Raw genomic sequence first — 112566 nt, 5'->3', positions numbered from 1 at the left:
GGCGGTGACTCCAGGTGACCGTAGAGCCTTGATCGCCCCGACGCGGAGCGGCCCGGGACGGTGGTGACCGTCCCGGGCCGCTAGGGGTGAGTGGTGAGGAGCGACCGCTCAGGGATGAGTGGTGCTGTCGGCTTAGCTGAGCCGGGCTGAGCCGGGCTGAGCCGGGCTGACTGGGTCGGCTGGGCCGGGCCGAGCTGGGCTGGGGCCGAGCTGGACTGGTGGCCGAGCTGGGTCGGCTGGGCCGGGCGTCAGGCGCCGGCGCCGCTCCCGCCCGCGTTCGGGATGTTGTCGGCGTCCTTGGGCGAGACCTCGCGCAGCAGGCAGGTCAGCCGGGCCGTGCAGACCCGCTTGTCCTGCTCGTCGGTGATCACGATCTCGTACGTGGCCGTGGAGCGCCCACGGTGCACCGGAGTCGCGACACCCGTCACGAGACCGCTGCGGACCCCGCGGTGGTGGGTGCAGTTCAGGTCCACGCCCACCGCGATCTTGGAGACACCGCCGTGCAGCATGGAGCCGATCGAGCCCAGGGTCTCGGCGAGGACGGCGGAGGCGCCGCCGTGCAGCAGACCGTACGGCTGGGTGTTGCCCTCCACCGGCATGGTGCCGACGACCTTCTCCGCGGAGGCCTCGACGATCTGCACGCCCATGCGGTTGCCGAGATGCCCGGCCGAGAACAGGGCGGGAAGGTCGACGCCGAGCGCGGCGTACTCGTCGATGACCTCCTGCGGGAACTTCACGTGATGCTGCTCGCCCATCGGCCCGGCTCCGTTCGTCTTCGTACGTCGTCGTGAACACGTGCCTGAGCAAACGCTTAGGCGTGCCGTGATTGTTCCAGACGGCTCCCGGGCACGGCCCGGCCCCCCTGCGGAGGAGCGGCCGCCCTCCGGTCAGCCCGCCGTCCCCGCCGGAACCAGCCGTACGATCACGGACTTGCTGGCGGGGGTGTTGCTGATGTCCGCCGTGGACTCCAGCGGCACCAGCACGTTCGTCTCCGGGTAGTACGCGGCCGCGCAGCCCCGGGCCGTCGGGTAGTGCACGACCCGGAAACCGGGCGCGCGCCGCTCGCTGCCGTCCGTCCACTCGCTGACCAGATCCGTGTACGACCCGTCCGCCAGACCGAGGGCCGCCGCGTCCTCCGGGTGGACCAGGACGACCCGGCGGCCGCCCTTGATCCCGCGGTAGCGGTCGTCCAGGCCGTAGATCGTGGTGTTGTACTGGTCGTGCGAGCGCAGGGTCTGGAGGAGCAGCCGGCCCTCCGGCACCTTCGGGTACTCGACGGGGGCGGCCGTGAAGTTGGCCTTGCCGGTGGCCGTGGGGAAGCGGCGCTCGTCGCGCGGGGCGTGCGGGAGCGCGAAGCCGCCCGGGTCGGCGGCCAGGCGGGCGTTGAAGTTCTCGAAGCCGGGCACCACGCGCGCGATGCGGTCGCGGATCGTGGCGTAGTCCTTCTCGAACTCCTCCCAGGGCGTGGCCGAGCCGGCGCCGAGAACGGCCCGGGCCATACGGGCCACGATCGCCGGCTCGGAGAGCAGGTGCGGGCTCGCGGGCGGCAGGTTGCCGCGCGAGGTGTGCACCAGGCCCATCGAGTCCTCGACGGTCACGAACTGCTTGCCCCCGGCCTGGACGTCCTTGTCGGTGCGGCCGAGGGTGGGGAGGATCAGCGCGCGCGTGCCGGTGACCGCGTGCGAACGGTTCAGCTTCGTCGATACATGGACGGTCAGCCGGGCGCGGCGCATCGCCGCCTCTGTGACCTCCGTGTCCGGGGTGGCCCCGACGAAGTTGCCGCCCATGGCGAAGAAGACCTTCGCCTCGCCGTCGCGGAGCGCCTGGATCGAGCGGACCACGTCGAAGCCGTGATGGCGCGGCGAGACGATCCCGAACTCCTTGTCCAGGGCGTCGAGGAACGCGGGCGCGGGCCGCTCGAAGATGCCCATCGTGCGGTCGCCCTGCACATTGGAGTGGCCGCGGACGGGGCAGACGCCGGCACCGGGGCGGCCGATGTTGCCACGCAGCAGCAGGAAGTTGACCACTTCGCGGATGGTCGGCACGGAGTGCTTGTGCTGGGTGAGGCCCATGGCCCAGCAGACGATGGTCCGCTTCGAGGCGAGGACCATCTCCAAGGCGCGCTCGATCTCGGCCCGGTCCAGGCCCGTCGCGGCCAGGGTCTGGTCCCAGTCCGCGGCGCGCGCGGCCGCGGCGAACTCCTCGTACCCGTGCGTGTGCGTGCCGACGAACTCCGTGTCGACCGCGCCGTCCGTCTCCAGGATCAGCTTGTTCAGGAGGCGGAAGAGAGCCTGGTCGCCGCCGATGCGGATCTGCAGGAAGAGGTCGTTGAGGGCGGCGCCCCGGAGCATGCCGGTCGCGGTCTGCGGGTTCTTGAACTTCTCCAGACCGGCCTCGGGCAGCGGATTCACCGAGATGATCTTCGCACCCGCCGCCTTGGCCTTCTCCAGGGCGGAGAGCATCCGGGGGTGGTTGGTGCCCGGGTTCTGTCCGGCGACGACGATCAGGTCGGCCTGGTGGAGGTCCTCGAGGGAGACGCTGCCCTTGCCGATCCCGATGGTCTCGTTGAGCGCCGAGCCGGAGGACTCGTGGCACATGTTGGAGCAGTCCGGCAGGTTGTTCGTGCCGAACTCGCGGGCGAAGAGCTGGAGCAGGAACGCGGCCTCGTTGCTGGTGCGCCCCGAGGTGTAGAAGAGCGCCTCGTCGGGGGAGGAGAGGGCGGTCAGCTCCTCGGCGATGATCGCGAACGCCCGCTCCCAGCTCACCGGCTCGTACCGCTCGGAGCCCTCCGGCTCGGTCCCTCCCCTTTCCAGCAGCATGGGCTGTGTGATCCGGCCCTGCTGCCCCAGCCAGTACCCGCTGCGGTTCGCGAGGTCCGCCACGGAGTGCTCGGCGAAGAAGTCCGGGGTCACGCGGCGCAGCGTCGCCTCCTCGGCGACGGCCTTCGCCCCGTTCTCGCAGAACTCCGCCACATGCCGCTTGTCGCCCTCCGGCCAGGCGCAGCCGGGACAGTCGAAGCCGTCCTTCTGGTTGACCTTCAGCAGGGTCCGCGCGCTGCGGGTCACACCCATCTGCGCCTGCGCGATCCTGAGGGTGTGCGCGACGGCGGGCAGGCCGGCGGCGGCGTGCTGCGGCGGCGCGACCTGCGGTGCGTCCTGGACCGGGTCGCCGGCGGGGGGCTTGCTGACCATCGCGCTCTCCCTTGAGCGGTCATCCTGTGTCGTACGTCTCCGATCCTGTCACGGGGCTCGGACAGCGGGGTGCCCGGACCGGGAGTGGACGGGATTGTCAGTGGTCCGTGGCAGGATCGTGTACGTGGCCGAGACAGCATCGAAGAAGACCGAAGAAACCCGTCCCCGCCTGCTCCTCATGGACGGGCACTCGCTCGCGTACCGGGCGTTCTTCGCGCTGCCCGTGGAGAACTTCACGAGCGCGAGCGGACAGACGACGAACGCGATCTACGGCTTCGCGTCGATGCTGGCGAACACGCTGCGCGACGAGGCGCCCACGCACTTCGCCGTCGCGTTCGACGTGTCCCGCAAGACATGGCGCTCGGCCGACTTCCCCGAGTACAAGGCGAATCGCTCCAAGACCCCGGACGAGTTCAAGGGGCAGGTCGAGCTGATCGGCGAGCTGCTCGACACCATGAACGCGGTGCGGTTCGCGGTGGACGGCTTCGAGGCCGACGACATCATCGCGACGCTCGCCACGCAGGCCGAGGCGGCCGGCTTCGAGGTCCTGATCGTCACGGGTGACCGGGACTCCTTCCAGCTGGTCTCCGACCATGTGACCGTGCTCTACCCCACCAAGGGCGTCTCCGAGCTGACCCGCTTCACGCCGGAGAAGGTCCAGGAGAAGTACGGCCTCACCCCCTCGCAGTACCCCGACTTCGCCGCCCTTCGCGGCGACCCGTCCGACAACCTCCCCGGCATCCCCGGCGTCGGCGAGAAGACCGCGACGAAGTGGATCAACCAGTTCGGCTCCTTCGCGGAGCTGGTCGAGCGCGCCGACGAGGTCAAGGGCAAGGTCGGCCAGGCCCTGCGCGACCACCTGGAGTCGGTCAAGCTCAACCGCCACCTGACGGAGCTGGTCCGGGACGTCGAACTGCCGCGCACGGTCGCGGAGCTGGAGCGCGCGCCGTACGACAGGACCGCCCTCAAGGGCTTCCTGGAGGTCCTGGAGATCCGCAACCCGAGCCTGCGTGAGCGCCTGCTCGCGGTCGACCCCGGGGCGGAGGAAGAGGAAGCCCCGGTTCCCGACGCGGGCGTCGAGCTGGACGGCACCGCCCTGGGGACGGGCGAGCTGGCTCCCTGGCTGGAGGCGCACGGCGCGCAGCCGCTCGGTGTGGCCACCGTCACCGCCTGGGCCCTGGGCGCGGGCAATGTCAGCGAGGTCGCCCTCGCGGCGGCCGACGGCAAGGCGGCCTGGTTCGACACGACCCGGCTCGACGAGCAGGACGAGCGGGCCTTCGCGGCCTGGCTCGCCGACGCGGCCAGGCCGAAGGTGATGCACAACGCCAAGGAGGCCCTGCGGGTCTTCCCCGAGCACGGCTGGCAGCTCGACGGCGTCACGATGGACACCGCGCTGGCCGCCTATCTGGTCAAGCCCGGTCGCCGCTCCTTCGCCCTCGACGCTCTCTCCGTCGAGTACCTCCACCGCGAGCTGGCCCCGGCGGCCGCCGACGGGCAGCTGGCCTTCGGCACCGACGAGCACGCCGAGGCGGACGCCCTGATGGCCCAGGCCCGCGCGGTGCTCGACCTCGGAGAGGCGTTCGTCGAGAAGCTGGGCGAGGTCGGCGCGACCGAGCTGCTGCACGACGTGGAGCTGCCGACGTCCCTGCTCCTGGCCCGGATGGAGCGGCACGGCATCGCCGCCGACCGGGCCCATCTGGAGGCCATGGAGCAGCAGTTCGCCGGAGCGGTGCAGCAGGCCGTGAAGGAGGCGCACGCGTCGGTGGGGCACGAGTTCAACCTCGGCTCGCCCAAGCAGCTCCAGGAAGTGTTCTTCGGCGAGCTGAACCTGCCGAAGACGAAGAAGACCAAGACCGGCTACACCACGGACGCCGACGCGCTGGCCTGGCTGGCCGCGCAGACCGAGCACGAGCTGCCGGTGATCATGCTCCGCCACCGCGAGCAGGCGCGTCTGCGCTCCACGGTCGAGGGCCTGATCAAGACGATCGCAGGCGACGGCCGCATCCACACCACCTTCAGCCAGACGGTGGCGGCGACGGGCCGGCTGTCCTCCACCGACCCGAACCTGCAGAACGTACCGGTGCGCACCGACGAGGGCCGCGCCATCCGGCACGGGTTCGTCGTCGGCGAGGGCTTCGAGTCCCTGATGACGGCGGACTACAGCCAGATCGAGCTGCGGGTCATGGCCCATCTCTCCGAGGACGAGGGCCTCATCGAGGCGTTCACCTCCGGCGAGGACCTGCACACCACGGTCGCCTCGCAGGTCTTCGGCGTCGAGCGGTCCGCCGTCGACGCCGAGATGCGGCGCAAGATCAAGGCCATGTCCTACGGCCTGGCGTACGGCCTCTCGGCCTTCGGTCTCTCCCAGCAGCTGAACATCGAGCCGGGCGAGGCCCGTGCCCTGATGGACACGTACTTCGAGCGCTTCGGCGGGGTACGGGAGTATCTGCACCGGGTCGTCGACGAGGCCCGCGCCACGGGGTACACCGAGACGATGCTGGGCCGCCGCCGGTACCTCCCGGACCTGAACAGCGACAACCGCCAGCGCCGTGAGGCCGCCGAGCGGATGGCGCTGAACGCCCCGATCCAGGGCACCGCGGCGGACATCGTGAAGGTCGCGATGCTGAACGTCGACCGGGCGCTGACCGAGGCCGGGCTCGCCTCCCGCATGCTGCTCCAGGTCCACGACGAAATCGTGCTCGAAGTGGCGCCGGGCGAGCGGGAGCGCGTCGAGACCCTCCTCCGCGAGCAGATGGCCTCGGCGGTCTCCCTCCGCGCCCCCCTCGACGTCTCGGTCGGTGTGGGCCCGGACTGGGAATCGGCGGCCCACTGACGGCCCCGGGTGCGGGCGAAGAACCGCCCGCACCCCGCCGGACCGGCGGCCGGCGTCCCGCGCCGGGGCGCCCACACCCCGGGGGTACGGGCGTTCCGGACGTCCGCACCTGGTCGCCGCGCCCCGGGGTCGCACGCCGGGGCGTGGGGTCAGCGTGATTCCGGGTGGGAGCCGGCCGGCTCCCGGTCCCCGGCAGTGTCATCCTCGCCGGACGCGGGCGACGACGCGCGCGTTCCGCGTAGCCGCATCCCCGCCCCGTACAGCACCAGGCCGATCGCGAGGCCCGCGCCGCCGCCGAAGCAGGCCGTCGGGATGATGTCCAGGGGCCTCTCGATCCGGCCCCAGTACGCGTACCAGCGCAGGCACCGGTGCACGATCCCGGCGAGGACACAGACGCCGATCAGCCCGCTGGCCAGCCACCGTCCACCGCGGCTCAGGACCGGCACCCCGTCCGGCCGCGTGGCCGCTCCGGCAGCGCCGCGCAGCGCCCGCACCGTGAACCACACCAGCAGCGCCAGCGCCAGCGCCGATCCTCCGTACTGGAGGTACAGATAGACCGGGAACCCGGCCACGACCGCGTCGAGGAACGGAATCGCGCGCGTACCCCAGCGGTCGAGGTGGGTGAAGGAGTCCCACACGACATGCGTCGCCGCCCCGAGCGCCGCGGACACACAGAACCATCCGGCCAGTGGCGCCGCCGGCCGGCCGCGCCACGAGCCGCCCCGGACGAACCCGTACACCCGCCCCTGCCACCGGCCCGGCAGCAGCGCCACCAACGGCTCACGCACCATCAGCCACACCGCCACCAGCGCGCCCGCGATGAGCAGATCGACCGTCACGACGCCGAGACCGGAGTGCGTGACGTTCCCGAAGAGCATCGCGCCCGGGATCGCCGTGGCCGCGAAATAGGTCATGTCGGGCGCGAAGGACCCCGCGACGAGCGCGGAGGCGATCAACGGGCCGCGTCCGGTGCCGTCCCGGCGGATGCCCGGCAGCACCGCGGCGGCATGACTGAGCGTGAACGGCATCGGAACATCCCCCTCGGAATCCGCGCCGACCCCGGAGCTCCCCTGCGGCCGGCGGTCGGCGATCACGCCCAGTATGCGTGAGCCATCTCCCCCGGATCGTGGGCGGCCAAGAGGTGACGAAAGCGTGAAACACGGTCAGGGCTCGGTGTTCCGGGGCCCGTCGGTGTCATAGGGTCTCCTGAGGCCTCGCGCGGGGAGCGCGGAGTGCAGTCGAGGGGGAGGGACCAGACGTATGGCAGCGCAATTCGGCCGTCGGCTGCGCAGGGGAGCCACCAGCGGTGCCGTCGTGGCCGCGGCGGTGGCGGCTCTGGCAGCTTCGCAGGGACCCGGCGCGGTCCCGCCGCCCGCGGACAGCGCAGGCGGAGACCGGCCGGTCGGCGCCGGTGACGCGACGCTCCCGCCGGACGGCTCGGCGACGGGCGACTCGCCGTACTACACCGACCTCCCGCCGCTGAACACGCCCAACAAGCCCGGCACTTCCATAGATCTGCCGATCGTCACCGGCCCCGCCGAGGCCGGCATACCCGCCACCGTGCTCGCCGCCTACAAGCGCGCGGAGCAGTCCATACGGTCCAGCGACCCCGCGTGTCACCTTCCGTGGCAGCTGCTCGCCGGCATCGGCAAGGTCGAGTCGGGACAGGCGCGCGGCGGGCGCGTCGACGCCAATGGCACCACGCTCTCGCCGATCCTCGGCCCGAAGCTCAACGGTGTCGGTTTCGCGAACATCTCGGACACCGACGACGGTGCCTTCGACAACGACACGACGCACGACCGCGCCGTCGGCCCGATGCAGTTCATCCCCTCCACCTGGGCGACCTGGGGGCAGGACGCCAATGGCGACGGCCGCAAGGACCCCAACAACATCTACGACGCCGCGCAGGCCGCCGGGCTCTACCTGTGCGCCAACAACCGCGACCTCGCGGTCAAGGCCGATCTGGACCGGGCGATCCTCAGCTACAACCGCTCGACCGAGTATCTGCGCACCGTGCTCTCCTGGTTCGAGTACTACCAGCGCGGCACGCACCAGATCCCGGACGGCTCGGGCGTGCTGCCCATCGACCGCAGCGACACCCCGAGCACCGGCCGCTCGCCCCAGCCCACGCCGACCGCGCCGGTGACCCCCTCGCCGTCGCCCACGCCGGCCAAGCCGAAGCCGAACCCGTCCCAGCCGGGCACCCCCACGCCGACCCCGCCGCCCACCACCCCGCCGACGGCGCTGGCGAAGGTGGCGCGGATCAAGGACGCCGGCACCGGCACACTGACGGCCACCGCCGGTTCCGCCTTCGCCGAGCGGCCGGCGGTCGAGGCGCTGGACGCCACGGGCAAGCCGGTTGCCGGAGTGAGCGTGCGCTTCGAGATCGTCGGCTCCACCGACGCCAACTTCGGCGGCGTGGCCAAGAGCGTGCAGGTCACCACCGGCTCCACGGGCCGCGCGGTCGCCCCGCCGGTCCGGGCCGGCGAGCAGACGGGCACCTTCACCGTCCGGGCCACGGTCGTGGGCCGCACCCTGATCCCCGTCTCGTACCTCGCGACCGTCACCGAGCGACAGGCCGACACGCTGGTCCGGGGTGATGCCAAGGAGCTGACGGCCACCACCGGCGGCCAGTTCGCCGACCGCGTCACGGTGAAGGCGACCCTCGACGGCGCTCCCGCCTCCTCGGTCGCCCTGACCGCCACCATGATCACTTCTTCGGCGATCCCGCTGCCGAACACCAAGGGCCCGTACTTCAAGGACGCCGACGGCAAGCCGCTGCGGACCCTCGTGGTGAAGACGGACGCCAACGGGCTGCTCACCCTCCCGGACATCTACACGGACGACCAGGCGGAGACCTTCCTCCTCCGGCTGACGACGCCCGGCGGAGGCACCCTGACCATCGAGCTCAAGGTCACGGCCCCGGCCCCCGACCCGACGCCGACTCCGACGACCTCGCCGGCACCGACGTCCTCGCCGACCGGCGCCCCGGAGGCCACCCGGACCCCCTGAGCGACCCGCTGAGCAGCGCCCCCACCGGGGCGCCCCGCTCGGCCGCCGTCCATCCGCCGCCCCCTCGTCCGCCCGGACGAGGGGGCGGCGTTCTGTGTTCTGAGTGCAACGTGTTCTCATCTCGCGGCCGCGTTGCTACGGTGCCCCAGCCCTGACGCCGCATCAGATCGAGCACCGGGAGGCCGACCATGCGCGCCCTCGTAGCCGCCGCCATCGGGCTGGTCCCAGTCCTCCTCCTCATCCTGCTCGTCTCCGTGGTCGACCTGCCGCCCGACGGGCCCACCTCGCCCAAGCCCCTCCTCACCGCCGACCCCGGCCCCAAGAAGTAGGAGGAGCCACGCCCATGCGCCGCCGCGCCAGCCTCGTCCTGCTCTCCTTCGCCGTGTTCTTCGCCGCGATGGCCCCCACCCTGCGCTGGTACGTCTTCCCCCGCGTGGCGAAGATCCCGCCGAACCAGTACCAGGAGATCGTTCTGGAGGCGAAGCCCGCCACCCTCGTCGACTACTCGACCCTCACGGCGAAGGAGGTCGAGAAGCTCACGATCATCCAGACGCTCAAGGGCAATGTGGAGGAGTCGAAGCGGATCGAGCGCAACGCCGGCCGCGACGTCGTCGTCTGGGACGCGCTCACCTACATCACCGGTCCCGACGGCAAGATGGTCTCCAAGATCCCCGAGCGCTACATCTTCGACGCCCACACCCAGGACCCGGTCAACGCGACCGGCGCGATGGTCGACGGCGACCCCGTCCGGCGCGAGGGCATCGAGTTCAAGTGGCCCTTCCTCACCGAGAAGCGGGACTACCAGTACTACGACGCGCGCTCCCGCACCTCGGCGCCCATCCATTACAAGGGCACCCGCACCTTCCGCGGCATGGACGTCTACTACTTCGAGCAGACCATCCCCTGGACCAAGGTCCCCATGCCCAAGACCATGCCGGTCGAGGGCATCACCCCCGAGATGATCAGCCAGTCGGGCATGACCATCTGGTACACGACCAAGCGGATGTTCTGGGTCGACCCCGTCACCGGCGCCCCCGTCAACGGTGAGGAGATCCACAAGGAGGAGCTCCGCAACGAGAAGTCCGACTGGAAGGTCACCGCCTTCTCCGGCCATGTGAAGATGCGCGAGGACTACATCCGCAGCACCGTCGAGCTGGTCAGGACGAACCGCACGGTCGTCCTCCTCGTCACCTCCTATCTGCCGTGGACGTTCGTCACCCTCTCTCTCCTTCTGCTCGCCCTCTCCCTCTGGCTGGAGGCCCGCGGCCGGCGCCCCGGCCCGGACGCCCCCGCTACCGCTCCCTCCTGAGCCGCGCGCTGGTGTGCCGCGTCGGCTCCGCCCCCGCCGGGTCCTCCGGCCAGGGATGCTTGGGATAGCGCCCGCGCAGCTCCGCCCGCACGGCGCGGTAGCCGTCCCGCCAGAACGAGGCCAGATCGGCGGTGACGGCCGCCGGCCGCCCGGCGGGGGAGAGGAGATGGACCACGACCGGCGTCCCGGCGGCCACCTTCGGTGTCTTCGCGAGCCCGAACATCTCCTGCAGCTTCACGGCGAGGACCGGCTGCTCCCCGCCGTAGTCCACCCGTATCCGCGACCCGCTGGGCACCTCGATCCGCTCCGGCGCGAGCTCGTCGAGCCGGCCCGCCTCGCCCGTCGCCCAGGGCAGCAGCCGCCCCAGCGCCTGCGCCGCGTCGATCCGGCCGAGGTCCGCCCGCCGCCGGGCCCGCGACAGCTCGGGCTCCAGCCACTCGTCCGCCCGGGCGAGCAGAGCCTCCTCCGACATCTCCGGCCAGGGATCGCCCATGACGCGGTGGAGAAAAGCGAGGCGCTGTCTCAGCTCCTCGGACTCCCGGTTCCACCGCAGCAGCCCGAGCCCCTCGCGCCGGAGCCCGTCCAGGAGCGCCGCCCGTACGAGCCCGGCGTCGGCGCCGTCCCTGAGCGGGCGGACGGCCAGCTCGACGGCGCCAAGACGGGACACGGACCGGGCGACCACGTCCCCGTCCTCCCAGTGGACCTCCTCGCCGGAGGCGAGCAGATGCCCGGCGGCTGCCCGCGCCACGTCCTCGTCCACCACGGCGGCCAGCCGCACCCGGGCCGTGGCGCTCCGCGCGGTCCGGTCCGCCACGGCGACGGCCAGCCACTGCGCGCTGGCGAGCCCTGAGCCGTCGGCCGTCTCGGCACCCGTCCCCGACACCATGAGGAACCCGCCGCTCTCCCGCGCCCTGGCCACCCGCTCGGGAAAGGCGTACGCCGTCACCAGTCCGGCCACGGCGTCCTCCCCGCCGACTGCCGGGGCCCCGCCTCCTGCCCGTGGCGCCCCCGGTCCCGCCTCGGCGGCCGACCGCTCCAGCCGCCGGGCCTCCGCCTTCCAGCGCGCCCCGTACCCGTCGGTGCCCCGCCGCGCCGCGCGCCAGGCCGCCGCCAGGTCGTCGCCGTACTCCCGGGGCGGCTCCTCGCTGAGCAGCGCGACCACCTCGGCCGCCCGCCGCGCTCCGACCTCGGCCGCACCGTCCAGGAGGGCCCGGGCCAGCCGAGGGTGCACCCCGAGCCGGGACATCCGTACACCCCGCTCCGTCGCGCGTCCCTCCTCGTCCACCGCCCCGATCGCCGTCAGCACGGAGCGGGCGGCCGCCATCGCCCCGGCCGGCGGTGTGTCCAGGAGGGCGAGTCCGGCCGCCGTGGGGTCGCCCCAGCAGGCCGTGCGCAGGGCGAAGGAGGCCAGGTCCGCGATCTCGATCTCGGGGGAGGGGAAGCGGGACCGGCGCCCGTCGTCCGCCTCCGCCCAGCAGCGGTACACGACGCCGGACGACTCACGGCCGGAGCGGCCCGCGCGCTGCGTCGCGCCCGCGATCGACACCGGCACCGTGGCGAGCGACCCCAGGCCCCGGGCGTGGTCCATCCGCGGCTCCCGGGCCAGGCCCGAGTCCACGACGATCCGCACCCCCGGCACGGTCAGGCTCGACTCAGCCACCGACGTCGCGAGGATCACCCGGCGCCGCCCACCGGGCTCCGCCCCGCGGAGTACCGCGTCCTGCACGGCCGCAGGCGCCCGCCCGTGCAGCTGGAGCACGTCGGCGTCGAGGTCCGCCAGCATCCCCGCCGTGCGCGCGATCTCTCCCGTGCCGGGGAGGAAGCAGAGGACATCGCCCTCATGGCGCTCGCACGCCAGGCGGACCGTCGCCGCCACATGGCGCAGCAGAGTGGGATCCACCCAGGTGCCGTGGGAGGGCCGGACGCCGGCAGGCGGTCCGGCGAACCGGACGAGGTAGCCGTATCCCTCGCCCTTTCCCCGGACGATCGGCGCCGGACCGGTGCCGTCCAGGACCGTCAGGAGCTGCGACCACGCCTCGGCGTCACTGGTGGCCGAGGCGGCGATCAGCTTCAGCTCGGGCCGCAGCGTGGCCCGGACGTCCACCAGGAACGCCATCGCCGTGTCCGCGTCCAGATGCCGCTCGTGGCACTCGTCGAGCAGCACCACGTCCACGCCCGCCAGCTCCGGATCGCGCTGGAGCCGCTGGAGGAGGATTCCCGTCGTCACCACCTCGACGCGGGTCGCCGGGCCGGTCCGGCGCTCGCCCCGGACCGAGAAGCCGACGGCGTCGCCGACCTCCTGGCCCAGCAGCCACGCCATCCGCCGGGCAGCCGCCCGCACCGCCATCCGGCGCGGCTCGGCCACCAGCACCCGGCGCCGCGGTCCGTCCCCTATGAGACCCGCGAGGGAGAGCGGCACCAGCGTGGTCTTGCCGGTGCCGGGAGGCGCGTACAGCACCGCCGTGCCGCGCTCCTCGAGCGCGGTCAGCAGCTCGGGGACGGCTTGGCGGACGGGGAGACGGTCGAGTGCGTCGTGTCGGATCACGCACTCAGTCTCGTACGTCGTCACCTGCGGCGGGCGACGCTGTCCACAGGCCCTGTCCTCCTATATGACCGGCGGGATCTGTGTGACCAGCGGGGTTCAGGGGGCCGGCGAGGCGCTCGTGCCCGTCAGTCCCGCTCGCACACGAAGATCGCGGTCCCCGGGATCAGGTTTCCCCGCAGCGGAGACCAGCCGCCCCACTCCTGGCTGTTCCACTCCGGCCACTCCGGCTCGACGAGATCCACCAGCCGGAAACCGCCGGCCACCACGTCGCGTACCCGGTCGCCGATCGTCCGGTGGTGCTCCACATAGACGGCCCGACCCTGCTCGTCCTGCTCGACATAGGGGGTGCGGTCGAAATAAGAGGCCGCGACCGACAGCCCCTCGGGGCCCGGCTCGTCGGGGAAGGCCCAGCGGATCGGGTGCGTCACCGAGAACACCCACCGGCCGCCCGGCCGCAGCACCCGGCGCACCTCGCGGAACACCTTCACCGGGTCGGCCACGAACGGCACCGCGCCGTACGCCGAGCAGGCCAGGTCGAAGGCGCCGTCCCGGAACGGCAGCGCGCCGGCGTCCGCCTCGACCAGCGGCACGTCGTCGCCGATCCGCAGTGCGTGCTGGAGCTGCCGGTGCGAGAGGTCGAGCGCCACCGGCCGAGCCCCCTGCGCCGCGAGCCAGCGCGAGCACTGCGCCGCGCCCGCGCCGATCTCCAGGACGTCGAGCCCCTTCAGCGCGCCGGCCGGTCCGAGCAGCCCCGCCTCGGCCTCGTCGAGGCCCTCCGGACCCCAGACGAAGCGGTCGTCCCCGAGGAACGACCCGTGCTCGCTCTGGTACTCGTCGGCGTTCCGGTCCCACCAGCCCCGGCTCGCCCGGCTGCTCTCCGCGTCGCCGGTGTCACGCCGGGTCGCCTCCGGCTCGTACTCGGGCCCGTCTTCCTGTTCGTACTCTTGGTTCATCTCGCCCGTCGATGTAGTTTGCGCACAGCGTCGCTGCGCGGCCCCGGCCAGGATGGCCTGGGGAGACTTGAGTTGTGCCGGGTATATGGCGTTCCGCCCCGCGTGCGCGCTTCGCGCATTGACCCTGTCCGGCTGCCCCCGTATGCTAAAGGTTGCGCTGCGGGCCTGCGCGCCTCAGACGGAGCAGGCCGCGCTCGCACGGTTGTATGTCCCCTCGGTTCTCGAGGCGCCCACCGGTCCGCCCGGAAGGCGCTTCATTGGCTGTCCGGCTTCTTCGGTGCGATACGGGCTCTCGGCGTAGCAGTACCTACGACTTTCTGTCCGTAACCGGAGCCCTTTCCCACATGACGAGCAGCACCGAGACCACCGCCACCACCCCGCAGGTTGCGGTCAACGACATCGGTAACGAGGAAGCCTTCCTCGCCGCGATCGACGAGACGATCAAGTACTTCAACGACGGCGACATCGTCGACGGCGTCATCGTGAAGGTCGACCGGGACGAGGTCCTGCTCGACATCGGTTACAAGACCGAAGGTGTCATCCCGAGCCGCGAGCTCTCGATCAAGCACGACGTCGACCCGAACGAGGTCGTCAAGGTCGGCGACGAGATCGAGGCCCTGGTTCTCCAGAAGGAGGACAAGGAAGGCCGCCTGATCCTCTCGAAGAAGCGTGCCCAGTACGAGCGCGCCTGGGGCACCATCGAGAAGATCAAGGAAGAGGACGGCATCGTCACCGGTACCGTCATCGAGGTCGTCAAGGGTGGTCTCATCCTCGACATCGGCCTCCGCGGCTTCCTCCCGGCCTCCCTGGTCGAGATGCGTCGCGTCCGCGACCTCCAGCCCTACGTGGGCAAGGAGCTCGAGGCGAAGATCATCGAGCTGGACAAGAACCGCAACAACGTGGTCCTGTCCCGCCGTGCCTGGCTGGAGCAGACCCAGTCCGAGGTTCGCCAGACCTTCCTCACGACCCTCCAGAAGGGTCAGGTCCGCTCCGGCGTCGTGTCCTCGATCGTCAACTTCGGTGCCTTCGTGGACCTGGGTGGCGTCGACGGTCTCGTGCACGTCTCCGAGCTGTCCTGGAAGCACATCGACCACCCGTCCGAGGTTGTCGAGGTCGGCCAGGAAGTCACCGTCGAGGTTCTCGACGTGGACATGGACCGCGAGCGCGTCTCCCTGTCGCTGAAGGCGACCCAGGAGGACCCGTGGCAGCAGTTCGCCCGTACCCACCAGATCGGCCAGGTCGTCCCGGGTAAGGTCACGAAGCTGGTTCCGTTCGGTGCGTTCGTCCGCGTGGACGAGGGCATCGAGGGTCTGGTCCACATCTCCGAGCTGGCCGAGCGCCACGTGGAGATCCCGGAGCAGGTCGTCCAGGTCAACGACGAGATCTTCGTCAAGGTCATCGACATCGACCTCGAGCGTCGCCGGATCTCGCTGTCCCTGAAGCAGGCCAACGAGTCCTTCGGTGCCGACCCGGCGTCGGTCGAGTTCGACCCGACCCTGTACGGCATGGCCGCGTCCTACGACGACCAGGGCAACTACATCTACCCCGAGGGCTTCGACCCCGAGACCAACGACTGGCTCGAGGGCTACGAGACCCAGCGCGAGGCCTGGGAGACCCAGTACGCCGAGGCGCAGCAGCGCTTCGAGCAGCACCAGGCTCAGGTCATCAAGTCCCGCGAGGCCGACGAGGCCGCCGCTGCCGAGGGTGGCGCCGCCGCTCCGGCCGGTGCCCCGGCGGGCGTCTCGGGTGGTTCGTACTCCTCGGAGTCGGACGACAACTCCGGCGCCCTGGCGTCGGACGAGGCCCTGGCTGCCCTGCGCGAGAAGCTGGCCGGCGGCCAGAGCTGAATCAGCTCTGCTGCTAGGCACTAGCTAGCCAACGATCGAGGCCCGTTCCCCTCCGGGGGAGCGGGCCTCAGTCGTGCCCCGGGGGAGCAGGCCACGCGCGCGTGCTCAGGCGCTGACACTCCGTCCACGAAAACCGGACGACAGGGAATGCTCATGTCCCGGGCAGCGTTCTTCTCTAGGAACGCGAGGAGGAGCGGTAATCGTGCTTGATCCCCAGGATTTGTACGAATGGGACCAGAAGGGCCTGGCCGTCGTGGACGTGGCCCTGGCGCAGGAGTCGGCCGGGCTGGTCATGCTCTACCACTTCGACGGCTACATCGACGCGGGTGAGACCGGCGAGCAGATCGTCGACCGCCTGCTGGACACGCTGCCGCACCAGGTGGTGGCCCGCTTCGACCACGACCGGCTCGTGGACTACCGCGCGCGCCGGCCGCTGCTGACCTTCCGACGCGACCGCTGGACCTCGTACGAGACACCGGCCATCGAGGTCCGCCTCGTCCAGGACGCCACCGGCGCCCCCTTCCTCCTGCTCTCCGGCCCCGAGCCGGACGTGGAGTGGGAGCGGTTCGCCGCCGCCGTCCGCCAGATCGTCGACCGCCTCGGTGTCCGGCTCTCGGTGAACTTCCACGGCATCCCCATGGGAGTCCCGCACACCCGCCCCGTCGGCCTCACCCCGCACGGCAGCCGCACGGACCTCATGCCCGGCCACCGCAGCCCCTTCGACGAGGCCCAGGTCCCCGGCAGCGCCGAAGCGCTCGTCGAGTTCCGGCTCACCGAGTCCGGTCACGACACCCTCGGCGTCGCCGCCCACGTCCCGCACTACGTGGCCCGGTCCTCCTACCCCGACGCCGCGCTGACCGCGCTGGAGGCGATCACGGCCGCCACCGGCCTCGTCCTGCCCGGTGTCGCCCACACCCTGCGCACGGAGGCCCGGCGCACCCAGACCGAGATCGAGCGCCAGATCGGCGAGGGCGACGACGAGCTGACAGCCCTGGTCCAGGGCCTTGAGCACCAGTACGACGCGGTGGCGGGCGCCGAGACGCGCGGCAGCCTGGTCGCGGAGCCCGTCGACCTGCCGTCGGCGGACGAGCTGGGCCGCGAGTTCGAGCGCTTCCTCGCCGAGCGGGAGGGCGACGCGTAGGCGACGGACCGCGGGTCCTAAGCTGCCGCTCATGCTGAAGGTGGGCCTGACCGGCGGTATCGGCGCCGGCAAGAGTGAAGTGTCGCGGCTCCTCGTCTCGTACGGGGCCGTGCTGATCGACGCCGACAAGATCGCGCGCGAGGTCGTCGAGCCCGGGACACCCGGGCTCGCGGCCGTCGTGGAGGCGTTCGGGGCGGAGATCCTGACCGACCAGGGCGCCCTGGACCGGCCGAAGCTCGGTTCGATCGTCTTCGCCGACGCCGACCGTCTGGCCACCCTGAACGCCATCGTCCATCCGCTGGTCGGCGCCCGCTCCGCCGCGCTGGAGGGCACCGCCGGGCCCGACGACGTCGTCGTCCACGACGTGCCCCTGCTCACCGAGAACGGCCTCGCCCCGCTCTACGACCTGGTCGTCGTCGTGGACGCCTCCCCGGAGACCCAGCTCGACCGGCTGGTACGGCTGCGGGGCATGGCCGAGTCCGAGGCGCGCGCCCGGATGGCTGCCCAGGCCACGCGCGAGCAGCGCCGGGCGATCGCGGACCTGGTCATCGACAACGACGGGCCGCTGGGCCGGCTCGAACCCCAGGTACGCAAGGTCTGGGACGAGCTGACGCGGCGGGCCGCCGAGGGGGCCCGGTAGAAAACGGCGCGGCCCGTGCTGATCGGCCACGCTTCCGGCTGGGTAGGGATCGCGGGTGCGGCAGTGGGACGGCCGGGACCGACGTACCGGCCGGCTGGTGCTCCGGCACGGAATACCGCTGCCGCGCCCGATGTTGAACCGCCGGAGCAAGGGAAGGATGCCACCGTGGCCGAGAGGAACCCCGAGACCCACGTCATCGACTTCCGCGCCGCCGAGCAACTGCTGGCAGCGCGGGATCCTCGCGGTGCCGTGAAACTGCTCGACTCGGTGATCGCCGCCCATCCCGAGAACACCGCGGCTCGGCTGCTGCGCGCCCGCGCGTTCTTCGCCGCAGCTCAACTGCGCCCTGCCGAGCTCGAGTTCGAGCTGGTCCTGGAGCGCGAGCCGGACAACGCGTTCGCGCACTTCGCCCTGGCCCGCACCTACCAGCGCTCCGGCCGGCCCGACCAGGCCACCCGCCACTTCCGCCTCGCGGCCGCGCTCGACCCCAAGCCGGAGTACCTCCAGGCGGCCCGCTTCGGCGTCGAGGACTGACACAGCCCGCCGGCCGCGCACCGCCGCACGCGTCGTCAGCGACGGCGGCCCGTGCCCCTGCCGCCGTGATCGGGTTCGTACGGCGGGATGTTCCGGCCGGGCTGCCAGTGCGGCCCCTGATGGATGTGGCGCAGCACCATCGACATGTCGACCGCGGCCACGACGAACAGCACCCCGCAGGCCGCCGCCCACCCCGGCCTGCCCACCAGCGCGAAGGCCGTCGTACCGAAAGCGGCCCAGAGCAGACCCCACAGACTCAGCCAGAACCGCATCCGCAGGGCACTGCGCGCGGTCGCCGGTTCACTGCCAGTACGCATGACGTCGCATCTCCTACTCAGGGTCTACCCCCGGCGCGCGGGGGCGAACATCACTCGAACGAGGGGCGTCCGGGCCGTCGGGGCGTCTGCGGGAACGGCCGTCCGAGGGCCTTCGTTCTCCTGGGCATGAGCGGACGGATGCGTGAGGGACACCAAGGGACAGGGCCCGGAGCCATCACCCCGGACGGCTGCGCCGTCGACGTCTACCGGCGCCTCGGGGTGGGACGCGAGCCCGATGTGATCGAGGCCGCCGTGCCGGCCGGAGCCGCACTGCTCGAACTGGGCTGTGGCGCGGGCCGGGTGACGAGGCCTCTGGTCGAGCGTGGTTTCACCGTGACGGCGGTGGACGAGTCGGCGGAGATGCTGGAAGCGGTCAGAGAGCGCGTGCCAGGCGTGGAGACGGTGCGCAGCCCGATCGAATCACTGCGCCTGGAGCGGCGGTTCGACGTGGTGATGCTCGCCTCGTACCTGGTGCACACGGCCGAACACGACGACCGGCAGGCGCTCCTGGCGGCCTGCAGACGGCATGTCCGCGACGACGGCTGCGTGCTGATCCAGCGCGAGGGCGAAGGATGGCACGTGGAGGTGCCGCGCGAACGCGAGGACCCGGGTGGCTGCACGGTACGGATCGTGTCCGCGGACCCGGTCGGTGACGGCGTCAACTCGGTCCACGCCGAGTACGTCTTCCCGGATCTGCGATGGACCCAGACCTTCCTTTCGAGGCCCCTGAGCAAGGCGGACTTCGAGCGGTATCTGGAGGAGGCGGGTCTCGCGGCCGACGCCTATCTGACGGACGACGGCACCTGGGTCCGGGCCCGCCCCACGGCCCGCTGAGAACCGTCGGACCGGGCACCGGATCGGCGATGAGTTTTCGGTGCCCCGCCCGTCTACCCCTGTGACAGCGAACGCAACGCCGACAGCAGGGGGACCACCCATGACCACCGACATCGCCTCCACGACCGCCGCCTCCACGACCACCGCGGGGACGGGGCGCCTGAGCCGCCGCGCCGACATCTCCGTACGGGTCGTGCAGATCCTCCTCGCCCTCGCCTTCGCGATCCCGAGCGCGGGGCCGAAGCTCGTCGGACACTGGTCCGCCGCCGAGTCCTTCGATGCGATCGGATGGGGCGACTGGCTGATGTACACGGTCGGCGCCCTGGAACTGGCCGGAGCGGTGGCGCTGGTGATCCCGATCCTGTCCGGCGCCGCGGCGACGGCGCTCATCGGTCTGATGATCGGCGCGTGCATCACCCAGCTGACCGTTTTCGACGGGCAGTACGCCCTGACGCCGGTCCTCTTCGCCGTGCCGCTCGCCGTGATCGCCTGGACCCGCCGAGACCGCACCGCGGAGCTTCTCGCACTGATCCTGCGCCGCCGGGCGTGAGGCGACCGTCCGGCGCTCAGTGCACGAAGCTGTAGCTGCGCCAGGGGAGGGTGTCCGGCGCGATCCGGTTGCTCGTGTTGGTGGCCACGTAGATGGAGTCGCCCTGGCAGTTCCGGTTCGTGTACGCCTTGAGGTCGATGAGAGTCTCGTTCTCGATCGACGTCGCGCCGGACGGTGCCAGGCGGTGACAGCCGGTCACCAGCGGGCTCGTCACGGAGACCACGACCTCGCGCCCGGTCTCGTAGATGACGGGGCCCACCGCGGTGCGGCCGAGGCCGGAGCAGCCCGCGACGCCGAGGGTCAGGAGCGCGGTCCCGGCGGCGGTGCCGAGACGCCGGTGAACGGACATGGCGGTTCCTCGTCTGTGGGGCGAAGGCGGCAGAAGCCCTGTTCACGTCACCCTGCCGCCTGCCGGGCGGGCTGTCATCCGCTGCTGGGCCGCCCGGGCGAAGCGGCGCGGGCGCTCGTTGTCAGACCCCACCCGTAAGGTCGGAGATCCAGAAGGAATCCGCCGCGGAACGGGAGGTGACCAGCGCGATGACCCAGCACACCTGGCAGACCTGCGCCGCCGTCTTCCTCCCGGCCTCACTGCCCCGGGAGGGGCGGGTCGCCTTCTGGTCGCCGGACGGCGGCGCACCGCCCGTGTCCCCGGCCGAGGGCGTGGAGCTCACGGAGCTCACCGTCGTACGGCGGCACGGCGCCGGGGTCCGCAGCCGCACCGTCCCCGCCGTGATCCTCGGGGTCGCCGAAGCCCTGCCCCATCTGGTCGTCGCCCGCCACCACTCGGGCGCCCACCCCGCGACCGCCTGCTGGGGCGCAGCCGCCCTGCACGCCCTGCATCTCGCCGCGCGGGGCCGGCTGCTGCCGGGGCTCACCGCCGACGACCTGGACGCCTGGCGGGCAGGGCCGCTGGACGCCGATGACATCGCCCATCTGCGGGCCGTGGCCGCCGCCATGCCCCACGAGGCCCACGCGGTGCCCGTTCCCGGGCGTAGCCCGCTCCAGCTGCCCGAGCCGGAGGCGCTGGTGCGGGCCTTCCTCGACGCGGTCGCCGACACCCTGCCCCGTACTCCCGCCGCGGCCCACGCGGCCGGCGCGCCGTTCGCCGCGCGCGCCGCGCAGCACCTGCCCCACGCGCGGGCCTGGGCGGCCGAGGCGGCGGCCGGCATGGACGCCGGAGTCCGGGTCTCGCTCCGGCTCGACCTCAGCGGATACGAACTCTTCGACGTCGCCGAGGAGGGCGGTGACGAGCGAAGGGCCGCCGCGGCCCTTCTCCAGGTCCACAGCCTCGCCGACCCCACCCTGGTCATCGACGCCGCCGCGCTCTGGGCGGGCGACGGTGACGAACTCTTCGGACCGCGTGCCCGGATCGACGCCGTCCTCGCCCTGCGCCGCGCGGCCCGCGTCTGGCCACCACTCGGCGGGCTCCTGGAGCGCGACGTCCCCGATGTCCTCGCCCTCACCGAGGACGAGCTGTACGACCTCCTCGGTCCCGCCGCCGCGCGCCTCGCGGACGCCGGGGTGGCCGTCCACTGGCCCCGTGAGCTGGCCCGCTCGCTCAGCGCCTCCGCCGTCGTGCGGCCGCCCGTCGCCGCCCCCGGCTCCGCCACCGACGGCACCGCGTTCTTCGACAGCGAGGAACTGCTCCGCTTCAACTGGCAGTTGGCTCTCGACGGCGACCCGCTCACCGACCGGGAGATGGACGCCCTCGCGGAATCCCACCGCCCCATCGTGCGGCTGCGCGACCAGTGGGTGGTCGTCGACCCCGACCTGGTCCGCAAGGCCCGCAAGCGCGAACTGGGCCTTCTGGAGCCCGTCGACGCCCTCGCCGTCGCCCTCAGCGGCACCGCAGAGGTGGACGGAGAGACCGTCCGGGCCGTGCCCGTCGGCGCCCTCGCGACGCTCCGGGACCGGCTCGTCGCCGGCCCCGAGGAGGTCGAGGCACCCGCCGGACTGGACGCCACCCTGCGCGACTACCAGCTGCGCGGACTGGCCTGGCTCGATCTGATGACCTCGCTCGGCCTCGGCGGCTGCCTCGCCGACGACATGGGCCTCGGCAAGACCGTCACCCTCATCGCCCTCCATCTGCGCCGCGCCCGCCGCGCGCCCACCCTGGTCGTCTGCCCCGCCTCTCTGCTGGGCAACTGGCAGCGGGAGATCCAGCGGTTCGCCCCCGGCGTCCCCGTGCGCCGCTTCCACGGCGCCGACCGTTCCCTCGAAGGACTCGCCCCGGAGTCCGGCACCGGCGGCTTCGTCCTCACCACCTACGGCACCCTGCGCACCAGCGCGCCGCACCTGGCCGAACAGGAGTGGGGGATGGTCGTCGCCGACGAGGCGCAGCACGTCAAGAACCCGTTCTCCGCGACCGCCAAGGCGCTGCGCACCATCCCCACGGCCGCCCGCGTCGCCCTCACCGGCACGCCCGTGGAGAACAACCTCTCCGAGCTGTGGTCCCTGCTCGACTGGACGACCCCCGGCCTCCTCGGCCCCCTCAAGGCCTTCCGCTCCCGCCACGCGCGCGCCGTCGAGAACAACGAGGAGATCGAGCACCAGGAGGCCGTCGAGCGCCTCGCCCGGCTGGTCAGGCCCTTCCTGCTGCGCCGCCGCAAGTCCGACCCCGGCATCGTCCCCGAACTGCCGCCCAAGACCGAGTCCGACCACCCCGTGGCCCTCACCCGCGAGCAGGCCTCGCTCTACGAGGCGGTCGTCCGGGAGACCATGGCCCAGATCGAGGGCGCGGAGGGCATCGCGCGCCGTGGGCTCATCATGAAGCTGCTCACCTCGCTCAAACAGATCTGCAACCACCCCGCCCAGTACCTCAAGGAACAGACGGCCAAGGGAGGCGGCACGGCCCGGCTCGCCGGCCGCTCCGGCAAGCTCACCCTGCTCGACGAACTCCTCGACACGATCCTGGCCGAAGGCGGCTCCGTCCTCGTCTTCACCCAGTACGTCTCCATGGCCCGGCTGCTCGCCGACCACCTGGCCGCCCGCGCGATCCCGGCCCAACTGCTCCACGGGGGAACGCCGGTGGCCGAGCGCGAGCGCATGGTCGACCGCTTCCAGTCCGGCGACGTGCCCGTCTTCCTGCTGTCGCTGAAGGCGGCGGGCACCGGGCTCAACCTGACCCGCGCCGGCCACGTCGTGCACTTCGACCGCTGGTGGAACCCGGCCGTCGAGGAGCAGGCCACCGACCGGGCCTACCGCATCGGACAGACCCAGCCCGTCCAGGTCCACCGGCTCATCGCCGAGGGCACGGTGGAGGACACCATCGCCGAGATGCTGCGCGCCAAGCGCGCCCTGGCCGACGCCGTCCTCGGCACCGGGGAGGCCGCCCTGACCGAGCTGACCGACCGCGAGCTGGCGGACCTGGTGTCCCTGAGGAGGCCGTCGTGAACCGCCTCTCCGGCTCCTCGCCGCGCCCCGACGGCTCCCGCCGCCCCGGCTCCGGAAGGTTCGCCGGCCCTCGCCACGACGACCTGCGCCGTACGTTCCCCGCGCTCGCCCCGCGCGAGGCGCCGGACGGACGCTTCGCCGCCACCTGGTGGGGCAACGCCTGGGTGGAGGCCCTGGAGGACACCGCCCTCGACCCGGCGCGGCTGGCCCGCGGCAAGGCGTACGCCGGACGCGGGCACGTCGACGCCATCACGGTCACCCCCGGCCGGGTCGTCGCCTACGTCCACGGCACCCGCCCCCGCCCGTACCGCACGGAGATCCGGCTGCGGACCCTCGGCGACGACGGCTGGGAGCGGTTCCTCGACGAGGTCGCCGCGCGGCCCGACCACATCGCCGCACTGCTCGACAAGGACGTCCCGCACGCCCTGGGGGCCGTCACCGGACTGCTGCCCGCGCCCGGAGACCTCGTCCCCGACTGCTCCTGCCCGGACGACGGCTTCCCCTGCAAGCACGCCGCCGCCCTCTGCTACCAGTCGGCGCGGCTCCTCGACGAGGATCCGTTCGTCCTCTTCCTGATGAGGGGACGGGGCGAGCAGGAGATCCTCGCCGCCCTCACCCAGCGCAACGCGGCCCGCTCCGCCGCCGAGAAGACGGCGGCGGCGCCCGCGATGGCCACGGTCCCGGCCCGCACCGCACTCGCCCCCCACTCCGGCCACGTCCTGCCGTCGCTGCCCCCGCCCCTCCCCGCGCCGGCCCAGCCCGGCCGCCCGCCCGCCTACCCCCCGGACACCCACGCGCCCGACCTTCCCCCAGCCTCCGGCCGGGTGTACCCCCATATCGCTCCGCTCGCCCTGGACCTGCTCGCCACGGAGGCCGCCGCCCGGGCCCACACCTTCCTGGTCACCGGGCACGACCCCGTCGCCTCGCTCACCCCCTGGCAGGACGCCGTCCGGCTGGCCGCCGCGCATCCGGGTTCCGGGCTCACCGCCTCCACCCGCGCGCTCTACCGCGACCTCGCCTACGCCCTGGACCGCACCCCCACCGACCTGGCCCGCGCCGTCGCCGCCTGGCGGCAGGGCGGAGCCGCCGGACTCGCCGTCCTCGAAGAGCCCTGGGACCCGCCGGCAGGCCCCTTCGACCGAGCCCGCCCCGCCCTGCTCGCCGCCGACCTCCCGGCCTTCCGCCCCTGGCGCAACCGTCTGTCGACCCGCTCCCTCCAGCTCCGCTTCGGCCGCGACGGACTCTGGTACGGCTACGAGTCGGACGCCGACCGCGAGGACTGGTGGCCCCGCGGCACGCCCGACGCAGACCCCGTCGGCGCACTCACCGATCTGCTGGGGCGCTGACCGCGGCGCACGGCCATACCGCTGGGCGATCGAACGACAGAGGCTGCCCCGTCCGTTCGAGGTCAATCCCACTCGATGGAGTGAAACCCGCCATCGGCCTGATCCGGCCTCGCCAGGATCGCGTTAATTGCGGTACGGGCGAATGCCCGTGAACACCTCCGGAAGGCAGGAAGCCATGAGGCACATTCGCCGAAGTGGTCTGGCCACACTGATGGTCACGGGTGGCGCGCTCGCGCTCTCGGCGGGCGCCGCGCACGCCGGCTCCGGTGCACAGGGCGCCGCTGTCGGTTCGCCGGGCGTCGGCTCCGGCAACACCGTGCAGCTGCCGGTGCACGCCCCGGTCAACGTCTGCGGCAACACCGTCAACGTCGTCGGGCTGCTCAACCCGGCCGTCGGCAACCGCTGCGCGAACATCAGCGGGTCGGGCGGCTCGGACGCCGACGGTCCGGGCAGGGCTCACAAGGACCTGCCCGGCACCCCGCGCAGCGGCGGGCAGCAGGGCGGCGGTTCCCAGCACGGCGGCGGACAGCACGGCGGGTCCCAGCACGGCGGCGGGCAGCACGGCGGCGGGCAGCACGGCGGCTCCGGGGCCGGTTCGTCCCACGGCGGCTCGTCCAACGGGGGCGGCGCGATCGCCGAGGGGCACGCCGAGGGCTCGCCCGGTGTGCTCTCCGGCAACGGCCTCCAGCTGCCCATCGACCTCCCGGTCAACGTGAACGGCAACTCCGTCAACGTCGTCGGCATCGGCAACCCCGCGTTCGGCAACACCTCGGTCAACGGCCCGTCCCACCCCGAGGGTCCCGGCGAGGAGCCGAAGCCCACGCCGCCGAGGAACCTCCCCGTCCCGGTCCCCGAGACGGAGACCGAGACCGAGAAGCCCGCCCCGGCGCCCGCCCCGCAGACCAGCTCGGTCGAGCTCGCCAGCACCGGTTCGGAGCTGGTCGGCTACGCGGCCCCCGCCGGAGCGGCCCTGCTGCTCGGCGGCGCACTCCTGTACCGCCGGGCGCGCGGCATGGGCGCGCAGGTCTGAGGCCCCCCGCGCGGGTCCTCCCGGCCTCACCTCACCCAGGGCGCCAGGCCCGGAGCACCGTCTCGATGGCGGGTGCGACCCTGGTCCGGGCCTGGTGCCGGGGGACCCCGCGCATGAGCAGTGAGTCGTACTCGGTGTCGACATGCCGTACGGCGGCCCGCACCGCGGCCGTGACCGCGCCGCGGTCGAGCGCCCGCCCCGCCGCCGTACGTCCCACCCGGCCGCTGCCCTTCGTGGAGGCGTGGGCCGCGATCTCCGCGGCCCGGTCCAGAGGGCAGCGCGGAAAGAGCCGCAGGATCTCGGCCTCCAGCGCCGCCGTGACCTCCGCGTCCCGCGCCGCGCGGCGCGCCGCGTCCCGGGCCCGCCGCCTCGCCCGCGCCTCCGAGTCGGCCAGGCAGGCCGCCTCGGCCCGGGCGAGCGCGGCTTCCTCGACGAGCAGCCCCTGACGCTCGTACCGGGTGCGGCGCCGGTTGTGCCGTACGACCACCGCCCACAGCGCGCTGGCCTCCCGCGCCCGGCGGGTGAGGGCGGTGTCCCCGCGGCGCAGGAACACCAGATGGCCCAGGTCGGCGCAGTCCAGGCAGACGGGTGCGTTGAACTCGACGATCATCCGCTCCAGAGGCCCTTGGTGGCACTCCGAGCAGCGACGGCGCTTGAGCGGCTCGACGACGACGGGGGCGACCAGGTCCACGGCGGCCTCCTCAGCGCACGCCGGGAGCGGCGGCGGCGATGAACCGGTCGAGCGTCGCCTTCGCCTCCTGTGAGCGGTTGGCGCGGTCCTCCTCGCCGGTCGCCTCGTGCATGCAGTTGGTCATCTCGAAGGCGGCTTCGGCAAGTTGGCGGGTATCCGCGTCGTCGCAGACCAGCTGGACGCGGAAGAGGGCCTGGCGGGTGGCGGTGCGCTGACGGTACGAGGCGTAGCGCGACGCCTCCGCCTGCTCCGAGTCCGGGTCCTGCAGCGCACGGAACCAGCGGTCGTTCTGGCTGCGCCGGTAGTCGACGACCGCGCCCGCGAAGGCGCTGTAGGCCGCGATCCGTTCCTGCCGCAGCTGCTCGTCGCGGGCCAGCACCGCCGTACGCTCCGCGGCCCGGCTCTGGAACCAGTGCGTGGCGATCACACCCAGCAGGGTTCCCGCCACGGCGATCAGTGCCGTATCCATGACCCGGTCGCTCCTCCGCGCACTCAAGTGGCCGCAATAATCGTTCGATTCCCCGTGCCGGCCCCGGCTAAGGTCCGTCGTGTGGCAACGAAACTCAATCAGATCATCGCAGTGGAGAAGGGCGTCAAGTCCAGGGCGCAGCAGGACCTCACCGCGGCGCACCACGGGCTGCAGAAGCCGGCCCTGCTCGCCGGCATCTCCCGGACGTACCAGCCGAAGGACGAGGAGGGCGAGCAGCTTCCGCCCGAGTCCACGCTGGTGCAGGTGAAGGCCGAGGACGTACTGCGCGACACCGCACGGGCGTTGACGAGGCTGTTCGATGTGACCGCCACCAAGGACTGGGCCAACTGCGAGGCGCGCGCCGACATCACGGTCGACGGACGCGTCCTGGTGGGCCAGGTACCCGTCGCGTACCTCCTCTTCCTGGAGAAGCAGCTGACGGACATCCATACCTTCGTCCGCAAGCTGCCGGTCCTCGACGCGGCCGAGTCGTGGACCCAGGACCCGTCGACCGACGCGTGGAAGACCGAGGTCGTGCGGACGGTCCGGACGAAGAAGGTGCCCCGCAACCACGTCAAGGCGGAGGCGACGGACAAGCACCCGGCGCAGGTCGAGGTGTACTACGAGGACGTGCCGGTCGGTTACTGGACCACCGTCAAGTTCTCCGGCGCCCTGCCGGCCCGGCGGGTGAACGAGCTTCTGGAGCGGGTGGAGAAGCTCCAGCAGGCCGTGAAGTTCGCCCGTGAGGAGGCGAACAGCGCCGAGGTCACCGACCAGCGCGTCGGCGACGCCGTCTTCGGCTACCTCTTCGGGTAGCGGGAAGACCCCATGAACTCCCCGGCCACAGAACACGGCCGGGGTGCGCGAGGAGCGCAAAGCTGAAACTGAAGCTTGTCGTGAATCCGCGGTTCCAGTGGAGGTTCGAGTCCTCCTCCCGGCACTCTCACCTTCCGAGCCGGGATAGCCCAACCAGGCAGAGGCAGACCGCGATCAATCTCAGACTCTTGCTCCAGACTCAGCATTCGCCGCTCATCGCCGGATCGACCGGGCCCGGGCCCTGGTGCGTCGAAATGCCAGTTCGAATCTGGTCCGCCGAGCTCGATCGGCGGTGGTCCAACGGCAGGACGCGACGCCATGACGACTGACCCGGGTCCTCAAGTGTGCCGGCGTGTGATGTGAGTGGCATCGAACAGGGTCCGGGGGCAGGCTACGCCCTCGGACCCGCTCCTTTTCCGGCCTCGACGCGCCCGTCGTATGGGCGCGGCCTCGACGCCCTACGTCGTACGGGACTTCGCCGGGACGCACAGCCAGGCGAGGACGGCGGCGGTCAGGTAGGCGAGCGCACCCACCGCCATGCTGACGCGCAGCCCGGCCCCTCCGTCGGGGGCGGTGACGAGCAGGCTGCCACCGAGCGCGACCCCGGTGGCGCTCCCGATCTGCCGGGTGGTGTTGAACAGGGCGGACGCGGTCCCCGAGTACGCCGAGGGCGCGGCGCCCATCACGGTGGCGGTCGAGCCGGTGAGGGCGAAGGAGGTACCGAACCCCGCGGCCATCATCGGGGCCACCAGCAGGGCGTATGCGGGGTCGGGCCCGGCCGCGGCCCAGCCGGCCAGCCCCAGGGCGGCCAGGAGCATGCCGGAGATCACCAGCGGACGGTCGCCGGTGCGGCGGGCCAGCCGTCCGGACAGGACGGACGCGAACATGGTCATCGCCACCGCCGGGAACAGCGCGAGACCCGTTTCGAGGGCGCTGTAGCCGCGATGCTGCTGGAACTCCAGGCTGGCGGTGAACACCATGCCGTAGAAACCGAAGTTGAACAGCAGCCCGATGACGGCTCCGCCGCCCATGGCGCGAGTCCGGAGCAGGTCCAGGGGGAGAGCCGGGGCCCGGGCCAGCCGCTCGCGCACCGCGAACGCCACCGCCGACAGCACGGCCAGGGCCAGTCCGCCCAGGACGACCGGATCGGACCAGCCCCGCCGTCCGGCCTCGTTCAGCGCCCCCGTCAGCAGTGCCACCCCCGCGACGACCGCGACCTGAGCCGGCCAGTCCAGCGCCCGGCCGGGGCGCCGCGGCGAGCGTTCCACGTGGCGCAGTGTCAGCACCAGACAGGCCGCGCCCACCGGCAGGTTGATGAGGAACACCCAGCGCCAGCCCACGGTCGAGACGAGCAGCCCGCCCAGGAGCGGTCCGGCGGAGGCGGCGATGCCCGCCATCGAACCCCACAGCCCGAAGGCCCGTGACCGGGCGGCCGGCGCCGGGTAGGCCTGCTGGAGCAGGGCCAGGGAACCGGGCACGATCAGTGCCGCGCCGAGCCCTTCCACCAGTCGGGCCGTCACGAGGAACGGGGTGCTGGGCGCGAGCGCGCACGCGGCCGAGGACACGATGAAGACGGCGACGCCCGCGCAGAAGACCCGGCGGTTGCCGAGACGGTCGCCCAGCGCGCCACCGGTCAGCAGGAACCCGGCGAAGACCAGCGTGTACCCGTCGGTGATCCACTGGATACCGGTGAGCGAGGCCGACAGCTCCCGGCCGATCACGGGAACGGCGACGTTGAGGATCGTCACGTCCAGGATCACCATGAAGTACCCGGCGCACACCGCGAGCAGCGGCGCCCAGGACCGTCGCTCAGGCTCCGGTGGTGGCTCGGGGGAGGGCGTGGAACCGTCACCGCCGGAGGACTTCCCGAACTCCACGGCCCCAACTCCCATCCGTCCGCGGAGGCCCACGTCACGAGCCAGCGTAGGGGCCGGGCGGCCCTACTGCCGGTAGCCGCTCAGGAAGCGTCCGATGCGGCTGATCGCCGCGTCCAGGTCGTCGGCGTACGGCAGCGTCAGAATCCGGAAGTGGTCCGGTCGCGGCCAGTTGAAGCCGGTGCCCTGGACCACCTGGATCTTCTCGCGCAGCAGCAGGTCGAGGACGAACTTCTCGTCGTCGTGGATCTTGTGCACCTTCGGGTCGAGGCGCGGGAAGGCGTAGAGGGCGCCCTTCGGCTTCACGCAGGAGACTCCGGGGATCTCGTTGAGCTTCTCCCAGGCCTTGTCGCGCTGCTCGTGGAGCCTGCCACCCGGGGCGGTGAGCTCGTGGATCGACTGCCGGCCGCCGAGCGCGGCCTGAATGGCGTACTGGGCGGGCGCGTTCGGGCACAGCCGCATGGAGGCGAGCATGGTCAGCCCCTCCAGGTAGCTCTTCGCGTGCTGCTGCGGGCCGCTGACGACCAGCCAGCCGGAGCGGAACCCTGCCACGCGGTACGTCTTGGAGAGCCCGCCGAAGGTGAGGACGACGAGGTCCGGGGCGAGGGAGGCGGCCGGGTAGTGCACGGCCTCGTCGTAGACGATCTGGTCGTAGATCTCGTCGGCGAAGACCATCAGGCCGTGGCGGCGGGCGAGGTCGAGGATGCCCTCGACGATCTCGCGCGGATACACCGCTCCCGTGGGGTTGTTGGGGTTGATGATCACGACGGCGCGCGTACGGTCGGTGATCTTCGACGCCATGTCGTCGAGGTCCGGGTACCAGTCGGCCGACTCGTCGCAGAGGTAGTGCACGGCCTTCCCGCCCGCGAGGGTGGTCACCGCCGTCCACAGGGGGAAGTCGGGGGCGGGGATCAGTACCTCGTCGCCGTCCTCCAGGAGAGCCTGGACGGCCATGGAGACCAGTTCGGAGACGCCGTTGCCGAGGAAGACGTCGTCGACGTCGACCTCCGGCAGGCCCATGGCCTGGTAGCGCTGGGCGACGGCGCGCCGGGCGGAGAGGATGCCACGGGAGTCCGTGTAGCCGTGCGCCTTCGGGAGCATCCGGATCATGTCCTGGACGATCTCCTCGGGCGCCTCGAAGCCGAAGAGCGCGGGGTTGCCGGTGTTGAGGCGCAGGACGCTGTGGCCCGCCTCCTCCAGGGCGTTGGCGTGCTCGATGACCGGGCCGCGAATCTCGTAGCAGACCTCGCTCAGCTTGCTCGACTGCCGGAACTCCATGCGACGACCTCCCCAGAAGTTTTGATGCTTGGTTTTACCAAGTTCGAGCTTGGAAAGTCCAACAACTTGTCTAGACTGCGTCGCATGCCACGTCAGTCACGCCAGCCGCGCCGCCGGAGCTACGACCAGTACTGCGCCTCCGCGCGCGCCCTCGACGTCGTCGGTGACCGCTGGACGCTGCTGATCGTCCGTGAACTCCTCGCCGGACCGCGCCGCTACACCGATCTGCACGCCGATCTCCCGGGCGTCAGCACGGACATGCTGGCGGGCCGCCTGAAGGACATGGAGGGCGCCGAACTCGTCACGCGCCGCCGCCTGCCGCCACCCGTTTCGGCGTACGTGTACGAGCTCACCCCCCGCGGACGCGAGCTCCTCCCGGTCCTTCGGGCTCTGGCGGAGTGGGGCGCGCCGGTCCTGGACGAACCTCGCCCCACCGACGCCGTACGCGCCCACTGGTTCGCGATCCCGCTGCTCCGCGCCCTGGAGGGCGTGGTGACGGGCGTGGTGCAAGTGACCCTGGACGAGGGCGTGTTCCATGTACGGGTCGGGGGCGCCGGGGCCGCCTCGTACGCCGACGGGCCGGCCGAGGCCCCGGACGTGCACCTGCGGACGGACACCGCGACCTGCCGGGCTCTGTCCAGCGGGGAGCTGACGCTCGCGGAGGCGGTCGCGGCGGGGCGCGCGTGGCTGGACGAGACCGTACGGACTGGCTGAGATCGTTCGGCCGTCCGGACCGCCTCCACCGGGTTACCGTATGGCCGTCCCGGCGGTCGACGGTCGTGAATCACGCGACCGCGCCCGGGAGTTGGAGGGGGTTCCATGAGGCTGGGCATATTCAGGGCGCGGCGGTTGCAGCTGAGGCAGGGTCAGGGGCTGCCCCCGGGGCTGCGGCTGCGCAAGAGCCTGGTCGTCGCGGGCACGGTCGCCGCCGTGGCGGTCGTCCCGTCCGCCGCGCTCGCCACGCCGGGCACCGGCGTGAGCGGCACCGTGCTCGCGAAGGGCACCTCCCACGGCAGGCTGAAGATCAAGGCGCCCAAGGGCGACACCGACGTCACCGTCCGCACCGTCACCATCGCGCCCGGCGGCTCCACCGGATGGCACCACCACCCCGGCCAGCTCATCGCCGTCGTCCAGTCCGGCACACTGACCCGCACCCTCGACGACTGCTCGGTCGAGGCGACCTCCGCGGGCGAGGCGTTCATCGAGCCCGCGGGCCGCAAGCACGTGCACATCGGGCGCAACCTCGGCACCGAGCCCGTCGTCCTCTACGTCACCTACCTGCTGCCCGAGGGCGCCCCGCTCTCCGTCGACGAGCCCGAGCCGGAGTGCGCGCGGGGCTGACGCCCCTCCGGCGAACCGTCACGCGGGTGTGGCAAGGTCACGTCCGTGCGATTCGAAGCGATCACCTGGGAGCGGCTCTCGGAGGCCCTGGCCGCACACGTCGACGGCGCGGCCCCCGGTGACGGGAGCGCGTGGCTCAAGGTCGCCGTCGACGGCGCGCCCGCGGCGCCGACCGGGGAGACCGCCGAGCGGATCGCGGAGGCCCTGCGGCTGCGCGGCCGGTCCGTGCTCGCCGTCGGCACCGGAGGGTTCCTGCGGCCCGCGTCGCTCCGGTACGAATACGGGAAACGGGACCCCGACTCGTACTACAGCGGCTGGTTCGACACCGGCGCGCTGTGGCGCGAGGTGTTCGGGCCCCTGGAGGCGGGCGGCGGCGGGCGCGTCCTGCCCGACCTGTGGGACCCCGTCACCGACCGCGCCACCCGCAGCCCCTACGTGGAGCTGCCGCCCGGCGGAGTGCTCGTGGTGCACGGGCCGTTCCTCCTCGGGCACTGGTTCCCCTTCGACACGACCGTGCATCTGAGGCTCTCGCCCGGAGCCCTCGCCCGCCGCAGCGAGGAGCCCTGGACCCTGCCCGCCTTCGAGCGGTACGAGAACGAGGTCGGGCCGTCCGAGGCCGCCGACGTGGTCGTCCGCGCCGACGACCCGCGCCACCCGGCCTGGACGGGTCTCCCAGGCCAGGACGTGCCCTAGGGCTCGGCGGCCGCCCGCCCACCGCTCACCGCGCCGTCGGCGGCCTGGCCCTCACCGCGTCGTCGGCGGCCGCCCGCCCACCACGGTCACCGCCTCCGCGCCGGCCCGGCAGCCCGCCGCTGCCGCTTCCCGCGTGTCCGCGCCCGCGAGCAGAGCCGCCAGGAACGCCCCGGCGAACGCGTCACCCGCGCCCGTGGAGTCCACCGGCGCCACCTCCGGAGCCGCGACCCGGCTCGTGACCGCACCCGCCTCGGCGACCAGAGCGCCTTTGGCGCCCAGGGTGACCGCGACGAGCGGGAACGCCCGGCTCAGGGTCGTGGCCGCCTCCTCCGGCTCGGCGCACCCCGTGAGCAGCAGGGCCTCGTCGGCGTTCGGGAACAGCACCTCCACGCCCCGCACGGCCTCGAGGAACCTCTCCACACCCAGCTGCTTCAGGAACCCCACGGACGCCGGATCCACGCTCACCGGTATCCGCGCCTCCCGCGCGCCGCCCATCGCTCTCAGCGCGGCGGCACGGCTCGGCTCGGCGAAGAAGAGGTACCCCGACAGATGGAGACGAGCCATCCCGTCGAGGAACGCGTCGGACCAGTCGGCAGGGGAGATGCGCAGCGCCGCGCCGCTGTCGGTCAGGAACGTGCGCTCGGCGCTCGCGTCGACCAGGGATATCACCGTCGCCGGGCCGGCCTCGCTGTCCGGTACGAGCATCGGCCGTACGCCCGCCCGGCGGAGCGCCCGGTCGTGCCACTCGGCGTCGTCCGTGCCGACCCTGCCGAGCAGTGACACCGGCGCGCCTCCCGAACGCGCCGCCCAGCAGGCCGCATTGGCGCCGGCACCGCCCGGCAGTCGCCGGATCTCGGCGGCCGTGTCGGTCGCCGGCATGAGCGGCGTCCTGTGCCGGGCGACGATGTCGGTGACCACGTCGCCGACGACCAGAAGACCGCTCATGCGCCGAAGCCGGCGTACGCGGAGGCGATGCTTGCCCCGAGCCGTACGTTCCCGCGCACCGCCGCCAGGTTCGCCTCCAGGGACGCCCCGTCCGTGTGCACCATCAGATACTCCAGCAGGAACGGCGTCACGGCCTGCCCCACGATCCGCTTCTCCTTCACCGCCGCGAGGCCCTGGGCGAGGACCCGGTCGTGCAGCCCGGGATCCAACTGCTCGTCCTCCGGCACCGGATTGGCGACGATCACCGCGCCACGCGGCTCGCCCAGCGAGTCCTGGGCCCGTATCACGCCCGCCACCTCCTCGGGGGTGCGCAGCGTCCAGTCGACCGGCTCCCCGGAGGAGGCCAGATAGAACCCCGGGAAGTGCTCCGTGCCGTACCCCACCACCGTCACGCCCAGGGTCTCGAGCCGCTGCAGCGTCGCGGGGACGTCGAGGATCGACTTGACTCCCGCGCACACCACCGTGACACCGACCCGGGAGAGCAGCCGCAGGTCCGCCGACTCGTCCTGGGTCTCGGTCCACTCCCGGTGCACCCCGCCGAGCCCGCCGGTCGCGAAGACCCGGATGCCGGCGGCGTCCGCGAGCCACGCCGTCGCGGAGACGGTCGTCGCCCCCGTCGCCCCGGTCGCGAGCGCCGGCGCCAGGTCACGGTGGCCCAGCTTCCGTACGGCCGGGTCTTCCGCGATGCGCGTCAACCCGCTTTCGTCGAGCCCGACATGAGCCACCCCGTCGATGACGGCGATCGTCGCGGGCACGGCGCCCCCGGCCCGGACCAGAGCCTCCAGCTCTCCGGCCACGGCCAGGTTGCGCGGGCGCGGCAGGCCGTGAGCGATGATCGTGGACTCCAGCGCGACGACGGGCCGGCCCTCGTGGAGCGCCTCCCGCACCTCTTCGTACACCTGTGTGGACATGTCCCATTTCTGGCGCACCCACGCCCCACTCAAACCTCGGTGGCGAGCTTCAGCCACACCGCGGCAGGGCGGGCAGCCGCACCGCGTCGACCACCTGGATCACCGGCCGGGAGCCGTCGGCCTTGGCGTTGCCCAGGCTGTACGCGACCGCCAGCGCGCCGCCCCTGGCCTGCGCGTAGCCGTAGGCGGGAGTGATCCGAGCGTACGAACCCGAGCCGAGGTCCAGGGCGTACGACGTCTCCGGTGTGCGCCAGGTGACCAGTCGGCCGCTGATCCGCAGCTGGTCCATGCCGTCGACGGCCGGGGACCTTGTCACGGCCGCCGTGGGCCGCGCGTCGCCGGTGCGCCACACCATCAGGCGCGGCTCGGTTTCGCCCTCCACCCAGGCCCATGTGCCACCGGACCCGTTCTCTCCGTCCGGTCCGCTCCCTCCGTGCGTTCCGCCGTCGGCGACCACCGAGCGGATGTCCCGGAGCGCGGCCAGGGGGCCCGGCAGCTCGGCCGGCCGCCCGTCCACGAGCGAGACGGCTGCCAGTCGGGTGCCGGAGCCCGTGGACTCGCGCCACACCAGCAACCCGCCCGCCGCGAAGGGGGCGTCGACGACGCCCGTGTGCAGGGCGCGGGGGGTGCCGCCCGCGGCCGCGGCCGCGTACACCGTGGCCTTGCCGTCGCCGACCCCCTGCGCCCAGTGGACCGTGCCGTCGCGGACGACGGGCTGGGGCAGGGGGCCCGGCCGGTCGGCCCGGGCGAGGCGCCGGGACGAGCCCGTCTCGGCGTCCCACACGTACAGACTCCACGGGCTGTCCAGCGTCCGGCCTTCCAGGACGGCGAACGCGGCCCACCGGCGGCCGTCGAAGTCGGCCGCGAGCAGTTGGTGCTCGACCGGGTCGGCGAGCGCGAGCAGGGTGCGCGGCGCATCGCCGCCGTCCACCAGCGCCGCCCGCCTGCGGTCGCCGCCGCTGAGCTGGACGGCTGTCCAGCCGGGGCCGGTGTCGGTGAGCACCGCCCGCTCGCCTGCCGGTGCCCGCAGCTCGCCCGCGGCGAGCGCGGAGCGCCAGGCCGCGGGAAGCTTCACCTCGCACGCGGCGGCGAGCGCGGTCGGTCGGGGCGCGGGGGCGGTCGACTCGCGCGGGGCCGGCTCCGGGCCGCTGTGCCGCGCCGACGAGCATCCCGCGACCAGGATGCCCGCCAGCAGCACGGTCAGCGCCGCCCGGGCGCCGACCGGGGAGAGGGTCCTACCAGACGTAACCACGGCCGCCCATGATGGTGGTGATGGTGTCGGACGAGATGTGCGCCGACTTGGGTACGGCGCCCGCCCACGAGATCACGCTCGTGCTCACCCCGCCCACGGGATCGAGGTAGTTGACCTGCCCGGCGGCGTTGTCCGTGTTGTAGCCGTCGATCGCGACCCAGTGGAATATCTCCACGTTGGGGTGGCCGACGAGGTGGGGGCCGCCCGGCACCTCCCAGGCGTTGCCCGCTATCGCGTAGTCGGCGTCGGTGTTGTGGGTGATGTGCTGCTTGAAGTTCGCCTTGTCGGTGGCGGAGGGGGTGTACGGCAGCGCACGGGGCACGTAACCGGCGCCGGGAAGGCGGTAGTTCAGCGCGTCGGCCATCGGGTAGCCCGTAGGGCTGGGGACGTTGATGTTGATGCCGTACCAGGCGGTCCCGCTGGTGGTCGTCTTGAGGAGGTTCGCCGCGTCCTGCTGGGAGCGGCCGGCGACCTCGTCGGCCGCGGACTGGGTGATCACGAGAGTGGCCGGGCCGCACCAGTACGAGGTCTTCTGGGACTGGTGGACGCCGCCGGAGAGCTTGTAGCCGGCGAGCGCCGCCTGGGTGCGGATCCCGTCGTACGCCCGGGTCGCCGCCGCCTGCTTGGCGTCGCTCAGTCTCTGCTGGGCCGGGGTCAGCCGCTGCGGACCGAGGGTGTCGTACGCCGCCTTGTAGGAGGCGCCGGGGGCTATCGGCTCACGGGCCGCGGGCTCGGAGGCGGCCTGCGCCGTGGGCGCGGCCGCGAGGACCGCGAGCAGCGCGGCGGCGGTCAGGACGGTGGCGGTGCGGGGGGCCTTGCGAGGAACGAAGGACGACGCGGGCATCGCACTCTCCTGTCGGAGGTGGGGGAGGAGGTCACGGAGCGAGTTTGACGCGCACACGCCAGGCTTGACAGGGGGCTCGGGGGATTCCGTCCGACCAACATTGGGCGCACCAAAGGCGCCTGCGGTGACCAGCGGGAACATCGGTCCACCGGCAGTCCTGCCGGCCCTGTTTTCCGGCCGTGCGGCGCCGAGACGCCGGCCTCGGCTGCGTGCGCGTATGAGCGGTTCCGCCCCCGAGGGAGCCGAAGTGTTCATCTGCCACTTCTACGACGCCCTCGGGCCCGGCAACGACCGGACGTACGCCGATTGGCCGCGTCGACCACTCCTTCGGAATCGGTGGCGGACCGCGGACCGCTGCCCGCCGGGTACGGCGAAACTCTCCTCCAGGGCCTGTCCCGTGCTGCCCCCGGGCGTACTTCGGATTTCGTCGCGGCCTCGCAGCCGGCGAAGTCGGCTGGTCAGGGGCGAAGCGGAGGGGATTCTTCCAGCCGGTCCTGGCCGTGAGACGGCCCGGAGCCCCCGCTACAGTCACCGGCCATGACGACTCATGACCAGCCCTCGTTCGCCGTCCACATCCCCGACGCGGAGCTCGAGCCCGAGCCGCTCGACCCCGCCCAGATCGTCTCGGGAACGCCCGAGGTGACCGGCAAGGTCCTGTGGGAGTCCGCCGACGGCAAGCAGGTGCGCGGCATCTGGCAGATCACTCCCGGAGTGGTCACCGACACCGAGGCCGACGAGCTCTTCGTGGTCGTCAGCGGACGGGCCACCGTCGCCGTCGAGGGCGGTGCCACGCTGGAGATCGGACCCGGTGACGCGTGCGTGCTGCGCGAGGGGGACCGGACCACGTGGACGGTCCACGAGACGCTGCGCAAGGCGTACCACATCAGCCTCTGAGTGCCGGTGGGGGAGCGGGAGCCGAGAGCCGGGCCGGGCGTGGCGTGCGGTGGGACGCGCTCGGCTCGCTGCCGAGCCCGCGGCCTCGGAGCTCGCCGCCAGGCCCGCGGCCTCGGTGCTTCGGCGCTCCTCAGGCCCGCGGCCTCGGTGCTTCGGCGCCCCTCAGGCCCACGGCCTCGGGCTTCGGGGCCCTCTCAGGCCCGCCGCAGCACTCCGCGTACCGCCAGTGCCGCCATCGGCAGCAGCAGACACGCGCCCACCAGGTTCAGCCAGCCGTAGCCCGCGCGGGCCACGATCAGTCCGGCCATCAGACCGCCCAGGCCCGCCGCGGTGTTCATGACGAAGTCCGACAGGCCCTGTGCCGCCGCCCTGGCTGCCTGCGGAACGGAGTCCGTGAGCAGGGCGGAGCCCGAAACCAGACCCGCCGACCAGCCCAGGCCGAGGACGAACAGGCCCGCCGCGGTCTGCCCATGGCTGGGACCGGCCGTGCCCGCGAGCAGCGCCGCCGTGGAGAGGAGCCCGACCGCGAGGCCGATGACGGAGAGCCGGCCCATGCGGTCCGACAGCCAGCCCATGACCGGGGAGAAGGCGTACATGCCGGCGATGTGCCCGCTGATCACGAGGCCGATCAGCTCGATCCCGGCACCGTGATGGCTCAGCGCCACCGGGGTCATCGACATGATCGAGACCATCGCGGTGTGCGAAACGGTCACGGTGACCAGCGCGAGGCGGGCCCCCGGGGACTTCCGTACGGCCCGTACGCCCGCCCTGAGCGAGCGCCCCTCGGCTCCCTGGCTCTCTTCCGGACCGGCCAGGGCGCGCGCCGTGAGCAGGGGGTCGGGGCGGAGCAGCAGCGCGACCACGAGCGCGGCGATCAGGAACGCGCCGGCCGCCCAGACGAAGGGCCCTGCCGTCGCCGGGATGCCGAGTCCGGCGACGCTCTTCCCGGCCGGCGCGGCGATGTTGGGGCCGAGGACGGCGCCGATCGTGGTGGCCCAGACGACGGTGGAGATGGCCCGGCCCCGGTGATGCGGTTCGACCAGGTCGGCCGCCGCGAACCGGGCCGCGAGGTTCGCCGAGGAGGCGGCGCCGAACCCGACCAGGCCCACGAGGAGCAGGGGGAAGCTGTTCACGACCGCCCCGAGGACGGCGACTCCGGCGCCCAGTGCCCCGATCAGGTACGCCAGGACGAGTCCGGGCCGCCGCCCGCGCGAGCCCATCAGCGCGGCCAGGGGCATGGCGAGCAGCGCCGGGCCGGCCACCGTGGCCGTCGAGGCGAGGCCCGACAGGGCTTCCGTGCCGCTGACGTCCTTGGCCAGGACGGCGGCGAGCGCGATGCCGGTGGCGATACCGAGTCCGCCGAGGATCTGCGTCGCGATCAGCACGGCCTGGATGCGTCGGCGGAGCGCCGGAGGCGCGGAAGCCGCGGCAGCGGCGGGTATCTCCGCCGGACGTGCGGAGTCAGGGGCGTCAGGGGCGTTGGTCACTGACGTGAGTGTGCCAGCCATCCCCGCCCCTGAGAACGCCACCCGCACAACCCGCGTACGAGCACCTCGGGGACATCGGCCCCGCGCGCCCCTCAGCCTCAGTATCAGCCTCAGCCTCCGCCTCGGTCTCGGTCCGCGCGTCCGCCTCAGAAGAGCGGCTGCGGCAGCACGCCCTCCAGGGCCAGCAGCGTGCGCTTCGTCTCCAGACCGCCCCCGAAGCCGCCGATCCCGCCGTCGCTCTCCACCACCCGATGGCACGGCACCACCACAGGCAGTGGATTGGCGCCCATCGCCGCCCCGACGGCCTGCGCGGCGCCCGGCTGCCCGACCCGTTTCGCCAGATCCCCGTACCCGACGACCGTCCCGAACGGCACGCCCTCCGCCAGCTCGCGCAGCACCTGGCGGTTGAAGCCCGTCGTCAGCGTCCAGTCCAGGGCCAGGTCGAACGCGCGACGCCCACCCTCGAAGTACTCCGCGAGCTGCCGTACCGGCTCGGCGAGCCGACCCGAGACGCTCTCCACCGGCTCCGCGCCGAGCTGCCCCGCCAGCCGCTCGAGCGCCGCCTCCCGGACCGTCTCGTCGGCGTGGAAGACCACGCTCACCAGACCGCGATCGGTCGCCGCGAGCATCAGCGGACCGATCTCGCTCGGCACGACCGCCCATTCCACCGTGGTGTCCATGACGATCACGGTACGACCGACCACTGACATCACGGTCGTCACGGCCGGGTCTCGTCTCGGTCTCGCCGCCGACAATTCCCGGACCTCATGGTCGTACGGCCCTCCGCGCGCCATAATCTCGCCCCGTAGTACTACTCAGCGGTACCGACTGTTTTCGGACGACGTGGCATCACGGCTGGAGGACAGACGCTCATGCAGGGCACGGTCGACGGATTCAGCTACGGCCTCGTCACCCCGGTCGCCGCCTACCTCATGGCCTGCCTCGGCGGCGCCCTGGGCCTGCGCTGCACCACGAGATCCCTGCGCCACCGCGACACCTTCAAAGCGGGCTGGCTCGCCCTCGGAGCGACGGCGATAGGCACGGGCATCTGGACGATGCACTTCATCGGGATGATGGGCTTCTCCGTCCGCCAGGCGCCCATCAGCTACGACCGTCCCATCACCTTCGCCAGCCTGGGCGTCGCGATCCTGATGGTCGGTATCGGCATCTTCATCGTCGGCTACCGCGGAGCCACCCCGCTCACCCTCGTCACCGGCGGCACCATCACCGGTCTCGGCGTCGCCACCATGCACTACCTCGGCATGGCGGGCATGCGGCTCCAGGGGACCATCGACTACGACACCCTCACCGTCGCCCTCTCCGTCGTGATCGCCGTCGTCGCGGCCACCACCTCCCTCTGGGCGGCTGTATCGGTGCATGGATTTCTGGCCAGCCTCGGTGCCAGCCTGGTGATGGGCCTCGCCGTCAGTGGTATGCACTACACCGCCATGGCGGCCGTCAACGTCCATGTGCACGACGCCGCCACCGTCACGGGCGGCGGCGACTCCGCCACCTCGCTCCTGCTGCCGATGCTGGTCGGCCCGGCCGTCTTCCTGCTGCTCGCCGCGGTCGTCGTCATGTTCGACCCGCTGCTGGTGATGGGCGACCCGGACTGGCAGCGGCCCTCCGCCCGCGGCCCCCACCGCCCCGGACTGCCGGCGCAGCGCCGCGCCCCCGCCTACGGCGAGCCCGCGAACTGGTCGGCCGGGCAGCCCGCCGGCCGCGGAGGCAGGGGCGGCCGAGGGGGCCGTGCGGACCGTGAGAGCCGCGGCCGTGCCAAGAGCGCGGGACGGGGCGCCCACCGCTCCCAGGAGTGGTGAGAAGCCGCCCCGCGAGCAGGCCGTGAGCCGTTCCCCGCCCGACTGTCAGTGGGGGGTCGTACCGTGGTTCCATGCGGCCCGTTTCCCAGATCGAACGTACGGTGGCGCCCTTCGAGGTCGTCAGTCCCTACCAGCCCAGCGGCGACCAGCCGGCGGCCATCGCCGAACTCGACCGGCGCATCCGCGCGGGCGAGAAGGACGTCGTCCTCCTCGGCGCGACCGGCACCGGAAAGTCCGCGACCACCGCGTGGATGATCGAGAAGCTGCAGCGCCCCACCCTGGTGATGGCGCCGAACAAGACGCTGGCCGCCCAGCTGGCCAACGAGTTCCGCGAGCTCCTGCCGAACAACGCGGTCGAGTACTTCGTCTCGTACTACGACTACTACCAGCCCGAGGCGTACGTCCCGCAGTCGGACACCTACATCGAGAAGGACTCCTCGATCAACGAGGAGGTCGAGCGGCTCCGCCACTCCGCGACGAACTCCCTGCTCACCCGCCGTGACGTCGTCGTGGTCGCCTCCGTCTCCTGCATCTACGGTCTCGGCACCCCCCAGGAGTACGTGGACCGGATGGTCCCGCTCAAGGTCGGCGAGGAGATCGACCGCGACCAGCTGCTGCGCCGCTTCGTCGACATCCAGTACACACGCAACGACCTGGCGTTCACGCGGGGCACCTTCCGCGTCCGCGGCGACACCATCGAGATCTTCCCGGTCTACGAGGAGCTCGCCGTCCGCATCGAGATGTTCGGCGACGAGATCGAGGCGCTCTCCACGCTCCACCCGCTCACCGGCGAGGTCATCAGCGAGGACCGCGAGCTGTACGTCTTCCCCGCCAGCCACTACGTGGCGGGCCCCGAGCGCATGGAGAAGGCGGTCAACGGCATCGAGCGCGAGCTCGAGAGCCGGCTCGCCGAGCTGGAGAAGCAGGGCAAGATGCTGGAGTCCCAGCGCCTGCGCATGCGCACCACGTACGACATCGAGATGATGCGCCAGATCGGCTCCTGCTCCGGCATCGAGAACTATTCGATGCACTTCGACGACCGCGAGCCCGGCTCCGCGCCCAACACGCTCCTCGACTACTTCCCCGAGGACTTCCTGCTCGTCATCGACGAGTCGCACGTCACCGTTCCGCAGATCGGAGCGATGTACGAGGGCGACGCCTCCCGCAAGCGGACCCTGGTCGACCACGGCTTCCGGCTGCCCTCCGCGCTCGACAACCGCCCGCTGAAGTGGGAGGAGTTCCAGGGGCGGATCGGCCAGACCGTCTACCTCTCGGCCACTCCCGGCACGTACGAGCTGTCGCGCGGCGACGGCTTCGTCGAGCAGATCATCCGCCCCACCGGCCTGGTGGACCCCGAGGTCGTCGTCAAGCCCACCGAGGGCCAGATCGACGACCTCGTCCACGAGATCCGGCTGCGGACCGAACGGGACGAGCGGGTCCTCGTCACCACGCTCACCAAGAAGATGTCCGAGGACCTCACCGACTACTTCCTGGAGCTCGGCATCCAGGTCCGCTATCTGCACAGCGACGTCGACACCCTGCGCCGTATCGAGCTGCTGCGCGAGCTGCGGGCCGGTGAGTACGACGTCCTGGTCGGCATCAACCTGCTCCGGGAGGGCCTCGACCTGCCCGAGGTGTCGCTCGTCGCCATCCTCGACGCCGACAAGCAGGGCTTCCTCCGCTCCGGCACCTCGCTGATCCAGACCATCGGCCGCGCGGCGCGCAACGTCTCCGGACAGGTCCACATGTACGCGGACACGGTCACGCCGGCCATGGAGAAGGCCATCGACGAGACCAACCGGCGCCGCGAGAAGCAGATCGCGTACAACACCGCCAACGGCATCGACCCGCAGCCGCTGCGCAAGAAGATCAACGACATCGTGGCCACCATCGCCCGCGAGGAGATCGACACCGAGCAGCTCCTCGGCACCGGGTACCGGCACGAGAAGGACGGCAAGGTCAAGGCGCCTGTCCCCGCCCTCGCCGCGCAGACGACGAAGGGCAGGGCCAAGGGGAAGGCGGGCTCCACCGTCGAGCTCGGCGACCGCCCGGCCACCGAACTGGCCGCGATCATCGAGGAGATGACGGACCGGATGCGGGCCGCCGCGGCGGAGCTGCAGTTCGAGGTGGCCGCGCGGCTGCGTGACGAAGTGGGAGAGCTGAAGAAGGAGTTGCGCCAGATGAAGGAGGCGGGACTCGCCTGACCTCTCCGGGGGCTCGGGCACCCCCGATGTGTTGCAAGACCGACACAAAACGCGACCGCGCCTGCTGCGGTGTCACTGCCCCTGCGTAGGGTGCTGGGAAACCGCACGCACAGCGGAGGCGGCCGCGGGGATCGCTCAGAGAGGGGACAGCGCGTGACGGTCAACATGACCAAGGGTCAGGCCATCAGCCTGGAGAAGCAGGGCGGAGGCAGCCTTTCGTCCGTACGGATGGGGCTCGGCTGGCAGGCGGCGCCCCGTCGCGGCCTGTTCGGTTCGCGTACGCGCGAGGTCGATCTGGACGCCTCCGCGGTGCTCTTCGCCGACAAGCAGCCGGTGGACGTGGTCTTCTTCCGCCATCTGGTCAGCGACGACGGCTCGGTCCGGCACACCGGCGACAACCTGGTGGGCGGCGCCGGGCAGGGCGGCGACGACGAGTCGATCCTCGTCGACCTCCAGCGCGTGCCGGTCCACATCGACCAGATCGTCTTCACGGTGAACTCCTTCACCGGGCAGACGTTCCAGGAGGTGCAGAACGCCTTCTGCCGGATCGTCGACGAGACCAACGGCCAGGAGCTCGCGCGCTACACCCTGGACGGCGGCGGCCAGTACACCGCGCAGATCATGGCGAAGGTGCACCGGGCGGGCTCCGGCTGGCAGATGACGGCCCTGGGCAACCCGGCCAACGGCCGGACGTTCCAGGACCTCATGCCCGCGATCCTGCCGCACCTCTAGGCGGCACGCAGGCACACCCACAGCTCCCGGAGGCAGCAGGCCACCGGGAGCTGTCCCACATGATCCGCACGCAAGACGCTGAGGGGACAGAGGCGATGACGGTCGAGCTGGTCCGGGGGCAGAACCACCCCCTGCCCGACACCCGACTGGAGATCCGGGTCTCGGCCGGTCATCCGGTCGTCGCCGGAGCCACCCTCGGCGACGAAGGGGGCACGGTCCTCGGAGTCGAGTGGATCGCCCACCCGGGCTCGCCCTCGCTGCCCGGCGTCGAGGTCTCCCAGCAGGCCGCGGCCGACCACCGCCTCGCCGTCGACCTGGAGGCCGTCCCGGCGGCCGTGCACCGCCTCTCGGTCCTCCTCGCCCTGCCCGTCGGCGTCGGCGGCCCGACCCGCTTCGGCGCCGTCGCCGCCCCCTTCGTGGCGGTCACCGGCCTCGACGGCACCGAGATCGCCTCCTACACGATCACCGGCCTGGACCGTGAGTGCGCCGTCGTCGCCCTGGAGCTGTACCGCCGCCAGGGCGCCTGGAAGGTGCGCGCGATGGGCCAGGGGTACGAGGGCGGCCTCGCGGCCATGCTCGGCGACCAGGGGCTCGAGCGCCCCGCCGACCTGGCCGCCTCGATCCTGGAGGCCGTCGCCAGGGGCCTGGCCCGCTCGGTCTCCGCCCCGCCCCCGCGCGTCCCCGAGACGGAGCGCGTACGTCACTCGGCGCCGACGTCGGCCGCGGAGCCGATGGCCGGCGTGGACCCGGCCCACACCGTGCCGGTCACCCCGCCGCCTCCGCCGCTGCCGTCCACCCCGCAGCCCACGCCGCAGCCGCCGCACGCGAGCGCCGGGGGCGGTGGCGGCCCCATCAGCTACGCCCATCCGGGTCGCCGCGCGGCCGCCCCCGAGCCCCAGCAGGGTCCGCCCGTGCCCGTCGCCGGGGACGCCGGCGGCTGGTCCATGGACGAGCGGCTCTACAACCAGGTCTGGGGCATGTTCGAGGACCTGGCCCGCACCACCGCCGCGTACCGCAGCGCGTGCGACTTCGCCGAGTCCCGGCTCGACAAGGAGCTCGACAGCGTGCTCTCCGACCCGCGCAGCCGCATCGGCGGCGCCGGGGACGCCGCACGCGAAGCGGCCCGCGCCAAGCACGACGAGCTCACCGCCCGCGCCCAGGAGGTCCTGGACCGGGACCTCGCGCAGCTCGCCGCCGAGTCCGAGGTCGTCGAACCGGCGCTGCCCGCCGCCTACGCACGCTGGGACAACCCCGTCTGGCACGCCTACCGCGTCCCCATGGAGGCCCCCATGGCTCTCCGCCTGGGCGACCTCCACCTCCCCGAGCGGACGGATCTGCGTATCCCGATGCTGGTCAGGCTCCCGCTGGAGCGTGGGCTCTGGGTGGACTCCGGACGCGGGCACTCGGAGGCAGCCGGGCTGCTCGACGAGGCCGAGCTGCGCCGGCTCGCGCTGGACACAGCGGTCGCGCACGCGGCGCGGCTGCTCGCGGTGTACCCGCCCGGTGAGTTCACCGTCCATGTCATCGACCCGGCGGGCTCGGGCGCGACGGCGCTCGCGCCGCTCGTCACGGCGGGTGTGCTCGCGGGCCCGCCGGCGGCCGGAGCGGCCGGGGTCACGGCCGTCCTCGCCCAGCTCACGGAGCGAGTGGACCTGGTGCAGATGGCGCTGCGGGCCGGCGCCCCCGACGCACTGCCGCCCGGCATGGACACCGCCGAGCAGCTGCTGATCGTCCACGACTTCCCGCACGGCTTCGACGACCGGGCCGTCACCCAGCTCCGCTACCTCGCGGACGAGGGCCCGGCGGTCGGGGTCCATCTCCTGATGGTCGCCGACCGCGAGGACGCCTCCGCGTACGGCCCGGTGCTCGACCCGCTGTGGCGTTCGCTCATGCGGATCACTCCCGTACCGGACGATCATCTGGCCGATCCGTGGGTCGGCCATGCCTGGACGTACGAGCCTCCGCTGTTCCCGCCCGGCAGCCGGGTGCTGCACCAGGTCCTCGCGCAGGTGGCCGAGGCCCGACGACAGTGGAGCCGCTGACCTGCGCCTTTGAGGGGTCTTTACCCTGGCCTTTACCTTCTCTTGGTTCTTCGGGTAGTCTTCTTGGCGCGGAGGGGAGTACTCCCCAAGCGCGGCGTTCCCGTCAATACGGACGGATCCTGAGCGGTCTGATCCCGGGGCGTCGGCCCGGCCCCGTCACGGACGGCCCGGGTGGAAGAGACCTCCGGCAGCGACGACGCTGATCAAGTAGCCGTACGACGCCGGAGGCGCAGTGGACGTTTCGACGACTCTCTGGGTGCTGACCATTCTCGGTCTGGGCGCCCTCATCGCGATCGACTTCTTCATCGGGCGCAAGCCCCACGACGTGTCGGTCAAGGAAGCCGGAATCTGGACGATCGTCTGGATCGTGCTCGCCGTGCTCTTCGGCATCGGACTGGCGGTCTTCGGCAACAGTCAGGCGTCCGGCGAGTTCTTCGCCGGATTCATCACCGAGAAGTCGCTGAGTGTCGACAACCTCTTCGTCTTCGTCCTGATCATGGCGAAGTTCTCGGTGCCCTCGCACCTCCAGCAGCGCGTGCTGCTCGTCGGCGTACTGATCGCCCTGGTCCTGCGCGCGATCTTCATCGCCGCCGGCGCCACGATCATCGCCAGCTTCTCCTGGGTCTTCTACATCTTCGGCGCGTTCCTGATCTACACCGCGTGGAAGCTCATCAAGGAGGCGCGCGCCGGAGAGGACGAGGACGAGTGGGAGGAGAACCGCCTCCTCAAGTCGGTCGAGAAGAAGTTCGGCGTCGCGGACAAGTACCACGGCACGAAGCTCTTCATCAAGGTCAACGGCAAGCGGGTGCTGACCCCGCTGATGGTCGTCATGCTCGCCATCGGCACGACGGACGTCCTCTTCGCCCTCGACTCGATCCCGGCGATCTTCGGCCTGACCCAGGACCCGTACATCGTCTTCACCGCCAACGCCTTCGCGCTGATGGGTCTGCGCCAGCTGTACTTCCTGATCGGTGGCCTGCTGAAGAAGCTGGTCCACCTCAGCTACGGCCTGTCGGTGATCCTCGGCTTCATCGGCGTGAAGCTGGTGCTGCACGCCCTGCACGAGTCCGGGGTCCACGTCCCCGAGATCTCCATCCCGTTCTCGCTGACGGTCATCGGCGGCGTCCTGGTCATCACGACGATCACCAGCCTGATCGCCTCCAGGAAGCAGGCGGCGCGCGAGGCCGCCGAGGGCTCGACCGCCCCCGCCGCGGAGGCGGGGGAGACCGAGAAGGACAGCGTCGGCGCCTGACCGCGTACGGCACGGAGAACAACGCACCGCGGCCGGTGCGGGCGGGACACCACCGCTCGCACCGGCCGCGGTGCGTTTCTACGCGGGCGCCTTCTCCGGCACCTGCTCCGGCGCCTCCGCCCGGGCGGAGGCCGGCAGCGTCTCCGGGAGCAGCGCGAAGCAGCCCAGGCTCACCAGCGCCACCACCGTCAGATACGCCGCCACACCCCAGGGCGGCCCCGAGCCCCCGGACAGGGTCGTCGCCAGGATCGGCGTCAGCGCCCCGCCCAGGACGCCCGCCAGGTTGTAGCCGACCGCCGCGCCCGTGCAGCGCACCCTCGGCTCGTAGAGCTCGGGAAGGTACGCGGCGACCACCGCGAACATGGTGATGAAGGCGAGCATGGAGCCCAGGAACCCGAGGAACATCAGCAGCGGCCGCCCCGTGTGCAGCAGGGCGACCATCGGGAACATCCACGCGGCGGAGGCCGCGCAGCCGGCGAGGCAGAGCGGACGGCGGCCGTACCGGTCCGCCAGCATCGCCGCCAGCGGTGTCGTGGCGCCCTTGATCGCCACCGCGGCCATGACGCAGATCAGCATGGTCGTCCGGTCGGCCCCGAGGCGCTCGGTGCCGTAGGCCAGCGCCCAGGTGGAGACCGTGTAGAACACCGCGTAGCCGACGGCGAGCGCGCCGGCGGTGAGCAGGACGAGCCGCCAGTGGTCGCGGGCGACCTCGGCGAGCGGGGCGTTCGCCCGCTGCCCGGTCGCGCTGAGCTCCTTGAACTGCGGGGTCTCGGCGAGCGAGGAGCGCAGCAGGAGGCCGCCCACCGCGAGCAGCCCGGCCGCCCAGAACGGCACGCGCCAGCCCCACTCACGGAACTGGGCGTCGGTCAGGGCGGCGGACAGCGCCAGCATCACCCCGTTCGCCAGCAGGAAGCCGACCGACGGGCCGATCTGCGGGAAGCTGGCCCACAGTGCCCGCCGCCGCTCCGGCGCGTGCTCGGCGGTGAGCAGGACGGCCCCGCCCCATTCGCCGCCGAGGCCGAGCCCTTGCAGGAAGCGGAGCACGAGGAGCAGGACGGGGGCGGTGATGCCGAGGGTCGCGTACGTCGGGACGAGACCGACCGCGACCGTGGCGCAGCCGGTGAGCACCAGCGAGGCGAACATGACCGGCCGCCGGCCGTAACGGTCGCCGATGTGCCCGAAGAGCACGGAGCCGAGCGGCCGGGCCACGAAACCGACGGCAAAGGTGCCGAAGGCGGCCAGGGTCCCGGCGACGGGGGAGAACGTCGGGAAGAAGAGCGGCCCGAGAACGAGCGCGGCGGCGGTCCCGTAGACGAAGAAGTCGAAGAACTCGATGGCGGTCCCCACCAGCGACGCACAGGCGAGCCGCGCCATGGAGGGAGCCGGGCGCGACGCCGAGGGCGCGGGTCCCGGGGGAGCGGGAGGGCCTGAGGGATCCGGGGGAAGGGGAGGACCTGAGGGCCCCGGGCCGCTCAGGGAGCCCGGTGAGCCTGGTGAGGCCGAGGAGCCGGATGAGGCCGATGGGGTCGGGGGATGCGCGGGAACCTTGGATTCGACGGAATCCGAGGCGCCTCGGGGGGCGGGAGGGCTGAGAGGTTCGGCCGGTGCGGAGGAGCCCGGGGGAGCCGGGGTGTCGTCCGAGGCCGAGGAGGCCAGGGGTGCCGTGGAGTCGGGGGCTTCCGACGAGCCCCCGGCGTCCCGTGACGCCGAGGGCGGGCGCAGAGAGTGTCGGGACGGGTGCGGAGGGTGACCGTGGTGCATGTCGCGCCAACTACCCGGGGTCCGCAGGAGTTACGGGGGCGCGCGGGAGCACGCGACCGCGGCCCGCGCCCACTGGCGGCCGGAGGGCGGGGAGGCGCCACCGCCCGCGTGCCTCGGTACCGCGTGGCGCCCCGCACCCCGCCGCCGACGTGTTTCCGCCGGTCAGCGGTTCGGGACGGCCGCGTCGACGGGGCGTGTCCACCCGGTCGGGCGTGGCCCTGCGTCTCCGGCGTTCAGCCGGGGCCGGCCGGCACCGCCCGCGCACCGCCGGTCGCGCGAGCCATTCGGCGCCGCGCCGGCTCGGCCGTCACCGTTGTCCGTGAGGCGTCACCAGCCGCGTGCGCGCCACTCAGGGAGGTGCGGGCGCTGGTTGCCGAGCGTGGTGTCGTTACCGTGGCCCGGGTAGACCCAGCTCTCGTCCGGGAGGGCCGCGAAGAGCTTGGTCTCCACGTCCTGGATCAGGCTCGCGAAGGCCTTCGGGTCCTTCCGGGTATTCCCGACGCCGCCCGGGAACAGGCAGTCGCCCGTGAAGACGTGCGGGTGGCCGTGCGGGTCGTCGTAGATCAGCGCGATCGAGCCGGGCGTGTGCCCGACCAGCCGGCGCGCGGTCAGTTCCACCCGGCCGACCTTGATCGTGTCGCCGTCCTCGACCGGCACGTCCGTCGGGACCGGGATGCCCTCGGCGTCGTACGCCCCGGCGTACGTCCGCGCCCCTGTCGCCGCGACCACCTCGGCGAGCGCCTGCCAGTGGTCGCCGTGCTGGTGCGTGGTGACGACGGACGCGATGCCGTCGTCACCGATCAGCGTCAGGAGCGTGCCGGCCTCGTTCGCCGCGTCGATCAGCAGCTGCTCGCCGGTCGCCCGACAGCGCAGCAGATACGCGTTGTTGTCCATCGGACCGACCGCGACCTTGGAGATCATCAGGTCCGTCAGTTCGTGCACATCGGCGGGCCCGCCGACCTTCACCGCTCCGCTGTACGTCATGGGCTCAGCCTATCGCCGGGCACCGACGGACGGGTCCCAACGGCCGGGACTACAGCGGCGGGAGCTCCGGGAGGCGGTCGCCCTCGAGGACGGCGAGGCGGGCGCCCTTGAGGTCGCGGCCGGAGAGCCAGCCGAGCAGCTCGCTCGCGGGGCCGCCCAGGACGACGGGAGCGCCGTCGGTGCCACCGGTCCGCCAGCTGGGGCTGTTCTCCTCGGACCCGAGGCGGAGCGTCACGGGCGGGACCTCGGAGCGGCCGGACCACCTGTCCGCGAGGAAGTCGATCTCCCGCAGGACGAAGTCCTCGGGAAGGTCCTTCAGGTCGTAGCCGATCCCCAGGTCCACATGGTGCAGCTCCACCTCGACGAGGCGGCGGAAGGGCACGCGGGCCGCACGGTCCGTGACGCCGTTGCGGAGCTCCACGATCCGCTGCCAGTCGGCTGGCTCCGCGCCCACGGCCTGGAAACGCTCGCCGCTCTCGCGGACGTCGGCGAGCTGTGCGTCCAGCGGGCGCGCGGCGTCGCGCTCGATGTCCGCGTCGCGGGTGGCCGCGTCGGCGTACATCGGCCGTCCCTGGAGAACGTTCACGAGGGCGTCGGCATTGCGGGCGATATGGGCCAGGACATGGCCGCGGGTCCAGCCGGGAAGCCGTGACGGCTCGGCGACGGCCGCGTTGTCCAGGGAGGCGGCTGCGTTCAGGAGCCGCTCGGTCGCTTCACGTACAGAGTCCAGGTCACGCACATGGTCGATCATGAGGCCGACCCTAGCGCCGCCACTCATTCGGGTGAAGCGGTCGGAGCGAGGCCGGAAATCGAATGTGCGTGCTATAGGCTCGATGGAAGCATCCGGCATCCTTGGTTGTTGGGTACTCAGACACACCCAGGTACTTCCAGGCATATCTGCGACCCGCACTTCTGTGCCTCCGCTCTCTCAAGAAAGGTGCGGACCGGCGTGGCCGACCGTCTCATCGTTCGTGGCGCTCGCGAGCACAACCTCAAGAACGTCTCGCTCGACCTCCCCCGTGACTCCCTCATCGTCTTCACCGGGCTGTCGGGGTCGGGCAAGTCCTCCCTCGCGTTCGACACGATCTTCGCCGAGGGGCAGCGCCGGTACGTCGAGTCGCTCTCCTCGTACGCCCGGCAGTTCCTCGGCCAGATGGACAAGCCGGACGTCGACTTCATCGAGGGTCTCTCGCCCGCCGTCTCCATCGACCAGAAGTCGACCTCGCGCAACCCGCGCTCGACGGTCGGCACCATCACCGAGGTCTACGACTACCTCCGCCTCCTCTTCGCCCGCGTCGGCAAGCCGCACTGTCCGGAGTGCAGCCGACCGATCTCGCGCCAGTCGCCGCAGGCCATCGTCGACAAGGTCCTGGAGCTCCCCGAGGGCAGCCGCTTCCAGGTCCTCTCGCCGCTCGTGCGCGAGCGCAAGGGCGAGTTCGTCGACCTCTTCGCCGATCTCCAGACCAAGGGGTACAGCCGGGCCCGGGTGGACGGGCAGACCGTCCAGCTCAGCGAGCCGCCGACCCTGAAGAAGCAGGAGAAGCACACGATCGAGGTGGTCGTCGACCGCCTCACCGTGAAGGACAGCGCCAAGCGCCGGCTCACCGACTCCGTGGAGACGGCCCTCGGGCTTTCCGGCGGCATGGTCGTGCTCGACTTCGTCGACCTCGCCGAGGACGACCCCGAGCGCGAGCGGATGTACTCGGAGCATCTCTACTGCCCGTACGACGACCTGTCCTTCGAGGAGCTGGAGCCCCGCTCCTTCTCCTTCAACTCGCCCTTCGGCGCCTGCCCCGACTGCACCGGCATCGGCACGCGCATGGAGGTCGACCCCGAGCTGATCGTCCCGGACGAGGACCGCTCGCTCGACGAGGGCGCCATCCACCCCTGGTCCCACGGCCACACCAAGGAGTACTTCGGCCGGCTCATCGGCGGCCTCTCCCAGGCGCTCGGCTTCCGTACGGACCTGCCGTACGCTGCCCTCCCCGCACGGGCCAAGAAGGCCCTGATGCACGGCCACAAGACCCAGGTCGAGGTCCGCTACCGCAACCGGTACGGCCGGGAGCGGGCGTACACCACCCCGGCTTTCGAAGGCGCCGTCTCCTTCGTCAAGCGGCGGCACAGCGAGGCCGAGAGCGACTCCAGCCGCGAGCGCTTCGAGGGCTACATGCGCGAGGTGCCCTGCCCCACCTGTGAGGGCACCCGTCTGAAGCCGATCGTCCTCGCCGTCACGGTCATGGAGAGGTCCATCGCCGAGGTCGCCGCGATGTCGATCAGCGAGTGCGCCGACTTCCTCGGCCGGCTGAAGCTCAACGCCCGCGACAAGAAGATCGCCGAGCGGGTCCTGAAGGAGGTCAACGAGCGCCTGCGGTTCCTCGTGGACGTCGGCCTCGACTACCTCTCCCTCAACCGCGCGGCCGGCACCCTCTCCGGCGGCGAGGCCCAGCGCATCCGGCTCGCCACGCAGATCGGCTCCGGTCTCGTCGGCGTGCTGTACGTCCTGGACGAGCCGTCCATCGGTCTGCACCAGCGCGACAACCACCGGCTCATCGAGACCCTGGTCCGGCTGCGGGACATGGGCAACACGCTCATCGTCGTCGAGCACGACGAGGACACCATCAAGGTCGCCGACTGGGTGGTCGACATCGGCCCCGGCGCCGGCGAGCACGGCGGCAAGGTCGTCCACTCCGGCCCCTTGAAGGAGCTGCTCTCCAACAAGGAGTCGATGACCGGGCAGTACCTCTCGGGCCGCAGGGCCATCGGGATGCCGGACATCCGCCGCCCCGTGGACCCCTCGCGCCGGCTCACCGTGCACGGCGCCCGGGAGAACAACCTGCGGGACATCGACGTCTCGTTCCCGCTGGGCGTCCTCACGGCCGTCACCGGAGTCTCCGGATCCGGCAAGTCGACGCTGGTCAACGACATCCTCTACACGCACCTGGCGCGCGAGCTGAACGGCGCCAAGTCGGTGCCCGGCCGGCACACGCGCGTGGACGGCGACGACCTCGTCGACAAGGTCGTGCACGTCGACCAGTCGCCGATCGGCCGCACCCCGCGGTCGAACCCGGCGACGTACACCGGAGTCTTCGACCACGTCCGCCGGCTCTTCGCCGAGACGATGGAGGCCAAGGTCCGTGGCTATCTGCCGGGCCGGTTCTCCTTCAACGTCAAGGGCGGCCGCTGCGAGAACTGCTCCGGCGACGGCACGATCAAGATCGAGATGAACTTCCTCCCGGACGTGTACGTCCCGTGCGAGGTCTGCCACGGCGCCCGGTACAACCGGGAGACGCTGGAAGTCCACTACAAGGGCAAGTCCATCGCCGAGGTCCTGGACATGCCGATCGAGGAGGCGCTGGACTTCTTCGAGGCGGTCCCGACGATCGCGCGCCATCTGCGCACGCTCAACGAGGTCGGGCTCGGGTACGTCCGGCTCGGCCAGTCCGCGCCGACGCTCTCGGGCGGTGAGGCGCAGCGCGTGAAGCTCGCCTCCGAGCTCCAGAAGCGGTCGACGGGCCGTACGGTCTACGTCCTGGACGAGCCGACGACGGGTCTGCACTTCGAGGACATCTCGAAGCTGATCAAGGTCCTGTCGGGTCTGGTCGACAAGGGGAACTCGGTGATCGTCATCGAGCACAACCTCGATGTCATCAAGACCGCGGACTGGGTCATCGACATGGGCCCGGAGGGCGGCAGCGGCGGCGGTCTGGTGATCGCCGAGGGCACGCCGGAGGAGGTCGCCTCGGTCCCGGCCAGCCACACCGGCAAGTTCCTCCGCGAGATCCTCGGCGCCGACCGCGTCAGCGACGCGACGGTACCGGCGGCGCGGAAGGCGTCCACCGCTGCGAAGAAGGCACCCGCCAAGAAGGCCGTCGCCAAGAAGGCCGTCGCGACGAAGGCCACGCCCGCCAAGAAGACGGCGGCACGCGCCCGCAAGGCGTGACGGCGAGGCCGGGGCCGCAGAAGCGGCCCCGGCGGCCCGGCCCCGTGCCCGGTGGCCCGGCCCCGTGCCCCGGCGCCCCGTGCCCCGGCACGCGGCCCGGCTGTCCGGTGTACGCGGCGGGCCCGGGCTGCCCGGCACCCGGCCCGGCTCCCCGGCATGCGGCCCGGGGTGCCTGGCACCCAGCCCGGCTCCCCCGGATCGGCACCCCCGCACCCGGCCCCGTAGGCCCCCCCCGTGCCCCCGGTCCGGCGGCAGTGCGTCAGTGGGCGGTCAGTTCGTGCGCGTACGGCGGTTCCGCGCCCGGGCGGGTGCAGGTGAGGGCAGCCGCCCTCGCCGCGTACGTCAGGAGCGCGGACCACGCCCCGGCATCCAGGGAATCCACCGGGCGGTCGGCCAGGCCGTGCAGCAGCGCCGCGTTCACCGTGTCGCCCGCGCCGATCGTGTCCGCGACCTTGACCCGCACCGCCGGGACCGACACCTCGTACGACGGGGTGTGGACCGTCAGACCCGCCGCGCCGCGCGTCACGACGACCGCCGACGGCCCCCGCTCCAGCCAGTGCGCCGGCGAGCCGCCCAGCCAGGCCGCGTCCTCCTCCGAGAGCTTCAGAAGCGAGACGTACGGCAGCCAGGACGCGAAGCGCTCGCGATAGGCGGCCGCGTCCGGGATCAGGCCCGGGCGGATGTTGGGGTCGAGGAGCGTCAGGGCGCCCCGCTCCGCCTCCCGCCGCAGCAGCGCCTCGTACGCGCTCGCGCCCGGCTCGAGGGCCAGCGAGCACGTGCCGAACGCCACCGCCCGCACCCCCTCGGGCAGCCGCTCCGGCAGGGCGAAGAGCCGGTCGGCCGTGCCCTCGACATAGAAGCCGTACTCCGCCGAGCCGTCCGCGCCCACCGAGGCGACCGCCAGCGTCGTCGGCTCCGGGCCGCGCTGGACTAGCCCGGTCGCGACCCCCGCCTCCCGCAGTCCGCCCATCAGCGCCTCGCCGAACGCGTCCGTCGAGACCCGCGAGCAGAAGGCGACCTCGGCGCCCAGCCTGCCGAGGGCCACGGCCGTGTTGTACGGCCCCCCGCCCCTGCGGGGCACCAGCGCGGGCAGCGGCCCGGCGGCGGCACCGTCCGGGACCAGATCGATCAGGGACTCACCGGCGACGACGATCACGCCCGTGAACGTAACCCATGCCCCACCGGCCACGACAGCCCCCCGGCAGGCCACTGCGGAGGCGCCGGTATCGTCGATTCGGTCACCTCATGTCCCGATCGCACCGTGGAGCGCTCATGTCCGGCCAGTCCAGCCGCCGCACCGTACTGAAGGGCGCCGCGCTCGCCGGTGCCGCCGGGCTGGGTGTCGCCGCCTGCTCCACGGAATCCAAGCTCGGGCACGCCCAGGTCCCGACCCCGACCGCCCCGGTGACCCTCGGCGCCCCCGAGGAGGTGCCGGTCGGCGGCTCCAAGCTCTACCGCGAGCAGCGCCTGCTGGTCAGCTGCCCGGCCAAGGGTCAGTACAAGGCGTTCAGCGCCCAGTGCACCCACGCGGGCTGTGTGCTCGACAAGATCGAGAACAACGAGGGCAACTGCCCCTGCCACGGCAGCCGCTTCGACGTGACCACCGGCAAGGCGCTCCAGGGCCCGGCGACGGTCCCGCTCCCCGAGGTCCCGGTCCGCGTCGAGGGCGGAAAGCTCGTCGCGGGCCCGGAGGCGTAAGGCCCGCCAGGCACGGAGGCCTACGCCCAGTCCCAGTCGACACCCAGGATCCCGGGCCGTACGCCCTGCTCCACCAGATGCACCGTGCGGTGCCGGCCGCTCAGCGTCAGATCCGAGCGGCCACCGCGCGCCGCGCCCGCCGTGGCCTGGGCGAAGCGCCGGCACCGTACCGGAAGCGCCGCCTCGTCGAACCGCACCTGGAGCACGTACTGCCCGCCGGCGAAGCTGAACCCCCGGACGTACTCCCCGCTCGGGCCGCCGGTGCCGTCCTCGAAGCCGTAGCCGAAGAGGTACGTCTCCCCGGCCCGCAGCCGCGCGTCGAACAGCAGCTCCGCGGCGAGCACGCCCGTCTCCGCATGCCACCGCACCCGCCCCGTCCGGCAGTTCTCCGTCGCCCGCACCACCACCCGCGAGGGGTCGCAGCCCGGATCTCCGTGGTGGATGGCCAGATATCGGTCGATCCCGTCCCGGTGCGCCCGCACCACATGCTGCGAGTCCCGGCCCACCAGCTCCCGCCCGGCCCCGATCCGTACCCGCTCGTGGTGGCCGACCGTGTGCAGGCCACCGTCCACCGGCGACTCGAGCTCGGCGAGCAATTTCTCCACCGCCCCCGACGCCTCCACCAGCGAACGGTACGAGCGGGCGGCTGGCCGCTCCACCTCACCGCGCGCCGCCGCGTCCCCGGCCAGCAGCCGGATCAGCGAGTTCCCCGGCAGCTGGAGGACCTCCTCCAGGGCGCGGACGGCCTTCATCGACTCCGGCCGCTGCGGGCGGCGGGCACCCTGCTGCCAGTAACTGAGGCTGGTCACCCCGACCTTCACGCCCCGGTGGGCGAGATGGTGCTGCACCCGCTGGAGAGGGAGGCCACGCACCGCGAACGCCGTGCGCAGCGCCAGGTGGAACGGCCCGGTGTGCAGCAACTGCGCCAGATCGGCCTCGGTGTGCCCCACGGGGACTCCTCAGTGAACGTTCACGACGAAGGGGGCGGGCCGCCGCGCCGCCGGGGACGCGCCCGCAGGTGACGGGAAGGCGCGTGTTCACAACCGGGTCACACCGTTCACAGCCCGCCGTCACCCCGCATTGAAGCGTGTTGACCCGTTCCGGACAACGTTCGATGCTCCTGAGCAGCGTCCGGACGCGCTCCTCCACCCCCCACACCCCCACACATCCCCACACCCCCCGTCTCGGGAGGAACGCGATGCGCAGTAGAAAGCTGTCCATGGCGGCACTCGCCGCTGCCGCCCTCTTCCTGCTCCCCATGTCGTCGGCGACCGCCGCGCCGACCAGCGAGGACGTCTCCACCCAAGCGACCCTCGCGTACAAGCGGCTGAACATCACCATGCAGGCACAGCAGAAGAGCAACTGGTGCTGGGCCGCGGGTGGCAACACGATCGCCACGTGGTTCGGCCGGAACTACAGCCAGAACCAGTTCTGCAACGCCGCCTTCAACCGCCAGCAGGGCTACGACTGCCCCAACAATCAAGCCACCCTCGGGAACGTGCAGACCGGTCTGCGCTGGGCCGGCGTCAACCCCGGCTCGTACGTGACGGGCTGGCTGCGCTACGCGACCGTGCAGAGCGAGATCAACGCCGACCGCCCGATCGAGACGCGGATCCAGTGGGCGAGCGGCGGCGGCCACATGCATGTGATCTACGGGTACGACGACGCGAACAGCTGGGTCTACTGGGGCGACCCCTGGCCCTCCAGCGACCGCTACAACTGGGCCTCGCACGCCTGGTACGTGGACAACGGGTCGTTCTCCTGGACGCACTCGCTCTACCGGATAGGGGCGTGACGACGATGACGACACGTACACGCGCGATCGGCGCCGGGTTCCTGTCCGCGGCCGCGCTCGTCACCCTCGGTGCCGTGCCGGCCGGCGCGGCCGAAGCGCCGCCGACGGCGGCCACTCCGGAGGCCGCGGCGTCCGCCCCCGCGACCCTGGACACGCTCTCCCGGTTCTTCGCACGCGACGGAGCCGTCGCGCGGTCGGCCGCGCGGCCCCGGATCGAGGGCGCGTCCGTGCCGGTGCGGGTCCTGTCCCCGGACTTCGTGGCCGGGAAGGCGGGCGCGCCTGTCGCCCGCGTCGAGTTCCACGCGAGCAGGGCGGTCGCCTCGGACGGGCAGACGGCCTCGCTGTGGACCGCGCGGCGGGCGGACGGCGACTGGCAGGTGGTGAACATCGCCACCGGCGACGACGAGGTCCGGTACGCGGCGGAGGGCGCGCGGGCGCTGCCCGGCGGGATCGTGTTCCGCGAACCGCAGATCGACGCGTGGTACGTCCAGAAGGGCGCGAAGGTGCTGCCGCTGGACGAGGACGCGGTGCGGGCGGTGGGCCGGAACGGGACGAGTCTCGTGGCTTACCGGGAGCGGGTCGTCGCGGCGTACGGGGCGAAGCTGCCCGGCTCGGTGTACGCGAAGAAGGGCGCGGCCGGCGGCTACGGCACCGAGCCCGCGGCCCATGAGGAGCCTTTCGTCGCGGCCGCCGGCGCCACGGCGGGCGCGGGCGCGGCTCTGGCCCTGGTCCTGGTCGGCATACGAGCCTGGCGGCGGCGGTCCATCGCCTGACCCGCCCGGGCACGCAGGGAGGCGGGGCGGGTGCGTTCACGCCCGCCCCGCCCCTCTCACTGCGCCAGATACCCCCCGTCCACCGGCAGTACCACGCCCGTGATGAAGGAGGCCTCGTCCGAGGCCAGGAAGAGGATGGCCGAGGCGACCTCCTCCGGGGTGCCGAAGCGGTGCATGGGGTGGAGCTCGACGATGTCCGAGAGGTACTCCTGACCGCCCGGTTCCGTGCGGGCCGCGGCGACGCGTTCCGTCTCGATCGTGCCCGGCGCCACCGCGTTGACGCGGATGCCGCGCCCCGCCCACTCCACCGCCAGGTGCTTCGTCAGCCCCGAGGCCACGAACTTCGCCGGTCCGTAGACCGCCTGGCGGGCCTGGCCCGCCACCCCGGAGATCGACGAGGTGCAGACGATCGCCCCGCCGCTCTCCTGCCCGGCCATCACCTCGATCGCGTACTTGCAGGTCAGGAACATGCCCTTGCCGTCCACGGCCATCACCCGGTCCCACTGCTCCCCGGTCGACTCCATGACGTCGGAGAGCGGGAGCACCCCGGCGTTCGCCACCAGGACGTCCAGCCGCCCGAACCGCTCCACCGCCGTCGCGATCATCCGGCGGGCGTCCTCCTCGCGCGAGACGTCCCCGACCACCGTCGCCATGTCCCCGCCGCCACCGCCCTCGCCGCCACCGTCCCCGCCGTCACCCAGCGTCGCCAGCCGGTCCCCGTTCACGTCCGTGGCCACCACTCGGGCCCCCTCCCGCGCGAACCGCAGCGCCGTCGCCCGCCCGATTCCGCTGGCCGCGCCCGTGATCACGCACACCCGGCCCGCGAGCCGTCCCGTCGCCTGTCGCGTCGTCTCCGTCGTCATGCCCGGCCAACGAGCGCACGCGGCCTGAGTGTCGGCCCCCGCCAGTAGGGTGGGGAGCATGGCCGACCCCTCCAGCTACCGCCCCAAGCCGGGGCAGATCCCCGACTCGCCGGGGGTCTACAAATTCCGCGACGAGCACCGCCGGGTGATCTACGTCGGGAAGGCGAAGTCCCTGCGCCAGCGGCTGGCGAACTACTTCCAGCCGCTCGTGAGCCTGCACCCGCGCACGGCCACGATGGTCACCACGGCCGCGTCCGTCGAGTGGACCGTGGTCTCGACCGAGGTCGAGGCGCTCCAGCTGGAGTACTCCTGGATCAAGGAGTTCGACCCCCGGTTCAACGTCAAGTACCGGGACGACAAGAGCTATCCCTACCTCGCGGTGACCCTGAACGAGGAGTTCCCGCGCGTCCAGGTCATGCGCGGCCACAAGAAGAAGGGCGTCCGCTACTTCGGTCCTTACGCGCACGCGTGGGCCATCCGCGAGACGGTCGACCTGATGCTCCGCGTCTTCCCCGTCCGTACGTGCTCCGCGGGTGTCTTCCGCAACGCCGCCTCCGCCGGGCGTCCCTGCCTCCTCGGCTACATCGGCAAGTGCTCCGCCCCCTGTGTGGGCCGGGTCACCCCCGACGAGCATCGCGAACTGGCCGAGGAGTTCTGCGACTTCATGGCGGGCCGCACCGGCACGTACATCCGCCGCCTCGAGCAGCAGATGATGGATGCGGCCGAGGAGATGGAGTACGAGAAGGCGGCCAGGCTCCGCGACGACATAGGGGCGCTGCGGCGCGCCATGGAGAAGAACGCCGTCGTCCTCGCCGACGCCACCGACGCCGACCTGATCGCCCTCGCCGAGGACGAGCTGGAGGCCGCCGTCCAGATCTTCCACGTCCGCGGCGGGCGCGTGCGCGGTCAGCGCGGCTGGGTCACCGACAAGGTCGAGGCCGTCTCCACGGCCGGCCTCGTCGAGCACGCGCTCCAGCAGCTGTACGGGGAGGAGAGCGGCGACGCGGTCCCCAAGGAGGTCCTCGTTCCGGCCGTGCCCGAGGACGCCGACGCCGTCAGCCAGTGGCTGAGCGGCCGCCGCGGCTCGCAGGTCTCCCTCCGTGTCCCGCAGCGCGGTGACAAGAAGGACCTGATGGAGACGGTCGCGCGCAACGCCCAGCAGGCGCTCGTGCTGCACAAGACCAAGCGCGCCAGCGATCTGACCACCCGCTCCCGGGCCCTGGAGGAGATCGCCGAGGCCCTGGACCTGGACTCCGCGCCGCTGCGGATCGAGTGCTTCGACATCTCGCACCTCCAGGGGCAGGACGTCGTGGCGTCCATGGTCGTCTTCGAGGACGGGCTGCCGCGCAAGAGCGAGTACCGCCGCTTCCAGATCAAGGGCTTCGAGGGGCAGGACGACGTCCGCTCGATGCACGAGGTGATCAGCCGCCGCTTCAAGCGGTATCTCGTCGAGAAGGAGAAGACGGGGGAGTGGGGGCCGGAGGGCGTCGCCGTCGACGCCGACGGCGATGCGGTGGACACCCACGGTGACGGGGCGGACGGCGTCGGCGTGCCGGTGGACGACACCCTGCCGGTGCCCGGCGCAGGCGCGATCGGCGCCGGCGAGAACGGCGCAGGTACGAACGGCTCCGGCGCGGGCGGCGCTGGCGCGAACGGCTCCGGCGCGGGCGGACCCGGCCCCCGCCGCGACGGTCCCCACCGCGACGGTCCGCACGGCGGCGGTCCGCTCGTGGACGGCCCGCGTCACGACGGCCCGCTCGCCTCCGGTGAGGTGCCCGTCGACGACGGCCGCCCCAAGCGCTTCGCGTATCCGCCGCAGCTCGTCGTCGTCGACGGCGGGCAGCCCCAGGTCGCCGCCGCCCGGCGGGCCCTGGACGAGCTGGGCATCGACGACATCGCCGTCTGCGGCCTCGCCAAGCGGCTGGAGGAGGTCTGGCTGCCCGGCGACGACGATCCGGTCGTTCTGCCGCGCTCCAGCGAGGGTCTCTACCTCCTTCAGCGGGTACGTGACACGGCTCACGACTTCGCCATCCGCTACCAGCGCTCGAAGCGGAACAAGCGCATCAGGACCAGCCCCCTGGACGCGATCCCCGGCCTCGGCGATACCCGCAAACAGGCGTTGATCAAGCATTTCGGCTCGGTGAAGAGGCTCAGGCAGGCGACAATCGAGCAGATCTGCGAGGTGCCCGGCATGGGCAGGAAGACGGCCGAGGCCGTCGCCGTGGCTCTCGCCCAGGCGGCCCCGGCCGCACCCGCCGTGAATACGGCAACAGGAGAGATCATGGAAGACGACGGGGGCACCACGGCATGACCGAGCACGACCGTCAGACAGAGCAAGAAGTGCAAGAAGTGCAGCGAGAAGACGGAGCAGGACACGTGAGTACGGGCACGAAGGAGGCCGGTGAGACCGCCGACACGGCGGCCATCCCCGAGCTGGTGATCATCTCCGGCATGTCCGGCGCCGGCCGGTCCACCGCGGCGAAGTGCCTGGAGGACCTCGGCTGGTTCGTCGTCGACAACCTGCCGCCCGCGCTGATCCCCACCATGGTGGAGCTCGGCGCCCGTTCCCAGGGCAACGTGGCCCGGATCGCCGTCGTCGTCGACGTCCGCGGCCGGCAGTTCTTCGACGCCCTGCGGGAGTCCCTCGCCGCCCTCGACGCCCAGCAGGTCACCCGGCGGATCGTCTTCCTGGAGTCCTCCGACGAGGCCCTGGTCCGGCGGTTCGAGTCGGTCCGCAGGCCGCACCCGCTCCAGGGCGACGGCCGCATCACCGACGGCATCGCCGCCGAGCGTGACCTGCTGCGCGAGCTGCGCGGCGACGCCGACCTGGTGATCGACACCTCCAGCCTCAACGTCCACGAGCTGCGGGCCAAGATGGACGCCCAGTTCGCCGGCGACGAGGAGCCGGAGCTGCGGGCCACCGTCATGTCCTTCGGATTCAAGTACGGGCTGCCCGTCGACGCCGACCTCGTCGTCGACATGCGCTTCCTGCCCAATCCGCACTGGGTCCCCGAGCTGCGCCCCTTCACCGGGCTCAACGAGGAGGTCTCGGCGTATGTCTTCAACCAGCCCGGGGCCAAGGAGTTCCTCGACCGCTACACCGAGCTGCTCCAGCTGATCGCCGCGGGCTACCGCCGCGAGGGCAAGCGGTACGTGACCATCGCCGTCGGCTGCACGGGCGGCAAGCACCGCTCCGTCGCCACGTCCGAGAAGCTCGCCGCCCGCCTCGCCGCGGAAGGGGTCGAGACCGTCGTCGTCCACCGGGACATGGGGCGCGAGTGAAGCCGTACCGCCGGCGTACGTCCACCCTCTCCGTACGTACGCTCCGCAGGCGCGGCACCCAGCCCAAGGTCGTCGCGCTCGGCGGGGGCATGGGCCTGTCGGCCTCTCTCGCCGCCCTGCGCCGGATCACGGGCGACCTGACCGCCGTCGTCACCGTCGCCGACGACGGGGGCTCCAGCGGCCGGCTCCGGGAGGAGCTGGGCGTGCTGCCGCCGGGCGATCTGCGCAAGGCGCTCGCCGCGCTCTGCGGGGACGACGACTGGGGGCAGACCTGGGCCCGGGTCATCCAGCACCGCTTCCAGTCCAAGGGCGATCTGCACGAGCACGCGGTCGGCAATCTGCTGATCGTCGCGCTCTGGGAGCAGCTGGGCGACCATGTCCTCGCTCTGGACCTGGTCGGCAAGCTGCTCGGCGCGCACGGCCGGGTGCTGCCGATGTCGGCCGTGCCGCTGGAGCTCCAGGCCCTGGTCAAGGGGCACGACCCGGAGCGCCCGAACGAGGTGGACACGGTCCGTGGCCAGGCCACGGTGGCCCTCACGCCCGGTGAGGTGCAGTCGGTGCACCTCGTACCGAACGACCCGCCGGCCGTGCCCGACGCCGTCGCCGCGGTCCGTGACGCGGACTGGGTGGTGCTCGGTCCCGGCTCCTGGTTCTCCTCGGTGATCCCGCACCTCCTCGTGCCCGAGCTGCTCGACGCGCTCACCGAGACCAAGGCCCGCAAGGTCCTCTCGCTCAACCTCGCGCCGCAGCCGGGAGAAACCGAGGGGTTCTCTCCGCAGCGTCATTTGGAGGTTTTGGGACGACACGCCCCTAAACTCGCCCTGGACGTGGTGCTGGCCGACGAGGCCGCCGTGCCCGATCGCGAGTCTCTCGCCGACGCCGCCAAGCGGCTCGGCGCCGCGGTCGAGCTGGCGCCGGTGGCCCGTGCCGACGGTCTCCCGAAGCATGATCCGGAGCTGTTGGCCGCCGCGTACGACCGTATTTTTCGGATGCATGGAAGGATCGGCCCATGGCGATGACGGCAGCGGTGAAGGACGAGATCTCCCGGCTCCCCGTCACCCGGACCTGCTGCAGGAAGGCAGAGGTCTCGTCGATCCTGCGGTTCGCCGGCGGCCTGCACCTGGTGAGCGGGCGGATCGTGATCGAGGCGGAGCTGGACACCGCGATGGCGGCGCGCCGGCTCAAGCGGGACATCCTGGAGATCTTCGGGCACAGCTCGGAGCTGATCGTGATGGCCCCCGGCGGTCTGCGGCGGGGCTCGCGCTTCGTCGTACGGGTGGTGGCGGGCGGAGACCAGCTGGCCCGGCAGACCGGCCTGGTCGACGGCCGGGGCCGCCCGATCCGCGGCCTGCCCCCGCAGGTCGTGTCGGGTGCCACCTGTGACGCCGAGGCGGCCTGGCGCGGTGCGTTCCTGGCGCACGGCTCGCTCACCGAGCCCGGGCGTTCCTCCTCCCTGGAGGTGACCTGCCCCGGTCCGGAGGCCGCGCTCGCCCTGGTGGGTGCGGCGCGCCGGCTGAGCATCGCCGCGAAGGCCCGTGAGGTACGGGGTGTGGACCGGGTGGTCGTCCGGGACGGGGACGCCATCGGCGCCCTGCTGACCCGCCTCGGCGCCCATGAGTCGGTTCTGGCCTGGGAGGAGCGGCGGATGCGCCGCGAGGTCCGGGCGACGGCGAACCGGCTGGCCAACTTCGACGACGCCAACCTGCGCCGCTCGGCGCGCGCGGCGGTCGCCGCCGGCGCCCGGGTGCAGCGCGCCCTGGAGATCCTCGGCGAGGAGGTGCCCGAGCACCTCGCCGCCGCGGGCCGGCTGCGCATGGAGCACAAGCAGGCCTCCCTGGAGGAGCTGGGCGCGCTCGCCGAGCCGCCGCTGACCAAGGACGCGGTCGCGGGCCGGATCCGCCGTCTGCTGGCCATGGCCGACAAGCGGGCGCAGGACCTCGGCATCCCCGGGACCGAGTCCAATCTGACGGAGGAGCTGGACGACAGCCTCGTCGGCTGACCCGATCGGGCCATCTCGTCCAACTCACCGCTGCCGGTGCCTTTCTGAGGCACCGGCAGCACCCGTTCGGCCCGCATGGCGCCCTTGACATGATCATGAACGGTGATCAGCCTGGCGTCTGTTCACTTTCGTGGCAGACAACAGCAAGGGGGGCTTATGAGACGCAGAGCGGGAGCGATCCTCGCCGCGGCTTCACTGCTGATCGCGGGACTGGCGGCGACACCCGTCGCCGGAGCGGAACCTCGGAGCACGAGCGGCGGCGCCGACGGCGACACCGTCTCCGTATGGCGCGCGAAGGTCACCAAGGAACAGGTGCCGCTGCTGCTCGAAGCGGGCACCGACGGCCATGAGCTGACGGAACAGGTGCCCGAGAAGGGCTCCGCCACGCTGGAGCTGTACCTCACCGACGAGCAGGCCGGGCAGCTGCGCGGCAAGGGTGTCGAGCTCGCCGAGCACACCCTCTCCACCCAGGCCGAGAAGCGGGTCGCCGGCGCCGGGGACGGCGTCTTCCGCCCGTACGGCGGCGCGGGAGGCCTCAAGCAGGAGATCCTGGCCACCTCCCAGGCCCACCCGGACCTCACCAAGGTCGTCTCCATCGGCAGGACGGTGAAGGGCCAGGACATCCTCGCCGTCAAGGTCACCAAGGGCGCCAAGAAGGCCAGGGACGGCTCGAAGCCCGCGACCCTGTACATGTCCAACCAGCACGCCCGTGAGTGGATCACCCCCGAGATGACCCGGCGGCTGCTCCACCACTACCTCGACGGATACGGCACGGACTCGCGGATCACGAAGATCGTCGACTCCACCGAGCTCTGGTTCGTGCTCTCCGCCAACCCGGACGGCTACGACTTCACCCACGCCGACCCCGGCAACCGCCAGTGGCGCAAGAACCTCCGTGACAACAACGGCGACGGCCGCGTCGAGTCCGGCGACGGCGTCGACCTGAACCGCAACTTCTCCTACAAGTGGGGCTACGACAACGAGGGTTCGTCCCCCGACCCCGCCGACGAGACCTACCGCGGCACCGGCCCGATGTCCGAGCCCGAGACGAAGGCGATCGACGCCTTCCAGAAGCGCATCGGCTTCCAGTACGGCATCAACTACCACTCCGCCGCCCAGCTGCTGCTCTACGGCGTCGGCTGGCAGGTCGCCACCGACACCCCCGACGACGTGGCGCTCAAGGCGCTGGCCGGCACCCCGGGCAACTCCGCCGTGCCCGGCTACCGCCCGCAGGTCTCCTCCGAGCTCTACACCACCAACGGCGAGGCCGACGGACACGGCGGCGCGGCCGGCAACCCGCTGGACAACGCCGGCGCGTACACCGTCACCTCGGACACCCTGAAGCCCCGGCAGTTCCCGCAGTTCGGCAGCAGCAGGTCCGCCGGCGACTACCCGGGCGTCCGCACCCCGTTCGAGCCCTACGAGGGCACGTCCTTCGCGGCCGTACGGCACGTCGACGACACCTGGACGCGCCTCAGCCGCACCGTCGACCTCACCGGCGTCACCGCGGCGCAGGCGCCGAGCCTGCGCTTCCAGGTCAGCTACGACACCGAGCCCGGCTACGACAACCTCGTCGTCGAGGCCCACACCGCCGGCCAGGACGACTGGACCACGCTGCCCGACGCCAACGGCGGCACTTCTGCCGCCGCCCCGGCCGACTGCGGCGAGGGCTACTACGTTCAGGGCCACCCCTTCCTCGCCCACTACCTGACCGTCGGCGAGGACGGCTGCGCCACCACCGGCACCACGGGCGCCTGGCACGCCTTCACCGGCCCGTCCAACGGCTGGCGACAGGCGTCGATCGACCTGAGCGCCTACGCGGGCAAGCAGGTCGAGCTGTCGATCTCGTACGTCTCGGACCCAGGTACCGGCGAGATGGGCGCCTTCGTCGACGACACCGCGCTCGTCGTGGGCGGCACTCCGGGCCAGAGCGAGGGCTTCGAGGCCGGCCTCGGCGCCTGGTCCGTACCGGGGCCGCCGGCCGGCAGCCCCGGGAACGGCACCGAGTGGACCCGGTCCGCGGGGCTCTTCCACTCCCAGGCCGCGGTCACCACGCGTGACACCGTTCTGCTCGGCTTCGGGCTGGAACATGTCACGAGCACGGCGCAGCGTACGGCCCTCATCCGGAAGGCGCTCGGCGTGCTGCACGGCTGAGCGGGCACCCGCACCTTTGATCACAGTCAGTGATCGGGACGAAATGGGCACCGTGGCTCGAACCCGCCGGTAATAACGGGCCACGGTGCATTCACAAGGCATTCCGACCGCACGCGATGTCACTCTGAGCCGATGAGAGAGGTAGGGTCGTAAGCGGTCGGGGACATCCCTAAAAGAATCTCGCCGGCGTCGAAACCCGGCGTACCTAACGAGGAGATCGGTTCGTGACGATCCGCGTAGGCATCAACGGCTTTGGCCGCATCGGTCGCAACTACTTCCGCGCGCTCCTTGAGCAGGGTGCCGACATCGAGATCGTGGCTGTCAACGACCTGGGTGACACCGCGACCACTGCTCACCTGCTGAAGTACGACACGATCCTGGGACGCCTCAAGGCCGAGGTCACCCACACCGCCGACACCATCACCGTCGACGGCCACACCATCAAGGTGCTCTCCGAGCGCAACCCGGCCGACATCCCCTGGGGTGAGCTGGGCGTCGACATCGTCATCGAGTCGACCGGCATCTTCACCAAGAAGGCCGACGCCGAGAAGCACATCGCCGGTGGCGCGAAGAAGGTCCTCATCTCGGCTCCGGCCAAGGACGAGGACATCACCATCGTCATGGGCGTCAACCAGGACAAGTACGAGCCGGCGAACCACCACGTCATCTCGAACGCGTCCTGCACCACCAACTGTGTGGCGCCGATGGCCAAGGTTCTCGACGAGAACTTCGGCATCGTCAAGGGCCTGATGACCACGGTCCACGCGTACACCAACGACCAGCGCATCCTGGACTTCCCGCACTCGGACCTGCGCCGCGCCCGCGCCGCCGCGGAGAACATCATCCCGACCACGACGGGTGCCGCCAAGGCCACCGCCCTGGTCCTCCCGCAGCTCAAGGGCAAGCTGGACGGCATCGCCATGCGCGTCCCGGTCCCGACCGGCTCGGCCACCGACCTCGTCGTGGAGCTCCAGCGCGAGGTCACCAAGGACGAGGTCAACGCCGCGTTCAAGAAGGCCGCCGACGACGGCGCCCTGAAGGGCTTCCTCACCTACACCGAGGACCCGATCGTCTCCTCGGACATCGTCGGCGACCCGTCGTCCTGCACCTTCGACTCCTCCCTGACCATGGTCCAGGAGGGCAAGTCGGTGAAGATCCTCGGTTGGTACGACAACGAGTGGGGCTACTCCAACCGCCTCGTCGACCTCACCGTCTTCGTCGGCGACCAGCTCTAAAGCCTCCGGAACCGGCACCTCGATGTGAGCACAGGGCTCGGACAGCGCGATGATGCGCTGTGCGAGCCCTGTCTCGTGTGCTTCACCGCGTACCAAGGAGTCAGTAGAAGATGAAGACCATCGACGAGCTTCTCGCCGAAGGCGTCGCCGGCAAGCGCGTATTCGTCCGCGCCGACCTCAACGTGCCGCTGGACGGCACCACCATCACCGACGACGGCCGCATCCGCGCCGTCCTGCCCACGGTCAAGGCACTCGCCGACGCCGGTGCCCGGGTCGTCGTGGCCTCGCACCTGGGCCGCCCGAAGGGTGCCCCGGACCCGGCGTTCTCCCTCGCCCCGGCCGCCGCGCGCCTCGGTGAACTGCTCGGCGCCGACGTGGCGTTCGCGACCGACACGGTCGGCGAGTCCGCCCGGGCGACCGTCGCCGACCTCGCCGACGGCCAGGTCGCCGTCATCGAGAACCTCCGCTTCAACGCCGGCGAGACCTCCAAGGACGACGCCGAGCGCGGCGCGTTCGCGGACCAGCTGGCCGCCCTCGCCGACCTCTACGTCGGCGACGGCTTCGGTGCCGTGCACCGCAAGCACGCCTCGGTCTTCGACCTCCCGGCCCGGCTGCCGCACGCCGCCGGCTACCTCATCGCCACCGAGGTCGGCGTCCTGAAGAAGCTGACCGACGAGGTCAAGCGCCCGTACGTCGTCGTCCTCGGCGGCGCCAAGGTCTCCGACAAGCTCGCCGTCATCGACGCGCTGCTCGGCAAGGCCGACCGTCTCCTCATCGGCGGCGGCATGGCGTACACCTTCCTTTACGCCAAGGGCCACGAGGTCGGCATCTCCCTGCTCCAGAAGGACCAGGTGGAGATCGTCAAGGAGTACATGAAGCGCGCCGAGGAGAACGGCGTCGAGCTCGTTCTCCCGGTCGACGTGCTCGTCTCCTCGGAGTTCCCGGACCTGAAGACCAAGGCCCCGGCCGACTACGAGACCGTCGACGCGGACAAGATCCCGTCGACGAAGGAGGGCCTCGACATCGGCCCGAAGACGCGTGAGCTGTACGCGTCGAAGCTGGCCGACGCCGAGACCGTCTTCTGGAACGGCCCCCTGGGCGTCTTCGAGCACCCCGACTACGCCAACGGAACCAAGGCCGTCGCGCAGGCCCTGCTCGACAGCCCCGGCTTCACCGTCGTCGGCGGCGGCGACAGTGCCGCCGCGGTCCGCATCCTGGGCTTCGACGAGAATGCCTTCGGCCACATTTCGACCGGTGGCGGCGCCTCCCTCGAGTACCTCGAGGGCAAGACGCTCCCCGGCCTCGCCGCACTGGAGGACTGAACACCTGTGAGCAGCACCCGCACCCCGCTGATGGCGGGCAACTGGAAGATGAACCTCAACCACCTCGAGGCCATCGCCCACGTCCAGAAGCTCGCCTTCGCGCTGACCGACAAGGACTACGACGCCGTCGAGGTCGCGGTTCTGCCGCCCTTCACCGACCTGCGGTCCGTCCAGACCCTGGTCGACGGCGACAAGCTCAAGATCAAGTACGGCGCCCAGGACATCTCGGCGCACGACTCCGGCGCGTACACCGGCGAGATCTCGGGCCTCATGCTGTCCAAGCTGAAGTGCGCCTACGTCGCCGTGGGTCACTCCGAGCGCCGGCAGTACCACGCCGAGACGGACGAGATCTGCAACGCGAAGGTCAAGGCCGCGTTCAAGCACGGGATCACCCCGATCCTCTGCGTCGGCGAGGGCCTGGACGTCCGCAAGGCCGGACAGCAGGTCCCGTATACGCTCGCCCAGCTCGACGGCGGCCTGAAGGACCTCCCGGCCGAGCAGGCCGAGTCCGTCGTGATCGCGTACGAGCCGGTGTGGGCCATCGGCACCGGCGAGGTCGCCACCCCCGAAGACGCGCAGGAGGTCTGCGGGGCGATCCGCGGTCGTCTCGCGGAGCTGTACTCGCAGGAGCTGGCCGACAAGGTCCGCATCCAGTACGGCGGCTCGGTCAAGGCCGGCAACGTGGCCGCGATCATGGCGCAGCCCGACGTCGACGGTGCCCTGGTGGGCGGCGCGGCGCTGGACTCCGACGAGTTCGTCAAGATCGTCCGCTTCCGCGATCAGTGACCTGATCGGTGAGTAGGCGGTAGCGACGATCCGTCGTACCCTTGCGGGGGTCGGGCTGGAGATGCCCGGCCCCCGTCCGTATAAGTCCGAGGAAGTTGGTCCAGCCGTGGTTATGGGGTTCTCGATCGCCCTGATCGTCTTCAGCGCGCTGCTGATGCTGCTCGTGCTGATGCACAAGGGGAAGGGCGGCGGCCTCTCCGACATGTTCGGCGGTGGCATGCAGTCGTCCGTCGGTGGCTCCTCGGTTGCCGAGCGCAACCTGGACCGCATCACCGTCGTGGTCGGTCTGCTGTGGTTCGCGTGCATTGTCGTACTTGCGCTTCTGATGAAGGCAGGCGTGTAACTCCAATCACTGGACGCGCGTTGGGCCTTACGTAGACTGGGGCATCTTCGAGCACCATCACGCAGGGAGTTACGACCGTGGCAAGTGGCAACGCGATCCGGGGAAGCCGGGTCGGCGCGGGGCCGATGGGGGAGGCCGAGCGGGGCGAGTCGGCACCGCGCCTCCGCATCTCCTTCTGGTGCTCGAACGGGCACGAGACGCAGCCGAGCTTCGCCAGTGACGCACAGGTTCCGGAGACGTGGGACTGCCCGCGCTGCGGCTTCCCGGCCGGTCAGGACCGGGACAACCCGCCGGACCCGCCGCGCACCGAGCCGTACAAGACGCACCTCGCGTACGTACGTGAGCGGCGCAGCGACGCGGACGGCGAGGCGATCCTCGCGGAGGCGCTCGCCAAACTGCGCGGCGAGATCTGAGCGTGGTGTGACAGTGTGACGAACGGGCCCCGCCCGCGAACTCGGTTCGCGGACAGGGTCCGTTCGCGTATGCCGCCCGCTCTAACGGTGGTTGTCGGGAATGTGCGCGGTGAGCGCCATCGCGGCGGTCGCCCGCGCGTACGTCAGCTGCGCCACGCGCGCGTAGAGACAGTCCAGGATCAGCAGCACCGAGTGCCGTGTTCCGAAGCCGCCGCGCCGGAAGCTGGTCTCCGCCGAGGTCGAGGTCAGATGGAGTGAGGCGGCACGGGCGACGGGGGAGCGGGGGTCGCCGGTCACCGCGACCGTCCGCGCGCCCCGTTCGGCCGCGAGCCGCAGCGGGGAGAGGACCTCGCGGGTCGCGCCGGAGTGGGAGAGCGCCACCACCGCGTCCGCGGGCGTGAGCAGAGCCGCCGAGGTCTCGGCGGCGTGCACCTCCGTCCAACCGCGGGCGTCGCAGCCGATGCTGAAGAGCCGCGCCTCGGTCTCCAGGGCCACGACACCGGAGGCACCGACACCGTAGACGTCGATACGGCGGGCCTTGGCCAGGGCTCGCGCGGCCCGCTCCAGCGCGTCGATGTCCAGGTGTTCGGCCGTGCGGCGCAGGGCCCGCAGATCGGCCTGGGCGACGGCGGCGACGACCTGGTCGAGCGGATCGTCCGGTCCGATGTCCGGGCCGAGGGGGCGTTCCCCGCCGGCGCGTTCGTTCTCGCCCCGCTCCTGGGCGAGCGCGAGCAGCAGTTCCTGGTACGAGCCGAGGCCGAGGGCCCGGCAGAAGCGGGTCACGGTCGCCTGGGACGTTCCGGTGCGGCGGCCCAGCTCCGCGGCGGAGACCCCGGGCACGCGGCCCGGATCGTCGAGGACCCAGAGGCCGACCTTGCGCAAGGAACCGGACATGCGGGGCAGTTCGGAGCGGATCAGAGCGGTGATCACGGGCGCGTTCCCTCCTGCCCCGCCTGATGCGCGGGTCTTGTCGAGCGGTGAATCTATCAACCACCATGCGGGCTGATGAACGAATCCGGGATTCAGTCGTGCGTGCTCGGGATCGACGCCGGGGGTACGCGGATCAGGGCGCGGCTCGCCGACGCGGCGACGGGCGCGGTAGTGGGCGAGGGGGTGGGTGGTCCGGGGAACGCGCTGAGCGTCGCGCCCGCCGATCTCGTACGGAATCTTGCGCGGGCCCTGCGGGACGCCGTGCCGCACGGCCGGGCGGGCGCGGTCGTCTCCGTGGTGGCCGGCTTCGCGGGCGGCGGGCCGGGCGGAGGCGTGGCGAACGCCCGCGGGGCCCTCGGGGAGGCGCTGGGGCGGGTGGGGGCCTCCCCGGCACGGATCGAGGTGCTCGGGGACGCCGACATCGCCTTCGCCGCCGGGCCTGGGACCCCGGCGGACGGCCTGGTGCTGATCGCGGGCACGGGCGCGGCGGCCGCGCGGGTGGAGCGGCGCCGCGCGGGACGGGTCGTGGACGGGGACGGCTGGCTCCTCGGCGACGCGGGCAGCGGCTTCTGGCTGGGGCGCGAGGCGCTGCGGGCGGTCCTGCGCTCCCTGGACGGGCGCGGCCCGGCCACGAGCCTCGCGGGGGCGGTGGGGGAGGTGTGCGGGGGTCTGACCAAGGAGGCCGTCGTCCGGTACGGGTTCGGCGGCCACCCCGTGCGTCTCGCGGCGCTCAGCCCGCTGGTGGTGGAGGCGGAGGAGGCCGGGGACGAGGTGGCGTGTTCGCTCCTCGACGGAGCGGCGGACGAACTGGCGTCCACCGTAGGCGCGTTGGGCCCGCGGCCGGGTGAGCCGCTGGTCGTCACGGGTGGCCTGATCGGCCCCCCCGGGCCGCTGTTGCCGCGACTGGCCGAGCGGGTGGGCGCGTGGGGCCTCGCCCCTTCCCCGGTCCCCGACGGCGTGCCGGGCGCGGTGGCACTGGCCCGGCTCTCGCGCTGACCACCGGCGCGGGCTCAGGCGGCTCGGACGGCTCAGGTGGTGCTGTCCGGGACTGTCCCGGGGCTGGTGTGGAGGATGGCGCGGGCCTGCTCCGCGGCGCGGGCGGTGTTCTCGGAGACGAAGTCGAGGAAGCGGGCGATGTTTTCGAGGCGGGTGCCGACCGGGGTGCCGGTGCCGTGGACAGCCACGCCCTGCCGTGCGATGCCGCTGATGTGGGCGGTGGCGCGGGCGCTGGCCATCATCGACTGGTACCAGACGTCGTCGTCGACGACGTAGCGCTCACGGCGCCGTTCGTCGCGTTCCCGGCGGACCATGCCCTGGGACTCGAGGAACGTGATCGCCTTGGAGACGGACGCCGGGCTGACCTGGAGGCGCCCGGCCAGTTCGGACGCGGTGAGACTGCCCGTGTCGGCGAGGCAGAGGCAGGCCATCACGCGGGACATCATCTTGGGCATGCCCGACTGCATCATGACGGTGGTGAACACCTCCTCGTACTCGCGTACGGCCTCGGTGTCAGGTCCACCGGTCTGCGGGGGTGCCTCCGAAGGCGCCGCCTGCCTGCGGCGGTGGGCGCGGCGCTCGGTGGCGCGGTGGGCCAGGTCGGCGCGGTAGGCGGTGGGGCCGCCGTTGCGCATCACCTCGCGCGTGACGGTCGAGGTCGGGCGGTCGAGGCGCCTGGCGATCTCGGCGTAGGCGAGGCCGTCGGCCAGTCCCAGCGCGATCTGCTGGCGCTCGGGCTGGGTGAGTCTGCCTCCGGGCATCGCGGTCTCCTTCGTCGTCCGTAGTGAGGTGGAGCATAGCGTTCATTCCTCCTCCATTGCAACGGACCCCGATCGCAGCGTTGCGTTACGTTCAGAATCGTTGCAACGAAATATCTGCCTCTGCCTGCTGTAATGCCGAAAGTGCGCAACGAGTGTGTTGCCAAGTTCCTGAACGCAACGTAGCTTTCCTTCATCGGAAACAGCGGGCCGACGGAGCGCACGCTGAAGCAGAAGGAGAGCGTCATGCAGAAGTTCGACACCACCGCCCCCGTCCTCGCCGTCCTGGACATCCCCGCGGGAAGCATCCGGCTCATCGCCGCCGACCGGGCCGACACCACGGTCGAGATCCGGCCCGCGAACGCCGCGAAGAGCCGGGACGCGCGGGCGGCGGAGCAGACCACGGTCGACTACAGCGAAGGCGTCCTGCGGATCCAGGCCCCGCCGGCGAAGAAGGAGATGCTCGGCGCTTCCGGATACGTCGAGGTGACCGTGCAGCTGCCCGCCGGCTCCCGCGTCGAGGCGAAGAGCGCCGACGCCGAACTCCGGGGTGTCGGACGGCTCGGCGACGTCGCCTTCGAGACCGCGCAGGGCACGGTCAAGCTCGACGAGACCGACAGCGCCCGCCTCACCCTCCTTGCCGGCGACATCTCGGTCGGCCGCCTGGGCGGCCCGGCGGAGATCAGCACCCAGAAGGGCGACCTCCGCGTCACCGAGGCCGTACGCGGCACCGTCACGCTGCGCACCGAGTCCGGCGACGTGTCGGTCGGCGCCGCCCGCGGGGTCTCCGCCTCCCTGGACGCCGGTACCGCGTACGGCCGGATCCACAACGCGCTCAAGAACGCCGACGGCACGCCCGGCCTGACCATCCACGCCACCACGGCCTACGGCGACATCACCGCCCGCAGCCTCTGAAGCGCCACCGCCACCGCCACCGCCACCGCCACCGCCCCCGCCACGGTCACCCTCACCGCACACCCACGACGCGAAGGAGCACCAGCATGTCCCTCACCCTCACCGGCCAGGACCGCCCGGAACTGCAGAAGGCCATCCAGGAGATCGTCGATTCCGGGTTCGCCGGGGTCCAGCTGCGCGTGAACGACGAGCGGGGCGAGTGGGTCGGCAGCGCCGGGGTGAACAGACTGGGCGAGAGCGCGAAGCCTGCGACAGACGGGCGGTTCCGGATCGGCAGCACCACCAAGACCTTCACCGCGACCGTGGTGCTGCTGCTGGTGGCCGAGGGCAGGTTCGGGCTGGACAGCCCGGTGGACGACCACCTGCCCCGGTTCGGTCTCGACCGGCGGATCACGGTGCGGATGCTGCTGCAGCACACCAGCGGGCTGTTCAACCACACCGGCGAGTACGACGACGACGGGACGGTCACGCCGGGGATCCCCTGGCAGGGCCAGGAGTACGTGGACCGCCAGTTCCACACCTACGAGCCGGAGGAGCTGGTACGGCTCTCCCTGTCCAAGCCGGCGAAGTTCGAGCCCGGCGCGGACTGGAGCTACTCCAACACCAACTACGTGCTGGCCAAGTTGCTGATCGAGGAGGTCACCGGCCGCAGCCTGGCCGAGGAGACGGAGCGGCTGATCCTCCGGCCGCTGGGGCTGTCGGGAACCGTGGTGCCGGGCGACTCGCCGGAGATCCCCGAGCCGCACGCTCACGGCTACTACCGGTACGAGAACGCCGGGGAGTGGAAGGTCGTCGACGTCACCCGGTTCAACGTCTCCTGGATCTCCGCCGCCGGTGACATGATCTCGACCACCGAGGATCTCCACACCTTCTTCTCCGCACTGAACAGCGGCAAGCTCGTGCCCGCCCCGCTGCTGGCCGAGATGCGCACGCCGCACCCCAAGCTGGGCTACGGCCTGGGGGTGTTCGTGGAGGAGACGGACGGCGGCGGCACCGTCCTCCATCACAACGGCGGCTTCTTCGGCTGGGCGGCACTGATGTACAGCACGCCCGACGGCAGCCGGACCCTGACCGCCTCGCTGACCACCGGGGACGCCGATCTCGACTTCGCCGCCACGGCCGCGGCGTTCCAGAAGGCGCAGAAGGCGCTCGTCCAGGAGGTGTTCGGCGCGCGGGCCGGGTCGGCCGGCGCGGCAGAGGGCGCCGAGTAGACAGGGCCGGGCACCGTGGGCCGTACGCCCCCAGCCGTCTCCCGCACACCGTCCCGCCCGAGGGCGGCGTGCTCCGGCATCACGTCGGAGTACGCCGCCCTGTCGGCGTTCTCGGGCCCTTGACCGTGGCGTGCGTTGCTGGTTCATTGAATCGGAACGCTCGTCAGAATCCGGTTCATCGAACCAATGGAGGCTGGACATGCCCCAACCCGCTCTCGGTGCCGCTGTGTTCGCCGACCACGCGCGGGAGGCCGTCGAGCGGGTCATCGCCGGCAACAAGGACTCCGTCGTCGCCGCCGCCCGGCTCTTCGCCGACTGTGTCGCCGCCGACGGGGTGATCCACGCCTTCGGTACCGGACACTCGCAGGCCGCCGCCCTGGAGATCGCGGGCCGGGCCGGCGGGCTCGTGCCCACCAGCCGGATCGCGCTCGCCGACCTCGTACTGCGCGGCGGCGAGGACCCCTCCGTACTCGCCGATCCGCTGCTGGAGCGGGCCCCCGGCCTCGCGGACCGGCTCTACGCCCTGGCCACGCCCCGCCCGCAGGACCTCTTCGTCATCATCTCCAACTCGGGCGTGAACAACGCCGTCGTCGACCTGGCGCTCAAGGTGACCGCCGCCGGTCACCCGCTCGTCGCGCTCACCTCGCTCGCGCACACCCACGCCGTCCCCGCCCTCCACGCGAGCGGACGGCGGCTCGCCGACCTCGCCGACGCCGTCCTCGACAACGGCGCCCCCACCGGCGACGCCGTGCTCCCCCTCCCGGACGGCACGGCCCTCTGCGGGGTCTCCACGCTCACCTCGTCCCTCCTCGTGCAGATGGTCGTCGCCGAGTCGGTCGCCCTCCTCCTCGCCGAGGGCCACGAACCGCCGGTGTACGTCTCCGCCAACCTGCCGGGCGGCCATGAGCGCAACGCCGTCCTGGAGGCCCGCTACACAGGCCGGCTGCATCGCGGCGGCCACTGAGCCGTCGCGCGCCTTCCGCCCCCACGATCAATTAGGTTGGAGTCGCAGCGGGGCAAGCAGGCAGGAAGAGAAGAAGTAGGCGATGTCCGAGATGAACGCAGAAGGACGCACGAGGCTCAACCGGCTTCCCGAATGGGCCGCCCTCGGCAAGCACCGCGAGCAGCTGGGGACCACCCATCTGCGCGAGCTGTTCGCCGCCGAACCGGGTCGTGGCACCGCGTACACACTGCGCGTCGGCGACCTGCACCTGGACTACTCCAAGCACCTGGTCACCGACGAGACGCTGACGCTGCTGCGCGAGTTGGCCGCGGCCACCGGCGTGGCCGAGCTGCGCGATGCCATGTTCCGCGGCGAGAAGATCAACACCACCGAGGACCGCGCGGTCCTCCACACCGCGCTGCGCGCCCCGCGCGACGCGGTCGTCGAGGTCGACGGCGAGAACGTGGTCCCGGCCGTCCACGCCGTCCTCGACAAGATGGCCGCCTTCGCGGACAAGGTCCGCGCCGGCGAGTGGACCGGTCACACCGGCAAGCCGATCAAGAACATCGTCAACATCGGCATCGGCGGCTCCGACCTCGGCCCCGCCATGGCGTACGAGGCCCTCCGCGCCTACACCCAGCGGGATCTGACGTTCCGGTTCGTCTCCAACGTCGACGGCGCCGACCTCCACGAGGCCGTCCGCGACCTCGACCCGGCCGAGACGCTCTTCATCGTCGCCTCGAAGACCTTCACCACCATCGAGACGGTCACCAACGCCACCTCCGCCCGCGACTGGCTCCTCACCGGGCTGCGGGCCGGTCAGGACGCCGTCGCCAAACACTTCGTCGCCCTGTCGACCAACGCCGAGAAGGTGCAGGACTTCGGCATCGACACGGCCAACATGTTCGAGTTCTGGGACTGGGTCGGCGGACGGTACTCCTACGACTCCGCCATCGGCCTCTCCCTGATGATCGCCATCGGCCCGGAGCGCTTCCGCGAGATGCTCGACGGCTTCCACCTCGTCGACGAGCACTTCCGGACCGCCCCCGCGGAGGAGAACGCGCCGCTGCTCCTCGGCCTTCTCGGCGTCTGGTACGGCGGCTTCTTCGACGCCCAGTCGCACGCCGTCCTGCCGTACTCGCACTACCTGTCGAAGTTCACCGCCTATCTCCAGCAGCTCGACATGGAGTCCAACGGCAAGTCCGTCGACCGCGACGGCAACCCCGTCGACTGGCAGACCGGACCCGTCGTCTGGGGCACGCCCGGCACCAACGGGCAGCACGCCTACTACCAGTTGATCCACCAGGGCACCAAGCTCATCCCGGCCGACTTCATCGGCTTCGCCGAGCCCGTCGCCGATCTCGCCCCGGGGCTGGTCGCCCAGCACGACCTGCTGATGGCCAACTTCTTCGCCCAGACGCAGGCGCTCGCCTTCGGCAAGACGCCCGAGGAGGTACGGGCCGAGGGCGTCGCCGAGGAGCTCGTCCCGCACAAGACCTTCCAGGGCAACCACCCCACCACCACGATCCTGGCCAAGGAACTCACCCCCTTCGTGCTCGGCCAGCTCATCGCGCTCTACGAGCACAAGGTGTTCGTCCAGGGCGCGGTCTGGAACATCGACTCCTTCGACCAGTGGGGAGTCGAGCTGGGCAAGGTCCTCGCCAAGAAGATCGAGCCCGTGCTCACCGAAGGCACCGGCGGTGAGGAGCTCGACGGCTCGACCGCCGCGCTCGTCGACACGTACCGGACGCTCAGGGGCCGCTGACCGATGAGGGGGGAGAACACGGTGCGGCTGCGGCCGCCGAGCAACTCGCTGAACGAACGGGCCGTCGGCTGGTGGCGCACCCAGTGGCTGGTGACCACCGCCGTGCCGGTGGTGGTCCTCGGCGTGCTCGGGGCGCTCATCACACCGGCCCGGTTCTGGCTCTGGCTGCCCGCCGCCGTCCTGGCGGCCGTCGGCCTCGCCTGCGCCGCGTTCTTCCCCACGTGGTGGTTCCGGGTGCACCGCTGGGAGGTCACCGAGGACGCCGTCTACGTCCGCACGGGGGTCTTCTGGCAGGAGTGGCGGATCGCGCCCATGTCCCGTATCCAGACCGTCGACACGGTCAGGGGACCGCTGGAGCAGTACTTCCGCCTCGCCACGGTCACCGTCACCACTGCCTCCTCCAAGGGCGCGATCCGCGTCGAGGGTCTCGACCACGAACTCGCCGCGGATCTCGCCGAGAAGCTCACCCGCATCACGCAGGCCACGCCCGGGGACGCCACATGAGCGAGGAGTGGCGGCGCCTGGACCGGCGTACGGTCCTGGTCACCGCCGTCGTCCTCGCGGGCGTCGCCGCGGGCGCCGCCCTGCCCACCTTCTTCGGCCTGACCAACACCATGCCCGCCTGGAGGGCCATCGGCTGGATCCTCGCCGGGGCGGTACTCCTCGTCGGCGCCGGCGCGGCCGCCGACCACGTCCGCTGGCGCCGCACCCGCTACCGCATCGGTGCCGAGCGGAGCGAGATGGGGGTCCCCCCGGCCGAAGGCTGGGGGAGGAGCGAGATGGGGGTCCCCCCGGCCGAAGGCTGGGGGAGGAGCGAGATGGGGGTCCCCCCGGCCGAAGGCTGGGGGAGGGTCGAACTCCACACCGGACTCCTCCTGGTCAAGCGACGCTCGCTCGCCCGCGAACGCATCCGCAGCGTCGACCTCACGGCCAACCCGCTGCAACGCGCCCTCGGACTGGTCAAGGTCCGCATCGGCACCGGCGAGCACAACGGCGGCGAGTCCACCCTCGAACTCGACCCGGTCGACCGGGCCGAGGGAGAACGGCTCCGCCGCGAACTGCTCGACCGGACGCTCACCGGCACCGAGGACACCCGCCACGACGGCGCGCTCGCCGTGCTCGACCGGCGCTGGATCCGCTACGCCCCGGTCTCCTTCGTCTCCGTGGCCCTCGGCGGCGCGGCCGCCGGTGCCGTGATGCAGGTCAGCGAGTGGTTCGGGGCCCAGGGCGAGGTCATCGACTGGATAGGCGACCGCTTCCAGGACACCTCGGTCGTCTCCATGATCCTCGTCCTCATCGCACTGGCCGTCCTCGCCGGGACCGTCGGCGCCCTCGCCCTCTGGGTCGAGATGTGGTGGAACTACCGCCTGGAGCGCGAGCCCGGCGGCACTCTCAGGGTCCGCCGCGGACTCCTCACCGCCCGCTCGATCTCCATCGAGGAACGCCGGCTGCGCGGGGTCGAACTGGTCGAGCCGCTCGGCGTACGGATGTGCCGCGCCGCCCGCGTCGACGCCGTCGCCACCGGGCTCGCCGAGCGCCACGAGGACGAGCACGCCGACAGCAAGACCCTGCTGCCCGCCGCGCCCCGCGCGGTCGCCGACCGGGTCGCCGCGCAGGTGCTGCGCGTGTCCGAGTCCCCGACGAGTGCGCCGCTGACCGTCCATCCGCGCGCCGCCCGCACCCGGCGGCTGCGCTGGGCGCTGTGGAGCGCGCTCACCCCCGCCGCGGTCCTCGCCGTCCTCGGAACCCTCCTCACGCCCGTCCTGCTCTACGTGGCCGCGGGCTGCGCCCTCGTCCTCGGGCCGCTCGCCGTGGCGGGCGCGCGTGACGCCTACCGCAACCTCGGGCACGGACTCGCCGGCGACTACCTGCTGGCCAGGTCCGGCACGATCCGCCGCACCACGGTCGCCCTCCAGCGCGGCGGTGTCATCGGCTGGACCGTCAAGCAGTCGTACTTCCAGCGCCGCGCCGGCCTGGTGACGCTCACCGCGACGACCGCGGCGGGCTCGGGCGCGTACGACATCTACGACGCGGGGCAGGGCGAGGGGCTGACCTTCGCCGCCGAGGCCGTGCCGGAGCTGCTCGCGCCCTTCCTGGAACCCGTACGCGAAACGCCGGAGGCCCGGTCCACCGTGCGGTGAACCGGGCCTCCTCGCTCGTCCGTCAGGCCGAGGCCGGCGGATACAGCGCGCGCGGCAGCTCCGACGCGGCCGCCGCGTCGAGCAGCCAGAGCGTCCGCGAGCGACCGTAGGCGCCCGCTGCCGGGGCCTGGATCTCGCCCGCTCCGGACAGCGCGATCGCCGCGGCCTTCGCCTTGTCCTCGCCGGCCGCGAGGAGCCAGACCTCACGCGCGGCACGGATCGCGGGCAGCGTCAGCGAGATCCGGGTCGGCGGCGGCTTGGGCGCGCCGTGCACGCCCACCACCGTGCGCTCGGTCTCACGGACCGCCGGGAGCTCCGGGAACAGCGAGGCCACGTGCGTGTCCGGCCCGACGCCCAGCATCAGCACGTCGAAGCTCGGCACCGAGGCATGGTTCTCCGGACCGGCGGCCGCGGCCAGTTCGGACGCGTACGCCTCGGCCGCCGCCTCGACGTCGTCGCCGTACGGTCCGTCCGAGGCCGGCATCGCGTGCACCCGTGCCGGGTCCAGCGGGACGCTGTCGAGCAGCGCCTCACGGGCCTGGGTGACATTGCGCTCCGGGTCGCCCTCGGGGAGGAACCGCTCGTCGCCCCACCACAGATCGAGCCGCGACCAGTCGATCGCGTCCCGCGCGGGCGCCGAACCGAGCGCCGCGAGCAGCCCGTTGCCGTTGCGGCCGCCCGTGAGGACCACGGAGGCCGAGCCACGGGCGGACTGGGCGTCCACGATCCGCGTGATCAGCCGGGCCGCCGCGGCCTGGGCCATCAGCTCCTTGTCGCGGTGGACGACGAGCTGGGGAGTGTTCACTTGGCCGCCGCCTTCTTGGCCGGGGCCTTCTTCGCGGGCGCCTTCGCCGTGCCGGAAGCCGGATCCGCCGCAGCCGGATCCGCCGAAGCCGATTCGGCGGCAGCAGGGTCAGCCGCGGCCGCCGCCGGAGCCGCCGGAGCCGTCACCTTCGACTCCTCGTCCAGCCGGTCGAGCCCGTACCGCAGCGCCGAGGCGTACGTGTCGTCCGGGTCGAGCCGCCGCAGCTCCTCCGCGATCAGCTCGGCCGTCTCGCGGCGCTTGAGCGCCACGCCACGGTCCGGCTGCCCCTGGATGGAGAGCGTCGCCAGCGAGCCGTCCGGCCGGTCGAGCACGATCGGCCCGCAGGTGGACTCCATCCGTACGGAGGTGAGCCCGGGACCCGCCGACGTCGACCGGCGCACCGGCACCTTCAGCCGGTCCGCCAGCCACATGGCCAGCAGCTCGACGCTCGGGTTGAACTCCTCGCCCTCCACCTCGGCCGAGGTGACCTCGCACACGACCTGGTCGAGCGCGGCGGCCAGCATCGAACGCCACGGGGTGATCCGGGTCCAGGCCAGATCCGTGTCGCCCGGGGTGTACGTGTCCGCGCGTCCGGTCAGCTCGTGGATCGGCTGCTCGGAGGCGTACGTGTCGGTCACCCGGCGCTGGGCGAGCGCGCCCAGCGGGTCGTTCGCCGGGTCGGCCGGGGCGTTGACCGGCCACCAGACGACGGTGGGCGCGTCGGGGAGAAGCAGTGGCAGGACCACCGACTGGGCGTGGTCGACGACCTCGCCGTACAGCCGCAGAACAACCGTTTCCCCTGTGCTGGCGTCGGCGCCGAGGCGGACCTCTGCGTCGAGCCGGGCCTTCGCGCGGTCGCGCGGCGAACGCGAGACCCGCTTGATGACGACCAGCGTCCGCGAGGGGTGCTCGCGGGACGCGTCGTTGGCCGCCTTCAGCGCGTCGTAGGCGTTCTCCTCGTCGGTGACGATGACGAGGGTGAGCACCATGCCGACGGCGGGCGTGCCGATGGCACGCCGCCCGAGCACCAGCGCCTTGTTGATCTTGCTGGACGTGGTGTCCGTGAGGTCGGTCTTCATGGCCTGCGCCAGCTCCGTCCGTCTCGTGCGAGCATTTCGTCCGCCTCGACCGGACCCCAGGTCCCCGACTGGTACTGCGCGGGCTTGCCGTGCTTGTCCCAGTACTGCTCGATCGGGTCGAGGATCTTCCAGGACAGCTCGACCTCCTCGACCCGCGGGAAGAGGTTCGAGTCGCCGAGCAGCACATCGAGGATGAGCCGCTCGTACGCCTCGGGGCTGGACTCCGTGAAGGACTCGCCGTAGGCGAAGTCCATCGACACGTCCCGGACCTCCATCGAGGTGCCCGGAACCTTGGAGCCGAACCGCATGGTGACGCCCTCGTCCGGCTGGACGCGGATGACCAGGGCGTTCTGGCCCAGCTCCTCCGTCGCCGTCTTGTCGAACGGGGAGTGGGGCGCGCGCTGGAAGACCACCGCGATCTCGGTGACGCGACGGCCGAGCCGCTTGCCCGTACGGAGATAGAAGGGGACGCCCGCCCAGCGGCGGTTGTCGATCTCCAGCTTGATGGCCGCGAAGGTGTCGGTCTTCGACTTGGGGTCGATCCCGTCCTCCTGCAGATAGCCGACGGCCTTCGCGCCGCCCTGCCATCCCGGCGCGTACTGGCCGCGGACGGTCGAGGCACCGAGGTCCTTCGGCAGCTTCACCGCGCCGAGCACCTTGGTCTTCTCGGCCGCGAGCGCGTCCGCGTCGAAGGAGGCGGGCTCCTCCATCGCGGTGAGCGCGAGCAGCTGGAGGAGGTGGTTCTGGATGACGTCACGGGCGGCGCCGATGCCGTCGTAGTACCCGGCGCGGCCGCCGATGCCGATGTCCTCGGCCATGGTGATCTGTACGTGGTCGACGTACGACCGGTTCCAGATCGGCTCGAAGAGGGTGTTGGCGAAGCGGAGCGCCAGGATGTTCTGGACGGTCTCCTTGCCCAGGTAGTGGTCGATCCGGAAGACCGCGTCGGGCGGGAAGACCTCGTGGACGACCTCGTTGAGCTCCTTGGCGGAGACCAGGTCGTGGCCGAAGGGCTTCTCGATGACCGCGCGGCGCCAGGAGTTGTTCTTCTGCTCGGCCAGGCCGTGCTTCTTCAGCTGCTGGACGACCAGCGGGAAGAACTTCGGCGGCACGGAGAGGTAGAAGGCGAAGTTGCCGCCCGTGCCCTGCGCCTTGTCCAGCTCCTCGATGGTGGTCTTCAGCTGGTCGAAGGCGTCGTCGTCGTCGAAGTCGCCCTGGACGAAGCGCATCCCCTGGATCAGCTGCTGCCACACCTCCTCGCGGAACGGGGTGCGGGCATGCTGCTTGACGGCCTCGTAGACCTCCTGCGCGAAGTCCTCGTCCTGCCACTCGCGGCGGGCGAAGCCGATGAGCGAGAAGCCCGGCGGCAGCAGACCGCGGTTGGCCAGGTCGTAGACGGCAGGCATCAGCTTCTTTCGGGACAAATCGCCCGTGACGCCGAAGATCACCAGACCCGACGGCCCCGCGATACGCGGGAGCCGTCGGTCTGCGGCGTCACGGAGCGGGTTGGCTCCGTGAACTGCGCTCAAAGTGCTTACGCCTCCGAAGGTGCGAGGCGCTGAAGCTCCGCCTCGGTCGACTTGAGCAGGTCGTTCCAGGACGCCTCGAACTTCTCGACGCCCTCGTCCTCAAGCAGCTGTACCACGTCGTCGTAGCTGATGCCGAGCTTCTCGACGGCATCCAGCTCGGCGCGCGCCTGCGCGTACGTGCCCCGCACGGTGTCGCCGGCGACCTCGCCGTGGTCGGCGGTGGCCTCCAGGGTCGCCTCGGGCATCGTGTTCACGGTGCCCGGCGCGACCAGGTCGACGACGTAGAGCGTGTCCTTGTACGCCGGGTCCTTGACGCCGGTCGAGGCCCACAGCGGACGCTGCTTGTTGGCCTGCGCCTTGTCCAGGGCGTTCCAGCGCTCGCTCGAGAACACCTCTTCGTACGCCTCGTACGCCAGACGGGCGTTGGCGAGGGCGGCCTTGCCCTTGAGGGCCTTGGCCTCGTCCGTGCCGAGGGCGGTCAGGCGCTTGTCGATCTCCGAGTCCACGCGGGAGACGAAGAAGGAGGCCACCGAGTGGATCTTGGAGAGGTCGAGGCCGCGCTCGCGGGCCTTCTCCAGACCGGCCAGGTAGGCGTCCATGACCGCGCGGTAGCGCTCCAGCGAGAAGATCAGCGTCACGTTGACGCTGATGCCGAGGCCGATGACCTCGGTGATCGCCGGCAGACCCGCCTTGGTGGCCGGGATCTTGATGAGCGTGTTGGGACGGTCGACCAGCCAGGCCAGCTGCTTGGCCTCGGCGATGGTGGCCGTCGTGTTGTGGGCCAGGCGGGGATCGACCTCGATCGACACCCGGCCGTCCTGGCCGTCCGTGGAGTCGTAGACCGGACGCAGGATGTCGGCGGCGTCCCTCACGTCAGCCGTCGTGATCATGCGGATGGCCTCGTCCACGGTGACCTTGCGGGCGGCCAGGTCGGCCAGCTGCTGGTCGTAGCCGTGACCCTCCGAGATCGCCTTCTGGAAGATGGACGGGTTGGTGGTGACACCCACCACGTGCTGCTGGTCGATCAGCTCGGCCAGGTTTCCGGACGTGATCCGCTGACGCGAGAGGTCGTCCAGCCAGATCGCGACGCCTTCGTCGGAGAGGCGCTTGAGAGCGTCTGTCATGAGAGGTTCTCCAAAATTCGTGTCTAGGGGCGTCAGCGCGCCGCGGCGTCCAGAGATTCCCGGGCGGCGGCGGCCACGGCCTCCGGCGTGAAGCCGAACTCGCGGAAGAGGACCTTCGCGTCGGCGGAGGCACCGAAGTGCTCCAGCGAGACGATGCGGCCGGCGTCACCGACGTACTTGTGCCAGGTGAGACCGACACCGGCCTCGACGGCCACGCGCGCCTTCACGGACGGCGGCAGAACGGCGTCCTTGTACGCCTGGTCCTGCTCCTCGAACCACTCGACGGACGGCATCGAGACCACGCGGGTCGGGACGCCGGCGGCCTGGAGCTGCTCCCGGGCCTCGACGGCCACGTGCACCTCGGAGCCGGTGCCGATCAGCACGACCTGGGCGTCGCCACCCTCCGCCTCGAACAGGACGTACCCGCCCTTGGCCGCGTCGTCGTTCCAGTCGTACGTCGGCACACCCTGACGGGTCAGGGCCAGACCGTGCGGGGCGCCCTTTCCGAAGACGCGGGTGTGGCGCTTGGTGATCTCGCGCCAGGCGATGGCGGTCTCGTTGGCGTCCGCGGGGCGGACGATGTTCAGACCGGGGATCGCGCGGAGCGACGCCAGGTGCTCCACAGGCTGGTGCGTCGGGCCGTCCTCGCCCAGACCGATCGAGTCGTGGGTCCAGACGTACGTCACCGGAAGGTGCATCAGCGCGGACAGGCGCACGGCGTTGCGCATGTAGTCGGAGAACACCAGGAAGGTGCCGCCGTAGATACGGGTGTTGCCGTGCAGCGCGATGCCGTTCATCTCCGCGGCCATGGAGTGCTCGCGGATGCCGAAGTGGATCGTGCGGCCGTACGGGTCCGCCTCGGGCAGCGGGTTGCCCTCGGGCAGGAACGACGAGGTCTTGTCGATCGTCGTGTTGTTCGAGCCGGCCAGGTCGGCCGAGCCGCCCCACAGCTCCGGGATGACGGCGCCCAGCGACTGCAGGACCTTGCCGGACGCGGCGCGGGTGGCGATACCCTTGCCCGCCTCGAACACCGGGATCTTCGACTCCCAGCCCTCGGGCAGCTCGTTCGCCTGGATGCGGTCGAACGTCGCGGCGCGCTCCGGGTTGGCCGTACGCCACTCCGCGAGGGACTTCTCCCAGGCGGCGCGGGCCTCACGGCCGCGGTCGCCCAGCGAGCGGGTGTGACCGATGACCTCGTCGGAGACCTCGAAGGTCAGCTCCGGGTCGAAACCGAGGATCCGCTTGGTGGCCGCGATCTCCTCGTCGCCGAGCGCCGAGCCGTGCGCGGCCTCGGTGTTCTGGGCGTTCGGGGCGGGCCAGGCGATGATCGAGCGCATCGCGATGAACGACGGACGCTCGGTCTCGGCCTCGGCGGCCTTGATCGCCGCGAACAGCGCCGCCGGGTCCAGGTCGCCGTTGGCCTGCGCCTCGACGCGCTGGACGTGCCAGCCGTACGCCTCGTACCGCTTCATCGTGTCCTCGGACACGGCCGTCTCGGTGTCGCCCTCGATCGAGATGTGGTTGTCGTCCCACAGCAGGATCAGGTTGCCGAGCTTCTGGTGACCGGCCAGCGAGGACGCCTCGGCGGAGATGCCCTCCTGGAGGCAGCCGTCACCGGCGATCGCGTAGATCCGGTGGTCGAACGGGGAGGTGCCGGGGGCCGCCTCCGGGTCGAACAGGCCGCGCTCGAAACGGGCTGCCATCGCCATGCCCACGGCGTTGGCGACACCCTGGCCCAGCGGGCCGGTCGTCGTCTCGACACCCGCGGTGTGACCGTACTCCGGGTGCCCCGGGGTCTTCGAGCCCCAGGTACGGAACGCCTTCAGGTCGTCCAGCTCGAGCCCGAAGCCCCCCAGGTACAGCTGGGTGTAGAGGGTCAGGGACGAGTGACCGGCGGACAGCACGAAACGGTCGCGCCCCACCCACTCCGGATCGGCCGGGTCGTGGCGCATCACCTTCTGGAAGAGGGTGTACGCGGCGGGCGCCAGGCTCATGGCCGTACCGGGATGGCCGTTGCCGACCTTCTGTACGGCGTCCGCGGCCAGGATGCGGGCGGTGTCCACGGCCCGCTGGTCCAATTCGGTCCACTCGAGGTCTGTGGTGGTCGGCTTAGTGCTCACCCTGAGTCAGGGCTCCTCTCCACATGTACTGGAAGCCGGTGACTGAGGGTGTACCGGCGTTGTCGAGCCTACCCCCGTCATCACGTCCATCTTTTCGAGTGCGGGCCCCGGAAAACAGAAGACACGGCAAGAGTGCCGGTCACTCTGTCACTTCACCTCCCGAGTGCTGTCCACGCCTTGGGACGCGGCCCCTCAACACGACCCCACCCCCGCGAAGATCGGCGTCTGGGCAACGTCTACAGTGGCGTGGTACGCGCAAGTCTTCACCCCGTCTTCATCCGGGGAGCTTGCTGGGAATTCTCTGTCAGGGGTGTGCGTGACGGCCGTCGAGTCCCGACCCGCAGGGGTCGTCTTGACTCCCAGCCCGGGGGGCCATCGGCCGTTCGGGGCCCGCGTCAAGGCATTCGTGGCGCTGACCAAGCCGCGGATCATCGAGCTGCTGCTCATCACGACCGTTCCGGTGATGTTCCTCGCCGAGCAGGGCGTTCCGAACATGTGGCTGGTACTCGCCACCTGTTTCGGAGGCTATCTGTCGGCGGGCGGCGCGAACGCGCTGAACATGTACATCGACCGCGACATCGACGCCCTGATGGACCGGACCTCCCAGCGTCCGCTGGTCACCGGCGTCCTCACCCCGCGTGAGGGCCTGGTCTTCGGTCTCACCCTCGCCGTGGTCTCCACGCTCTGGTTCGGGCTCCTGGTCAACTGGCTCTCCGCGGCGCTCTCGCTCGGCGCGCTCCTCTTCTACGTCGTGATCTACACGATGATCCTCAAGCGCCGCACGGCGCAGAACATCGTCTGGGGCGGCATCGCCGGCTGTCTGCCGGTGCTCATCGGCTGGTCGTCCGTCACCAACTCGATGTCCTGGGCCGCGATCATCCTCTTCATGGTCATCTTCTTCTGGACGCCGCCGCACTACTGGCCGCTGTCGATGAAGGTCAAGGACGACTACGCCCGCGCGGGCGTGCCCATGCTCCCGGTCCTCGCCTCCAACAAGGTCGTCGCCAAGCAGATCGTCGTGTACAGCTGGGTGATGGTCGCCGTCTCGCTGCTGCTGACGCCGCTCGGCTACACCGGCTGGTTCTACACGGCCGTGGCGCTGCTCACCGGCGGCTGGTGGCTCTGGGAGGCGCACGGGCTGCTGAACCGCGCGAAGAACGGCGCGACCGGCGCGAAGCTCAAGGAGATGCGCCTCTTCCACTGGTCGATCACCTATGTCTCGCTGCTCTTCGTGGCGGTCGCGGTGGACCCCTTCCTGAGGTAGCACCTCGGACCCTGATCAACGGCCGGTGCACGTGGGCAAGACCACGTGCACCGGCCGTCGCCAGTGGATCTACCCCTCGGTAGCATCTGTCCCATGGCAGACACCAAGCAGGCGGAGACCAAGCAGGCGGAGCGCAAGGCGGCCAAGCTCGCCAGGCAGATCCAGGCGTTCTCCAAGGAGCACGGCGGCGCCGAGGGGCAGCTCGCCCACATCGGCCAGGCGGGCACCCGGATCGTCCTCGTCGGCGAGGACGGCGGCTGGGGTGACCTGGTGGCCCCGACGTACGCCGTCGCGGAGCAGGCCGCGGAGAAGGCCGGGCTGACCCTCCACGAGGAGTTCGACGGCGAGTTCGCCGCCAAGGTCGTCACCGGCCCGTACGAGTGGAGCCGGATGGCCGGTATCCAGCTGGGCGGCGCGTCCAACGCGTAGGCGTTCACGGGAGGCAACAACCTCGGGCGGGGCTCACCCGTTAGGACGTGTGGAAGAACGTCCACGCAGGGAGCCCCCCGAATGATCGAGACCCCGAGCCTGGTGGACCAGCACTGCCACGGGGTGCTCCGCACGGAGCTCGGCCTCGGCACGTTCGAGGCGTACCTCGGCAGGACCGCCCGGCCGCCCGCGCCCGGCACCACCTTCTTCGACACCCAGACCGGTTTCGCGGTGCGCCGCTGGTGCCCGCCGCTGCTCGGCCTGGAGCCGCACTGCCCGCCGGCCCGCTATCTCGCCCGCCGCCGTGAACTGGGCGTACTGGAGTCCGGGCGGCGGTTGCTGCGCGCCTCCGGAATCTCCACCTACCTCGTGGACACGGGCCTGCCCGGCGATCTGACCGGCCCCGCCGAGATCGCCTCCGCCGGTGCCGCCGCCGCACACGAGATCGTCCGCCTGGAACCCCTCGCCGAGCAGGTCGCCGACACCTCCGGGTCGGTCGAGGCGCTCCTCGCCAACCTCTCCGAGGCCGTCCACGGCGCCGCCACGACCGCCGTCGCGTTCACCTCGGTGGCGGGGGTGAGCCGGGGTCTCGTCCAGGCGTCCGAGCCACCGGGGCCGGGCGAGGTCCGTGGGGCGGCGGGGCGGTGGCTGGCGCGGCGCCCGGTCGGCGGCCGGCTCACCGACCCGGTGCTGCTGCGCCATCTGCTCTGGGTCGCCGTCGGCGCCGGACGGCCGCTCCAGCTGCACGTGGGGGCCGAGGACCCCGCCGGGCTCGCCGGCTTCGCCGCGTCCACCAGCGGCCTCGGCACGGACGTCGTGCTGCTGCACGGATACCCGTACCACCGGCAGACGGCCCAGCTGACGGGCGCGTTCCCGCACGTGTACGCCGACCTCGGCTCCGTCCTCGGCAGGACCGGGGCCCGGGCCGCGGCCGTACTCGCCGAGCTCCTGGAGCTGGCCCCCTTCGGCAAGCTGCTCTTCTCCAGCGGGGCGCACGCCCTGCCGGAGCTGCACGTCGTGGCGGCCAGCGTCTTCCGTGGCGCGCTCAGCCGTGTGCTGGGCGAGTGGGTGGCCGACGGCGCCTGGTCCCTCACCGACGCCCAGCGCGTGGCGACCATGATCGCCTCGGGCAACGCCCGCAGGGTCTACGGGCTGGCCTGAGTACGGCCCGGCGAGGGCCGCGGGGTCACGCCTTCGCCAGGGCCGCGTCGGACTGGGCCGGGATCTCCGGGCTGGGCAGCGGGCGCTCGCGCAGGCTCAGGGCGAGGCGCAGGACCGCGATCCACATCAGCGCGGAGCCGAGCATGTGCGCGCCGACCAGGACCTCGGGGACGCCGGTGAAGTACTGGAGGTAGCCGATCCCGCCCTGGGCGAGCAGCACGATCAGCAGGTCGCGGGCGCGCGCCCGGGTGTCGTCGGGGGCGTCGACCACCCGCAGCACCAGCCACATCGCGAGGGCGAGGGCGCAGACCACCCAGGCGCCGATGGCGTGCAGGTGGGCGGCGGCGGTCCAGTCCCACGGCATGCGCGGGACGTCACTGCTGTCCCCCGCGTGCTTGCCCGAGCCCGTGACGCCCGTGCCGAGGACGACCAGGAGGGCCGAGGTCGCGATGATCGCCCAGGAGAGCTTGCGCACCGGACCGGGGACGCGCGGCCGGGGCGTCGTGTCGCCCTCGCCTGCACGGTGCCATGTGATCACGGCGACGGTGAGGAGTGCGTTGGCGGCGATGAAGTGGCCGGCGACGGTCCACGGGTTGAGGCCCATCCACACGGTGATGCCGCCCAGGACCGCGTTGCTCGCGACGATCCAGAACTGTGCCCAGCCGAGCCGGGTCAGACCGCGGCGCCACGGCTTGGTGGACCGCGCGGCGATGATCGCCCAGCCGACCGCGGCCGACAGGACGTACGTGAGCATCCGGTTGCCGAACTCGATCACCCCTCGGTAGCCCTGCTCGGGCGTCACGATGAGGCTGTCGTCGGTGCACTTGGGCCACGTGTCGCAGCCGAGGCCGGAGCCGGTCAGCCGGACCGCGCCTCCCGTGACGATGATGAGGACGCTCATCACGACGGCGGAGAGCGCGGCGCGCCGGAGGGTCCGGGGGGACGGGGTCCAGCGCCTGGCGATGTGGGCGAGGGGGGTCAACACGGGCCCTATCGTAGGACGGGGCTTGTGCACACTTTCACGAGGGGTGCGTTACGGGTGAAGTCACCCCGGAACGTCACCCTCCCGCTACTCCCAGCGGAAGAACCGCGCCGCCGCGCCGAGCCCGAGGACCGCCCACACGGCGAGCGTCAGCCCCTGTCCCCACGGCATCCCGGCGCCGCCCTGGAGCACGTCCCGCAGCCCGTCCGAGAGCGCCGAGATCGGCAGCAGCTCAAGCACGGAGCGGGCCGCGTCGGGGAACCGGTCGAGCGGCACGATCACCCCGCCGCCCACCAGGAGCAGCAGGAACACCAGGTTCGCGGCGGCCAGGGTCGCCTCGGCGCGCAGCGTGCCCGCCATCAGCAGACCGAGGCCCGAGAAGGCGGCCGTGCCGAGGACGAGCAGCAGGAGGACGGAGACGGGGTCGCCCTGGGGCGACCAGCCGAGCCCCAGCGCGATGGCGGTCAGGAGTGCGACCTGGAGGACCTCGGTGACCAGCACGGAGAGCGTCTTGGCGGTCATCAGCGCCCAGCGGGGGAGCGGGGAGGCCCCGAGCCGCTTGAGGACGCCGTAGCGGCGCTCGAAGCCGGTGGCGATGGCCTGACCGGTGAAGGCGGTGGACATCACGGCGAGCGCGAGAACACCCGGCGCGAGGAAGTCGACGGCCTTGTCGGCGCCCGTGTCGACGATGTCGACGTTGGAGAAGAGCACGAGGAGCAGGGACGGGATGATCACCGTCAGAAGCAGCTGCTCGCCGTTGCGCAGCAGCATCTTCGTCTCCAGGACGGTCTGCGCCGCGATCATCCGGCCCACGGGCGCGGCTCCCGGCTTCGGGGCGTAGGTTCCAGTGCTCATGACCGCAGCTCCTTGCCCGTGAGCGCGAGGCTGTGCCGTCCCGGGGGACAACCCCCGGACCCCCGGCGAATCCCGGTGTCGCCCTGCATCATGACCGCAGCTCCTTGCCCGTGAGCTCGAGAAAGACGTCTTCGAGGGTGTGGCGCTCCACCGCGATGCCGTCCGGCATCACGCCGTGCTGGGCGCACCAGGTGGTGACGGTGGCGAGCAGCTGGGGGCCCACCTCGCCGGTGATCCGGTACGTCCCCGGCATCGGCTCCGCGGCCTGGGTGCCGTCGGGGAGGGCCTTGAGCAGCGAGCCGAGGTCGAGCCCGGGGCGGCCGGTGAAGCGCAGGGTGTTCTCGGCGCCGCCGCGGCACAGCGCCTCGGGGCTGCCCTGGGCGGCGACCCGGCCGGCGTCGATGATCGCCACGTCGTCCGCAAGCTCCTCGGCCTCGTGCATGAAGTGCGTGGTGAGGACGACGGTGGCGCCGTCGGCGCGCAGCTCGCGGACGAGGTCCCAGGTGGCGCGGCGGGCCTGCGGGTCGAGTCCGGCGGTCGGCTCGTCGAGGAAGACCAGCTCCGGGCGGCCCACGACGGCCATCGCGAGCGCGAGCCGCTGCTGCTGGCCGCCGGAGAGCCGGCGGTAGGTGGTGCGGCCGCAGGAGCCGAGCCCGAGGCGCTCGATCAGGGCGTCCACGTCGAGCGGGTGGGCGTGCAGCTTCGCCATGTGGCGGAGCATCTCGTCGGCACGGGCGCCGGAGTAGACGCCACCCGACTGGAGCATCACGCCGATCCGGGGCCGGAGCCGGGCCGCGTCGGCCACCGGGTCGAGCCCGAGCACGCGGACGGTGCCCGCGTCGGCCTTCCGGTAGCCCTCGCAGGTCTCGATCGTGGTGGTCTTCCCGGCCCCGTTCGGGCCGAGGACGGCGGTCACGGTGCCGGCCCGGACGTCGAGGTCGAGGCCGTCGACGGCGGTCTTGGTCCCGTACCGCTTGACCAGGCCGCGGACCTGGACGACGGACTCGTTCTTCATGCCCGGAAGTCTAGAGAGCCGTCCGGTTGCTCCGTTCGGCGGGGAGAACCGGCCGCCTCGGAGGCCTAGGAATGGCCGAAAACATTGGGCGGAAGCCGCCACGGTGCGCGCACTTCTCCTCCACGATCGGGTGATCGTGCGTACAAATGTCGCACCTTCCGTGAAGGAGAGTCCGTGCACTTGGCCCGATCGCACCGACGTGACCGACGGAGAACCCTCGCCGCGCTCACCGCCGCCGCCCTCGTGCTCCCCCTGGCGCTGGCCGCCGCCCCCGCACAGGCCGATCCCGCCACGATCGGCCTCACCGGCGTCGTGACCGGCGCCACCGGCGCGGAGGCGGGCGCGGTCGTCACCGCCTCGCCGTCCGGCGCCACCGCGACGACCGGCGCCGACGGCCGCTACACCCTGCGCCTTCCGGCTGCCGGAGAGTACGAGCTCGCCGTCGCCCCCGCACACCGCTGCGCCTCTCCCGCGACCGTCCGGGTCGAGGTCGCGGCGGCCGGGGGCGCCGAGGACGTCGCGCTGGAGCCCCGTACCGACGCCTTCGGCACCGCCTGCTCGGTCACGACGGCCGCCGAGTTCCCGGCCGGAACGACGAAGCTCCGCCTCGCCGACCGCGCCTCCGGCGCGGCGGCCTTCGCGCTGCCGTTCCCCGTGCCCTTCTACGGCCGCGCGTACCGCTCGCTGACCGCCTCCGTCGACGGCACGCTCTCCTTCGTCACGGCCGGAGGGCAGACGTCCGACGGCACGCTGCACGCCTTCGGGGACGACCTCGCCGTCGACGGCCGGTCGGGTGTGTACTGGGCCGCCACCGGTACCGCCCCGCACCGGAAGATCGTCGTCGAATGGCGGAACGTGAAGATCGCCGGCCCGAGGACCGGTGAGCGGATCGGCTTCGCCGCCGTGATCGGCGAGGACGGCACCGCCTCCCTGCACTACCGGGACGTCTCCGGAACCGGGCGGGAGGACGGTTCGTCCGCCACGGTCGGCGCCGAGAGCCACACCGGGGAGGGGGCGCTGATCTACTCGCGGGACGAGGGCACCCTGCGCGACGGCACGGTGATCGCCCTCCGTCAGACGAGGACCGCCGTGCTCCTCGGTCGCGTGACCGACGCCAACGACCAGCTCCCGGTCGCGGGCGCCCGGGTCGGGGCCTACAGCGGGGGCATCGGGCCGTCCGGCTCCGCCGACGCCGACGGCGCCTATCTGTTCCAGGTGCCGGCGTACTGGCAGGACTACGACGTCGTGCTCGACGCGCCGTACTACTGGGGCGACCGGATCACGGTCACCGCCGTGCCCGGCGGCGTCCGCCTCGTGAACGGGGAGCTCGGCACCGGCCGGGTCACCGCCGACAAGCGGTCCCTGCGGGTGAAGGCCCCGGCGGACGCCCGGCGCACCCGGACGCTCACCCTGACCAACGAGGGCAGCCTCCCCACCGCGTACACCGTGGCCGAGAAGGACGGGCAGAGCTGGCTCTCCGTCTCCCCGGCCGGAGGCGGCCTGGAGGGCGCCGGGCAGGAGCCGCACGACCGGACGGCGGTGACGGTCACGGTCGACACGACGGGGGTGGCGCCCGGCACGGTGCTGAAAGGGACATTGCGGGTCCGTTCGGACAGCGGGCGCAGGCCGGTGATCGACATCCCCGTGACGGTGATCGTGCGAGGTCACAGCGGCGCCGGGGAGGCCGTCAAGGGGCTCTGAGGCCCTCGCGAACGACCGCGGCCGCACCCTCCCGGGGTGCGGCCGCGAGCCGTCCCGGAGATCGTTTCCGCAGGTCAGGTAAGCCTTACCTGAGTGATGCACGGCACCGTGCCCCCTCCATGGCGTCGCTTGTCACTCTCCAAAGAATTACGCAACAATGGCGTTGTGAAAAACGTTGGCGAGGCTCCCGTGGAGGAACTCGCGACCGGTGAGCGCTCCACGCGCAACCGTGTCGCGCGCTCCATCCTGGATCACGGCCCGTCGACGGTCTCCGATCTGGCGACTCGGCTCGGCCTCACCCAGGCGGCCGTGCGCCGGCATCTGGATTCGCTCGTCGCCGAGAACGTGGTCGAAGCCCGCGAGAAGCGCGTCTACGGACAGCGCACCCGCGGCCGCCCCGCCAAGGTCTTCGCGCTCACCGACTGCGGCCGGGACGCCTTCGACCAGTCGTACGACTCGCTCGCCGTCGACGCCCTGCGCTGGATCGAGAAGAACGCGGGAGGGGAAGCCGCGGTCGCGGCCTTCGCCCGCGACCGTCTCGAGCACCAGGCGGAGGCGTACCGTGAGGCTGTCGAGTCGGCGGCGCCCGACCAGCGCACCGAGGCGCTTGCCAAGGCGCTGAGCGCGGACGGGTACGCTGCCACTGCGCGGAACGCGCCGGTCGGCGAGCAGCTCTGCCAGCACCACTGCCCGGTCGCCCATGTCGCCGAGCAGTACCCCCAGCTGTGCGAGGCGGAGACGGAGATCTTCTCCCGCCTCTTGGGAACGCATGTCCAGCGTCTCGCCACCATCGCCCATGGTGACGGCGTCTGCACGACGTTCATCCCGCACAGCGCCCCACAGACCACCCCATCAGAAGCATCCGCAAGCACGGCCGGGAGGAACCCCGCATGACCACCGAGATCAGCCACCCCGAGCTCGAGGGCCTGGGTCGGTACGAGTACGGCTGGGCCGACTCCGACGCGGCCGGCTCCGCCGCCAAGCGCGGTCTGAACGAGGATGTCGTCCGCGACATCTCCGCCAAGAAGAACGAGCCCGAGTGGATGCTGAAGCTGCGGCTGAAGGGTCTGCGCCTCTTCGACAAGAAGCCCATGCCGAGCTGGGGCTCCGACCTGTCGGGCATCGACTTCGACAACATCAAGTACTTCGTGCGCTCCACCGAGAAGCAGGCCGCTTCCTGGGAGGAACTGCCCGAGGACATCAAGAACACGTACGACAAGCTCGGCATCCCGGAGGCGGAGAAGCAGCGCCTCGTCGCCGGTGTCGCGGCCCAGTACGAGTCCGAGGTCGTCTACCACCAGATCCGTGAGGACCTGGAGGAGCAGGGCGTCATCTTCGTCGACACTGACACCGCGCTGAAGGAGCACGAGGAGCTCTTCCGCGAGTACTTCGGCACGGTCATCCCGGTCGGCGACAACAAGTTCGCCTCGCTGAACACGGCCGTCTGGTCCGGCGGGTCGTTCATCTACGTGCCGAAGGGCGTGCACGTCGAGATCCCGCTCCAGGCCTACTTCCGTATCAACACGGAGAACATGGGCCAGTTCGAGCGGACGCTGATCATCGTCGACGAGGACGCCTACGTCCACTACGTCGAGGGCTGCACCGCCCCGATCTACTCCTCCGACTCGCTGCACTCCGCGGTCGTCGAGATCATCGTGAAGAAGGGCGGCCGCTGCCGCTACACGACGATCCAGAACTGGTCGAACAACGTCTACAACCTGGTCACCAAGCGTGCCGTGGCCTACGAGGGCGCGACCATGGAGTGGGTCGACGGCAACATCGGCTCCAAGGTCACCATGAAGTACCCGGCCGTCTACCTGATGGGCGAGCACGCCAAGGGCGAGACCCTGTCCATCGCCTTCGCGGGCGAGGGCCAGCACCAGGACGCCGGCGCCAAGATGGTCCACATGGCCCCGAACACCTCCTCCAACATCGTCTCCAAGTCGGTGGCGCGAGGCGGCGGCCGTACCTCCTACCGCGGTCTGATCGAGATCGGCGAGGGTGCCCCGGGCGCCAAGTCGAACGTGCTCTGCGACGCGCTGCTCGTCGACACCATCTCCCGCTCGGACACGTACCCGTACGTCGACGTCCGTGAGGACGACGTCTCCATGGGCCACGAGGCCACCGTCTCCAAGGTCTCCGAGGACCAGCTCTTCTACCTGATGAGCCGCGGCATGACCGAGTTCGAGGCGATGGCGATGATCGTGCGCGGCTTCGTCGAGCCGATCGCCAAGGAGCTCCCGATGGAGTACGCGCTCGAGCTGAACCGGCTGATCGAGCTGCAGATGGAGGGGTCGGTCGGCTGACGTACCGACGCCCCGCCACCAGCTAGCGGCCCGCCCACGCGGCGGGCCGAGGATCGAAACGTAGGAAGAGAGCAAGACGACAGCCATGGCTGAGGTCCAGAACATCCCGGCGGGCTCCACCACCGCCGGCGCGATCGCGGTGGCCGCCGAGTCCACCGTCGCCACGCGCATGAGCGCGCCCCCGTCCTTCGACGTCGCGGACTTCCCGGTCCCGCACGGTCGCGAGGAGGAGTGGCGGTTCACCCCGCTGGAGCGCCTGCGCGGCCTGCACGACGGCACCGCCGTCGCGACCGGCGAAGGCGTCAAGGTCGCGATCGAGGCCCCCGAGGGCGTCACCGTGGAGACCGTCGGCCGTGACGACGAGCGGCTCGGCAAGGCCGGCACGCCCGTCGACCGCGTCGCCGCCCAGGCGTACTCCTCCTTCGAGAAGGCCTCGGTCGTCACCGTCGCCAAGGACGCCGTCCTCGACGAGCCGATCCGCATCGCGGTGCACGGCGAGGGCGGGGTCGCCTTCGGCCACCAGGTCATCGAGCTCGGCGCCTTCGCCGAGGCCGTCGTGGTCATCGACCACACCGGTGACGCGGTGCTCGCCGCCAACGTGGACTACATCCTCGGCGACGGCGCCAAGCTCACCGTCGTCTCCGTCCAGGACTGGGACGAGAAGGCCGTCCACGTCTCCCAGCACAACGCGCTGGTCGGCCGTGACGCCTCCTTCAAGTCGGTCGTGGTGACCTTCGGCGGCGACGTCGTCCGCATCCACCCGCGCGTGCGGTACGCGGCCACCGGCGGCGAGGCCGAGCTCTTCGGGCTCTACTTCACCGACGCCGGCCAGCACCAGGAGCACCGCCTCCTGGTCGACCACAACACGCCGCACTGCAAGTCGAACGTGGCCTACAAGGGCGCGCTGCAGGGCCAGGACGCGCACGCCGTCTGGATCGGTGACGTCCTCATCCAGGCCGCCGCCGAGGGCACCGACACGTACGAGCTCAACCGGAACCTGGTCCTGACGGACGGCGCCCGCGTCGACTCCGTGCCGAACCTGGAGATCGAGACCGGCGAGATCGCCGGCGCCGGTCACGCCTCGGCCACCGGCCGGTTCGACGACGAGCAGCTCTTCTACCTGATGGCCCGCGGCATCCCGGAGTCCGAGGCCCGCCGCCTCGTCGTCCGCGGCTTCTTCGCCGAGCTGGTCCAGCAGATCGGTCTGCCGGACGTCGAGGAGCGCCTGATCGCCAAGATCGAGGCCGAGCTGGAGGCGTCCGTCTGATGGCCGACTTCGTCCGCGTCTGCGCGCTGAGCGAGCTCGAGGCCGACACCCCGAAGCGGGTCGAGGTCGACGGCACGCCGGTGTCCGTGGTGCACACCGAGGGCGAGGTGTTCGCGATCAACGACATCTGCTCGCACGCCAACGTCTCCCTCTCGGAGGGCGAGGTGGAGGACTGCTCCATCGAGTGCTGGCTGCACGGCTCCAGCTTCGACCTCCGCACTGGTAAGCCGTCCGGCCTTCCCGCGACGCGCCCCGTCCCCGTTTACCCCGTCAAGATCGAAGGGGACGATGTGCTCGTCTCCGTCACCCAGGAGTCCTGAGTCACCCATGGCAACGCTTGAAATCCGCGACCTGCACGTCTCCGTCGAGGCCGAGAACGGCCCCCGGGAGATCCTCAAGGGCGTCGACCTGACCGTGAAGCAGGGCGAGACCCACGCCATCATGGGCCCCAACGGCTCCGGCAAGTCGACCCTGGCGTACTCCCTCGCGGGCCACCCGAAGTACACGATCACCGGTGGCACCGTGACCCTGGACGGCGAGGACGTCCTGGAGATGTCGGTCGACGAGCGCGCCCGCGCCGGCGTCTTCCTGGCCATGCAGTACCCGGTCGAGGTCCCCGGTGTCTCGGTCTCCAACTTCCTGCGCACCTCCGCCACCGCCGTCCGCGGCGAGGCCCCCAAGCTGCGTACCTGGGTGAAGGAGGTCAAGGAGGCCATGGAGAAGCTCCAGATGGACCCGGCCTTCGCCGAGCGCAACGTCAACGAGGGCTTCTCCGGCGGTGAGAAGAAGCGCCACGAGATCCTTCAGCTGGAGCTCCTCAAGCCGAAGATCGCGATCCTCGACGAGACCGACTCCGGCCTGGACGTCGACGCGCTGCGCATCGTCTCCGAGGGCGTCAACCGCGTCCGTGAGACCGGCGAGGTCGGCACCCTGCTGATCACCCACTACACGCGCATCCTGCGCTACATCAAGCCCGACTTCGTGCACGTGTTCGCGAACGGCCGCATCGCCGAGTCCGGCGGCGCCGAGCTCGCCGACCAGCTGGAGGCCGAGGGCTACGACAAGTACGTGAAGGGTGGCGCATCCGCGTGACATCTGCCCATCAGGGGCTCTCCGGCCTCCTCGACACCGAGGCGATCCGCAAGGACTTCCCGCTCCTGGATCGCGTGGTCCACGACGGCAAGAAGATCGTGTACCTGGACTCCGCGGCGACCTCGCAGAAGCCGCGCCAGGTGCTCGACGCGCTCAACACGTACTACGAGCGCCACAACGCCAATGTCCACCGCGGCGTCTACACGGTCGCCGAGGAGGCGACGGCGCTCTACGAGGGCGCCCGTGACAAGGTCGCGGCGTTCATCAACGCGCCGAGCCGCGACGAGGTGATCTTCACCAAGAACGCCTCCGAGTCGCTCAACCTCGTGGCCAACATGCTGGGCTGGGCCGACGAGCCCTACCGCGTGGACCACGAGACCGAGATCGCCATCACGGAGATGGAGCACCACTCCAACATCGTGCCGTGGCAGCTGCTCTCGCAGCGCACGGGCGCGAAGCTGAAGTGGTTCGGCCTCACCGACGACGGCCGTCTCGACCTCTCCAACATCGAAGAGGTCATCACCGAGAAGACCAAGATCGTCTCGTTCACGCTGGTCTCGAACCTGCTGGGCACGATCAACCCGGTCGAGACGATCATCCGGCGTGCGCAGGAGGTCGGTGCGCTGGTCTGCATCGACGCCTCGCAGGCGGCCCCGCACATGGTGCTCGACGTGCAGGCGCTGCAGGCCGACTTCGTGGCCTTCACCGGCCACAAGATGGTCGGCCCGACCGGTATCGGCGTGCTGTGGGGACGGCAGGAGCTCCTCGAGGACCTGCCTCCGTTCCTCGGCGGCGGCGAGATGATCGAGACCGTCTCGATGCACTCCTCGACGTACGCGCCGGCTCCGCACAAGTTCGAGGCGGGTACGCCCCCGATCGCCCAGGCCGTCGGCCTCGGCGCGGCCGTGGACTACCTGTCCGCGATCGGCATGGAGAACATCGCGCGCCACGAGCACGCGATCACCGAGTACGCCGTCCGCCGGCTCCAGGAGGTGCCGGACCTGCGGATCATCGGCCCCACCACGGCCGAGGACCGCGGCGCGGCGATCTCCTTCGTGCTCGGTGACATCCACCCGCACGACGTGGGCCAGGTTCTCGACGAGCAGGGCATCGCGGTCCGTGTCGGCCACCACTGCGCGCGGCCGGTCTGCCTGCGGTACGGAATTCCTGCGACCACGCGAGCGTCGTTCTATCTGTACTCCACCCCGGCCGAGGTCGACGCCCTGGTCGAGGGACTTGAGCACGTACGGAACTTCTTCGGGTAGGGGCTGGTCGTGAAGCTGGATTCGATGTACCAGGACGTCATCCTGGACCACTACAAGCACCCGCACGGGCGCGGTCTTCGGGACGGCGACGCCGAGGTGCACCACGTCAACCCGACGTGCGGCGACGAGATCACGCTCCGGGTGAAGTACGACGGGTCGCGGATCGAGGACGTCTCGTACGAGGGCCAGGGCTGTTCGATCAGCCAGGCCTCGGCCTCGGTCCTGAACGAGCTGCTCGTCGGCAAGGAGCTGGACGAGGCGCAGAAGATCCAGGGCACGTTCCTGGAGCTGATGCAGTCCAAGGGCCAGATCGAGCCGGACGACGCGATGGAGGAGATCCTGGAGGACGCGGTCGCGTTCGCGGGTGTCTCCAAGTACCCGGCCCGGGTGAAGTGCGCGCTGCTCAGCTGGATGGCGTGGAAGGACGCGACGGCCCAGGCTCTGGGCGACGCGGAGAGGAAGTCGGCATGACCGAGAACGCCGAGGCCACGATGAAGCCGGCCTCCGAAGAAGAGATCCGCGAGGCGCTGTACGACGTCGTCGACCCCGAGCTGGGCATCGACGTGGTCAACCTCGGCCTGATCTACGGCATCCACATCGACGACTCCAACGTCGTCACGCTGGACATGACCCTGACGTCGGCGGCCTGTCCGCTGACCGACGTGATCGAGGACCAGGCGAAGGCCGCCACCGACGGCATCGCCAGCGAGCTGAAGATCAACTGGGTCTGGATGCCGCCGTGGGGCCCGGACAAGATCACGGACGACGGTCGCGAGCAGCTCCGCGCGCTCGGCTTCAACGTCTGACGTTCCCGACGTCCGCCCGTTTCGCAGTATCGAACGGCCATGCTCGCCAGGCAGACTGGTGGGCATGGCCGTTCGCATGTATCAACTCGCCGTCGACTCCCACGACCTGCCCGCGCAGGCCCGGTTCTGGGCGCAGGTGCTGGACTGGCAGATCCTCTTCGAGGCCGAGGACGAGATCGTCATCGGTGCCGACGCCACCGCCATGCCGGGGATGTGCTTCCTTCCCGTGTCCGAGACCAAGTCCGTCAAGAACCGGCTGCACATCGACCTGACGCCCGACGACCGGGACGCCGAGGTCGAGAGGATCCTCGCCCTCGGGGCCCGGCGCGTCGACGTCGGTCAGGGCGAGGACGTGACCTGGGTCGTCCTCGCCGACCCCGAGGGGAACGAGTTCTGCGTGCTGCGCCCGAAGCGGTCGCTCACGGACTGAACGGAGTCCCCGCCGCCTGTGCCAGAGCGGGGGCCAGGTTCTCCTTGCGGATGCGCTGGTCGACGTAGACGAGACCGGTGACCAGGGGTGGGAAGACCGAGCAGACGGCCTGTGCCAGCATCCCGCCGACGACGGCGATCACCAGCACCGGTACGAGCGCGATCATGACCTCGCCCGCGGTCTCGAAGCCGGACGAGCCCGAGAACGAGGCCGGGACCGACAGCAGCAGGCTGAGGACCTGCTGGATCAGCCAGTTCGCCACCGCCGCCATGATGCCCGCGACCAGCAGCGCCCCGAAGATCCGCCACCATGAGCCGCGCACCAGCTCGCTGGAGCGGCGCATGGAGGCCGTCGCGCCCTGCCCCTCGAAGACCGCCGCCGCCGGCGCCAGGCTGAGCTTCACCCAGATCCAGGTGGCGAGCGGCATGGCGGCCAGGGCGACGAGGAAGGCGACGAGGGCGAGACCGGGTGTGATCATCGTCGAGTCCGACCCGGTGCTCGCGTTCGAAGCCGCCGTGAAGAGCGCCACCACGAAGCCGATCATCGCCACCGTGAAGAGGGCGATGGGCACGAAGATGATCAGCGTCGTCAGGAAGACCGTGCCGATCACCGCCGGCATCCGAGCCCAGGAGCGGCGCCAGACCGCACCGAAGGTCGTCCGCCGGCCCAGCACCGCGTCCTGGAGGACGGCCGGGCACGCCGCGTACACGACGGCGCTCGCGACCAGCATCCCGATCACGGCGATCAGCCACACGACGACGAAGGCGATCAGCAGCGGGCGGCCGTCGTCCCAGCTGGGCTCCTGCCCGCCGGGGAGATCGAAGACGCGCGGCACATGGTCCGCGACCACCGCGTACGCCAGGCCGCCGGCCGCCGCGAGCAGCAGAAGGGCCCCGCCGTAGGCGGCCGCGGCCACGCCGAGCAGCTGCTTCCAGTAGCGGCCGATGGTGGCGAAGGCGCCGGTCAGGATCTGGCTGAGACCCAGCGGCGCCAGGGGTATCACGCCGGGCTTCGGCGGAGGGGGCGGGGGAGCGTAGCCGTAGCCGTACGGCCCCGAGGGATAGGTCATGCGGGACACCGTAGCGGGCACCTTTGTGTACGCCCGTACATATGGATGTGTACGATGGTACGCATGGGATACGGACTGCTGGCGGGAGCCATCACCGCGGAGATCATCGCGACGGTCTCCATGAAGTACAGCGACGGCTTCTCCAGGCTCTGGCCCTCGATCGTCACGGGCGTCGGCTATCTCGTCGCCTTCGCCCTGCTCGCCCAGGCGCTCAAGACCCTCCAGGTCGGCACGGCCTACGCGATATGGTCCGGCGCCGGCACCGCCGCCGTCGCCGTCATCGGCATCCTCTTCATGAACGAGACGTTCAGCGTCGCCAAGGTCGCCGGGGTCCTCCTGATCATCGCGGGCGTCCTCGTGCTCAACATGGGGGGAGCGCACTGATGCCCCGCGCCCGCCGCCACGACCCCGAGCGACGGCAGCGGATCGTCGACGCCGCGCTGCGCGTGGTCGGCGCCCGGGGCATCGCCGGGCTGAGCCACCGTACGGTCGCGGCCGAGGCGGACGTGCCGCTCGGCTCCACGACGTACCACTTCGCCTCCCTCGACGAGCTCCTCGTCGCCGCGCTGCGCCAGGCCAACGAGGGCTTCGGCCGGCAGCTGCGCGAGAGCCGGGCGCTCGCCGGACCCGGCACGGACTCCGACGCCGACCTCGCAGCCGCCCTCGCCCGGCTGATGGGGGAGTGGATCGGCGGCGCGCGGACGGGGGTGGAGCTGGAGTACGAGCTCTATCTGGCCGCGCTGCGCCGCCCCGCTCTGCGGCCGGTCGCCGCGGAGTGGACGGACGCCGTCACCGAGGCCCTGTCCCGGCGGACGGACCCGACGACGGCTCGCGCGCTGGTCGCCCTCATGGACGGCATCTGTCTCCAGGTCCTGCTGACGGACGGGACGTACGACGAGGAGTACGCGCGCGTGATGCTGGCGCGCCTCCTGCCGACGACACCGGAGACCGCCGCCGCGCCCGGCGCCACCTGAGCCGCGCCTGCCCCTGCCCGGCCCGGGTGATCCGCCAAGTCGTCCGTCACCCGGGCTGGCGGTTCCGCCGGGGCGCTCGACCGACACCTGAGACCGGTTGGCCCGGGCGGGGCCCCGAACGTTAGGTTTTCCGCATGACCACTGCTCCTCGCACCACCGGCGCCGTCGCCGCCGGCCTCGCCACCATCGCCGGTGACGGCACCGTTCTCGACACCTGGTTCCCCGCCCCCGAGCTGACCGACGCGCCCGGGCCCGCCGGAACCGAGCGGCTCACCCCCGACGCCGCGGTCAACGCCCTCGGTGAGGGCGCCGCCAAGGCCCTCGGCGTGGACGCCCGCCGCGGCGTCGAGGTGGTCGCCGTCCGCACCGTCATCTCCTCGCTCGACGACAAGCCGCTCGACGCCCACGACGCGTACCTGCGTCTGCACCTGCTCAGCCACCGGCTGGTCAAGCCGCACGGCCAGAGCCTCGACGGTGTCTTCGGCCTGCTCGCCAACGTCGCCTGGACCTCGCTCGGCCCGGTCGCCGTCGACGACATCGAGAAGGTCCGCCTCAACGCGCGCGCCGAGGGTCTGCACCTCCAGGTGACCTCGATCGACAAGTTCCCGCGGATGACCGACTACGTCGTCCCCGCCGGTGTCCGGATCGCCGACGCCGACCGCGTCCGCCTGGGCGCGCACCTCGCCGCCGGTACGACCGTCATGCACGAGGGCTTCGTCAACTTCAACGCCGGCACCCTGGGCACCTCGATGGTCGAGGGCCGTATCTCGGCCGGTGTCGTCGTCGGCGACGGCTCCGACATCGGCGGCGGCGCCTCCACCATGGGCACCCTCTCCGGCGGCGGCAACGTCATCATCTCCATCGGCGAGCGCTGCCTCATCGGCGCCGAGGCGGGCGTCGGCATCGCGCTGGGCGACGAGTGCGTCGTCGAGGCCGGTCTGTACGTCACCGCCGGCACGCGCGTCACGATGCCCGACGGCGAGATCGTCAAGGCCCGCGACCTGTCCGGCGGCGACAACATCCTCTTCCGCCGCAACTCGGTCACCGGCGCCGTCGAGGCCCGCCCGAACAACGCGGTGTGGGGCGGGCTCAACGAGATCCTCCACAGCCACAACTGAGGCCGTGACCTGGTCGTGTGACGCTGCGTTATCAGGATGACGTAGTCACACGAGCAGACAAGGCGAGGAGTCGACATGAGGACGAGGCCCACCATCGTCGGAGCGCTGACCGTGGCGGCGGTACTCCTGCCCGCCGCGGCCGCCTCCGCGGACGAGACGCACACACGGACGCACAACGGTCCGTACGTCTCGAACGGCCCGAGCCTCACCCTCCACACCGGTCAGATCGACGACCCCCTGGAGGACGTCCTCGAGCACGCGGCGCTCTTCGGCACCACCTACGTGTTCGACTGAACCAGATCCTCGTACGCCGCCCGCAGCCCGTCGACCGTCTCCAGGTCGGCGGGCTGCAGCGGTTCCCGGACGTAATCGCCGAGGAGCGCCTTGGCCGTGACCGTGCCCGGCAGGCCGGAGGCCATCATCAGCTCGGTGAGCGGGACGGTGAGCCCGTTGAGCCGGGCGGCCTCGGCCGTGTCCCCGGCGTCGAAGGCGTCGAGCACGGCCCGCATCTGACGGGGCACCACGTTGGCCACCGTGCTGACGTAACCGGCGCCGCCCACCGCGTACAGCGGGAGGTTCAGCTCCTCGCAGCCGGAGTAGTACGCGAGCGAGGTGCGGGCGATCACCTTGGTGGAGCCGAGCAGGTCGTAGGCGCAGTCCTTGACCGCGACGATCCTCGGGTGTTCGGCGAGCCGCAGCATCGTGCCGGGCTCGATCCGGGTGCCGGTGCGGCCGGGGATGTCGTACAGCATCACGGGCAGGCCGGTCGCGTCGGCGACCTTCAGGAAGTGCGCCTCGACGGCGGCCTGCGGCGGACGGCTGTAGTACGGGGTGACGACCAGGAGCCCGTCCGCGCCCGCCTTCTCCGCCTGGCGCGCCAGCTCCACGGTGTGGCGGGTGTCCGAGGTGCCCACGCCCGCGACGACGGCCGGACCCGCGCCGACGGCCTCGCGGACCGCCTCGATCAGCGCTGCCTTCTCGGCGTCCGTGGTGGTCGGGGACTCGCCGGTGGTGCCGTTGAGGACGACACCGTCGCATCCCTCGGAGACCAGATGGGCGGCGTGCTCGCGGGCGACGTCGAGATCCAGCTCACCGGTGGCGGTGAACGGGGTGATCATCGCGCAGAGGGCGCGGCCGAAGGGGCGTTCAGTGCTCATCAAGGAAGTCTGCCGCGCTTGATCCTGAAGGTCCACTTAGTTCTTCTTGGGATGAGAGGTAAGCGTCGCTGAAGGGTGGGCCTCTGGCATGATCTCCCTGCGCGACAGGAGGACATGGAGAGAGAACAGCATGAGCGAACAGCGTGTCGCCCTGGTCACCGGCTCGTCCTCGGGCATCGGCGCCGCGATCGCCCGACGCCTCGCCGCCGCCGGGATCCGGGTCGTCGTCAACTCGGCACGGTCGGTGGAGGCGGGCAAGGCCCTCGCCGCCGAACTGCCCGACGCCGTCTACGTACAGGCCGACGTCTCGGACGAGGCCCAGGCCGCCGGGCTCGTCGCCTCCGCCGTGGAGGCATACGGCCGGCTCGACATCCTCGTCAACTGCGCCGGCACCACCCGCTTCATCCCGCACGACGACCTCGCCGCGGCCTCGCCCGACGTCTGGCGGCACCTGTACGACGTCAACGTCATCGGGGTCTGGCAGACCGTCACCGCCGCCGTCCCGCACCTGCGCGAGCACGGCGCGGGCTGCGTCGTGAACATCTCCTCGCAGGCCGGTGTCCGCCCCGGCGGCAGCTCCATCCCGTACGCGGTCTCCAAGGCGGCCGTCAACCACATGACGAAGCTGCTCGCCAAGACGCTCGGCCCGGCCGTCCGGGTCAACGCCGTCGCACCGGGCTTCATCGACACCCCCTGGTTCGACGGCGTGGAGGGCGCCGACGAGGCGAAGGCCCATGTGGCGGGAGCGGTTCCGCTGCGTCGGGTGGGCCGACCGGAGGACATCGCCGGCGCCGTCTTCGACCTCGCCAACGCCTCGTACATCACGGGCGAGGTACTCCTCGTCGACGGCGGAGGCCACCTGCTCGGCTGAGGCGGGGCTCAGAGCGCGAGCTTGAACCCGTCGTGGCTGCGGGCGAAGCCCAGCGAGGCATAGAAGCGGTGGGCGTCCGTCCGCCGCTTGTCGCTGGTCAACTGGACGAGCGCGCAGCCGCGCTGGCGAGCCCGCTCCACCGCCCGCGCCATCAGCTCCCGGCCGAGCCCCCCGCCTCGCCGGTCCGCCCGGATCCGCACCGCCTCGATCAGGGCCCGCTCGGCCCCGCCCTTGCCCAGACCCGGGATGTACGTCGCCTGCAGACAGCCCACGACCAGCTCCCCGTCCACGAGCACCAGCATCTCGTTGCGCGGATCGCTCGCGATGTCCGCGAAGGCCCGCTCGTACGCCTCGGTGACGACGACCGAGGCGGGGTCCACGACCTGCTCCTCGTCGGCGAGGAGGGCGAGGACGGCGGGGAGTTCGGCACGGGTGGCGGGGCGGAGGATCATGACGGCGAGTCTCGCAGATCCGTACCGGAGGCCCTTGACCTCAAGCGTGGTCGAGGTTGGAGGGTGGGATCACCGACGACAGGAGGCCACCCCATGAACGCCGTTGCCCAGCCCGACGCCCGTCCCGACCTGCGCCGCCCCGGCGTAGGACGTGTGCTCGTCTCCACGTGGCGGGTCGGCACGCCCGAGCGGCAGCGCGCCGCCGTCGACGCCATCGCCAAGGCGTGGGAGGGCCGGGACTGGCCGGACGTCGGGCTGCTCTCGTACTCGGTGTACATCGGCACCGACGGAGACACCCTGCTCCACTACTCGCAGTGGACGGACGAGGACGCGTACCAGCAGTTCGTCCGCACCTTCCGCGGCGACCGGAACGCCGAGATCGACGCGGCCGTGCCCGGGATCGAACGCGTCGCGCTCCACCGGTACACGCTCTACCGGTCCACCCCGCCCGGTGAGGAGAGCGCCGCCAGGATCCCCGGCTGTGTCGTCATCGTCGACGTAGAGTTCGACGGGCCGGACGCCGACCGGCAGCGCGCCTGGGTGGACGGGGTCTTCGAGGCGCTGGAGACCGACCCGAACCCCGCAACCGGTGGGATCTCCGGACATTTCCACGTCGGCGTCGACGGCACCAGGGTCCTCAACTACGCGGAGTGGGAGAGCGAGCAGGCCCACATCGAGGCGCTCGCCCTGCCCGGGGACGGGATCGGCTCCCCGACCCCGCAGTGGGCCCGTGTACAGGACTACCCGGGAGTGGCCGGCGGCGCCGTGAAGCGCTACACGCCCGCGCTGAGTCTCAGCGCGGGCGCGTAGCAGGGGGTACTACGGGCGGAAGCGCAGGACCTGCGGGTCGTGGTCGCTGTTCTGGTCCGCGAACTCCGCGTTGATGTGGACGCTGTCGTACTCGAAGTGGCCGATCCCCGGGCTGGTCAGGATCTGGTCGAGAACCTGGCTGTTGCCCTGGAAGACGTACGAGTAGCGCTCGCTGCGCGGCAGGGACTTCACCGCCGGGTACAGCGCGCCGCCGTCCGTCAGTGCCTCCGTCGTCTCCGAGAACTCGAAGTCGTTGATGTCGCCGAGGACGAGGACGTCCGCGTTCTTCCGGATCGAGAGCACGTCCTTCACGAAGGCGTTGACGGCCTGCGCCTGGAGCAGTCGCTTCGCCTCGGAGGAGCGGACCGGCGGCTGGTGGTGCGAGACCAGGGACTCGTCACCGCCCTTGGAGCCGAAGTGGTTGGCGACCACGAAGACCGTACGGCCGCGGAAGGTGAACTCGCCCGCCAGCGGCTTCCGGCTGCTCTCCCAGGCCGTGTTCGCCGGGTCGATCCGACCGGGCGAGAGGGTGAGCTCGGGCGTGCCGTCCTCGCCGCGCACGACATTCGTCGCGGTGACCGCGTTGCCACCCGCGCGGTCGGTGAACGAGACCCGCTCCGGGTTGAAGAGGAAGGCCTGGCGGATGTTGCCGCCGGGCTCGCCGCCGTCCTTGTTGTTCTCCGGGTCCACCGAACGCCACTCGTACGCCGGGCCGCCCGCCGCCACGATGGCGTCGGTGAACTTCTTCAGCGTCTGGTCGGCGGCGACCGTGCCGTCGTTCTTGGCGCCGTTGTTGTCCTGGATCTCCTCCAGGGCCAGGATGTCAGGCGCGGCGAGGTTCTTCACCACGGCCGCCGCCAGCGCGTCGAACTTCTCCTGCGGGTCGGACGGGTCGAGGTTCTCGACGTTGTACGTCGCGACGGCCAGCTCGTTCTTGTGCTGCTTGTCCGTCGTCTCGCGCTCCAGGCCGCGGTCGACGACCGTGCCGAGGGTGCGCGCCGTCAGCGTGTAGCCGCCGAACTGGTTGAAGTCGAGCGGGCCCTCGGTCGTGCCGGAGAGCACGTCGCCGACGTTGGCCGTGGGGAAGGGCTGCTGCGCGATCGGGGTCAGCGACTGGATCTGGAGCCGGCCGGTGTTCTGCGAGGCGTACGAGCCGTAGACCGTGCCGCCCCGCCAGTTGCGGTTCTCCCAGGGCTTCACCGTCACCCAGAGCTCGGAGTACGGGTCGGTGGCGCCCACGACGCGCGAGGTGCCGACGCGGACATTGGTGCCCTCGAGCGACTCGTAGTAGTCCAGGGCGTACCGGCCCGGGTTCAGGGTGAGGCCGTTGATGGAGCCGGCCGCGGCCGCGTCGCCCTCGGGCGCGTACGCGTCGGGGACGGACCAGGCCGAGATGGTCACGGGGGCCGGGACCGGGTTGCCCTGCGAGACCACGGTGACCGTGGGCTTGGAGATCTGCGTCAGCGACTGGTTGCCGGAGTTCAGACCGCCGGGGACGTACTCGCCGACCGTGCCGTTCACGCTGACGGCGTCGCCGACCGCGACGGTCGGCACCGAGCTGGTGAAGACGAAGAGGCCCTCGCTGGTGGCCGGGTTGTCGTCCGCCTGCGGGTCCTGGATCCAGAATCCGCGCGAACCGTAGGTCCGTACACCGGTCACGATGCCCGTGACGCCGGTGACCTGGGTGCCGACGAGGGGCGAGACACGGGTGGTGCCCTGGATGTCGTGGATACGGACACCGGCGGCGGTCTCCGCCGAGGTGTCCGCCGAGGCGGTGGAGCCGGCGAGGAGTCCGGCCGCGAGCGCGGCCGACACGACGGCGGCCATGGCCGCGGATCTCGGTATGGAGGAAGGCATCAGGGAGCTCCGGAAGCGCTTGGATGAACGGTCGATGGGTCTACGCGCGTCAATCTCTTGGCTGAGCGGTGGACTTGTCAAGGGTTGAAAGGTGTACGAAGGCTGACGCCTCCGTGAACCGGCGGGCCGGGCGGGAAATGCGTCTACGCTGAAGTCCGTTCGCCGACAGCACGGCCACCCAGGCTCGCAGCCCTTCGAGGAGAAGACCCCAGATGGCACCGGACCGCCCCACCCTGCCCCCCGTTCAGCTGCACTCGGACGCGGAGCTGGCGAGGGATGCCCTGGCCACGCCCCTCCTGGCACGGGCGGCCCGGCTCGCCCGCTGGGCCGGCCCCGAGACCCGGGTCGGCGCGGGCGGTGAACTCGTCGACGAGCAGCTGCCCGCCGCGGCCGAGGTGTTGGGGCTCACGGCGGACGAGGACGGTGAGGCGTACGCGAGCGAGGCATGGCGCCTCGCGGTCGACACCGGGCTCGTGGACGTCGAGGACGGCGAGGACGACGACACCCCGGGCGCGGTCACCGCGGGCGAGAACCTCGCACTCCTCACCGGAGGCACCCCGCTCGACGTCCTCGGGATCTGGCTCGACGGCATGGACGTCGTCTTCGCCGACGCCACCGCCCCCGTCCTCGACGACCTGGCGGACGCCATCGGCGAGGACGGTGAGATCGACTTCGAGCTCCTCGACTGGAACCCGGAGGAGGAGGCCGAGTTCCTCGAGGGCGTGCTCGGCAATCTGTACCTGCTCACGGTCGGCGAGGGCGGACCGGGCGAGGGCCCGGTGCCGCTGCCGGCGCTCGCCGCGTCGATGCTCGTCCCGGACGACATGGGCGAGCCGACCGACGACGTCCTGGAGCAGGTCTCGGAGGCGATGATGCGCCTCGACGAGCAGTTCCGGCTGCTCGAACCCATCGGGCTCGTCGAGTACCAGCCCGTCGACGAGGCGCTGATGGTCGAGGAGGGCGAGGAGCCCACCGCGCAGATCGACGAGGTCGACGACGAGGACGTCACCCGCTACGGCATGGTCCGGCTGACGCCGCTCGGGCTCTACGGCGTACGGGCCCGGATGCTGGAGGCGGGCGTCGACGCCCCGGCCGTCGGCGAACTGGCCGACAAGGGCGCGGACGTGCTCCTCGACGGGCTCGCCGTCTACCCCGAGACCGCGGCGCGCGCCGAGACCGTGGGCTGGCTGGCCGGGCGGGACGCCGTGAGCGCGGCGCGGGACCTGCTCGCCGCCGCGCGGGGCGCCGACGAAGGCTCCCCGCTGCGCCGGCTCCACTGCCAGCAGGCGCTCTCGCTCGTGGGCGCGGACGCCGAGCCCGCCGTACGGGAGGTGCTCGACGACGCCGAACTGGGCGGGCTCGCCCGGGTCTGGCTGGCGGAGCAGGGCGCCGCGGACGTGCCGGCGCCGTCGGAGTCGATGATCTTCTGGCTCGCGATCGACACGATCGCCGCGCAGTTGGACGCCCGGGGCGACCTGGACGAACTCCGCGAGCTGATCGAGGGGCTGACCGGCCGGCACAGCGGCTTCTTCGACGCGGCCTGGCGCGTCGAACACCCGGCGACGGCCGAGGTCCTGGAGGCCATGGGCCGGCTGCACCCGGACAAGGCCTCGGCCAAGGAGGCCCGCAAGGCGGCCTTCAAGGCGAGGTCGCGCGCGGGGGCGTGAGAGGGCCGGGGGGAGCGGGGCGCCCTGCCGGGCGCCCGGTCCCGTCCGCCTCTCCGCAGCGCAGTTCATTGGGGGGCGTCTCTCCGTTCAACTCTCGTTCGTGCGTGGGCGGGACCGTGTGCCCGACACCGGGTGACGACAGGGAGACGAACACGCCATGCCTCTCAACCGCAGAGAGTTCGCCAAGCAGTCCACCGCCGCCGGGGCCGGGCTCGTCCTGACCGGAACGGTCGCCGCGCTCGCCACCGCACCCGAGGCGCTCGCCACCGCGGACGACCGGGACGACCGGGCAGAGGAGCAGGCGGAGGCGGGCAACCGGCACCGGCTCGGCTACGGGCCCCTCGTCGAGGACCCCGCCGGCATGCTCGCCCTCCCCGCCGGCTTCACGTACCGGGTCATCACCCACAGCGGTGTCACCAAGCTGGAGTCCGGCGAGTTCACCCCGCAGAAGCACGACGGCACCGCCACCTTCGCCGGCCCGCGCGGCACCACCCTCCTGGTCAACAACCACGAGCTCAAGGGCAAGCGCTCCGGCTGGACCCACCCGGTCCCGCTCACCGAGGGTCTCGTCTACGACCCCGCCGCGGCCGGCGGCTGCACGGTCGTCGAGGTGCACCGTGACGGCACCGTCGCCGAGTGGGTCGGCATCGCCGGCACCTCCACCAACTGCGCCGGTGGCCGCACCTCCTGGGGCACCTGGCTCACCTGCGAGGAGAACTCGGACCGCGCCGGCGAGAACGGCATGACCAAGGACCACGGCTACGTCTTCGAGGTCGACCCGCGCGACCGCCGCGCCAACCGTGACCCGAAGCCGATCAAGGCGTTCGGCCGCTACGACCACGAGGCGGTCGTCATCGACCCCAAGCGCGGTCACGCCTACCTGACGGAGGACGCCGACGAGCCCAACGGCCTCTTCTTCCGCTGGGTGCCGCCGAAGGGCTTCGAGCACGGCCGCGGCAAGCTCCGCACCCTCGCCGACGACGCCGGCGTCCTCCAGGCGCCCCGCTGCATCGACTCGGGCGGCCGTTTCGTCGACGACCTCTCCCGGGCCACCCGGATCGGCACGGTCTACGGCGTGGACTGGCTGGACGTCCCCGACCGCGACGGCCGCGAGGTCGAGGTTCGCGAGCAGTTCGGCCCCGACGAGGTCACCCGGGCCCGCAAGCTGGAGGGCATGTGGTGGGCCGACGGCGGCGCGTACATCGTCTCGTCGTACGCCCGTGACGAGAGCCCCGGCCCCTCGCACGACGGGCAGGTCTGGTTCTACGACCCCAAGCGCCGCACCCTGACGCTCCAGGTCCTCCTCGGCGTCAACCCCGACCCGGAGAAGGACG

The 112566-nt window shown here is 71.6% G+C and carries 102 protein-coding genes and 1 pseudogene (1 of these 103 running past the window's edge); 66 read left to right on the top strand and 37 right to left on the bottom strand.

Features of this window, described 5'->3' with window-relative positions; translation table 11 throughout:
* Positions 1–248 precede the first annotated feature (248 nt).
* Complete coding sequence (locus tag ACFY8U_RS21690) at positions 249–755, bottom strand: hotdog fold thioesterase (protein WP_361592878.1); 507 nt, start codon at positions 753–755, stop codon at positions 249–251.
* Between the two features lie 132 nt (positions 756–887).
* Positions 888–3191, bottom strand: coding sequence for an FdhF/YdeP family oxidoreductase (locus ACFY8U_RS21685; protein ID WP_389572515.1), 2304 nt, complete (start codon positions 3189–3191; stop codon positions 888–890).
* Between the two features lie 178 nt (positions 3192–3369).
* On the opposite strand from ACFY8U_RS21685, the gene polA reads away from it, so the two are divergent.
* Positions 3370–6024: a DNA polymerase I gene (gene polA / locus ACFY8U_RS21680; RefSeq protein WP_389573258.1), complete on the top strand. Its 2655-nt coding sequence runs from the start codon at positions 3370–3372 to the stop codon at positions 6022–6024.
* A 149-nt stretch (positions 6025–6173) separates the two neighbouring features.
* On the opposite strand, the gene ACFY8U_RS21675 is transcribed toward polA, so the two are convergent.
* A complete protein-coding gene (locus tag ACFY8U_RS21675) occupies positions 6174–7052 on the bottom strand; it encodes a DUF4184 family protein (protein ID WP_389572513.1) in 879 nt (292 codons plus the stop codon).
* 232 nt (positions 7053–7284) lie between these two features.
* On the opposite strand from ACFY8U_RS21675, the gene ACFY8U_RS21670 reads away from it, so the two are divergent.
* The 3 genes from ACFY8U_RS21670 (at position 7285) to ACFY8U_RS21660 (ending at position 10345) form a co-directional block, all read left to right on the top strand.
* Positions 7285–9036 (top strand): lytic transglycosylase domain-containing protein, encoded by a 1752-nt coding sequence (locus tag ACFY8U_RS21670; RefSeq protein ID WP_389572511.1) that lies wholly within the window; start codon positions 7285–7287, stop codon positions 9034–9036.
* A gap of 188 nt (positions 9037–9224) precedes the next feature.
* The gene (locus ACFY8U_RS21665) at positions 9225–9365 is read left to right on the top strand and encodes an SPW_0924 family protein (protein ID WP_361592866.1); all 141 of its coding nucleotides are present in this window, start codon (positions 9225–9227) and stop codon (positions 9363–9365) included.
* A 14-nt stretch (positions 9366–9379) separates the two neighbouring features.
* Positions 9380–10345 carry a DUF3068 domain-containing protein gene (locus tag ACFY8U_RS21660; RefSeq protein WP_389572505.1) on the top strand — a complete coding sequence of 322 codons (966 nt, stop codon included), beginning with the start codon at positions 9380–9382 and terminating at the stop codon, positions 10343–10345.
* On the opposite strand, the gene hrpB is transcribed toward ACFY8U_RS21660, so the two are convergent.
* Both hrpB and ACFY8U_RS21650 read right to left on the bottom strand, forming a co-directional pair.
* Positions 10329–12890 carry an ATP-dependent helicase HrpB gene (gene hrpB / locus ACFY8U_RS21655; RefSeq protein WP_389572503.1) on the bottom strand — a complete coding sequence of 854 codons (2562 nt, stop codon included), beginning with the start codon at positions 12888–12890 and terminating at the stop codon, positions 10329–10331. The genes ACFY8U_RS21660 and hrpB overlap by 17 nt on opposite strands.
* A gap of 125 nt (positions 12891–13015) precedes the next feature.
* Positions 13016–13843 (bottom strand): class I SAM-dependent methyltransferase, encoded by an 828-nt coding sequence (locus ACFY8U_RS21650; RefSeq protein ID WP_389572500.1) that lies wholly within the window; start codon positions 13841–13843, stop codon positions 13016–13018.
* 344 nt (positions 13844–14187) lie between these two features.
* Here ACFY8U_RS21650 and rpsA point away from each other — a divergent pair, with 344 nt between their 5' ends.
* The 4 genes from rpsA (at position 14188) to ACFY8U_RS21630 (ending at position 18005) form a co-directional block, all read left to right on the top strand.
* Complete coding sequence (rpsA, locus tag ACFY8U_RS21645; protein WP_019885395.1) at positions 14188–15690, top strand: 30S ribosomal protein S1; 1503 nt, start codon at positions 14188–14190, stop codon at positions 15688–15690.
* A 202-nt stretch (positions 15691–15892) separates the two neighbouring features.
* On the top strand, positions 15893–16831 hold the full coding sequence (locus ACFY8U_RS21640; protein WP_361592854.1) for a PAC2 family protein: 939 nt from the start codon (positions 15893–15895) through the stop codon (positions 16829–16831).
* A 31-nt stretch (positions 16832–16862) separates the two neighbouring features.
* Entirely contained in the window at positions 16863–17471 is a 609-nt protein-coding gene (gene coaE, locus ACFY8U_RS21635; RefSeq protein WP_389572496.1) for a dephospho-CoA kinase, read from the top strand.
* Positions 17472–17636: 165 nt separating this feature from the next.
* Positions 17637–18005, top strand: coding sequence for a tetratricopeptide repeat protein (locus ACFY8U_RS21630; RefSeq protein WP_361432760.1), 369 nt, complete (start codon positions 17637–17639; stop codon positions 18003–18005).
* 35 nt (positions 18006–18040) lie between these two features.
* On the opposite strand, the gene ACFY8U_RS21625 is transcribed toward ACFY8U_RS21630, so the two are convergent.
* On the bottom strand, positions 18041–18322 hold the full coding sequence (locus ACFY8U_RS21625) for a DUF6343 family protein (RefSeq protein WP_361642259.1): 282 nt from the start codon (positions 18320–18322) through the stop codon (positions 18041–18043).
* Between the two features lie 138 nt (positions 18323–18460).
* Between ACFY8U_RS21625 and ACFY8U_RS21620 the strand changes: the two genes are divergently transcribed.
* Together ACFY8U_RS21620 and ACFY8U_RS21615 are read left to right on the top strand one after the other, a co-directional pair.
* Entirely contained in the window at positions 18461–19156 is a 696-nt protein-coding gene (locus ACFY8U_RS21620) for a class I SAM-dependent methyltransferase (RefSeq protein ID WP_389572491.1), read from the top strand.
* Between the two features lie 100 nt (positions 19157–19256).
* Positions 19257–19706 carry a DoxX family protein gene (locus ACFY8U_RS21615; protein ID WP_389572489.1) on the top strand — a complete coding sequence of 150 codons (450 nt, stop codon included), beginning with the start codon at positions 19257–19259 and terminating at the stop codon, positions 19704–19706.
* Positions 19707–19722: 16 nt separating this feature from the next.
* On the opposite strand, the gene ACFY8U_RS21610 is transcribed toward ACFY8U_RS21615, so the two are convergent.
* A complete protein-coding gene (locus ACFY8U_RS21610; RefSeq protein ID WP_389572487.1) occupies positions 19723–20055 on the bottom strand; it encodes a hypothetical protein in 333 nt (110 codons plus the stop codon).
* A gap of 188 nt (positions 20056–20243) precedes the next feature.
* Here ACFY8U_RS21610 and ACFY8U_RS21605 point away from each other — a divergent pair, with 188 nt between their 5' ends.
* The 3 genes from ACFY8U_RS21605 (at position 20244) to ACFY8U_RS21595 (ending at position 25475) form a co-directional block, all read left to right on the top strand.
* On the top strand, positions 20244–23099 hold the full coding sequence (locus tag ACFY8U_RS21605; protein WP_389572484.1) for a DEAD/DEAH box helicase: 2856 nt from the start codon (positions 20244–20246) through the stop codon (positions 23097–23099).
* Complete coding sequence (locus tag ACFY8U_RS21600) at positions 23096–24445, top strand: SWIM zinc finger family protein (protein WP_389572481.1); 1350 nt, start codon at positions 23096–23098, stop codon at positions 24443–24445. Before ACFY8U_RS21605 ends, ACFY8U_RS21600 begins: the two co-directional genes overlap by 4 nt.
* Before the next feature lie 175 nt (positions 24446–24620).
* On the top strand, positions 24621–25475 hold the full coding sequence (locus ACFY8U_RS21595; protein ID WP_389572479.1) for a chaplin: 855 nt from the start codon (positions 24621–24623) through the stop codon (positions 25473–25475).
* A gap of 31 nt (positions 25476–25506) precedes the next feature.
* Here ACFY8U_RS21595 and ACFY8U_RS21590 read toward each other — a convergent pair whose 3' ends face one another.
* Together ACFY8U_RS21590 and ACFY8U_RS21585 are read right to left on the bottom strand one after the other, a co-directional pair.
* Positions 25507–26166, bottom strand: a complete 660-nt coding sequence (locus ACFY8U_RS21590) for a DUF2293 domain-containing protein (protein ID WP_361669196.1) — start codon at positions 26164–26166, stop codon at positions 25507–25509.
* Between the two features lie 10 nt (positions 26167–26176).
* A complete protein-coding gene (locus ACFY8U_RS21585; protein WP_389572476.1) occupies positions 26177–26635 on the bottom strand; it encodes a hypothetical protein in 459 nt (152 codons plus the stop codon).
* 81 nt (positions 26636–26716) lie between these two features.
* Between ACFY8U_RS21585 and ACFY8U_RS21580 the strand changes: the two genes are divergently transcribed.
* Entirely contained in the window at positions 26717–27451 is a 735-nt protein-coding gene (locus ACFY8U_RS21580) for a hypothetical protein (protein WP_361432738.1), read from the top strand.
* A 37-nt stretch (positions 27452–27488) separates the two neighbouring features.
* Positions 27489–27575 (top strand): annotated as a pseudogene (locus tag ACFY8U_RS21575).
* A 334-nt stretch (positions 27576–27909) separates the two neighbouring features.
* Here the strand turns inward: ACFY8U_RS21575 and ACFY8U_RS21570 are convergent.
* Complete coding sequence (locus ACFY8U_RS21570) at positions 27910–29328, bottom strand: MFS transporter (protein WP_389572473.1); 1419 nt, start codon at positions 29326–29328, stop codon at positions 27910–27912.
* A 63-nt stretch (positions 29329–29391) separates the two neighbouring features.
* Positions 29392–30603, bottom strand: a complete 1212-nt coding sequence (locus ACFY8U_RS21565) for a pyridoxal phosphate-dependent aminotransferase (RefSeq protein ID WP_361432736.1) — start codon at positions 30601–30603, stop codon at positions 29392–29394.
* 84 nt (positions 30604–30687) lie between these two features.
* Here ACFY8U_RS21565 and ACFY8U_RS21560 point away from each other — a divergent pair, with 84 nt between their 5' ends.
* The 3 genes from ACFY8U_RS21560 to ACFY8U_RS21550 all read left to right on the top strand — a co-directional run bounded on the left by ACFY8U_RS21560 (position 30688) and on the right by ACFY8U_RS21550 (position 32637).
* Positions 30688–31317 (top strand): winged helix-turn-helix transcriptional regulator, encoded by a 630-nt coding sequence (locus ACFY8U_RS21560; RefSeq protein ID WP_389572470.1) that lies wholly within the window; start codon positions 30688–30690, stop codon positions 31315–31317.
* 105 nt (positions 31318–31422) lie between these two features.
* On the top strand, positions 31423–31944 hold the full coding sequence (locus tag ACFY8U_RS21555) for a cupin domain-containing protein (RefSeq protein ID WP_389572467.1): 522 nt from the start codon (positions 31423–31425) through the stop codon (positions 31942–31944).
* A gap of 45 nt (positions 31945–31989) precedes the next feature.
* A complete protein-coding gene (locus ACFY8U_RS21550) occupies positions 31990–32637 on the top strand; it encodes a uridine kinase (protein ID WP_389572464.1) in 648 nt (215 codons plus the stop codon).
* Between the two features lie 51 nt (positions 32638–32688).
* On the opposite strand, the gene ACFY8U_RS21545 is transcribed toward ACFY8U_RS21550, so the two are convergent.
* From ACFY8U_RS21545 to ACFY8U_RS21530, 4 genes are read right to left on the bottom strand one after another with little or no spacing between them, the layout of a single operon-like run.
* Positions 32689–33582: a carbohydrate kinase family protein gene (locus ACFY8U_RS21545; protein WP_389572461.1), complete on the bottom strand. Its 894-nt coding sequence runs from the start codon at positions 33580–33582 to the stop codon at positions 32689–32691.
* Positions 33579–34493, bottom strand: coding sequence for a pseudouridine-5'-phosphate glycosidase (locus ACFY8U_RS21540; RefSeq protein WP_389572458.1), 915 nt, complete (start codon positions 34491–34493; stop codon positions 33579–33581). The genes ACFY8U_RS21545 and ACFY8U_RS21540 overlap by 4 nt, the downstream gene beginning before the upstream one ends.
* A 49-nt stretch (positions 34494–34542) precedes the next feature.
* Complete coding sequence (locus ACFY8U_RS21535) at positions 34543–35745, bottom strand: hypothetical protein (protein ID WP_389572455.1); 1203 nt, start codon at positions 35743–35745, stop codon at positions 34543–34545.
* Positions 35729–36589 (bottom strand): hypothetical protein, encoded by an 861-nt coding sequence (locus ACFY8U_RS21530; RefSeq protein WP_389572453.1) that lies wholly within the window; start codon positions 36587–36589, stop codon positions 35729–35731. The genes ACFY8U_RS21535 and ACFY8U_RS21530 overlap by 17 nt, the downstream gene beginning before the upstream one ends.
* 537 nt (positions 36590–37126) lie before the next feature.
* On the opposite strand from ACFY8U_RS21530, the gene ACFY8U_RS21525 reads away from it, so the two are divergent.
* Positions 37127–37483 carry a cupin domain-containing protein gene (locus tag ACFY8U_RS21525; protein WP_352186309.1) on the top strand — a complete coding sequence of 119 codons (357 nt, stop codon included), beginning with the start codon at positions 37127–37129 and terminating at the stop codon, positions 37481–37483.
* A 194-nt stretch (positions 37484–37677) separates the two neighbouring features.
* Here the strand turns inward: ACFY8U_RS21525 and ACFY8U_RS21520 are convergent, their stop codons facing one another.
* Positions 37678–38970, bottom strand: coding sequence for an MFS transporter (locus ACFY8U_RS21520; protein WP_389572450.1), 1293 nt, complete (start codon positions 38968–38970; stop codon positions 37678–37680).
* A gap of 146 nt (positions 38971–39116) precedes the next feature.
* Positions 39117–39650, bottom strand: a complete 534-nt coding sequence (locus tag ACFY8U_RS21515) for a methylated-DNA--[protein]-cysteine S-methyltransferase (protein ID WP_389572447.1) — start codon at positions 39648–39650, stop codon at positions 39117–39119.
* 192 nt (positions 39651–39842) lie between these two features.
* On the opposite strand from ACFY8U_RS21515, the gene ACFY8U_RS21510 reads away from it, so the two are divergent.
* The 5 genes from ACFY8U_RS21510 to ACFY8U_RS21490 all read left to right on the top strand — a co-directional run bounded on the left by ACFY8U_RS21510 (position 39843) and on the right by ACFY8U_RS21490 (position 47020).
* On the top strand, positions 39843–40790 hold the full coding sequence (locus ACFY8U_RS21510; protein WP_389572444.1) for an MHYT domain-containing protein: 948 nt from the start codon (positions 39843–39845) through the stop codon (positions 40788–40790).
* A gap of 71 nt (positions 40791–40861) precedes the next feature.
* On the top strand, positions 40862–42994 hold the full coding sequence (gene uvrB / locus ACFY8U_RS21505) for an excinuclease ABC subunit UvrB (RefSeq protein ID WP_389572441.1): 2133 nt from the start codon (positions 40862–40864) through the stop codon (positions 42992–42994).
* Between the two features lie 153 nt (positions 42995–43147).
* On the top strand, positions 43148–43726 hold the full coding sequence (locus ACFY8U_RS21500) for a TerD family protein (protein ID WP_361432709.1): 579 nt from the start codon (positions 43148–43150) through the stop codon (positions 43724–43726).
* A 95-nt stretch (positions 43727–43821) separates the two neighbouring features.
* A complete protein-coding gene (locus tag ACFY8U_RS21495) occupies positions 43822–45768 on the top strand; it encodes a TerD family protein (RefSeq protein WP_389573255.1) in 1947 nt (648 codons plus the stop codon).
* Between the two features lie 232 nt (positions 45769–46000).
* Positions 46001–47020 carry a TerC family protein gene (locus tag ACFY8U_RS21490; protein WP_389572438.1) on the top strand — a complete coding sequence of 340 codons (1020 nt, stop codon included), beginning with the start codon at positions 46001–46003 and terminating at the stop codon, positions 47018–47020.
* 78 nt (positions 47021–47098) lie between these two features.
* Here ACFY8U_RS21490 and ACFY8U_RS21485 read toward each other — a convergent pair whose 3' ends face one another.
* From ACFY8U_RS21485 to ACFY8U_RS21475, 3 genes are all read right to left on the bottom strand, one after another.
* Positions 47099–48394: an MFS transporter gene (locus ACFY8U_RS21485; protein ID WP_389572435.1), complete on the bottom strand. Its 1296-nt coding sequence runs from the start codon at positions 48392–48394 to the stop codon at positions 47099–47101.
* Positions 48395–49108: 714 nt separating this feature from the next.
* Complete coding sequence (locus tag ACFY8U_RS21480) at positions 49109–49765, bottom strand: MBL fold metallo-hydrolase (protein WP_389572432.1); 657 nt, start codon at positions 49763–49765, stop codon at positions 49109–49111.
* Between the two features lie 49 nt (positions 49766–49814).
* A complete protein-coding gene (locus tag ACFY8U_RS21475; RefSeq protein WP_389572429.1) occupies positions 49815–50516 on the bottom strand; it encodes a maleylpyruvate isomerase family mycothiol-dependent enzyme in 702 nt (233 codons plus the stop codon).
* A gap of 198 nt (positions 50517–50714) precedes the next feature.
* Between ACFY8U_RS21475 and uvrA the strand changes: the two genes are divergently transcribed.
* On the top strand, positions 50715–53705 hold the full coding sequence (gene uvrA / locus ACFY8U_RS21470) for an excinuclease ABC subunit UvrA (RefSeq protein ID WP_389572426.1): 2991 nt from the start codon (positions 50715–50717) through the stop codon (positions 53703–53705).
* A 259-nt stretch (positions 53706–53964) separates the two neighbouring features.
* Here the strand turns inward: uvrA and ACFY8U_RS21465 are convergent, their stop codons facing one another.
* On the bottom strand, positions 53965–54861 hold the full coding sequence (locus tag ACFY8U_RS21465; RefSeq protein ID WP_389572424.1) for a carbohydrate kinase: 897 nt from the start codon (positions 54859–54861) through the stop codon (positions 53965–53967).
* 116 nt (positions 54862–54977) lie between these two features.
* Between ACFY8U_RS21465 and ACFY8U_RS21460 the strand changes: the two genes are divergently transcribed.
* Positions 54978–55403 (top strand): Rieske (2Fe-2S) protein, encoded by a 426-nt coding sequence (locus ACFY8U_RS21460; protein WP_361432689.1) that lies wholly within the window; start codon positions 54978–54980, stop codon positions 55401–55403.
* A 20-nt stretch (positions 55404–55423) separates the two neighbouring features.
* Here the strand turns inward: ACFY8U_RS21460 and ACFY8U_RS21455 are convergent, their stop codons facing one another.
* Positions 55424–56353, bottom strand: a complete 930-nt coding sequence (locus ACFY8U_RS21455; RefSeq protein WP_389572420.1) for a hypothetical protein — start codon at positions 56351–56353, stop codon at positions 55424–55426.
* A gap of 248 nt (positions 56354–56601) precedes the next feature.
* Here ACFY8U_RS21455 and ACFY8U_RS21450 point away from each other — a divergent pair, with 248 nt between their 5' ends.
* Together ACFY8U_RS21450 and ACFY8U_RS21445 are read left to right on the top strand one after the other, a co-directional pair.
* Positions 56602–57198, top strand: coding sequence for a papain-like cysteine protease family protein (locus tag ACFY8U_RS21450; protein ID WP_361432684.1), 597 nt, complete (start codon positions 56602–56604; stop codon positions 57196–57198).
* Positions 57199–57203: 5 nt separating this feature from the next.
* Positions 57204–57971, top strand: coding sequence for a hypothetical protein (locus ACFY8U_RS21445; RefSeq protein ID WP_389572418.1), 768 nt, complete (start codon positions 57204–57206; stop codon positions 57969–57971).
* Between the two features lie 56 nt (positions 57972–58027).
* On the opposite strand, the gene ACFY8U_RS21440 is transcribed toward ACFY8U_RS21445, so the two are convergent.
* Positions 58028–58834: an SDR family NAD(P)-dependent oxidoreductase gene (locus tag ACFY8U_RS21440; protein WP_389572416.1), complete on the bottom strand. Its 807-nt coding sequence runs from the start codon at positions 58832–58834 to the stop codon at positions 58028–58030.
* 58 nt (positions 58835–58892) lie between these two features.
* Here ACFY8U_RS21440 and uvrC point away from each other — a divergent pair, with 58 nt between their 5' ends.
* From uvrC to ACFY8U_RS21390, 10 genes are all read left to right on the top strand, one after another.
* Positions 58893–61145 carry an excinuclease ABC subunit UvrC gene (uvrC, locus tag ACFY8U_RS21435; protein WP_389572413.1) on the top strand — a complete coding sequence of 751 codons (2253 nt, stop codon included), beginning with the start codon at positions 58893–58895 and terminating at the stop codon, positions 61143–61145.
* The gene (gene rapZ / locus ACFY8U_RS21430; protein ID WP_361669136.1) at positions 61142–62116 is read left to right on the top strand and encodes an RNase adapter RapZ; all 975 of its coding nucleotides are present in this window, start codon (positions 61142–61144) and stop codon (positions 62114–62116) included. Before uvrC ends, rapZ begins: the two co-directional genes overlap by 4 nt.
* Positions 62113–63135, top strand: coding sequence for a uridine diphosphate-N-acetylglucosamine-binding protein YvcK (gene yvcK, locus ACFY8U_RS21425; RefSeq protein ID WP_389572411.1), 1023 nt, complete (start codon positions 62113–62115; stop codon positions 63133–63135). Before rapZ ends, yvcK begins: the two co-directional genes overlap by 4 nt.
* Positions 63126–64115 (top strand): DNA-binding protein WhiA, encoded by a 990-nt coding sequence (gene whiA, locus ACFY8U_RS21420; RefSeq protein ID WP_260228643.1) that lies wholly within the window; start codon positions 63126–63128, stop codon positions 64113–64115. The genes yvcK and whiA overlap by 10 nt, the downstream gene beginning before the upstream one ends.
* Positions 64116–64271: 156 nt before the next feature.
* The gene (locus tag ACFY8U_RS21415) at positions 64272–66269 is read left to right on the top strand and encodes a M14 family zinc carboxypeptidase (protein WP_389572408.1); all 1998 of its coding nucleotides are present in this window, start codon (positions 64272–64274) and stop codon (positions 66267–66269) included.
* 224 nt (positions 66270–66493) lie between these two features.
* Positions 66494–67504, top strand: a complete 1011-nt coding sequence (gene gap / locus ACFY8U_RS21410; protein ID WP_361432667.1) for a type I glyceraldehyde-3-phosphate dehydrogenase — start codon at positions 66494–66496, stop codon at positions 67502–67504.
* Positions 67505–67614: 110 nt separating this feature from the next.
* On the top strand, positions 67615–68826 hold the full coding sequence (locus tag ACFY8U_RS21405; protein ID WP_389572405.1) for a phosphoglycerate kinase: 1212 nt from the start codon (positions 67615–67617) through the stop codon (positions 68824–68826).
* A gap of 30 nt (positions 68827–68856) precedes the next feature.
* Positions 68857–69612 carry a triose-phosphate isomerase gene (gene tpiA / locus ACFY8U_RS21400; protein WP_389573252.1) on the top strand — a complete coding sequence of 252 codons (756 nt, stop codon included), beginning with the start codon at positions 68857–68859 and terminating at the stop codon, positions 69610–69612.
* Positions 69613–69724: 112 nt separating this feature from the next.
* Positions 69725–69955, top strand: a complete 231-nt coding sequence (gene secG, locus ACFY8U_RS21395; protein WP_361432662.1) for a preprotein translocase subunit SecG — start codon at positions 69725–69727, stop codon at positions 69953–69955.
* A gap of 77 nt (positions 69956–70032) precedes the next feature.
* Positions 70033–70368, top strand: coding sequence for an RNA polymerase-binding protein RbpA (locus ACFY8U_RS21390; RefSeq protein WP_003976875.1), 336 nt, complete (start codon positions 70033–70035; stop codon positions 70366–70368).
* An 81-nt stretch (positions 70369–70449) separates the two neighbouring features.
* On the opposite strand, the gene ACFY8U_RS21385 is transcribed toward ACFY8U_RS21390, so the two are convergent.
* Positions 70450–71298: a MurR/RpiR family transcriptional regulator gene (locus tag ACFY8U_RS21385; RefSeq protein ID WP_361761805.1), complete on the bottom strand. Its 849-nt coding sequence runs from the start codon at positions 71296–71298 to the stop codon at positions 70450–70452.
* Between the two features lie 75 nt (positions 71299–71373).
* On the opposite strand from ACFY8U_RS21385, the gene ACFY8U_RS21380 reads away from it, so the two are divergent.
* Positions 71374–72294 carry an N-acetylglucosamine kinase gene (locus ACFY8U_RS21380; protein WP_389572402.1) on the top strand — a complete coding sequence of 307 codons (921 nt, stop codon included), beginning with the start codon at positions 71374–71376 and terminating at the stop codon, positions 72292–72294.
* Between the two features lie 32 nt (positions 72295–72326).
* On the opposite strand, the gene ACFY8U_RS21375 is transcribed toward ACFY8U_RS21380, so the two are convergent.
* Complete coding sequence (locus tag ACFY8U_RS21375; RefSeq protein ID WP_389572399.1) at positions 72327–73055, bottom strand: helix-turn-helix domain-containing protein; 729 nt, start codon at positions 73053–73055, stop codon at positions 72327–72329.
* Between the two features lie 243 nt (positions 73056–73298).
* Here ACFY8U_RS21375 and ACFY8U_RS21370 point away from each other — a divergent pair, with 243 nt between their 5' ends.
* The 6 genes from ACFY8U_RS21370 (at position 73299) to ACFY8U_RS21345 (ending at position 80027) form a co-directional block, all read left to right on the top strand.
* Positions 73299–73967 (top strand): DUF4097 family beta strand repeat-containing protein, encoded by a 669-nt coding sequence (locus ACFY8U_RS21370; RefSeq protein ID WP_389572397.1) that lies wholly within the window; start codon positions 73299–73301, stop codon positions 73965–73967.
* 86 nt (positions 73968–74053) lie between these two features.
* A complete protein-coding gene (locus ACFY8U_RS21365; protein WP_389572395.1) occupies positions 74054–75178 on the top strand; it encodes a serine hydrolase domain-containing protein in 1125 nt (374 codons plus the stop codon).
* Between the two features lie 199 nt (positions 75179–75377).
* A complete protein-coding gene (locus ACFY8U_RS21360) occupies positions 75378–76142 on the top strand; it encodes a sugar isomerase domain-containing protein (protein ID WP_389572392.1) in 765 nt (254 codons plus the stop codon).
* Positions 76143–76233: 91 nt separating this feature from the next.
* A complete protein-coding gene (gene pgi / locus ACFY8U_RS21355) occupies positions 76234–77886 on the top strand; it encodes a glucose-6-phosphate isomerase (RefSeq protein WP_389573249.1) in 1653 nt (550 codons plus the stop codon).
* A 3-nt stretch (positions 77887–77889) separates the two neighbouring features.
* A complete protein-coding gene (locus tag ACFY8U_RS21350; RefSeq protein ID WP_389572389.1) occupies positions 77890–78390 on the top strand; it encodes a PH domain-containing protein in 501 nt (166 codons plus the stop codon).
* Positions 78387–80027 carry a PH domain-containing protein gene (locus ACFY8U_RS21345; protein ID WP_389572387.1) on the top strand — a complete coding sequence of 547 codons (1641 nt, stop codon included), beginning with the start codon at positions 78387–78389 and terminating at the stop codon, positions 80025–80027. The genes ACFY8U_RS21350 and ACFY8U_RS21345 overlap by 4 nt, the downstream gene beginning before the upstream one ends.
* A 22-nt stretch (positions 80028–80049) precedes the next feature.
* On the opposite strand, the gene pgl is transcribed toward ACFY8U_RS21345, so the two are convergent.
* From pgl to tkt, 5 genes are read right to left on the bottom strand one after another with little or no spacing between them, the layout of a single operon-like run.
* Positions 80050–80832: a 6-phosphogluconolactonase gene (gene pgl / locus ACFY8U_RS21340; protein WP_389572385.1), complete on the bottom strand. Its 783-nt coding sequence runs from the start codon at positions 80830–80832 to the stop codon at positions 80050–80052.
* Positions 80829–81911 carry a glucose-6-phosphate dehydrogenase assembly protein OpcA gene (gene opcA / locus ACFY8U_RS21335; RefSeq protein WP_389572382.1) on the bottom strand — a complete coding sequence of 361 codons (1083 nt, stop codon included), beginning with the start codon at positions 81909–81911 and terminating at the stop codon, positions 80829–80831. The genes pgl and opcA overlap by 4 nt, the downstream gene beginning before the upstream one ends.
* Entirely contained in the window at positions 81908–83440 is a 1533-nt protein-coding gene (zwf, locus tag ACFY8U_RS21330; RefSeq protein ID WP_389572380.1) for a glucose-6-phosphate dehydrogenase, read from the bottom strand. Before zwf ends, opcA begins: the two co-directional genes overlap by 4 nt.
* Positions 83441–83445: 5 nt before the next feature.
* Positions 83446–84564 (bottom strand): transaldolase, encoded by a 1119-nt coding sequence (gene tal, locus ACFY8U_RS21325; RefSeq protein ID WP_361761774.1) that lies wholly within the window; start codon positions 84562–84564, stop codon positions 83446–83448.
* A gap of 32 nt (positions 84565–84596) precedes the next feature.
* Positions 84597–86684 (bottom strand): transketolase, encoded by a 2088-nt coding sequence (gene tkt / locus ACFY8U_RS21320; protein ID WP_389572376.1) that lies wholly within the window; start codon positions 86682–86684, stop codon positions 84597–84599.
* Positions 86685–86994: 310 nt separating this feature from the next.
* Here tkt and ACFY8U_RS21315 point away from each other — a divergent pair, with 310 nt between their 5' ends.
* From ACFY8U_RS21315 to ACFY8U_RS21305, 3 genes are all read left to right on the top strand, one after another.
* A complete protein-coding gene (locus tag ACFY8U_RS21315) occupies positions 86995–87948 on the top strand; it encodes a heme o synthase (protein ID WP_389572374.1) in 954 nt (317 codons plus the stop codon).
* Between the two features lie 93 nt (positions 87949–88041).
* Entirely contained in the window at positions 88042–88377 is a 336-nt protein-coding gene (locus ACFY8U_RS21310) for a hypothetical protein (protein WP_361432627.1), read from the top strand.
* Between the two features lie 81 nt (positions 88378–88458).
* Positions 88459–89538 (top strand): amidohydrolase family protein, encoded by a 1080-nt coding sequence (locus ACFY8U_RS21305; protein ID WP_389572371.1) that lies wholly within the window; start codon positions 88459–88461, stop codon positions 89536–89538.
* A 25-nt stretch (positions 89539–89563) separates the two neighbouring features.
* On the opposite strand, the gene ACFY8U_RS21300 is transcribed toward ACFY8U_RS21305, so the two are convergent.
* The 3 genes from ACFY8U_RS21300 to ACFY8U_RS21290 all read right to left on the bottom strand — a co-directional run bounded on the left by ACFY8U_RS21300 (position 89564) and on the right by ACFY8U_RS21290 (position 92390).
* On the bottom strand, positions 89564–90532 hold the full coding sequence (locus ACFY8U_RS21300; protein WP_389573246.1) for a heme A synthase: 969 nt from the start codon (positions 90530–90532) through the stop codon (positions 89564–89566).
* 75 nt (positions 90533–90607) lie between these two features.
* A complete protein-coding gene (locus ACFY8U_RS21295) occupies positions 90608–91375 on the bottom strand; it encodes an ABC transporter permease (protein ID WP_389572368.1) in 768 nt (255 codons plus the stop codon).
* An 88-nt stretch (positions 91376–91463) separates the two neighbouring features.
* Positions 91464–92390, bottom strand: coding sequence for an ABC transporter ATP-binding protein (locus ACFY8U_RS21290; RefSeq protein ID WP_361761757.1), 927 nt, complete (start codon positions 92388–92390; stop codon positions 91464–91466).
* 180 nt (positions 92391–92570) lie between these two features.
* On the opposite strand from ACFY8U_RS21290, the gene ACFY8U_RS21285 reads away from it, so the two are divergent.
* From ACFY8U_RS21285 to ACFY8U_RS21240, 10 genes are all read left to right on the top strand, one after another.
* A complete protein-coding gene (locus ACFY8U_RS21285) occupies positions 92571–94091 on the top strand; it encodes a carboxypeptidase-like regulatory domain-containing protein (protein ID WP_389572366.1) in 1521 nt (506 codons plus the stop codon).
* A gap of 165 nt (positions 94092–94256) precedes the next feature.
* Positions 94257–94985 carry a metalloregulator ArsR/SmtB family transcription factor gene (locus tag ACFY8U_RS21280; RefSeq protein ID WP_361592704.1) on the top strand — a complete coding sequence of 243 codons (729 nt, stop codon included), beginning with the start codon at positions 94257–94259 and terminating at the stop codon, positions 94983–94985.
* Entirely contained in the window at positions 94982–96397 is a 1416-nt protein-coding gene (gene sufB / locus ACFY8U_RS21275; protein WP_361592701.1) for a Fe-S cluster assembly protein SufB, read from the top strand. The genes ACFY8U_RS21280 and sufB overlap by 4 nt, the downstream gene beginning before the upstream one ends.
* 85 nt (positions 96398–96482) lie before the next feature.
* Complete coding sequence (gene sufD, locus ACFY8U_RS21270; protein ID WP_389572362.1) at positions 96483–97664, top strand: Fe-S cluster assembly protein SufD; 1182 nt, start codon at positions 96483–96485, stop codon at positions 97662–97664.
* A complete protein-coding gene (locus ACFY8U_RS21265; RefSeq protein WP_260228615.1) occupies positions 97664–97984 on the top strand; it encodes a bifunctional 3-phenylpropionate/cinnamic acid dioxygenase ferredoxin subunit in 321 nt (106 codons plus the stop codon). Before sufD ends, ACFY8U_RS21265 begins: the two co-directional genes overlap by 1 nt.
* Positions 97985–97991: 7 nt before the next feature.
* On the top strand, positions 97992–98756 hold the full coding sequence (gene sufC, locus ACFY8U_RS21260) for a Fe-S cluster assembly ATPase SufC (protein WP_352186263.1): 765 nt from the start codon (positions 97992–97994) through the stop codon (positions 98754–98756).
* On the top strand, positions 98753–100021 hold the full coding sequence (locus ACFY8U_RS21255; protein WP_329121975.1) for a cysteine desulfurase: 1269 nt from the start codon (positions 98753–98755) through the stop codon (positions 100019–100021). Before sufC ends, ACFY8U_RS21255 begins: the two co-directional genes overlap by 4 nt.
* Before the next feature lie 9 nt (positions 100022–100030).
* Positions 100031–100492, top strand: a complete 462-nt coding sequence (gene sufU, locus ACFY8U_RS21250) for a Fe-S cluster assembly sulfur transfer protein SufU (protein ID WP_352186261.1) — start codon at positions 100031–100033, stop codon at positions 100490–100492.
* On the top strand, positions 100489–100827 hold the full coding sequence (locus ACFY8U_RS21245) for a metal-sulfur cluster assembly factor (protein WP_352186260.1): 339 nt from the start codon (positions 100489–100491) through the stop codon (positions 100825–100827). Before sufU ends, ACFY8U_RS21245 begins: the two co-directional genes overlap by 4 nt.
* A gap of 64 nt (positions 100828–100891) precedes the next feature.
* A complete protein-coding gene (locus ACFY8U_RS21240; RefSeq protein ID WP_389572358.1) occupies positions 100892–101257 on the top strand; it encodes a VOC family protein in 366 nt (121 codons plus the stop codon).
* Here the strand turns inward: ACFY8U_RS21240 and ACFY8U_RS21235 are convergent.
* A complete protein-coding gene (locus ACFY8U_RS21235) occupies positions 101247–102326 on the bottom strand; it encodes an oxidoreductase (RefSeq protein ID WP_389572355.1) in 1080 nt (359 codons plus the stop codon). The two genes, ACFY8U_RS21240 and ACFY8U_RS21235, sit on opposite strands and share 11 nt — an antisense overlap.
* A 63-nt stretch (positions 102327–102389) precedes the next feature.
* On the opposite strand from ACFY8U_RS21235, the gene ACFY8U_RS21230 reads away from it, so the two are divergent.
* From ACFY8U_RS21230 to ACFY8U_RS21215, 4 genes are all read left to right on the top strand, one after another.
* On the top strand, positions 102390–102710 hold the full coding sequence (locus tag ACFY8U_RS21230) for a multidrug efflux SMR transporter (RefSeq protein ID WP_361432597.1): 321 nt from the start codon (positions 102390–102392) through the stop codon (positions 102708–102710).
* Entirely contained in the window at positions 102710–103300 is a 591-nt protein-coding gene (locus tag ACFY8U_RS21225; RefSeq protein ID WP_389572352.1) for a TetR/AcrR family transcriptional regulator, read from the top strand. Before ACFY8U_RS21230 ends, ACFY8U_RS21225 begins: the two co-directional genes overlap by 1 nt.
* A gap of 134 nt (positions 103301–103434) precedes the next feature.
* Positions 103435–104418 (top strand): 2,3,4,5-tetrahydropyridine-2,6-dicarboxylate N-succinyltransferase, encoded by a 984-nt coding sequence (gene dapD / locus ACFY8U_RS21220; protein ID WP_352186255.1) that lies wholly within the window; start codon positions 103435–103437, stop codon positions 104416–104418.
* 75 nt (positions 104419–104493) lie between these two features.
* Entirely contained in the window at positions 104494–104712 is a 219-nt protein-coding gene (locus ACFY8U_RS21215; protein ID WP_361592687.1) for a hypothetical protein, read from the top strand.
* Here the strand turns inward: ACFY8U_RS21215 and dapA are convergent.
* On the bottom strand, positions 104697–105575 hold the full coding sequence (gene dapA / locus ACFY8U_RS21210; protein ID WP_389572348.1) for a 4-hydroxy-tetrahydrodipicolinate synthase: 879 nt from the start codon (positions 105573–105575) through the stop codon (positions 104697–104699). The two genes, ACFY8U_RS21215 and dapA, sit on opposite strands and share 16 nt — an antisense overlap.
* Positions 105576–105705: 130 nt before the next feature.
* Between dapA and ACFY8U_RS21205 the strand changes: the two genes are divergently transcribed.
* Positions 105706–106446, top strand: a complete 741-nt coding sequence (locus ACFY8U_RS21205; protein ID WP_389572345.1) for an SDR family NAD(P)-dependent oxidoreductase — start codon at positions 105706–105708, stop codon at positions 106444–106446.
* 8 nt (positions 106447–106454) lie between these two features.
* Here ACFY8U_RS21205 and ACFY8U_RS21200 read toward each other — a convergent pair whose 3' ends face one another.
* The gene (locus ACFY8U_RS21200; protein WP_389572342.1) at positions 106455–106898 is read right to left on the bottom strand and encodes a GNAT family N-acetyltransferase; all 444 of its coding nucleotides are present in this window, start codon (positions 106896–106898) and stop codon (positions 106455–106457) included.
* Between the two features lie 93 nt (positions 106899–106991).
* On the opposite strand from ACFY8U_RS21200, the gene ACFY8U_RS21195 reads away from it, so the two are divergent.
* Positions 106992–107708 carry an antibiotic biosynthesis monooxygenase gene (locus ACFY8U_RS21195; RefSeq protein ID WP_389572339.1) on the top strand — a complete coding sequence of 239 codons (717 nt, stop codon included), beginning with the start codon at positions 106992–106994 and terminating at the stop codon, positions 107706–107708.
* 9 nt (positions 107709–107717) lie between these two features.
* On the opposite strand, the gene ACFY8U_RS21190 is transcribed toward ACFY8U_RS21195, so the two are convergent.
* A complete protein-coding gene (locus tag ACFY8U_RS21190; protein WP_389572336.1) occupies positions 107718–109565 on the bottom strand; it encodes an endonuclease/exonuclease/phosphatase family protein in 1848 nt (615 codons plus the stop codon).
* Between the two features lie 212 nt (positions 109566–109777).
* On the opposite strand from ACFY8U_RS21190, the gene ACFY8U_RS21185 reads away from it, so the two are divergent.
* Entirely contained in the window at positions 109778–111232 is a 1455-nt protein-coding gene (locus tag ACFY8U_RS21185) for a hypothetical protein (RefSeq protein ID WP_389572333.1), read from the top strand.
* Positions 111233–111389: 157 nt separating this feature from the next.
* Positions 111390–112566: the 5' portion of an alkaline phosphatase PhoX gene (locus ACFY8U_RS21180; protein WP_389572330.1), read on the top strand. Its footprint extends 260 nt past the window's final position; the window shows 1177 of its 1437 coding nt (coding positions 1–1177); it begins with the start codon at positions 111390–111392; the stop codon falls past the right edge of the window.

It is taken from the genome of Streptomyces sp. NPDC012508 (assembly GCF_042902595.1).
Classification (GTDB): Bacteria; Actinomycetota; Actinomycetes; order Streptomycetales; family Streptomycetaceae; genus Streptomyces.
This window is presented reverse-complemented; position numbering and strand designations above follow the sequence as displayed.

Excerpts from the sequence above, each read along its gene's own strand:
- ACFY8U_RS21650 (WP_389572500.1), bottom strand. The coding sequence starts at position 13,843 with ATGAACCAAGAGTACGAACAGGAAGACGGGCCCGAGTACGAGCCGGAG.
- ACFY8U_RS21190 (WP_389572336.1), bottom strand. The coding sequence starts at position 109,565 with ATGCCTTCCTCCATACCGAGATCCGCGGCCATGGCCGCCGTCGTGTCG.
- ACFY8U_RS21310 (WP_361432627.1), top strand. The coding sequence starts at position 88,042 with ATGGCAGACACCAAGCAGGCGGAGACCAAGCAGGCGGAGCGCAAGGCG.
- ACFY8U_RS21610 (WP_389572487.1), bottom strand. The coding sequence starts at position 20,055 with ATGTCCGTTCACCGGCGTCTCGGCACCGCCGCCGGGACCGCGCTCCTG.
- ACFY8U_RS21235 (WP_389572355.1), bottom strand. The coding sequence starts at position 102,326 with ATGACCTATCCCTCGGGGCCGTACGGCTACGGCTACGCTCCCCCGCCC.
- ACFY8U_RS21545 (WP_389572461.1), bottom strand. The coding sequence starts at position 33,582 with ATGAGCGGTCTTCTGGTCGTCGGCGACGTGGTCACCGACATCGTCGCC.
- uvrC (WP_389572413.1), top strand. The coding sequence starts at position 58,893 with ATGGCCGACCCCTCCAGCTACCGCCCCAAGCCGGGGCAGATCCCCGAC.
- ACFY8U_RS21450 (WP_361432684.1), top strand. The coding sequence starts at position 56,602 with ATGCGCAGTAGAAAGCTGTCCATGGCGGCACTCGCCGCTGCCGCCCTC.
- ACFY8U_RS21350 (WP_389572389.1), top strand. The coding sequence starts at position 77,890 with ATGAGGGGGGAGAACACGGTGCGGCTGCGGCCGCCGAGCAACTCGCTG.
- ACFY8U_RS21380 (WP_389572402.1), top strand. The coding sequence starts at position 71,374 with ATGAACGAATCCGGGATTCAGTCGTGCGTGCTCGGGATCGACGCCGGG.
- ACFY8U_RS21690 (WP_361592878.1), bottom strand. The coding sequence starts at position 755 with ATGGGCGAGCAGCATCACGTGAAGTTCCCGCAGGAGGTCATCGACGAG.
- ACFY8U_RS21240 (WP_389572358.1), top strand. The coding sequence starts at position 100,892 with ATGGCCGTTCGCATGTATCAACTCGCCGTCGACTCCCACGACCTGCCC.
- polA (WP_389573258.1), top strand. The coding sequence starts at position 3,370 with ATGGACGGGCACTCGCTCGCGTACCGGGCGTTCTTCGCGCTGCCCGTG.
- ACFY8U_RS21585 (WP_389572476.1), bottom strand. The coding sequence starts at position 26,635 with ATGGATACGGCACTGATCGCCGTGGCGGGAACCCTGCTGGGTGTGATC.
- ACFY8U_RS21605 (WP_389572484.1), top strand. The coding sequence starts at position 20,244 with ATGACCCAGCACACCTGGCAGACCTGCGCCGCCGTCTTCCTCCCGGCC.
- ACFY8U_RS21555 (WP_389572467.1), top strand. The coding sequence starts at position 31,423 with ATGAGGCTGGGCATATTCAGGGCGCGGCGGTTGCAGCTGAGGCAGGGT.
- sufB (WP_361592701.1), top strand. The coding sequence starts at position 94,982 with ATGACCACCGAGATCAGCCACCCCGAGCTCGAGGGCCTGGGTCGGTAC.
- pgi (WP_389573249.1), top strand. The coding sequence starts at position 76,234 with ATGAACGCAGAAGGACGCACGAGGCTCAACCGGCTTCCCGAATGGGCC.
- ACFY8U_RS21495 (WP_389573255.1), top strand. The coding sequence starts at position 43,822 with ATGACGGTCGAGCTGGTCCGGGGGCAGAACCACCCCCTGCCCGACACC.
- ACFY8U_RS21485 (WP_389572435.1), bottom strand. The coding sequence starts at position 48,394 with ATGGCGCGGCTCGCCTGTGCGTCGCTGGTGGGGACCGCCATCGAGTTC.
- ACFY8U_RS21480 (WP_389572432.1), bottom strand. The coding sequence starts at position 49,765 with ATGACGTACAGCGGAGCGGTGAAGGTCGGCGGGCCCGCCGATGTGCAC.
- ACFY8U_RS21440 (WP_389572416.1), bottom strand. The coding sequence starts at position 58,834 with ATGACGACGGAGACGACGCGACAGGCGACGGGACGGCTCGCGGGCCGG.
- ACFY8U_RS21195 (WP_389572339.1), top strand. The coding sequence starts at position 106,992 with ATGAACGCCGTTGCCCAGCCCGACGCCCGTCCCGACCTGCGCCGCCCC.
- ACFY8U_RS21370 (WP_389572397.1), top strand. The coding sequence starts at position 73,299 with ATGCAGAAGTTCGACACCACCGCCCCCGTCCTCGCCGTCCTGGACATC.
- ACFY8U_RS21360 (WP_389572392.1), top strand. The coding sequence starts at position 75,378 with ATGCCCCAACCCGCTCTCGGTGCCGCTGTGTTCGCCGACCACGCGCGG.
- ACFY8U_RS21415 (WP_389572408.1), top strand. The coding sequence starts at position 64,272 with ATGAGACGCAGAGCGGGAGCGATCCTCGCCGCGGCTTCACTGCTGATC.
- ACFY8U_RS21560 (WP_389572470.1), top strand. The coding sequence starts at position 30,688 with ATGCCACGTCAGTCACGCCAGCCGCGCCGCCGGAGCTACGACCAGTAC.
- tpiA (WP_389573252.1), top strand. The coding sequence starts at position 68,857 with ATGGCGGGCAACTGGAAGATGAACCTCAACCACCTCGAGGCCATCGCC.
- ACFY8U_RS21245 (WP_352186260.1), top strand. The coding sequence starts at position 100,489 with ATGACCGAGAACGCCGAGGCCACGATGAAGCCGGCCTCCGAAGAAGAG.
- ACFY8U_RS21405 (WP_389572405.1), top strand. The coding sequence starts at position 67,615 with ATGAAGACCATCGACGAGCTTCTCGCCGAAGGCGTCGCCGGCAAGCGC.
- ACFY8U_RS21525 (WP_352186309.1), top strand. The coding sequence starts at position 37,127 with ATGACGACTCATGACCAGCCCTCGTTCGCCGTCCACATCCCCGACGCG.
- ACFY8U_RS21595 (WP_389572479.1), top strand. The coding sequence starts at position 24,621 with ATGAGGCACATTCGCCGAAGTGGTCTGGCCACACTGATGGTCACGGGT.
- ACFY8U_RS21475 (WP_389572429.1), bottom strand. The coding sequence starts at position 50,516 with ATGATCGACCATGTGCGTGACCTGGACTCTGTACGTGAAGCGACCGAG.
- ACFY8U_RS21365 (WP_389572395.1), top strand. The coding sequence starts at position 74,054 with ATGTCCCTCACCCTCACCGGCCAGGACCGCCCGGAACTGCAGAAGGCC.
- coaE (WP_389572496.1), top strand. The coding sequence starts at position 16,863 with ATGCTGAAGGTGGGCCTGACCGGCGGTATCGGCGCCGGCAAGAGTGAA.
- ACFY8U_RS21215 (WP_361592687.1), top strand. The coding sequence starts at position 104,494 with ATGAGGACGAGGCCCACCATCGTCGGAGCGCTGACCGTGGCGGCGGTA.
- ACFY8U_RS21540 (WP_389572458.1), bottom strand. The coding sequence starts at position 34,493 with ATGTCCACACAGGTGTACGAAGAGGTGCGGGAGGCGCTCCACGAGGGC.
- ACFY8U_RS21225 (WP_389572352.1), top strand. The coding sequence starts at position 102,710 with ATGCCCCGCGCCCGCCGCCACGACCCCGAGCGACGGCAGCGGATCGTC.
- ACFY8U_RS21620 (WP_389572491.1), top strand. The coding sequence starts at position 18,461 with ATGCGTGAGGGACACCAAGGGACAGGGCCCGGAGCCATCACCCCGGAC.
- sufC (WP_352186263.1), top strand. The coding sequence starts at position 97,992 with ATGGCAACGCTTGAAATCCGCGACCTGCACGTCTCCGTCGAGGCCGAG.
- ACFY8U_RS21665 (WP_361592866.1), top strand. The coding sequence starts at position 9,225 with ATGCGCGCCCTCGTAGCCGCCGCCATCGGGCTGGTCCCAGTCCTCCTC.
- ACFY8U_RS21460 (WP_361432689.1), top strand. The coding sequence starts at position 54,978 with ATGTCCGGCCAGTCCAGCCGCCGCACCGTACTGAAGGGCGCCGCGCTC.
- sufD (WP_389572362.1), top strand. The coding sequence starts at position 96,483 with ATGGCTGAGGTCCAGAACATCCCGGCGGGCTCCACCACCGCCGGCGCG.
- ACFY8U_RS21185 (WP_389572333.1), top strand. The coding sequence starts at position 109,778 with ATGGCACCGGACCGCCCCACCCTGCCCCCCGTTCAGCTGCACTCGGAC.
- rpsA (WP_019885395.1), top strand. The coding sequence starts at position 14,188 with ATGACGAGCAGCACCGAGACCACCGCCACCACCCCGCAGGTTGCGGTC.
- ACFY8U_RS21530 (WP_389572453.1), bottom strand. The coding sequence starts at position 36,589 with ATGCCCGCGTCGTCCTTCGTTCCTCGCAAGGCCCCCCGCACCGCCACC.
- ACFY8U_RS21515 (WP_389572447.1), bottom strand. The coding sequence starts at position 39,650 with ATGGACACCACGGTGGAATGGGCGGTCGTGCCGAGCGAGATCGGTCCG.
- dapD (WP_352186255.1), top strand. The coding sequence starts at position 103,435 with ATGACCACTGCTCCTCGCACCACCGGCGCCGTCGCCGCCGGCCTCGCC.
- ACFY8U_RS21510 (WP_389572444.1), top strand. The coding sequence starts at position 39,843 with ATGCAGGGCACGGTCGACGGATTCAGCTACGGCCTCGTCACCCCGGTC.
- ACFY8U_RS21375 (WP_389572399.1), bottom strand. The coding sequence starts at position 73,055 with ATGCCCGGAGGCAGACTCACCCAGCCCGAGCGCCAGCAGATCGCGCTG.
- ACFY8U_RS21445 (WP_389572418.1), top strand. The coding sequence starts at position 57,204 with ATGACGACACGTACACGCGCGATCGGCGCCGGGTTCCTGTCCGCGGCC.
- ACFY8U_RS21290 (WP_361761757.1), bottom strand. The coding sequence starts at position 92,390 with ATGAAGAACGAGTCCGTCGTCCAGGTCCGCGGCCTGGTCAAGCGGTAC.
- ACFY8U_RS21345 (WP_389572387.1), top strand. The coding sequence starts at position 78,387 with ATGAGCGAGGAGTGGCGGCGCCTGGACCGGCGTACGGTCCTGGTCACC.
- ACFY8U_RS21305 (WP_389572371.1), top strand. The coding sequence starts at position 88,459 with ATGATCGAGACCCCGAGCCTGGTGGACCAGCACTGCCACGGGGTGCTC.
- dapA (WP_389572348.1), bottom strand. The coding sequence starts at position 105,575 with ATGAGCACTGAACGCCCCTTCGGCCGCGCCCTCTGCGCGATGATCACC.
- rapZ (WP_361669136.1), top strand. The coding sequence starts at position 61,142 with ATGACCGAGCACGACCGTCAGACAGAGCAAGAAGTGCAAGAAGTGCAG.
- ACFY8U_RS21205 (WP_389572345.1), top strand. The coding sequence starts at position 105,706 with ATGAGCGAACAGCGTGTCGCCCTGGTCACCGGCTCGTCCTCGGGCATC.
- ACFY8U_RS21660 (WP_389572505.1), top strand. The coding sequence starts at position 9,380 with ATGCGCCGCCGCGCCAGCCTCGTCCTGCTCTCCTTCGCCGTGTTCTTC.
- uvrB (WP_389572441.1), top strand. The coding sequence starts at position 40,862 with ATGCGGCCCGTTTCCCAGATCGAACGTACGGTGGCGCCCTTCGAGGTC.
- ACFY8U_RS21230 (WP_361432597.1), top strand. The coding sequence starts at position 102,390 with ATGGGATACGGACTGCTGGCGGGAGCCATCACCGCGGAGATCATCGCG.
- ACFY8U_RS21625 (WP_361642259.1), bottom strand. The coding sequence starts at position 18,322 with ATGCGTACTGGCAGTGAACCGGCGACCGCGCGCAGTGCCCTGCGGATG.
- ACFY8U_RS21295 (WP_389572368.1), bottom strand. The coding sequence starts at position 91,375 with ATGAGCACTGGAACCTACGCCCCGAAGCCGGGAGCCGCGCCCGTGGGC.
- ACFY8U_RS21685 (WP_389572515.1), bottom strand. The coding sequence starts at position 3,191 with ATGGTCAGCAAGCCCCCCGCCGGCGACCCGGTCCAGGACGCACCGCAG.
- ACFY8U_RS21265 (WP_260228615.1), top strand. The coding sequence starts at position 97,664 with ATGGCCGACTTCGTCCGCGTCTGCGCGCTGAGCGAGCTCGAGGCCGAC.
- whiA (WP_260228643.1), top strand. The coding sequence starts at position 63,126 with ATGGCGATGACGGCAGCGGTGAAGGACGAGATCTCCCGGCTCCCCGTC.
- opcA (WP_389572382.1), bottom strand. The coding sequence starts at position 81,911 with ATGAAGACCGACCTCACGGACACCACGTCCAGCAAGATCAACAAGGCG.
- ACFY8U_RS21675 (WP_389572513.1), bottom strand. The coding sequence starts at position 7,052 with ATGCCGTTCACGCTCAGTCATGCCGCCGCGGTGCTGCCGGGCATCCGC.
- ACFY8U_RS21200 (WP_389572342.1), bottom strand. The coding sequence starts at position 106,898 with ATGATCCTCCGCCCCGCCACCCGTGCCGAACTCCCCGCCGTCCTCGCC.
- ACFY8U_RS21670 (WP_389572511.1), top strand. The coding sequence starts at position 7,285 with ATGGCAGCGCAATTCGGCCGTCGGCTGCGCAGGGGAGCCACCAGCGGT.
- ACFY8U_RS21565 (WP_361432736.1), bottom strand. The coding sequence starts at position 30,603 with ATGGAGTTCCGGCAGTCGAGCAAGCTGAGCGAGGTCTGCTACGAGATT.
- secG (WP_361432662.1), top strand. The coding sequence starts at position 69,725 with ATGGGGTTCTCGATCGCCCTGATCGTCTTCAGCGCGCTGCTGATGCTG.
- tal (WP_361761774.1), bottom strand. The coding sequence starts at position 84,564 with ATGACAGACGCTCTCAAGCGCCTCTCCGACGAAGGCGTCGCGATCTGG.
- ACFY8U_RS21615 (WP_389572489.1), top strand. The coding sequence starts at position 19,257 with ATGACCACCGACATCGCCTCCACGACCGCCGCCTCCACGACCACCGCG.